Here is a 115,343-nt window from a genome sequence, read left to right on the forward strand (position 1 = left end):
TATTCAAGCGGATTTATTTACGGCTAAAATTCGTACCCAATTTCAAAAAGTATATGGGAATGGCGGTTTTGGATTTACGTTTCCATATAGCGTAGCTAAGACAAATAATAGCGCTCCGATTCGTTATTCTGCTTCAGGAAATTTTCAAAGTTTTCGAAATTTATATGCCGATGCTAATCGTCCGGTTGGCTTGAGTGGTTTTTCTATGGAAACGACTTCAAAAGATTTTGCGATTCAATTGAATGTAAAAGATGCGCAATATAATTTCACGAAATTGAAAGTGATTACACCTCAAAATGTAAATTTATTTGATGTTTCGGTTTCTAATAAAAGTATTGTAATTGAAAGAAAAGTTCCGAAAAAAATCACCCATAAAGTAAAACCAGGTGAAGTTTTAGGAGGAATTGCCGATAAATACAATGTTTCTTTAAAAGCCTTGAAAAAAGCAAACGGTTTAAAAAGTGATATGATTCGCGATGGAAAAGTTTTGACGATTCCAACTAAAGGAACACAATCGAAAAGTACCACAAAAACAGAATATATTCCAATTGAATTACAACCTTCACTATTTTCAAATGATTACATTTCGGAAACGCCTTTAGATAAAATTGCGATTGTTCCGAATCAAGAAATTGATGATTTTGCTTTAAATGGATTGGTTTTGGAAAATGATAATTCGGGTGTCATCTATCACAGTATTGGAGTGAATGGTGCGAAAGCGTCTGATTACAATAAATTCAGATTATTCAATGAGCAATTGCCAGCTTTAAATCCTGATTTAGTAATTATTTCTTTAGGAACAAATGAAAGTTTCGATAAACAGTCGGGCGAACAATATTTTGCGAATTTGAGTCAAATGATTCAAGGAATTAAAGATAAAAACCCGCAAGCTTGTGTTTTGGTGATGACTTCACCGCCTTCGGTTTTGCATAGAAAATATAAAAATACCTTTATTGAAAAATATGCCGAATTCATTGAAGACAATGCGCATGTGAAAAATTATGCCGTTTGGGATTTACTTCAAGTTTTTGGTGGAAACAAATCCATTCAACGCAATGCAGCAAAAGGTTACATGGCAAGAGATAAGGTGCATTATTCAAAAGCAGGATATGAAAAACAAGGCGATTTGTTTTTTGAAGCCTTTTTACAATCATACGAATTATTTAAATCGACAAAGCAGTAGTGAAAGCACTTTTTAGCATACAAAATTGGTTTCTTGAAAATGTAGGGAATATCGATTTAGAGACCATTAAAAACTGGTTTTTATTCAATCCAAAACAACCGCTTTTATTTAATAGCGCTATTTTTTTAGGATTCTTTTTAGTTTTCTATATTATTTACATTTTATCTAGAAAAACTCATTATTTCCGCATTACTTATGTGGTGTTGTTTTCTTTGTTTTTCTATTATAAATCAAGTGGAATCTATTTTGGATTGTTGATTTTTTCATCGGTTGTTGATTATGTTTTATCGCGATTAATCTATGAAGAAGCCAAACAAGGTTATCGTAAATTTTATATGATATTAAGTTTATTGATTAACCTAGGGATGTTGGCTTATTTTAAATATACCAATTTCTTCATTGACAATTACAATTCTCTTTTCGACGGAACTATGAAGTTTGAAGACATTATTCTTCCAGTCGGAATTTCATTTTACACTTTCCAAACCTTAAGTTACACCATCGATGTTTACCGTAGAGAATTAGAGCCAACGAAAAGCTTCATGGATTTCTTGTTCTTCGTTTCGTTTTTCCCGCAATTAGTAGCAGGGCCAATTGTAAGAGCAAGTGATTTCATTCCGCAAATTTATGAGAAATTAAAGTTAACGAAAGAAGATTTCAATCGTGCTCTATTCTTGATTATTGGCGGATTAATCAAAAAAGCAGTTATTTCAGATTACATTTCAAGCAACTTTGTTGATCGCGTTTTTGATGCACCGAATAGTTACACTGCATTCGAAAATTTAATGGCTTCTTATGGTTATGCTATTCAAATTTATTGTGACTTTTCTGGATATTCTGATATTGCCATTGGACTAGCTTTATTGATGGGATTCTGGTTGCCTGATAACTTTAGAACGCCATATCAATCAGGTTCTATCACCGAATTTTGGAGAAGATGGCATATTTCGCTTTCGACTTGGTTACGAGATTATTTGTACATTACTTTAGGTGGAAACAGAAAAGGAAAAATCAGAACCTATTTCAACTTATTCATGACGATGCTATTAGGTGGTTTGTGGCACGGCGCTTCATGGAAATTTGTTGTTTGGGGCGTTTTACACGGATTAGCTTTAGTAGTAGAGAAATTCTTTGGTCAGTTTATTAAGTTGCCAAAAAATATATTCGTTAGAACTATCCAAGTTATTTTAACGTTCCACTTTGTCGTGTTTTGTTGGTTGTTTTTTAGAGCGAAAGACTTTGCAACGGCATTTCAAATTGCAGATAATATTACCAAATTAACTTTCGATTTAAATCAATGGCAAACCATTATTTTAGGATATAAAAATGTCTTTTTATTGATTGCAATTGGTGTGGTATGGCATTTTGTTCCAGTAAAAACTTTAGCTGGTATGCAAAAAACATTTTCAACTCTACCATTAGTGGCAAAAGCTGTTTTATTAGGCTTGATTTATTGGGTGGTTTATGCAACGGCTTCTGCTGGTGCACAGCCTTTTATTTATTTTCAGTTTTAAGTAACTTTTGTTACCAATTTGCTTTCGTACGAATTGTAACTTTGTTTTTTTAAAACGAGATGAATAAAAGAGAAATTATAATTACGTTTATTGGAGTTGTAATAGGATTAATTTCAGGTTATGCTTATTACCATTATGTTGGATGTGTTTCAGGAACGTGTTCTATTACTTCAAAACCAATAAATAGTACTTTGTATGGTGGTGTATTAGGAGGATTACTATTTAACATGATTAGTGATTTCTTCAAAAAGAAACAATCCTAATTACTTGTGTAACAAATGTTACCAAATGTTTTTAAAGTTTGTATATATTTGTTGAATGAAATTTTTAGTTCACATACTTTGTTTTTACTTATTGCTTCTGGTGACGTTGCCATCAGTTAGAGCAATGAAAATGCTTGCGAGTGAAAATTGTGAACAAACTTGTAATAAATCAGGCTCAGAATCTTCGGGTTGTGAGAAAGGAAAAATTATCATGAGTTTGAATTTTAGTCCGGTTCAATTTGTAGCCGAATTAGATTTTAAAACCGAAATAACTTTTCCAGAATTCAAAATAGAAAAAGAACAATCGAACTACGAGAAAATCTTTATTTCTAAATACCAACATTCCATTTGGCATCCGCCAAAGTTTTCCATTTCTTAACTTAAAAAAAGTTGGTTTTCATGTTTGTGTTTTTACACAAGCTTAACTTATAATGGAATAAAATGAAAAATATTTTAATCGTGTTTTTGTTGGCTTTTTTTCAGTCAACAACAGCACAAAGCACCTTCAAATATGATGTGGTGTTAACTCCGGTCTCCGTTTCAGGACTACCAGGATTGCATTCTTATGCTTTTGCGCAACATAATGGAAAATGGTTAATCATTGGCGGAAGAAAAGACGGTTTACACGCACGTCAGCCTTTTAATGCTTTTCCAGGAGCTCAAAATAATACGGATATTTATGTGGTTGATATTGCAACGCAGCAATCTTGGTCGGCTTCCGTGAATTCGCTTCCAACAGGAATTAAAGAACAATTGCAATCGACCAACATGAACTTTTATCAAGATGGTGATGCTTTGTTTATTATTGGAGGATATGCTTATTCAACAACAGCAGCCGATCATAAAACGTTCAATAATTTGACTTCGGTTGACGTGTCTAATTTGATAAATGCTATCATTGCAGGTACTCCAATAACATCCTATTTCAAACAAATATCAAATGATGTTTTTGCGATTACTGGCGGACAATTGGCAAAAATTGGTACTACGTTTTATTTGGTAGGCGGACATCGTTTTGACGGAAGATACAATCCGATGAACAATCCAACGTTTACCCAAACGTATTCAAATGCTATCCGAAAATTTACAATTGATAATTCGGGAGCAAGTTTGAGTTATGCTAATTATGAAGAAGTTGTAGATGCCGTTCATTTGCACCGTCGGGATTATAATTTATTACCTCAAGTTTTTCCTGATGGTGAATTAGGGTATACGATTTCCTCAGGCGTATTTCAAATTGCGGTGGATTTACCTTTTTTATATCCAGTTGATATAAAAGCAGGAGGTTATTTTCCTCAAACGCAATTCAATCAATATTTGAGCAATTATCACAGTGGGAAGGCTTGCTTGTATGATGCTACCAATAACAGAATGCACAATTTGTTTTTTGGAGGAATGAGTCAGTATTACTATTCTAATGGCACCTTATTACAAGACGATACGGTTCCTTTTGTTAAAACAATTAGTAGAACTACTCGAACAGCTTCTGGAGATTTATATGAATACCAATTGCCTGTTGAAATGCCAAATTTAAAAGGTGCTGGAGCCGAATTTATTCCGAATGAGAATTTACCACATTATTCAAATGAAGTAATTCAATTATCGAATATTACTGCGGACGAATTCGTAATTGGACATTTATTTGGAGGAATTCAAAGTTCTTCTCCTTCAGCATTTACAGATAATCAAACCAATTTAACGAGTGCCGATCCAACGGTTTATGAAGTTAAATTAGTAAAAAATCCGTTATTGAGCACACCTCAAATTGATGGTAAAAATCCGTTTTCATTTACGGTTTCGCCTAATCCAACATCAAATGATACGGTTAGAATTCAATTTGATATGGCCTATTCTGCTAAAGTCAATTATATAATATCGACATTAGATGGTAAAATAGCAGAAGAAGGAGAAATCGAAGATGTAAGTGCAGGAATAAATAGTATGAATTTTAGTTTAGCATCAGCCAAATCAGAATTTGTGATTATAACTTTTATTTTTGATGACAAATTTTATGTGTCTCAAAAAGTAATAAAAAAGTAATAACTGTTAAATTAATAAAAAATTAAGAGTACTATTTCTAAAATTATATATATTTGTAATAGTACAATACAAACAAAAAAAATAAATAACAATTTAAAAATACAAAAAATGAAAAAATTAGTTTCAATTATGGCAGTAGCTGCTTTTATGTTTTCAATGAATGTTAATGCTCAAGAGCCAAAACAAAAAGCAAAAAAAGAAACAGCTAAAACTGAAAAATCTTGTTCAACTGCTGACAAAAAATCTTGTGGTTCAGAAGCTAAATCAGGTGGATGTTGTTCATCTAAAAAAGCTGCTGAGAAAAAAGCTGAATAGTTTTACACTCATATTTATAAAGACGCCTCGATTTTATCGGGGCGTTTTTTTATGTAACAAATGTTGCTGAGTAGGTTTTTTAAAAGACATAATTTTGAGAAACAATTCATTGAGAAATTGATGATTGTTTTTAGTTTTATTGGTTAGTAAAAGAGCATCTGAAGAGGTGCTCTTTTCATTTGTAACAATTGTCACAGGGTTATGTAACTCTTGTTACCGACTACCTTTTTTTACGAATGTACATTTGTAACATAAAATAAGAATAAACTATACTATGAAAAAAGTCAATTTATTAATCGTATTAGGAATGGTAACTGGTGCTGCTTTTGCACAAGATACTTTGACGATTTCAAAAAATGATTTGTTACAAAAAGTCACTGAAAATAACCTACAAATCAAAGTGGCAGAAAAATCATTTCAATCGGCTAAAGCGGATTATCGTCAATCGAATGCACTCTTTTTGCCCAACATTAATGTGTCGCACACAGGAATTTCGACAACTAATCCTTTAATGGCTTTTGGTTCGAAATTAAATCAGGAGATTTTAACTGCTTCCGATTTTAATCCAGCGTTGTTGAATGACCCAGAAGTAACTCAAAACTTCGCCACTAAAATTGAAGTACAGCAACCTCTTTTTAATTTAGATGGTTTATATGGAAGACAAGCCGCTAAAGCCAAAATGGACGCTTTTCAATTACAAACGGAACGAACTAAGGAATATTTAGAATTGGAAGTTTCAAAAGCCTACATGCAATTGCAATTGGCTTATAAAGCAGTGAAAGTTTTAGAAAAAGCCAATGCAACCGCACAGGGCAATTTAAAAATGGTTGAAAACTACTTCAAAAACGGAATGTTGCAAAAAACCGATTTGTTAAACGTGCAAGTTCGTGTGAATGAAATTACGAATCAATTACAATATGCCAAATCAAATGTGCAAAACGCATCCGATTATTTAGCATTTTTATTGAACGAAGATATGGCTGGAAAAACCTACAAGCCAGCAGAAGCTTTAGATAATTCAATTGCAATCGAAAGTATGAATACCACAATTTCTGATTCCAGAAAAGATATTCAAGCGATGCAAAAATCGTCTGAAGCGTACAAAAAAATGTTTCAATCATCCAAATTTGGATTCTTACCAAGATTAAACGCTTTTGGAAGTTATGAATTATACGATCAAAATATTTTCGGAACTTCAGCTAAAGGCTATTTAGTAGGTGCGCAATTATCATGGAATATTTTTGACGGATTCAAAACCATTGGAAAAACTCAAAAAGCAAAAGCTGATTTTGAAAAAGCCGAAATTGAAACCGAACAATACAAAAAGCAAAGTCAGTTAGAATTGAGTAAAACCAATCGTCAATTGGTAGATGCAGAAAACAAAGTGAATTTGTCCAAATTAGCTTTTGAACAATCACAAGAAGCTTTTAGAATTCGCCAAAATAGATTCACACAAGGATTAGAAAAAACAACTGATTTATTAATGGCTGAAACGCAAATGGCCCAAAAAGAATTAGAGCATTTGCAAGCCGTTTTCGAATATAACTTTACCAAACAATACTTACAATTTTTAACGAAATAATACTATGAAAAAGATAATAACTATAATCACTTTGTCTTCATTAATCTTAACATCTTGTGGAAGTGATAAAAAAGAAAATGTAGCTGATTTACCAGCAATTCCTGTAAAAGTAGCTGGAGATTCTGAAAACTCCAATAGTCCGTATGTAACAGCAAGTGGAAAAATCGAATCGGAAAACAGTGCGAATTTAAGCACCAGAATGATGGGTTATGTAACCAAAGTGAATGTAAAAGTGGGACAAAATGTTTCGGCTGGACAACTTTTGGTAAGCATCAATAATACCGATTTACAAGCTAAAAAAGCACAAGTTGACGCATCCATCACACAAGTAACAGCAGCTTATAACAATGCTAAAAAAGATTATGATCGTTTTGTGAATTTGTTTGCACAACAATCGGCTTCGCAAAAAGAATTAGACGATATGACAGCACGCTACGAAATGGCAAAAGCAGGTTTAGAAGCAGCCAAACAAATGCGAAATGAAGTGATGGCGCAGTTTTCTTATTCGAATATTACAGCTCCATTTTCAGGAACGGTAACCAATACTTTCGTAAAAGAAGGCGATATGGCCAATCCGGGAATGCCTTTAGTAAGTATAGAAGGTGCTTCAAGATTACAAGTAACGGCAATGGTTTCGGAAAGCGATATTTCCAATGTTAAAAACGGAATGCCAGTAAAAATCAATGTAAAATCAATAAATAAAGAAGTCGCTGGAAAAGTTTCGGAAGTGAGTTTATCTGCAAAAAATACGGGTGGACAATATTTAGTGAAAGTAACTTTAGACAAAATGGATAAAGAAATTTTATCTGGAATGTTTGTCAACGTTCAATTTCCAACCGCTAAAAAAGAAACAACTATAGCAAAATCTGATATAGTAATGGTTCCAGAAACTGCTTTAGTAAAACAAGGTCAATTGACAGGGATTTACACTGTAGGAAGCGGCAATGTCGCAATTTTAAGATGGTTACGAATTGGAAAAACATTTGGTAATCAAGTAGAAGTTTTATCAGGATTATCAGCAGACGAACAATATATCGTTTCAGCTGAAGGAAAATTATTCAATGGAGCAAAGGTTAGTATTCAGTAAGCCCCTCCCAACCTTCCCAAAAGGGAGGAGACAATGCGCATACTAAGTTTGAGTTGAATAACTCATAGTAAAATAATGTTTAATTTAATTTCATCCCAACAATTGCCCCCTTTGGGGGTTAGGGGGCCAATATCATGCAAGAAGGTATATCAGGTAAAATAGCCAATTTTTTCATCAACTCAAAACTAACCATTTTATTGATGGTAGCGTTGATGATAATTGGTACATACAGTTCGTTCTTAATTCCAAGAGAAGAAGAACCACAAATTAATGTTCCTATGGCCGACGTAATGGTGGGTTATCCAGGAGCAAGTCCGAGCGAAGTTGAAAGTAGAGTGATTAAACCGCTTGAAAAAGTAATTTCGAACATCAAAGGAGTAGAGCACATTCATAGTATGGCAATGAACGGTCAGGCAATGATGGTCGTGCAATTTTATGTGGGTGAAAACAGCGAAGATTCGTATGTAAAATTATACGACGAATTGATGAAACACCAAAATATGTTTCCACAAGGTGTTTATCAACCGATGGTAAAAACACGTTCTATTGACGATGTTCCGATGTTAGGCTTAACGCTTTGGAGCGAAAAATATGATGATTTTCAATTGCGTCAAATAGCAGAAGAAGTTACTTCGGAAGTTGAAAAAGTAAAAGACGTTGCTATTACGAAAGAAATTGGTGGAAGAACCCGCGAGCTAAAAGTAGTTTTAGACAAAGATAAAATGGGCGAAAATGGTGTAGATGCATTGAGCATTATGCAAATGATTCAAGCCAATAACGGAAGTTCGCAATCAGGAAGTTTTGTACAAAATGACACCGAATATTTAGTCACAACGGGTAAATTTTTAGCCACTTCGGAAGATGTAGAAAACTTGGTCGTTGGCGTAAATAATAATATGCCCGTTTATCTAAAACAAGTAGCATCCATTCAAGACGGACCACAAACACCAAAGAATTATGTTTCTTTTGGGTACGGAAAAGCGAATGAAAAATTCTCAAAACACAATTCGGAATATCCAGCTGTAACCATTTCGATTGCAAAAGTTAAAGGTGCGGATGCGATGAAAATTTCAGAGAAAATTCTGGAACGAGTAGAAGCTTTAAAGAAAAATTTAATTCCAGCCGATGTACACGTTGAAGTTTCTAGAAACTATGGAGAAACAGCATCGCACAAAGTAGGAGAGTTGTTATTGCATTTGGGAGTTGCGATTATTGCAGTAACTGTTTTAGTAATGCTAGCCATGGGTTGGAGAGGTGGATTAGTGGTGTTTTTCTCGGTTCCGTTAACCTTTGCATTGACTTTATTTAGTTATTATTTATTAGGGTATACGTTAAATAGAATTACGCTTTTTGCTTTAGTTTTTGTGGTAGGAATTGTAGTAGACGACAGTATTATTATTGCCGAAAACATGCACCGACATTTCAAAATGAAGCGACTGCCGTTCAAACAAGCGGCTATTTATGCGATTAACGAAGTAGGAAACCCAACCATTCTAGCGACTTTTACCGTTATTGCAGCAATCCTTCCAATGGCTTTCGTATCAGGAATGATGGGGCCTTACATGAGTCCGATGCCAATTGGCGCTTCGATTGCGATGATATTATCGTTGTTTGTGGCTTTGACTGTTACACCATATTTGGGATACCATTTATTACACGAAAAAGACGAGCAAGAACATAAAGAAGAACAAGGGTTAGAAACCTCATGGATTTATAGAATTTACAAAAAAATTGAAGAACCACTTTTAGACAATTCTAAAAAACGTAATCTAATGTTTTTGATTACTGGCGTTTTGTTAATTGGTTCGGTTTTGATGTTTTTTACGAAATCAGTTGCGGTTAAAATGTTGCCTTTTGATAATAAAAACGAATTCCAAGTCGTAATCGATATGCCAGAAGGATCTACGTTAGAACGAACTGCAGCGGTTACCAAAGAAATTGCGCAATATCTTTCAACTGTTCCAGAAGTGGTGGATTATCAGAATTATGTAGGTGCATCGGCTCCAATTACATTTAATGGTTTAGTGCGTCATTACGATATGCGCGGTGGAAGCAATATGGCGGATATTCAGGTAAATTTACTACACAAAGAAGATAGAGATTTACAAAGTCATGATATCGCAAAAGTTGTTCGTCCTGAAGTGCAAAAAATTGCAAAAAAATACGGTGCGAATGTAAAAATCGTTGAAGTTCCGCCAGGTCCACCAGTTTTATCAACTTTAGTAGCTGAGGTTTACGGACCAAATTATGAAGACCAAATCAAAGTTGCGAACCAAGTTAAAACCATTTTGGAAACCACTTCAGATGTAGTGGATACCGATTGGATGGTAGAAGCACCTCAAGTAGAATACAAATTAGAAGTTGACAGAGAAAAAGCCATGTTAAATGGAATTGCTCCACAGCAAGTAGTTGGTAACTTAACGTATTTGTTGAGAGAAATGCCAGTTTCTAATTTATACGATGAGCGTTCGAATAATCCTGTTGGCATTACACTTTCATTAGAAGACAAAGACAAAACTTCGATGCAAGATATTCAAAACTTGAAAATAAAAGGCAATCGTGGCAATGTAGTTCCTGTGAGTGATTTGGTAAAAGTTACTACGGATACTTTACAAAATACGATTTACAGAAAAGATCAAAAACGAGTGGTATATGTTTTAGCTGATATGGCGGGAGCATTAGAAAGTCCGGTGTATGCGATTTTGGGAATGAATGAGAAGTTAGCAAAAATAAATGTGCCAAAAGGATATAAAGTAAACGAATTGTACATGGATACTCCATCTGATGAAAGCGATTTCACCGTAAAATGGGATGGAGAATGGCAAATAACCTTAGAAGTGTTCCGTGATTTAGGAGCTGCTTTTTTGGTCGTAATTATTGTGATTTACATGTTGATTGTAGGTTGGTTCCAAAACTTCAAAACACCATTAGTAATGATGGTTGCCATTCCACTTTCATTGGTTGGAATTGTGTTAGGTCACTGGGTTTTAGGTGCTTTCTTTACGGCAACTTCATTCATTGGAATGATTGCTTTAGCTGGAGTTATGGTTCGGAATTCGGTCTTACTGATTGACTTTATCGAAATCCGTTTGAACGACGGAGTTCCAATGAAACAAGCTATCATTGAAGCTGGAGCCGTTAGAACAACACCAATCTTGTTAACTACTGGAGCAGTAGTAATCGGAGCATCCATCATCTTGTTTGATCCAATTTTCCAAGGATTAGCGATTTCGTTAGTAGCGGGTGCAATTGTATCAACATTATTAACATTGATTGTAGTTCCATTGATTTACTATATCACGGAACGTAAAAAATGGGAGAAGAATAATTAAATTAATGTCATTCTGAACTTGTTTCAGAATCTAAAAAATATAAACATGAAATTAGTGTTAATTACCGCCATAGCAGAATTTGAAAAAGACGTCAAAAAGATGCTAAAAGAAGCTAAAGTAAAATCGTATTCGTACAAAGATGTAAAAGGTTTTAGAGATGCTTCAGAGAAAAATGTAGAATCTAATTGGTTTGGTTCAGAAATGAATGAAACGGATTCAATAGTTTTTTACGCTTTCATTTTACAACAAAATTTAGATACTTTGTTTCAAGAAGTTAATCAATTCAATAAGGAACAAAAAACAATATCAAAAGTTCATTTAGCAGTATTTTCAGTAGAACAGTATAATTAAAAATTAAAGATTATGATAAACAGATTAATAAGAGCAATAGCAGGAACCTTCATCATTTTAAGTGTGTTGTTAGGAATGTATGTGAATGAAAATTGGTATTGGTTTACCATTTTTGTTGGAGCCAATTTGTTACAATCCTCCATTACCAAATGGTGTTTAATGGAAGATATTTTAAGAAAAGTATTTAAGATTCAAGATTAATGGCATACTTTTTTTTATAATTTAGCGTTATTAAACAAAACAAAAATCATGAAAAAATTAAAATTAATCTCAATTTTATCTTTGCTATTATTTGTTAGCATAGGTTGTTCGGATGAGGATGATACTTCTAATCAAGTATCAAACCCAACAGAAATTACTTCTACCGTAACGGATGGAGTGTGGATAGTAACTTTATACAAAGAAGATGCGGTTGTTCAAACCGATAATTATGCGGGCTATAGTTTTACCTTTGGATCAGATGGTGCTTTGTCAGCCACTAATGGTGTAACAACACAAACAGGTGACTGGAGTACATATATTGACAGCGGTTACACTAAATTAGATATTATGTTTACGGCTATTGATGGTCCATTTGAAGAAATTAGCGAAGATTGGAATGTTATTTCAAGAACCACTACTAAAATCGAATTAAAACACGTAAGCGGTGGTGATGGTAGTGTTGATTATTTAACATTCGAAAAGGACTAATATTAAAAATTAAAATAAAACCAGCTTTTTAGCTGGTTTTATTTATTTAAAAGTACTTTTTCATAATTAATTTATATTAGTTTTGTCTTTGTTCAAAAACAATATTAAAAGTTATGAATTTTTTTCAAAAAATCAGCTATTTACAATATCCTTTGATGTTGTTTGCAATGTATTTTGCAATTAAGCCTTATACTTATATTTTTGAAGTAGGTGTAAATAATCAAGATAAAATGTTTGCTGATTTGAATAGTCTTTTAATTTTTATGGGACTTGGAATCAGTTTTTCTACTCTTCAAGACACTTCGAAAACTCAAAATAAATTTTCATTAAAAATATGGCAAAATCCAAAAAAAGGAAAAAGAACTATATTTTTTATCGCTTTTTTTACTTTTTCAATATTGTTTTTAGGTTTGGGTTTGTTTTTGTTTTCTGAAAAACAACAATTAAAAGATTTGTCATTTGGAATTATTGCACTTGCTATTGGTTTAATAGGTTTATTGAAAGCTTCAATAGAAATGTTTAATAACCATAGATTAGATAAAAATAGCAACAATACAATAGAGACTTTTTAATTACAATAAAACTATTTTAATTTATAAACAGAAGTAATGTAAGAAAAAACTAAATGTTTTTTTTTTAAATAGTATGGGACTATCTCTTAATAATACTCACTGCTGTTCCTGTTATTGTAACTATTACATAATTACTAGTTGTTAGTTCAATATCAACATTTATTCCTACAATGGCGTTTGCATTTAATTTCTCTGCATTTGCTTTAAGTTGTTCAAAAGCTTGGTCTTTGATTTCAGAAACACTTTCGCTTATTCCTGCGTAATATTTTTGCATGTTGAAAGTCATTTTCATTTTTTGCATATTTACTGCTGTTCCAGAGACAATGCCTCTGTATTCTGCAATGCTAAAACCATCAATAGAATTAGTTGTTGTTAAGATCATGGCTAATTAGTTATAAATTGATTATGTTTTAATTAGACTAATAGCATTCTATTTTGTTACATAAAAACCAATGCCTTCCGAATTTAAAATTCAGTCAGCTCATTATTCCTAAAATTATAATTCAAGAAAACATTTTTTAAGTAAACTACTATTTTGCGACTTTATAACTTTATCTTATCTTTGCACTTCATTACACAAATTCAAAATTATGTTTGATAATTTAAGCGATAAGTTAGATAAAGCCCTACATCTGTTAAAAGGTCATGGTAAAATTACCGATGTAAATGTTGCCGATACTTTAAAAGAAGTACGTAGAGCATTATTAGATGCCGACGTTAACTTTAAAATTGCTAAAGATTTTACTACAAGAGTAAAAGAAAAAGCAATTGGTGAAAACGTATTAACTACGTTACAGCCAGGTCAGTTAATGGTGAAAATTGTTAAAGATGAATTGACCGAATTAATGGGTGGTGATGCTACTGGAATTAATTTATCAGGAAACCCTACAGTAATTTTAATGTCGGGTTTGCAAGGTTCTGGTAAAACTACTTTTTCTGGAAAATTAGCTAATTTTCTAAAAACAAAAAAGAACAAAAAACCTTTATTGGTAGCTTGTGATATCTATCGTCCTGCGGCAATTAATCAGTTGCACGTAGTGGGTGGACAAATTGGTGTTGAAGTTTATTCAGAACCAGAAAATAAAAATCCTGTTGAAATTGCTCAAAACGCAATCAAACATGCAAAAGCAAATGGTTTCAATGTTGTAATTGTCGATACGGCTGGTCGTTTAGCAGTTGATGAGGAAATGATGAACGAAATTGCAAATGTTCATAAAGCAATTGAGCCACATGAAACTTTATTTGTTGTGGATGCCATGACAGGTCAAGATGCAGTGAACACAGCAAAAGCTTTCAACGATAGATTGAATTTTGACGGAGTTATCTTAACGAAGTTAGATGGAGATACGCGTGGTGGTGCTGCTATTTCGATTAAATCGGTAGTAAATAAACCAATTAAATTCATCGGTACAGGTGAAAAAATGGAAGCTATCGATGTGTTTTATCCAAATCGTATGGCGGATAGAATCTTGGGAATGGGAGACGTTGTTTCCTTAGTAGAAAGAGCACAAGAGCAATACGACGAAGAAGAAGCAAGAAAATTACAGAAGAAAATCGCTAAAAACGAATTTGGTTTCGACGATTTCTTGGCGCAAATTCAGCAAATCAAGAAAATGGGGAATATGAAAGACCTTGTTGGAATGATTCCTGGAGCTGGAAAAGCGTTAAAAGATGTTGAAATTGAAGATGATGCTTTCAAACATATTGAAGCTATCATTCAATCGATGACACCAGCTGAAAGAAGTAAACCATCTTTGATAGACGTAAAACGTAAAACTAGAATTGCCAAAGGTTCGGGAACAAAAATTGAGCAAGTCAACCAATTGATGAAACAATTCGACCAAATGAGCAAAATGATGAAAATGATGCAAGGTGGTGGCGGAAAAAATATGATGAAGGCTATGGCTGGAATGAAAGGCGGAATGCCAAAAATGTAAATTACAGTTTAAGGTTTAAATTTTCGAGTTTAAGCCTTATTTTTTTAAATATACTAACTATTTGTTTTGGGAAGCACACAACTTTTAAATCCAAAACACTAAACCTGAAATAAAAAAATGCAATTATTAGACGGAAAAAAAGTATCGGAAGATATTAAAAATGAGATTGCTGCTGAGGTAGCTCAAATGAAAGCTAATGGAGAAAAAGTGCCTCATTTAGCAGCTATTATTGTTGGTAACGATGGAGCGAGTTTAACGTATGTTGGAAGTAAAGTGAAATCGTGCGAGCGCGTAGGTTTTGAATCGACTTTGATAAAAATGCCAAGCACAACTTCTGAAACTGAATTGTTGAAAAAAATCAAAGAATTAAATGAAAATGATGATATTGATGGATTCATTGTTCAATTGCCTTTACCAAAACAAATTGATACACAAAAAATCATTGAAGCTATTGATCCAAGTAAAGATGTAGATGGTTTCCATCCAGAAAATTTTGGAAAAATGGCGTTAGATATGTCTACTTTTATTCCAGCAACACCTTTCGGAATTTTAGAATTATTAGAAAGATATAATGTTCCTACAGATGGTAAACATACCGTAGTTATTGGAAGAAGTCACATCGTAGGTAGACCAATGGGAATTTTAATGGGAAGAAAAGGATTTCCTGGAAATTCAACAGTAACTGTAACACATAGTCATTCTAAAAACATCAACCAAATTACATCTCAAGCTGATATTATTATCTCAGCATTAGGAGTTCCAAATTTCTTAAAAGCAGAAATGGTAAAAGACGATGTAGTTATTATTGACGTAGGTATTACAAGAGTAGAAGACGAAACCACAGAAAAAGGCTATAGGATTGTTGGCGACGTAGATTTTGAAAACGTTTCTAAAAAAGCATCATACATTACGCCTGTTCCAGGAGGTGTTGGACCAATGACAATTGCAATGTTGTTGAAAAATACGTTGTTAGCAAGAGAACAAAAGAGAAATAGATAATACAAAAGAGTTAATTAGAATATTTAAACAAAAAAGCCATTTCAAACGAAATGGCTTTTTTTTTATCTCTTCTGATAATCAGATGTAAAAAATAATTCAACCGTTGGATATTTCTGTTGCGTCATTTGGATAGAAAAATCACTATCGGCTAAGAACACCAACTGTCCATATTTATCATGACCTAAGAATTTTTGTTTCACACGTTTAAATTCGGCAAATTCTACATTTTTAGGATCTTGTGGTTTTACCCAACACGCTTTAAACGCAGGGAAGTTTTCATACGTACATTTCGCACCATATTCATGCTCTAAACGGTATTGAATTACCTCGTATTGAAGCGCTCCTACAGTTCCAATTACTTTTCTTCCGTTCATTTCTAAGGTAAACAACTGTGCTACACCTTCGTCCATTAACTGGTCAACGCCTTTTTCTAGTTGTTTCGATTTTAATGGATCAGCATTATTGATATATCTAAAATGCTCTGGTGAGAAACTTGGAATTCCTTTGAAATTCATGATTTCACCTTCAGTTAACGTGTCTCCAATTTTAAAGTTTCCAGTATCATGTAAACCTACGATATCACCAGGATACGAAATATCTACAATCTCTTTTTTCTCAGCAAAAAATGCATTCGGACTAGAGAATTTTAAATTCTTTCCTAAACGAACGTGTAAATACGGTTTGTTCTTTTCAAACGTTCCCGATACAATTTTGATGAACGCCAAACGGTCTCTGTGTTTTGGATCCATGTTGGCATGAATTTTAAATACAAATCCGCTTAATTTTTCTTCTTCAGGGTGAACTAACCTAGTATCTGATTCTTTTGCTCTTGGTGTTGGTGCAATTTCAACGAAACAGTCTAATAATTCACGAACTCCAAAATTATTCAAAGCCGAACCAAAGAAAACCGGTTGTAAATCGCCTGCCAAATATTCTTCACGACTAAATGCTGGATATACTTCTTCAATTAATTCTAATTCTTCACGTAAGCGATTTGCTGGTTTTTCACCAATTATCTTCTCTAATTCCGGATTATTGATGTCGTCAAAAGCAATCGTTTCTTCAATGTTTTTTCGACTATCACCTTCGAAAAGGTTGATGTTCTTTTCCCAAATATTGTAAATTCCTTGGAAATCGTATCCCATTCCAATTGGAAAACTCAATGGCGTAACGCGAAGTTTTAATTTTTGCTCCACTTCGTCCATTAAATCAAAGGCATCTTTACCTTCACGGTCTAATTTGTTAATGAAAACAATCATCGGAATGTTTCGCATTCTACAAACTTCCACTAATTTTTCAGTTTGTTCCTCAACCCCTTTTGCAACGTCGATTACTACGATAACACTATCAACTGCAGTTAAAGTTCTAAACGTGTCTTCTGCAAAGTCTTTGTGTCCTGGCGTATCTAAGATGTTGATTTTTTTATTTTGATAGTTAAAAGCCAAAACAGAAGTCGCTACCGAAATTCCTCTTTGTCTTTCAATCTCCATGAAATCGGAAGTAGCTCCTTTTTTAATTTTATTACTTTTTACAGCTCCAGCTTCCTGAATTGCGCCTCCAAACAACAATAATTTTTCAGTTAAAGTCGTTTTACCAGCATCGGGATGGGAGATAATTCCAAAAGTTCGTCTTCTTGCTATTTCTTCTATAAAACTCATTATTCAAAATTTTGTGCAAAAGTAACTTTTTTTTGCAGAATTTTCTGTTAATAGTCGCTTATAAATGTTGTGGAATAGTCTCGAATTCTTATTTTTGTCGATTACAACTTAAAATGTATGATTTATATGAAAATTAGTCGCCTACTTATTTTTGTTTTTTTAATAGCTCCAAGTTTTTTATTGGCTCAAACTAAGGAAGTTTTGTTTACTATTGATAATCATCCTTATTATACAGATGAATTCATGAGAGTATACAATAAAAATTTAGATTTAGTAAAAGATGATTCTCAGAAAGATTTAGACAAGTATTTAGATTTATTTTTGGGATATAAATTAAAAGTTGAAAAGGCAAATAAAATTGGTTTGCAAAACGGTACGAATTATCAGAACGAATTAAAATCGTATAGAAATCAATTGTCAAAGAATTATGTAAACGATTCTAAAGTTACCAATGAATTGGTGCATGAAGCTTATGACAGAATGCAGCAAGAAGTTAGAGCATCTCATATTTTAGTTTTGGTAGATGAAGGGGCATCGCCTCAAGATACCTTAAAAGCTTATAACAAAGTTCTTGATGTTAAGAAAAGATTAGATGCTGGCGAAGATTTTATTAAAGTAGCACAACAGTTTTCTGAAGATCCTTCAGTAAAAGAAAATAATGGTGATTTAGGTTATTTTTCAGCTTTCAGAATGGTATATCCTTTTGAAAATGCAGCTTACAAAACTAAGTTAGGTCAGATTTCAAAACCATTTCGTACTCGTTTTGGATACCACATCATAAAAGTTGTTGATAAGAGAGTGAATAGAGGAGAAGTTACAGTGGCACATATTATGATTTTAAAGCAAAATGATGCTGCTCAAAATGAAAAAGCTAAAACAACTATTGATGATATTTATAAAAAAATTCAACAAGGAGAAAATTTCGAAAGTTTAGCACAACAATTTTCTGAAGACAAATCATCATCTGCTAAAGGTGGTGTTTTGCAACGTTTTGGTTCTGGGCAGTTGAGTTCAGAAGAATTTGAAAACGTAGCTTTTGAATTAAAAGATAAAAATCAAATTTCAGTTCCTTTTCAATCACAATTTGGATGGCATATTGTAAAATTAATTGAAAAGCATCCTGTTCGTACTTTTGACGATATGAAATTTGAATTAGAGGAAAAAATTAGAAAAGATGAACGTTCTTTGTTAATTACTAATTCTTTGGCTAAAAAATTAAGAGCAAAATATACATTTACTAAAGACTCAAAATTAATTGCGACAATAAAGGGATTAGTTAATGATGAGTTTTACACTCAAACTTGGGTTGTTCCTGAAAAATCAAAAGATTTAAATGGAGTTGTTTTGACTATCAATAAAGATAGAAAAATCAATTCTAAAGTGTTTTTAGATTTTATTGCTTCAAAACAAAAGTCAAATATTAAAACAAAACCTGTTGCTAGATTAGTAGACGAATTGTTTGAAAAATTTGTTGACGAGCAATTAATAACCTACTATAATGATAATTTAGAAAATGAATTTTCGGAATTCAAAAATGTAATGGATGAATACAGAGATGGTTTATTGCTTTTTGATTTGATGGAAAAAGAGATTTGGAATAGAGCTAAAAATGATACTATAGGATTAAACGATTATTTTAAAAACAACATCAAAAACTATCAATGGAAAAAAAGATATAGTGCTGATATTTTATCATCAACGGATAGTAAAGTTGTTGAGAAAGCGCAAAAGTTTTTGAAAAAAGGAAAATCATTAGAATATATCAAAGAACAATTAAATAATGATGGTAAAGTAAATATCATGTCAAAATCAGGTATGTATGAAGAAGATTATGATGTTTTATCTCAATTTAAAGACTTGCCAAAAGGTGTCACCACTATTGTTTCAAAAGACCAATACTTTTTTGTTGTAAACATTTCGGATGTAAAGCCTGCTGGTTCAAAAGAGCTGTCTGAATGTAAAGGAAAAGTAATTAGTGATTATCAGCAATATCTAGAGAATAATTGGGTAGATGAATTAAAGAAAGAATTTACTATTAAGGTAAATCAAGATGTATTTGCCAAAGTAAAAAATCAGTTGCATAACTAAATGAAATACTGGATACAAATAATTTTACTTTTACTATTGGTTTCTTCGTGCGATTATTTCAAAGCGCCTAGAGAACCAAAAGCCATAGCGCGTGTTGGTAAAAGTTATTTATACGAATCCGATATCTTAAATTTAGTACCAAAAGGAACATCAGAACAAGATAGTATTGCAATTGTAAAATCTTTTATTGGTCGATGGGCAACTCAAAAATTACTTTTTGAAGCGGCAGAAAAAAATATAGGGAAAGATCAATTAGATGAATTTAATGTTTTAATTGAACAATACAAAGTTGATTTATACACCAAAGCTTACTTAGAAAATTTAGTAATTAGACAAGTAGATACTTTGGTTACAGACGATCAGATAGTAGATTATTACAATAAAAATAAGCAATATTTTAAGAATTCATCAGAGTTAGTAAAGTTGCGATATATCAATTTAGTTAAAGAAAATCCAAAATTTGCGAAAATTAAATCAAAGTTTAGTTCCTTTACCAAAAAAGATAAAAAGGAGTTAGAACAAATGGCGGTTCAGTTTAAAAGCTATGCTTTTAACGATTCTATCTGGGTAGATATTAATCAGGTTTATGAAAAAATTCCGTTTATTAATTTAGAAAATAAGCAGAAATACGTTTCAAGTGGAATGAATTTTCAGTATCCCGATTCAACAACTATTTGGTTAGTAAAAATTAATAACGTTTTACCAAAAGATAGCGCAACACCTTTAGAGTTTTTAAAACCTACAATTAAGCAAATTATTATCAACAATAGAAAATTAGAATTAATTAACACTTTAGAAAAAGAGATTACGAATGACGCAATCAAAGACAATAAATATGAAATTTATAAATAAGAGATTACTTTTTGCATTACTTTTTATTACATCAACAACAGTATTTGCACAGCCTAAGAAACAAAAAGTAGATGGAGTTGTAGCAGTGGTTGGTGATTATGTAGTATTGGATTCCGATATTGATTTGGATTACATTACATTAAAAGCACAAGGAGTTGACGTTAAGAACATTACCCGTTGTGAACTTTTTGGTAAACAATTAGAAGATAAATTATATGCTCACCAAGCTATTCAAGATAGTATTGTGGTTACAGATGCAGAAGTAAACGCCTATTTAAGTGAGCAATTAGATGCAGCAGTTGAGCAAATTGGTTCAATGGAAAAAGTAGTTAAATATTACAACAAAAAAAATGAGGAAGAGTTAAGAAATCATTTTTTTGATGCTGTAAAAATGAACAAGCTTACCACGCAAATGCAGAAAAAAATAGTTGATGGAGTTGAAATTACTCCAGAGGAAGTTAGAAATTTTTTCAAAGGAATTCCAGCTGATGAAATTCCAACATTTGGTGCCGAAATGGAAGTAGCTCAAATTGTAGTAAAACCAGTTGTTTCTGAAGATGAAAAGAAGCGAGTAATTGATAAATTAAAAGAAATCAAACAAGATGTATTAAACGGTTCTAGTTTCTTTAGTAAAGCGGTTTTATTTTCAGAAGACCCAGGATCGAGTTCAAATGGTGGTTACTACAAAATGAATCGTAAAACTGCTTTTGTTAAAGAGTTTAAAGATGTAGCTTTTAGTTTGGCTGAAGGTGAAATTTCTGAACCATTTGAAACCGAATTCGGTTATCATATTATCATGGTTGATAAAATTAAAGGTCAAGAAGTAGAATTGCGTCATATTTTAATTGCTCCAAAAGTTTCAACTCAAGCAATGAAAGATGCAAAAGCTAAAATTGATCAAATAAGAACTAAAATCATAAACAAGGAAATTACATTTGCCGATGCAGCTAAATCATCGTCAGACGAAAAAGAAACACGTAACAATGGCGGTGTTTTATTAAATCCAAGAACGATGGAGCCAAGATTTGAATTGACTAAAATGGATCCTGCTTTATATGCTCAAGTTTCTTCTTTAAAAGATGGAGAAGTTTCGTTACCAATTTTAGACGAAGAAAGAGGTTCAGGAAAGTTTTATAAAATAATCACAGTTAATAATAGAATTGAAGAACATCAAGCGGATTTCTCTAGAGATTATCTTAAAATTAAAGAATTAGCTTTAAGAGATAAGCAAATCAAAGAAATTGCTAAATGGTCTGAAGAAAAAATCAAAGAAACTTATATTAAAATAAGTGATGATTATAAAGATTGTGAATTTACTAACAATTGGTTAAAAAAATAAATTAACTAACCCTTTGAATTTTCAGAGGGTTTTTTATTATTTTAGAGGTTTAATAATTAAGTTCAATTTTCCGAATTCTAAATTCTAAATTCAATATGTCAGACGTAGCAGCCATTCAGGAATTAGTTCAAAGACAAAAAGCATTAAAACAAGAAATTGCTAAAGTAATTGTAGGTCAGGATGAAGTAGTACATCAAATTGTGATGAGTATTTTTTCTGGAGGTCACGCTTTACTTATTGGTGTTCCTGGATTAGCTAAAACTTTAATGGTAAATACCATTTCTCAAGCTTTAGGATTGAATTTCAAAAGAATTCAATTCACACCCGATTTAATGCCTTCGGATATTTTAGGAAGTGAAATTTTAGATGAAAATCGTCATTTTAAGTTTATTAAAGGACCAATTTTCTCTAATATTATCTTGGCTGACGAAATCAACAGAACACCTCCAAAAACGCAAGCCGCATTGTTAGAAGCCATGCAAGAGCGTGCTGTTACTGTTGCTGGACATCATTATAAATTAGATTTGCCATATTTCGTATTAGCAACTCAAAATCCAATTGAGCAGGAAGGAACGTATCCGTTACCAGAAGCGCAATTAGACCGTTTTATGTTTGCCGTAAAATTAGATTATCCAAGTTTTCAAGAAGAAGTTGATGTCGTGAAAGCAACAACATCCGATTTTAAACCAGTGGTAAATCCTTTATTCACGGCTCAGGAAATTATTGATTTTCAAAATGTAATTCGAAAAATTCCTGTGGCTGATAATGTAATTGAATATGCGGTTTCCTTAGTAAGTAAAACCCGTCCAGATAATCCATTGTCTAATGAATTTGTAAAAACTTATATCGATTGGGGAGCAGGACCAAGAGCTTCCCAAAACTTAATTTTAGCAGCAAAAACCAATGCCGCTTTTAATGGAAAGTTTTCACCAGACATCGAAGATGTTCAAGCGGTTGCAACCGGAATTCTTCGTCACAGAATCGTAAAAAATTACAAAGCCGATGCCGAAGGAATTTCTGAGGATGATATCATTAAAAAGCTGTTTTAAACAGCTTTTTTTTATTACTTTTATAAATCAATATAGACTTCTTGATAGTAAATTCACAAAATAGAATATTTGGTTTAGATTTAATGAGAGCCATTGCTTTAGTGTTGGTTGTTTTTTCTCATATTTACTTTCTAATAGATAGCAAAAACGATTTGTTAATTGCATTAAGTGGCCTTGCTGGATTTTTAGGAGTTGAAATATTTTTTGCATTAAGTGGGTTTTTAATTGGCAATATGCTACTGAAATTATTTTACAAAAATGATTTTTCAATAAAAGATGTAATTGTTTTTATAAAAAGGAGATGGTTTAGAACATTACCAAGTTATTATTTGGTTTTGTTTATAAACTTAGCATTGATGGTTTTTTTACAGTATAATATACCAAATATCTGGAAATATTTCTTTTTTTTGTAAAACTTAACTACTTACGAAATAGATTTTTATAGAGAATCGTGGAGTTTATCAATTGAAGAGTGGACATATACTTTGTCTCCAATAGTATTATTTTTAGTATATCAATTTCGATTTAAAAAAAAGAAATACGTTTTTTTACTATTTCTCTTGCTGGCAATAGTAGGTTTTCATGTTTTAAGATTTATTGCTTTCCCAAATCTTGATTTATCAAATTTAGATAAATGGAATATAAATATCAAATCCGTTGTTATTTATAGGATTGACGCAGTTTTATTCGGAATGATTATAGCTTGGATTTACTATTTTTATTCAAAAACAATTTATGAATTAAAATATATTTTAGTTGCTTTTGCTATTGGGCTTTTCGTTTTTCAGTTTTTTGTGTTACAAAGCTTTGATTTTTACTTAGAAACTTCACCTGTTTATTATAATGTATTTTATTTTACAATTATTTCTATAATTTGTTCGTCTTTATTGCCTTTTTTCATTCACTTACATTCACCAAATCGAACTATTTCTTCATTAGTGACTTTTTTGAGTAAAGTTTCTTATAGTGTGTATCTTCTTCATTACAGTATTGTTATGGTGCTTTTTAAATATTTCATCGAATTGTACAAGTTAGAAATAAGCAATTTTTTATTGATAATAATTTATTTATTAGTAACATTTTTTCTTTCTACAATTTTATATCGATACTATGAAAAACCTACAACTGATTTAAGAGATAAAAATTAAGTTTTAGTTCTCAAATTGTAACTCTATTAAAACTTAACTAACTTTTTTGATAATTTAATAAAACTTTTATTTTAAATTACGAATTATTCAATATATTTTCATTTTACTCATTTTTATTGAAAAATTAGCATCAAAATAGAATCTTTATAAATAATAATTCTTCTATTTAGGCTTTTTATTAAAAATTTTTAAATCTGATTAAGATTTATTAAATTTGTGCCACCAAAAAAAATATAACAAACACTAATTAACTTATTTATAGTATGGCATTAGCTACTGAAATGAATCTTTATAAAGAGTATATTAAAGAAATTGAAGAAAGAAAAGGTCAAGGATTACACCCAAAACCAATTGATAGAGCTGATTTGTTAAACGAAATCATTGCTCAAATTAAAGATACAAACAACGCAAACAGAGAAGATTGTTTGAAGTTCTTTATCTATAACACATTACCAGGAACAACTCCTGCAGCTGGAGCGAAAGCAAAATTCTTAAAAGAAATTATTCTTGGTCAAGAAACTGTTTCTGAAATTACTCCTGCTTTTGCATTCGAATTATTATCGCACATGAAAGGTGGGCCATCAATTGAGGTGCTATTGGATTTAGCTTTAGGAAATGATTCAAACATTGCAAAGCAAGCAGCGGATGTTTTAAAAACTCAAGTATATCTTTACGATGCTGATATGGCTCGTATTAAAGAGGCTTTTGAAAAAGGGAATGCTGTTGCCAAAGAAATTTTAGAAAGCTATGCAAAAGCAGAATTCTTTACTAAACTTCCTGAAATTCCAGAAGAAATTAAAGTTGTAACATTCATTGCTGGTGAAGGTGATATTTCTACCGATTTATTGTCTCCAGGAAATCAAGCGCACTCGCGTTCTGACCGTGAATTACACGGAAAATGTATGATTACGCCTCAAGCACAAGAAGAAATTAAAGCGTTACAAGCGCAACATCCAGATAAATCGGTAATGTTAATTGCTGAAAAAGGAACAATGGGTGTAGGTTCGTCTCGTATGTCGGGTGTAAATAACGTAGCACTTTGGACAGGAAAACAAGCGAGTCCTTATGTACCATTCGTAAATTTTGCTCCAATCGTAGGTGGAACAAACGGAATTTCTCCAATTTTCTTAACTACAGTTGACGTTACAGGAGGAATAGGTTTAGATTTGAAAAACTGGGTAAAAAAGACAGATGCTAATGGAGAAGTAGTTCGTAATGAAAGTGGTGATCCAGTTTTAGAAGAAGTATATTCTGTAGCAACAGGAACGGTTCTTACCATCAATACAAAAACAAAAAAATTATACAACGGAGATAAAGAATTGATCGACATTTCTAAAGCATTCACGCCTCAGAAAATGGAATTCATTAAAGCAGGTGGTTCTTATGCGATTGTTTTCGGTAAAAAAATTCAAACTTTCGCTGCTAAAACTCTAGGAATTGAAGCGCCATTAGTTTATGCACCTTCAAAAGAAGTTTCAGTTGAAGGACAAGGTTTAACAGCTGTTGAGAAAATTTTCAATAGAAATTCGGTAGGAACAATTTCCAAAGAAGCATTACATGCGGGTTCTGATGTTCGTGTAACAGTAAATATCGTAGGTTCGCAAGACACTACTGGTTTAATGACAGCTCAAGAATTAGAATCTATGGCAGCAACTGTTATTTCTCCAATTGTTGACGGAGCATATCAATCAGGTTGTCATACAGCTTCGGTTTGGGATAAAAAAGCACAAGCTAATATTCCTAAATTAATGCAATTCATGAACGACTTCGGTTTAATCACAGCTCGTGATCCAAAAGGTGTTTATCATGCGATGACAGACGTAATTCACAAAGTATTAAATGATATTACAGTAGATGAATGGGCTATCATTATAGGTGGAGATTCGCATACAAGAATGTCAAAAGGTGTGGCTTTTGGTGCAGATTCAGGAACGGTTGCTTTGGCGCTTGCTACTGGTGAAGCTTCAATGCCAATTCCAGAATCAGTAAAAGTTACTTTTAAAGGAAATATGGCAAGTTACATGGATTTCCGTGATGTGGTTCATGCTACTCAGGCGCAAATGTTACATAAATTTGGTGGTGAAAACGTTTTCCAAGGAAGAATTATTGAAGTACATTTAGGAACATTAACGGCTGACCAAGCGTTTACCTTTACAGATTGGACTGCCGAAATGAAAGCAAAAGCTTCTATTTGTATTTCAGAAGATGAAACGTTAATCGAATCATTAGAAATTGCAAAAGGAAGAATCCAAATCATGATTGATAAAGGCATGGACAACAAAAACCGTGTACTTCAAGGATTAATTGACAAAGCAAACAAACGTATTGCTGAAATCAAATCAGGTGAAAAACCAGCTTTACGTCCTGATGCTAATGCAAAATATTATGCTGAAGTAGAAGTAGATTTGGATGTGATTAACGAACCAATGATTGCTGACCCAGATGTAAATAATAAAGACGTTTCTAAACGTTATACTCACGATACAATCCGTCCACTTTCTTTCTACGGAGGTGATAAAAAAGTAGATTTAGGATTCATTGGTTCTTGTATGGTTCACAAAGGCGATATGAAAATCTTAGCGCAAATGCTTAAAAATATCGAGAGACAACAAGGTAAAGTGGAATTCAAAGCGCCTTTAGTAGTTGCTCCTCCAACGTACAACATTGTTGACGAATTAAAAGCAGAAGGTGATTGGGAAGTATTACAAAAATATTCAGGATTCGAATTTGATGATAATGCGCCAAAAGCCGCTGCTCGTACAGAATATGAAAACATGTTGTATTTAGAGCGTCCAGGTTGTAACCTTTGTATGGGTAACCAAGAAAAAGCGTCTAAAGGAGATACGGTTATGGCAACATCAACTCGTTTGTTCCAAGGACGTGTTGTTGAAGATACAGAAACTAAAAAAGGAGAATCTTTATTATCATCAACTCCAGTTGTAGTTTTATCTACAATTTTAGGTAGAACACCTTCAATTGAAGAATACAAACTAGCGGTAGAAGGAATTAACTTAACTAAGTTTGCTCCATCTCACAAATTGTTGGTAGGATAATATAATCAATTATAATAATCAATTAAAAGTCTAAGTTCTGCTTAGGCTTTTTTTTGTTTTTTATCTGTCCATTTTTTCGTAAATTAGGAGGTTGAAAATAACATAACTAAATAAAATAATTATTATGGCATTCGATATTGAAATGATTGAAAAAATGTACGCCAACATGGCGGCTAGAGTGGATAAAGCTCGTGACATAGTTGGACGTCCATTAACGTTGTCTGAGAAAATTTTGTATTCGCATTTATGGGAAGGAATGCCAACTCAGACATTTACAAGAGGTAAAGATTATGTTGACTTCGCTCCAGATCGAGTAGCATGTCAAGATGCAACCGCTCAAATGGCTTTATTGCAGTTCATGCATGCTGGAAAAAAGACAGTTGCAGTTCCCACAACGGTTCACTGCGACCATTTAATTTTAGCAAAAAATGGTGCTAAAGAGGATTTAGCATTAGCAAATAAACAATCAAAAGAAGTTTTCGATTTCCTTTCGTCAGTTTCCAATAAATATGGGATTGGTTTTTGGAAACCAGGTTCGGGAATTATTCACCAAATCGTTTTAGAAAATTACGCTTTTCCGGGTGGCTTGATGATTGGTACGGATTCTCATACCGTAAATGCTGGTGGTTTAGGAATGTTAGCCATCGGTGTTGGTGGTGCTGATGCGGTAGACGTAATGTCTGGCATGTCTTGGGAATTAAAATTTCCAAAATTAATCGGAGTAAAATTAACAGGTAAATTATCTGGATGGACTGCTCCAAAAGACGTCATTTTAAAAGTAGCTGATATCTTAACTGTAAAAGGTGGAACGGGAGCTATTGTAGAATATTTTGGTGAAGGTGCAGAAGCTATGTCTTGTACTGGTAAAGGAACTATTTGTAACATGGGTGCCGAAATTGGAGCAACAACTTCAACTTTTGGTTACGATGATTCCATGCGAAGATATTTAGCTGCAACAGGTCGTCAAGATGTGGTAAATGCTGCCGATAAAGTAGCTTCTTACTTAACAGCTGATGCCGAAGTTTATGCCAATCCAGAAAACTATTTCGATCAATTAATCGAAATCAATTTATCAGAATTAGAACCACACATTAACGGACCTTTTACACCAGATAGAGGAACGCCAGTTTCTAAAATGAAAGAGGAAGCAGCTCAAAACGGCTGGCCATTAAAAGTAGAGTGGGGATTAATAGGTTCTTGTACCAACTCTTCTTACGAAGATATGGCGCGTGCTGCCTCTATTGTTAGACAAGCGGTAGAACACGGAATCACTCCAAAAGCAGAATTCGGAATCAATCCAGGTTCAGAGCAAATTCGTTATACTATTGAAAGAGATGGAATTATTGCTGATTTCGAAAAAATGGGAACTAAAGTCTTTACCAATGCTTGCGGACCATGTATTGGACAATGGGATAGAGAAGGAGCAGACAAACAAGAAAAAAATACCATCGTTCACTCGTTTAACAGAAACTTTTCTAAACGTGCCGATGGAAATCCAAATACACACGCTTTCGTAACATCGCCAGAAATGGTAGCTGCTTTAGCCATTTCAGGTCGTTTAGATTTTAATCCGTTAACAGATACTTTGTTGAATGATAAAGGGGAAGCAGTTAAATTGACTGCCCCATTTGGTGATGAATTGCCAAAAAGAGGTTTTGATGTAGAAGATGCAGGTTTTCAAGCACCAGCTGAAGACGGTTCGTCTGTTCAAGTTGCCGTTTCTCCAACTTCAGACCGATTACAGTTATTAGCGCCATTTGAGGCTTGGGATGGAAAAAATTATATGGGAGCTAAATTGCTAATTAAAGCTTTTGGAAAATGTACTACCGACCATATTTCGATGGCTGGACCTTGGTTGCGTTTCCGTGGACATTTAGATAATATTTCAAATAATATGTTAATTGGAGCCGAAAATGCATTCAACGGAAAAGCAAATTCTGTTAAAAATCAATTAACAGGTGCTTATGATTCAGTTCCGGCTGTTCAAAGAGCTTACAAAGCAGCTGGAGTTCCTTCCATTGTTGTTGGCGACCATAATTATGGAGAGGGTTCTTCTCGTGAGCATGCCGCCATGGAGCCTCGTTTCTTAGGCGTGAAAGCGGTTTTAGTAAAATCGTTCGCTCGTATCCACGAAACAAATTTGAAAAAACAAGGAATGTTAGCTTTAACCTTTGCTAACGAATCGGATTATGATAAAATTCAAGAAGACGATACGATTAACTTCTTGGATTTAACTGAATTTGCGCCAGGAAAACCATTAACATTGGAATTTGTTCACGCTGATGGAACAAAAGATATAATTTTAGCAAATCATACCTACAACGATAGTCAAATTGGTTGGTTTGTGGCTGGTTCTGCTTTAAACTTGATTGCAGCTGGCAAGGCGTAATCTAATTTTTGAATTTAAATTAATGTTAAAACTCCCTTATTAAAGGGAGTTTTTTTTATCTTGCATACCCTAAAATAGCTATAATCCATCTAAATTAATTCTTAATGAAATCAATTCAAATTTTAACTTTTTTTCTTTTCTTCTTTAGTAGTATGGTTTTTTCACAAAAGACTATCAAACATACTGTTGTAGAAGGAGAATCTATTTATTCCATTGCTAAAAAGTATAAAGTAAGCGAATCGGATATTTATGAATTAAATCCAAAATCAAAAGGAGCTTTATTACAATTAAAGACAGTTTTGTTAATTCCGAATAAAAATTCAAAATCAAAAGATAAGAAAGAAGTTAATTCATCTAAGAATTTAAGTTCCGAAACTCATATCGTGGAATCAGGAGAATCACTTTATAAAATTGCAAAAAAATACGATATTAGTTTAGAAAAGTTAAAGGAATTAAACCCAGATATCAAACCAGAAACTATTCAAATAGGAGATAAAATCGTAATTGTTGCAAAAAAAGAAACGATAAAACCTAAAAAACAGCAACCTGTTGAAGAAGTAAAAATAGATATAACTCCTGTGAATAAAGATGCTAATTTGTGTATAGATGAATTAGGAAATCAAGTTCACACGGTAAGTAAAGGAGAAACTTTATACAAACTTTCTAAAAAGTACAAAGTAAGTGTTAGAGATTTGGAAGAAATGAATCCTGAAATAGTAACGAACTTGCCTATTGGTTATGAAGTTATTGTTAAGAAAGGAAATGTTGAATTAGAAAAAAATAAAAATGTAGTTGTTGAAGTTTCAAAAGAAATTGAAGAGATTTCTCCAGAAAATATGTCTAAGGCTGAATTCTTAATTGCTAAGGCATCCCAACATATTGGAACTCGTTACAGAGGAGGAGGGACTACAAGTGCTGGCTTTGATTGTTCAGGATTAATGTTTTCAACTTTTAAAAACATTGATATGACTTTACCTCGTTCATCAAGTTCAATGGCGGCAGGAGCAGGTTATAGAATAGAAAGAAGTCAAGCGCAAAAAGGGGATTTAATTTTCTTTACAACAAATGGAAGAGGAAGTATAAATCATGTAGGAATGATTACCGAAATAAATGGTGATGAAATCAAATTTATTCATTCTTCTGTTCAAGCCGGCGTAATTATTTCTTCTACCGAAGAGCCTTATTATAAAAGACGTTTTGTTCAAATTAATAGGGTTTTAGAAAATTAGATGTTAATGATAACAAAAAAAACCGCTTTTAAAAGCGGTTTTTTTGTAAAATATTTCCTAACTATTTTTTAAAAAAGTATAAATTTCATCTTTTAAAAAAACTCTATCTTTTCTCAAATGACTTAATTCGTCATCCATAGCAAGTTCCTCGTCTTTTTCTATTTTGTAAATCTTTTCATCTAATTCAGTGTACGAATGTAACAAAACTTGAAACTCATCATTGTTATGATACAAGTTTTTAATCTTGTCTGCGTATTCAGGAAAATCTTGGTAAATAGGATGTTTAGTTATCATACTGCTGGTTTTTAAATTTCTATACTCAAAGTTAGTAATCAATTCTAAAAAGGCATATGATAATTATCATTTTTGATAATTTATTTTTTCTTTTTTGAAATGAGTTTTTCGTATTTTTCAATTTGTTCAGGAGTCAGAATTTTTTTTAATTCTAAGTTGAATTTTTCTCCAATTTCTGTTAGTAGATTTCTCTTTTCAATGTCACTATAGCCGACTGCTTCTATAATTTCTTTAGATTTTGCCTGATTGTCTTTTATTAAGTTTCTAACAATTGCTTCTTGAAAACCATCTAAATTAAGTTTCTCTTTTAAGTTTTCAACTGAAGTTTCCACAAGGTCAACTTTTTTAGTTTGACTACCGTTACCATATTGTCCTGTTCCTATTCGTCTGTCAACTTGCGCAGATGCATTTGATAAAGAAAAAGTAAAAAAGAATAAAAAAAATATTTTTTTCATAGTTTATGATATTGGTTCTGCGTATAAATCAAATTCGGTAGCGTCTGTTATTTTTAAATTCACAAAATCACCCGTTTTTAAGTAGAATTTAGAAGCATCTACTAACACTTCATTATCTACATCCGGACTATCAAATTCGGTTCTTCCAATGAAATATTGTCCTTCTTTTCTATCAATTACACATTTAAAGGTTTGTCCAATTTTTTCCTGATTCAAATCCCATGAAATTTGCGATTGTAAGTCCATAATTTCAGCGGCACGTGCTTGTTTTACTTCTTGAGGAACATCGTCAACTAAAGCAAAAGCTCCTGTGTTTTCTTCATGTGAATAGGTAAAACAACCTAATCTTTCAAACTTCATTTCTTGAACCCAATCACGTAGGATTTCAAAATCTTTTTGAGTCTCTCCCGGATAACCCACAATTAAAGTCGTTCTAATTGTCATTCCTGGGACGCGTTCTCTAAATTCTTGTAATAATTTTGTTGTTTTTTCTTTTGTTGTTCCACGTTTCATAGATTTTAAAATGTCATCTGAAATGTGTTGCAAAGGAATATCAATATAATTACAAATTTTTGGTTCGCGCTTCATCAAATCTAAAACGTCCATCGGGAAACCACTAGGGAAAGCATAATGTAAACGAATCCATTCTATACCTTCCACTTTAGCTAAGTTTTCTAGTAATTCGGCAAGATTACGTTTTTTGTATAAATCTAATCCGTAATAAGTTAAATCTTGAGCAATTAAGATTAATTCTTTTACACCGTTTTTGGCTAAACCTTCAGCTTCTTTTACCAATTTTTCAATAGGTTGCGAAACGTGTTTTCCTCTCATTAAAGGAATCGCACAAAAACTACAAGGTCTATCGCAACCTTCTGCAATTTTTAAATAGGCGTAATTTTTTGGAGTCGTTGTTAAACGTTCTCCTAATAATTCGTGTTTGTAATCAGCTCCTAAAGCTTTTAATAAAAGAGGTAATTCTGTAGTGCCAAAATATTGGTCAACATCAGGAATTTCTTTCTCTAAATCAGGTCTGTATCTTTCAGATAAACATCCGGTAACGAATACTTTATCTACTAAACCTTGTTCTTTTTTATCAACATATTCCAAAATCGTATTTACCGATTCTTCCTTTGCATTATCAATAAAACCGCATGTGTTAATTACTACGATGTTGCCCTCTTGTTCATGTGCTACATCTTTTCCATTGGCTTTTAGTTGTCCCATCAAAACCTCACTATCGTAAGTGTTTTTAGAACATCCAAGTGTAATTACATTGATTTTATTTTTCTTTAACGATTTGGTTCTCATGCTTTTAAATTTGAGGTGCAAAATTACATAAAATAATCAGTAGAAGCACCAGCGTTTGAGATTTTTTTAATGTTTTGGTAACGTCGTCCGCTATATCCGAAATGGATGTATTTCGCTCCAATTAGGGCTAGTGGCTGATTTTTTGGTATAAAAAACCACTTCAGTTGAAGAAGTGGTTTAATATATTGTTTTTCTTTTCTAAAAGTTTATAGAATAAGTTAATGTTACATTATTTTGAACATTTTTAATTCTTGCAGTATCTGTCATTCCAGAAGAAATTAGATTTTGATTGTAATTTCTATGTGAATTAGCATAAGATAAATCTAACTTACTTTCACCAAAATTATAACCCACACCACCAGAATAACCAGTTAAATCTCCAATAATATCTCCTGTTTCATATGGACTTTCTTCAAAACGATAACCACCTCTTAAGCTCCATTGTTTGATTTTATATTCACCACCAATTCTTATTTCGTAAGCATTTTTTAGTTCGGTGCTCATTTGAGAGTTTAAATCTCTAAAGTTGTTTTGATTGGTGTTTTTGTATTCAATATTGCTATAATCTTTGGTTGCCACATCAATACTAATAAGTCCTTTTTTATTAATTATATAAGCAGCACTACCTGTGATTTTGCTTGGGGTTCTTAAACGGTATGTTGGGAAAACAAATTCTGGGCCATAGTAAGTACGATTTGTATCTTCTACTGGTACATTAACATTTCCAAATGTATATAAGTCTTGAATTAATTCGTCGTTTAAATTGTACCATGTTGGCGATTCATAAGAAGCTCCTAATCTTAGCGATTCATTTACTTTATATATAGCACCTAAATTAAACGAGAATCCAGAACCATAAGTGCTTAACTGATTATCAAAAACTATATTTCTTACAGTAGGTTGTGTGCTTGGGTTTTCTGGATTATCATTATTTTCATATAAGCTCGAAGTTAATACATAATCTGTAAAATGAGCGTTAAGATTTATTCCTAAAAACAATTTGTCTTTGTAACTTGTAGCTACATTCGCAGTTAGTTTTCCGTTGTATCCATTTGAAGTGGCAAAATAGTCATGATAATAATTACCACCAGGCGATACATTCGAAACATACTGATTTGGTGTTGTTGGATGAGGATCTATAATATATGTTTCGAAAGCCATATCAAACTGATAATCATTAAATGGTGTATCAGCAAAAAAGTTAGCTTGGTCAACAAAATAGTTCGAAATAGAATTAAATGGGTTTATTCCCGAAGTAAATAAACGGTTGTCAAAATTATTCGTGTTGTCATAATTTAATGCAACTGAAATTTTATTCCATTCAGATTTTCCAGAAGTGTCATTAAAAACTAATACAGCACCAATTTGGTTAAGATCTAATGTGCTAAAATTTTCTTTGTTTTTGGTTCCAAAATAATTAGCATTATTACTACTGTTAAAACTTGAAACAGAAGCACTAGCAAAATTATTGTTGAAAAATAAGGAACCTGCAGGATTAATGTTAATAGCTGATAAATCGCCACCAACTGCTCCAAAAGCACCACTCATTCCTCTAAAACGAGCGGTTCCATTCATGTTTTCAACAGCATATCTAAGTGCATCATTTGTAGTCATTTCTTGAGCAATTGAAAAGAATGACAAGTTAAGTGCTATTACTAAAAATATCTTTTTCATATGTAAATTCAATTTTAATTAACCTCTACCACCTCTAGATCCTCCACCTCCAGAACGACCTCCACCTCCTGATGAGCTGCCTCCAAAACTACCTCCTGAAGAACTTCTTGGAGTTGAATAGTTATTATTGCTTCTTGGGGTTGAATAGTTATTGGTTCTTGGGGTTGAATAGTTATTGGTTCTTGGTGTAGAACTATTATTTCTTGGTGTAGAATAATTATTATTTCTTGGTGTTCCAGATGAGTTTTCTCTTGGTGTGTTTCTAGGGTTAACTGAAGGTCTTGTTCCGTTATTTTGTGTTCTAGGATTATTTCTAGTGCCGTTAAAGTTAGGACGAGTTGTTGAGGTTCTACCGTCAGAATATCTACCATTTCTGCCTCCATTAGGATTGTAATAGTTGCTTCCGCCTCTTCTTCCACCATTATATACTACGTCTCTTCCATAGTAGCCATTCCATCCCCAGTTGTTTCCGTAATATCCGTTCCATCCCCAATTATTTCCATGCCAGTTATTCCATCCCCAACCCCAACCTGGACCGTACCAAGAGTTCCAACCCCAGCCCCAGTTTGCTCCATACCAAGAATTCCAACCCCAGCCAGCTCCCCAGCCAATGTTAGAATATCCCCAATAAGGAGAGTGCCAGTTGTTCCAGCCCCAGCCGTTATCATAATAATTGATGGTTATGTCAGATGAGTTATTTCCCCATCCAGCGTAATTGTTGTTTGATTCGTTTCTGTAAACGGTTACAACAGTGTCTTTTTCTTGAGAATTATAATTGTCAACATCAGTAAAATAAGAATAATCTTCCTGCATAGCTCTAAATTGTTGAGCATATTCATTTGATTTTTCTAAATTTTGTTCAGAATATTTGTTTTCTGTCTGATTAGTAGGTCTTTCAGAACCGTAAACTCCATCGTTATCGTAATAAGATGAGTTTTGATAGGAACCACATGAAGTAGTTAATATTGCTAGTAATCCCATTAAGGAAAATGCAATATTTTTCGAATTAATTGGGTAAAAAGTTTTCATAGCTCTTTTTTTTATTGTTGGACACCTCAAATTTAACTATTTTTGCCGAACAAATTAGTTAAAATTTATACAAACAATTTTTGTGCCAAAATATATATAATGAGCAAGAACTTAACAACAAGAGCAGAAGATTATTCCAAATGGTATAACGAACTAGTCGTAAAGGCAGATTTAGCAGAGAATTCTGGAGTAAGAGGATGTATGGTAATCAAACCATATGGCTATGCAATTTGGGAAAAAATGCAAGCAGAATTAGACAGAATGTTTAAAGAAACTGGACATAGTAATGCTTATTTCCCCTTGTTTGTGCCAAAGAGTATGTTTGAAGCAGAAGAAAAAAATGCGGAAGGCTTTGCTAAGGAATGTGCTATTGTGACACATTATCGTTTGAAAAATGATGAGGAAAGACCAGGAAAATTAATGGTGGATCCAAACGCTAAGTTGGAAGAAGAATTGATTGTTCGTCCTACGAGTGAGGCAATTATTTGGTCAACATATAAAGGTTGGGTACAATCGTATAGAGATTTACCTTTACTTATTAACCAATGGGCTAATGTGGTGCGTTGGGAAATGAGAACGCGTTTGTTTTTACGTACTGCTGAATTTTTATGGCAAGAAGGTCATACCGCTCACGCCACTCGTCAGGAGGCGATTGAAGAATCAGAAAAAATGATGCATGTATATGCTGATTTTGCTCAAAATTTCATGGCAATTCCAGTAATTAAAGGGCTGAAAACAGAAACCGAACGTTTTGCTGGAGCAGATGAAACCTATTGTATTGAAGCGTTAATGCAAGATGGAAAAGCTTTGCAAGCGGGAACTTCGCACTTTTTAGGTCAAAATTTTGCCAAAGCTTTTGATGTAAAATTTGCTAACAAAGAAGGAAAGCAAGAACACGTTTGGGGAACTTCTTGGGGAGTTTCAACGCGTTTAATGGGAGCATTGGTAATGACGCATTCAGATGATAAAGGTTTGGTTCTACCTCCGAATTTAGCTCCAATTCAAGTAGTTATTGTTCCTATTTATAAGACAGATGAGCAGTTTGATGCGATTTCAGAGCAAGTAAATGTTTTAACTGCTGAACTTCGAAAATTAGGCATTTCAGTTAAGTATGATAATAGAGATACTCAAAAACCAGGATTCAAATTTGCAGAATGGGAATTAAAAGGTGTTCCGGTACGAATTGCCCTTGGACCAAACGATTTAGAAAACGGAACTTACGAAATTGCTCGAAGAGATAATTTATCAAAAGAAGTGGTTTCTAAAGAAGGAGTAGCGTCGTATATTCAAAATTTATTAGAAACTATTCAAAATGATATGTTTGCTAAAGCATTGGAATACAGGGATACTCATATAACAGAAGTGAATTCTTTCGAAGAATTTAAAGAGCTGTTAGAAACTAAAGGAGGCTTTTTAGCTGCACATTGGGATGGCACAGCTGAAACAGAAGAAAAGATAAAAGAACTTACAAAAGCCACTATTCGATGTATCGCTTTAGATAGAGTAGAAGAAGCGGGAAGCTGTATGTTTACTGGCGCTCCGTCCAAAGGAAGAGTTCTTTTTGCTAAGGCATACTAAAAAAAAATAAAAATTTTTATACAAGGTCTTGCAGAAATCAAAATTAGTTGTATTTTTGCACTCGCATTACAAAATTAATGTAATGGCCCGTTCGTCTATCGGTTAGGACGCCAGGTTTTCATCCTGGTAAGAGGGGTTCGATTCCCCTACGGGCTACAAGTATTGAGGTTACAAAAGAATAGGTTAATGGCCCGTTCGTCTATCGGTTAGGACGCCAGGTTTTCATCCTGGTAAGAGGGGTTCGATTCCCCTACGGGCTACAGAATTAGTTGTAAATAAGTTTTATAAAATAATAATTGGTGTCTCGGTTATTATTTTATTAGTTAAAACCAAAGTGTTCGCCTATGCGAATGTGGGAGGTTTTTCTTTTTTAACTAGTAGTTTATAACAATTATTACAATTAAAAAAAGAACAAAATGGCAAATCATAAATCTGCTTTAAAAAGAATTAGAAGTAACGAGAAAAAAAGAGTGTTGAACAGATACCAACACAAAACTACTCGTAATGCAATCAAAGCTATTCGTTTAGCTACTGATAAAGCTGAAGCTTCTGCAAAATTATCAACTGTAATTTCTATGATTGATAAATTAGCTAAGAAAAATATCATTCATGATAATAAAGCATCTAACTTAAAATCTAAGTTAACTAAACATGTAGCTTCTTTATAGTCTACTGTTACAAATAATACTAAAGCTCTCATTATGAGGGCTTTTTTTATGTTAAGCAATTATTATTTTCAACTAAAGTGTTGATTACTATAGTGTTTTTACAAAAATAAAGATTACCTTTGCACTTTCAAAAATAAAATAAATGACTTCTATTAGAAACATCGCAATTATTGCACACGTTGACCACGGTAAAACTACTTTGGTTGATAAAATTATGTACCACTGTCAATTGTTTCGTGAAAACGAAAACACGGGAGACTTAATCCTAGATAATAATGATTTAGAGCGTGAAAGAGGTATTACTATTACTTCTAAAAACGTTTCTGTAACTTATAAAGGAACAAAAATCAACATTATCGATACTCCTGGTCACGCCGATTTTGGTGGTGAAGTTGAGCGTGTACTTAATATGGCTGATGGTGTTTGTCTTTTAGTAGATGCATTTGAAGGACCAATGCCTCAAACGCGTTTCGTATTGCAAAAAGCAATTGATTTAGGATTAAAACCATGCGTGGTTATTAATAAAGTAGATAAAGAAAACTGTACTCCAGAAGAAGTTCATGAAAAAGTTTTCGACTTAATGTTTGAATTAGGTGCTACTGAAGCTCAGTTAGATTTCCCAACAGTTTATGGTTCGGCTAAAAATAACTGGATGTCTGATGATTTTAGAAATCAAACAGAAAACATCGAGCCTTTATTAGATATGGTTTTGGAACACGTTCCAGCTCCTAAAGTATCTGAAGGAACTCCTCAAATGTTAATTACCTCTTTAGATTTCTCTTCATTCACTGGTCGTATTGCGATTGGTCGTTTAGAAAGAGGAGTTTTAAAAGAAGGAATGCCAATATCTTTAGTAAAAAGAGATGGTAAAGTAATCAAATCAAGAATTAAAGAATTACATACTTTTGAAGGTCTTGGACGTAAAAAAGTAGACGAAGTAGTTGCTGGAGATATTTGTGCAATTATCGGAATTGAAGGATTTGAAATTGGTGATACTATCGCTGATTTTGAAAATCCAGAAGCGTTACAAACTATTGCAATTGATGAGCCTACAATGAGTATGTTGTTTACAATTAACGATTCTCCTTTCTTTGGTAAAGAAGGTAAATTTGTAACATCGCGTCATATTAGAGATCGTCTAACTAAAGAATTAGAGAAAAACTTAGCTATGAAGTTAGGTGAAACCGATTCTGCTGATAAATTCATGGTTTTTGGTCGTGGAGTTCTTCACTTATCGGTTCTTATTGAAACGATGAGAAGAGAAGGATATGAATTACAAATTGGTCAACCACAAGTAATCATTAAAGAAATTGATGGTCAAAAATGTGAGCCAATTGAAGAATTAACAATTGATTTACCAGAAAACCTTTCAGGTAGAGCAGTTGAATTCGTAACTATCCGTAAAGGAGAAATGTTATCAATGGAAGCTAAAGGTGATCGTATGATTATTAAATTTAATATTCCATCTCGTGGAATCATTGGTTTAAGAAATCAATTATTAACAGCTACTGCAGGTGAAGCAATTATGTCGCACCGATACATTGGATACGAACCTTTCAAAGGAGCAATTCCAGGGCGTAACAATGGTTCGTTAATTTCTATGGAAAACGGAAAAGCAATTCCTTATTCTATCGATAAATTACAAGACCGTGGTAAATTCTTCGTGGAACCAAATGCTGAGATTTATGAAGGTCAGGTAATTGGTGAAAACTCTCGTGGTGATGATATGTGTATCAACGTAACTAAGGCTAAAAAACAGTCAAACGTACGTTCATCTGGAAATGATGAAAAAGCAAGAATTATTCCACCGATTATTTTCTCATTAGAAGAAGCGTTAGAATACATTCAAAAAGATGAATATGTTGAGGTTACTCCAAAATCTATTCGTTTAAGAAAAATTTATTTAACAGAAAACGACAGAAAACGTTTTAAAGTATAATTAATATGAATCCCGATGAAAATCGGGATTTTTTAGCATAAACAAGAATGGAAATTAAATTGAAATACGGAATTGACAATTTGCTTTTCGGAATGAAAGAGCAAGATGTTACTAAAATTTTGGGTAAACCTGATACACAATATAAAGACGAAGAAGAAAACGTTGTTTTTATGTATAACGCCAGAAAACTTCGTTTGATTTTTTACAAAGAAGAAGCATTTAGATTAGGGTATATGACGACATCTAATCCAATAGTGAAGTTATTCAATACGACTTTAATCGGAAAGAATTGGAGCGATGTTTTTCCTGTTTTAGAGAAGAACAAAGTAAAATCATTTGAAACCGATACAGTAGAAGGTATGATGAGTTACTTTAACGAAGAAAATTGGTTATTTATTCATGTTGATTATAACGAAATTGTAAAAATTGAAGTCGGTGCCGTTTTTAGTGATAAAGATGAATTTGACTGGAGATTCTAATTTAAATAAGTATAAAAAAAAGCCGCTAATTTAATTAGCGGCTTTTTTTATTATTGATTTATCTTGATTAATTCAACTTCGAAAATTAAATCGGCATTTGGTGGAATGACACCGCCAGCACCTCTTTCGCCATAAGCTAAATTAGATGGGATGTAAAATTTGTATTTAGATCCTTCATTCATTAATTGAAGACCTTCTGTCCAGCCTTTAATTACTTGGTTTAAACCAAAATCGATAGTTTCACCTCTTTGTACACTGCTGTCAAATACTTTTCCGTCTAAGAACATTCCAGTGTAATGTACTTTAACATTACTGGTTGCTACTGGTTTGTTTCCAGTGCCTTCTTGTAATACAATATATTTTAAACCACTTGGAGTTGATGCTGCAGTTGCAAATTCTTTTAAAGCTTTTTCTTTAGCTTCTTTTTGTTTTTCAGCAGCTAATTTATCAGCTGCTTCTTTATTTATAAAATAATTTGCAAATACTTTTTCAGCATTGAATTTTTTTGCTTCTTTTCCAGATCTAATAATTTTTACAGATGTAATAACATCATCTTTAACTATTTTGTCAACAACTTCTTGTCCGCTTACCACATGTCCAAAAACGGTATGTTTTCCGTCTAAGTGTGGAGTTGCTTTGTGCGTAATGAAGAACTGACTTCCATTAGTTGCAGGTCCAGCATTAGCCATAGATAAAATTCCTTTTCCTGAATGTTTTAAATCAGCAACAATTTCATCATCAAATTTATAACCTGGTCCACTAGCTCCAGTTCCATCAGGGCAACCACCTTGAATCATGAAATCAGCAATTACTCGGTGAAATTTTAATCCGTCATAAAATGGTTTTCCTTTGAATTTAGCATTTGCTTTTGGATTTTTTCCTTCTGCTAAAGAAATAAAATTAGCAACCGTAATAGGTGTTTTTTTGTATTCTAATTCAACCACAATTTTACCTTTTGATGTGTTGAATTCAGCAAAAATACCATCTTGCTTTTTGTTTTGTGCTACAGCGAAAGTTATACAACTTAACGCTAGAACTGCTATTTTTAAAATATTCTTCATTTTGTAATTATTAGTTTGTTGGTTTATTTTCTAAAAGTTCTACTTCAAAAATGATATTGGCATTTGGTGGAATTACATCTCCAGCACCTTGCTCACCATAGGCTAGGTTTGAAGGAATGTAAAGCAATATTTTGTCTCCATAGTTCATCATGCCTACACCTTCATTAAATCCAGGGATAAAAGGTAAATTACCCATAGTCACCGGATAACCTGCATATCCATTTTGATTGGCTCTGTTTTGATCAAATTTTCCGTATAATTTGGCTACATCTTCATAACTCGTATCAAAAAGTTGTCCATTTTCTAAATAGCCTGCATAATGAATTACAACTTGAGTACCGTTTTCAGGTTTTTTACCAGTGCCTTTTTTGATCATTTGATAGATTAAACCTGAAGCACTTTTTGTTCCGGTAGCTTTTAAAGTAGTAATTTCTTTGGCTTTATTTTCAATAATTTCTTTGGCTTTTTCTTCTGCTTCTTTAATTTCTTTGGCTACCGAAGAATAGTAGTTTTTGAAAATCTTTACGGCATCAAATTTCTTGGCAGCATTACCAATTCTGATTATAGTAATTTTTTCAATAACATCATCTGCTTCAATTGTATTGATTACTTCTAATCCTTCTACAACTTCTCCAAAAATAGTATGCATATTATCTAACCAAGGCGTTTCTTTATGTGTGATAAAGAATTGGCTTCCATTAGTACTTGGCCCTGCATTTGCCATTGATAAAATTCCGGCTTTTGAGTGTTTTAAATCAGGATGAAATTCATCTTTAAATTTATAGCCTGGTCCACCAGAACCATCGCCCATTGGATCACCGCCTTGAATCATAAAATCAGCAATAACGCGGTGAAATTTCAATCCGTCATAAAATGGTTTTCCTTTGAATTCTTCACTTACGAATGGGTTTTTACCTTCTGCTAAAGTCACAAAATTAGCAACCGTATTCGGAACTTTTTCAAATTCTAATTTTACAATCATGTTTCCTTTTGCAGTTTCAATATCGGCATACAAACCTTCTTTAAGGTTGTCGTATGATTTTGAACAAGAAGCAAAAAATGTAGCAATGCTTAATAATAAAATGGAAGTAATTTTCATTTGGTATTAGTTTTTAGCTTGAGTATCTACTTTAATATCGTTTAAACTTACGGTACAAATTAGAGGTTCGTTTGTGCCAATTTTTTTATCATCGCCATGATAGCCATACGCCATGTGAGATGGAAATAAGAAAGTAACGGTTTCGCCTTTTTTCATCAGTTTAATTCCGTCACGCAATCCCATCATTATGTTTTCTTTATCAACATAGTACACTTGTGGTTTTGTATCAGCTATTGTGTAGATAATTCTACTTTTTAAATCTTTAATTTCATAATCGAAAAAAGCAATATCGCCTCTTTTAGGAGTTTCAGTTACTTCCTCTACTTTGGTTTCGTATTTGTACCAATATCCTTTGTTTGAAGCAATGTAAGATTTAAGTGAGTCTTTTTTTATAATTTCAGCAATTAAATCTTCTTCATCTGCAATTAAAACTTTATTACGTTCAATAGATTCTTTTATGAAAGTTCCTGAAGTGTGAGAAATAGGTTTTCTCGCTTGTTGTTGTTGCGAACAACTGGCTAAGAAAATCATTGCTCCAAAAAGGAATAGGTTTTGAATTCTCATAATTATTTTTTTTCTTCTGCTAAAATAGCAATAAATTGTTGTATCGTTTCGTCTAAATTTAAAAAAGATTTACCTCCGGCAGCATTGATATGTCCGCCTCCATTGAAATGTTTTCGAGCAAATTGATTTACATCAAAATCACCTTGTGAACGGAAAGAAATTTTGATAATTCCTTCTTCTTTGTGTTCGATAAAAATAGCGGTAAAATCGATTCCTTTGATGCTTAATCCATAATTCACAATGCCTTCTGTGTCTCCTTTTTGATGACCAAATTCGTTTAATTCGTCTTGAGTTAAGGTAATGTAAGTTGTTTTGTATTCAGGAAGCATTTTCAAATTCTGAAGTGCTTTTCCTAATAACAACAAACGGTTGTATGAAGAATTGTCAAAAAGTAAATTATGAATTTCGCTATTGTTGATGCCTTTTTCGATTAAATTAGCAACACATTTGTGAGTAGCGCTTGTTGTTTTTGGAAAACGAAAACTTCCAGAATCGGTAACAATTCCGGTATATAAACAAGTAGCTACGGTTTTGTTAATTAGATTTTCTAAGCCTAATTGGTGAATAAAATCGTATACCATTTGACAAGTAGAACCATAAGCGGTATCTGAAAAAGTATAGGTGGCATAACCATCAGGCGCTTGATGATGGTCAATCATTACGCTTGTAGCCGTTAGTGTTTTTAATACATTTTCCATTTGGTCTCCCGTTCTGTGAAGTGCATTAAAATCTAAAGTAAAAATCAATTCCGATTTTTCTAAAATAGCTTTGCAAGTATCAAAACTTCTTTCGAAAATTAAAACCTTTTCGCTCTCGGGTAACCAAGCTAAAAAATCTGGAAATTCATTTGGAGCTATTACCACAACGTCATGTTGAAGTTGTTTAAGGATGTGATATAAACCTAAAGTAGAACCCATAGCGTCTCCGTCTGGATTTCTATGTGGTATAATTGTAATTTTTTTTGGTGTAGCTAAAATCGATTTTATAGCTTCAATTTCGTGTATTTGCATCATACTGCGAATATATTATTTTGTAAGCTATTCTGCAATTATTATGCCTAACGTTTTAATGTAAAGTGTCCTTTTACCGATTTGCCATTAGTTAATTTGATTTCAAACCAATAATCATTTGAAGGTAAAAGATTTCCATTGAAAGTTCCGTTCCAACCATCACATACTCCTGAAATTTGTTTTAACAATTTACCATAACGATCAAAAACAGTGACAATACTATTTTCGAGGTTTCTTTTGTCTAGATTTTTAATGAACCAAGTATCGTTATAACCATCTCCGTTTGGTGTGAAATATTTTGGGAAATCTAAGATGTAAAACGTTTCAAAAACGATACCACAACCTTTTTTGTCTTGCACATAAACCGTGTATTCGCCTGCATTTAGATTACTGAAAATATTAGAATCTTGATAATTAACACCATCTAATGAATATTCATAATCGCCTAAACTTGTACTTGAAATTTCAATAGTTGCTGTATTGTTTTCTTGAAAATCGTTAATATCTATGTTTTCAATTGTAGCAATTCCTGATGCTGTAACAGTAAATGTTTTAGTTTTAGAGCAATTATTTGCATTTGTTAGTGTAACAATATAGGTTCCAGCTGTGTCAACCGTAATAGATTGTGTTGTCTCTACAGGAGTTGTATTCCAAGTATAACTCGAAAAACCAGCTCCACCATTTAGAGTAATTGGTTCGTTTTCGCATAAACTTAATTCTTCATCGGTAATGATATCATCAAAAGTATTGATTACTAAATTTACTGGAAAATCGGTATAGCAACCTTGAACATTCATTACTCTTGCGTATATGGTTTGGTTGTATGCTATTGTGTTTGTGTAGCTTGAAGGTAAAGCTGTTGTGCTTGTGGCTATTTCAAAAAATGAAACGACATAATTAGTTGGTAAGTTTGTGAAAAGTTCGTTTTTAATAGTATCTAAATTGAAAACAGTTTTCCCATCCTGATTATTATCGACATCACATAATGTAAAAGTATCTTCGTCAATAATTAAAACATCAGCATATTCAATTTTGATAGTTCCAGTAGTTTGACAAGTAGCACCATAATTAATTTCTACTAAGTAATCTCCCGCCGAAGTAATGTTGTAAGTTGCATTCGTAGCACCAGGAATTGCAATATTATTTTGAAACCATTGGTAACCTGTTGCTCCAGTTTGTGTAGCATTAACCACTAAATTTTCACCCTGACATAACGGATTTCCATTTGCTACTAAACGATCATCTCCTATGTCAATTGTGAAATTAAAACTGCCTCCTCCTAAAAATATGGCTGAATCGTATCTAAAATTTCCTTCATCTGCAATTACTAATTTAATATGATACGTTTGGCCAGGAATAACATCGGATTGCGCGGTTAAAACAGTGGTTTGTCCGTTATAGTTTGTGGGATGGTTTACATCGTTGAATGCATCAAAATAGGCTGCATTTGCTGGTGGACAAATTGTACCTGGACCTCGAACGGTATTCACTTTTACAGGAGTTGTAGTTCCGGGAATAACGGCCAAGTTTTCGTATCTAAGATCTCCATTTCTCTTTAGTAAAAAGGCAAAACCATCAGTAAAATTACATTGTCCAGAAGAAGGATTAGATAAATATTGCTCAGATGAGAAAATGTAATCGAAACTAATTTTGTTTCCTAATGGAATAAAATCAAATTCTAAAATTGTGGCATTGAATGAATTACTCAAGCCTAAAGCATCGTTTAAGTCTGAATCGCCATCCCAACCCATATTCCCACCATCATCTGATAGAAAAGAATTTGGGCCTGGCGCATTATTGATTTTTCCTGTTGAAAGAATAATTCCGTTTTGAAATGGAAAGGTAGTTCCAGTTCCGTCAAAATAGCCAAAGCTTTTTTCTCCAGTAGCAAAATTTCCTCCTGAAACGCTTACGTTAAACACATTGGCACAAGTACTGTTGATTAAAACATCTTCAACTAAATCTTGAGGTGTGTATCCTTCGTCGACTGAAATATTTTGCGAATTTCCGAATTGGATTCCCAACACGAAAAATAAGACAGAAATGGTATTTTTAAAAGTATTCATAGCATCGGCAAAGATACTATAAATCGCGCTTTTTTAAGATATAATAAGATGTTAAAATAAATATAAAAGCCCAAAGTAAAGCGATGCTTATTTCTGAAAAGTGTACACTATAATCTTTTGCTACTTTTGCTCCACCAATTGTAGTTTCAATCGTTTTAATGGCGCTCAATCGGGTAAAGGGTTCTTTAATTAAATTACCCATAGATTCCATTGGAAAAAATTGAATTATGGTGTCTCCAAAATTTTTGTGTTTATCATCGCCACCTAAAATGACAAATTTAATAATCCAATAAAAAATGTTTTCTGCAATGAACCAAATGAATAAAAAACCTAATGCAAATGCACTTCTTTTTACTAATATTCCTAAAAATAAACAGAAAGAGAAAAATGCTGTTAGCTTAACAAAAAATGCCAATAAATATTCTAAATCAGAAAATACAATTCCCATTTCATTATAAGAAGAGAATGAATATCCTAATATTAACGACATTACAAAAACGAATAGAGTAGAAGCAACAGCAAAAGTTCCCACTACTAAAAATTTGGAAAGAATAAATTCTTTTTTACTCAATCCGTCAATTAAATTTTGCTTTAAAGTGCCATAAGTATATTCGTTTGCCATCATGGAAACAATTACAATAGCTAAGAAAATTTTGAATAAAGAGGCTATGTATGTGTTAAAATGCCAGATATATGGGAAATTAAAAATTCCTTGATCAGCAATTCTAATTTCGAAGGTTCCAATACTAAATTTTATGGATGCGATTAATGCGATGAAACTTAATAAAACAAAATAAGCAAGTAGTAATACACGGCTGGCTTTGTTTTTCCAAATTTTTTGAAATTCTATAGATAGTAATCTTTTCATGATGGTGTTAGTTTTTGGTTAATTCTAAAAATTGTTCTTCTAAACTGTTTTTTCTTTTTACAAGATGTTCTAAAACAATTTTTTGTTCAAACAGATACGAGTTTAAATCTTTGGCAGCAATATCTTGATTTAAATATACCAATACTTTCCCTTCTTCTTCCTCTATTTTTTCAACGGAAGGGTGATTTTGAAGTGCCAATTTAAGTTGCTCTTTATCGTCTGATTTTAACTCGAAAAAGCTATTGTTTTCAATCATATCATGAACCGAACCTTGATATAACATTTCGCCTTTACGCAAAACTACCACATGACTACACACTTTTTCAACTTCGTCTAATAAATGCGAAGCCAATAAAATGGTCGTGCCTTGCGAAGCGATAATTCGGATAATATCTCTAATTTGTCTAATTCCTTGCGGATCTAAACCGTTTGTTGGTTCATCTAAAATTAAAATTTCAGGATCATTCAGTAGGGCAGAAGCAATCGCTAAACGTTGTTTCATACCTAGTGAATACGTTCTGAATTTATCGTTTTTTCGTTCTAAAAGTCCAACCAATTCTAATTTCTCATCTACTTTTGAAAGTGGAGTTCCTTTGATTTTACAGACTAATTCCAAATTTTCTTTGGCGGTCATGTACGGATAAAAATTTGGTCGTTCAATAATAGCACCTACTTTTTTTAGCGCGTCATGCGTGTTTGATTTTCCTCCAAACCATTCAAAATCGCCTGAAGTTTTATTAACAACGTTTAATACTATTCCTAAAGTAGTTGATTTTCCAGATCCGTTGGGTCCAAGAATTCCGTAAACATTTCCTTTTTTGATTTCAAAAGACACGTTTTTAACTGCGTGTAGATGTTTATTGAAAATCTTATTAAGATTGGTGATTTTTAAAATGGTTTCCAAGTTTGTTCGTTTTTTGATTTACAAATAAGACGAACAGTTGGGTTATTTGTTACCAATAAAAAATAAGTAAATAAAAAAATCCCTAACGTTATGGCTTAGTTAGGGATTTTAAGTAAACTTGGGGCAATTATTAATATTGTATAAAGTTGTTGATTTTTACATTTTTAGCTTTTAAATCGTGCATTAAATTGTATAAGCCAAAGAATGTTCTGTTGATGTAAATGAAATGTTTTGAACCTCGATTTCCATTCATATTTCTTAATTCGGTGCTTTTTGAATAGCGTTCACCTAAATCGGCAATTTGACCAAAGAATTCATCGTCTGAAAAATCAAATTCTTCCACATGAAATGGTCTTGCAAATAAGCTTAACAATTCGTGAAACATCGCAGTGAAAAACTCAGTTTCTTCTTTAGAATCGTCGGTTCTTAATATTTCTAATTCGTATAATTTTGATTTAAAGAATTCCGGATTTGCTAAATTTTCTTTCTTCGCCAATTCAAAATAAGGTACATAAAAATCATTCGGGACTTCTTTAATACAACCAAAATCTAGTGCAATTAGTTTTGTGTCTTTTGTAATTAAGAAATTTCCAGGATGCGGATCTGCGTGGACTTTTCTTAAATTATGCATTTGGAACATATAAAAATCCCAAAGCGTTTGTCCTAAAATATTCGATTTCTCAATATCAGTATTATAAGCGGTGAATTCTGACAAATGTTCGCCTGTCATCCAATCCATAGTGATAATTTTTTCCGATGACCATTCTGGATAATACTTTGGAAAAATTAAATTAGGAATAGTGGCACAAGCCTCAGCCATTTCAATACTTTGCTTAACTTCGTTGATGTAATTGGTTTCTTCAATCAATTTATCTTCAACTTCTTTGAAATATTTATCCGAATCTTTTCCTTTAATATTGAACATTTTAATCGCAATTGGCTTTACCATCGCCAAATCAGAACTGATACTTTCTGCCACTCCAGGATATTGAATTTTCACAGCAAGATTTTTCCCATCCTTGCTCGCTTGGTGCACTTGACCAATGCTCGCAGCATTTATTGAAGTGGCATTAAAAGTGTCAAATATTTCGTTTGGCTGTTTGCCAAAATAGTTTTTAAATGTTTTATTCACCAATGGTGGCGACAACGGTGGAACCGAAAATTGTGCTAATGAAAATTTTTCAACATATGCACGAGGCAAAATACTTTTGTCCATGCTTAGCATTTGCGCTACTTTCAAAGCGCTTCCTTTCATTTGTTTTAAACCGTCGTAAATGTCAGAAGCATTGTTAATGTTTAGATTCTTTTTGGCTTCTTCTTCGGTTTTGGTGATTTTATCTCCGTAATATTTTATGTAATTTACACCAACTTTTGCTCCAGTTTGAATCAGTTTGGATGCTCTCTGAATTTTTGATGTAGGAATACTATCTATAGTTTTCATTTTTGTTTACATTTTGAATGAGGCTTTTTCTTGCCATATAAATTTTCCGAAGTCAATTAAACTTTTTAAAGGTGCAATATCCATTAAATCAAAACTGGTATTGACTGATTTTTCAATGAAAATATCTGTTTTTTCAAAAGATAGTGAAGTGTCTTCTATCCAAAATTTCAAAGTGAATAAGAATTGGAACCAAGCCATTTCGCTCATGGTTTTTTCTTGAAATTCGATTAATTTTTCTTGTTTTAAATCGATTTTTTCAATGTCTAAAGTATCAAAGAATTGCTTGAAGTGTTTTCTTAAATCTGTTAATTTAGAAAGACTTTTTAATTTGTTTTTATCTTCTTTTAAAAGCGCAACTGTAAAACTTCTGTTAGCAGTTAACATTTCGAAATACGTGAAATAAAAACTTAATAATTTAGTTCGTGCATCATACGATTCGAAATCTTCACTTTTTTCTAACAAACCCATTGTTTGATGAAATAACAAATTGAAAAAGGTTTTTTCAATTTGTTCAAATGATGAAAAATTAGCATAAAATACAGCTTCTTCAAAGTTGTATTGCTTCGCAAACTTATATACCGAATGTGGCGCTTTGTTATTTTCTAAAAAATAATCAATGTAGAAACCTAAAATATCTTGATTAGTAATCTCTTTCTTCTTTGCCATGACTTTTAAAATTTGATCAAAGGTAAAGAATGTTTAATTTATAATCAAAAAAGTTAAACAAATATTTTGTTAAAGTTCTTTCAAAAAAAACCTCAAGTACAAAGTTGTAATTGAGGTTTAATTGTTAGCTGATTATCGAGAGGTGTCACTATTATCAAAAAACTTGATTTAAAAGAACATTTGATTAATCAAAGACTCTCTTTCTAATACAAAATACAAACTTTTTTGATGTCTTTGTGTGTTATCTACTTTGCTAAATTAAGCGTCAAATTCAGCGTAGTAAATTATTCGTTTTACTCTCTCGTCATCTGAGTTGTATTCTTTTGAGTTTTGTATTTCTGCATAGAAATCTTGAACGATGTTCATTTCTAAAAAATAATCAAATCCAGGACATTTGGAATTTGCAATGTCTCTCAGATTCATTTCCATTTCTTCAAATGTTAATTTTAGAACCGTTGCTTCAGAATTTGACTCAAATTTATTGTTTTGTTTTTTCACAAAAACCATATTCATAAACTCATCTGAGTCTATATATTGATTGCAATTTAAAATAACATCCCTTAAGTTCATAGTATGTTTCTAAAATTGTACAAAAGCTCTTTTTGGTATAAATTCCTTACGATTTCTGTTCTTTATTAAAGTAAACCAAGTAATAATACATTTGTTTTTCTTCGTCCCAACCTTTTTCAACAAATTTCTCAGCGCTTTCAGGGTTGATGAAATCCAATTTGATTTGGATATTGGTATCTAATTGAATCGTGTTTTTTAAGGTACGACGCACATCTGTAACAGCTGCATTCGCAATTGGAAAACTTGAAACGTCTTCAATGCTGTATTTGGCACCTTTATCTACTTTATAATTTTTGAATTCTGGAATGAATTCAGGATTTTGCATTACTTCATTTAAGAAAGCCGTTTCTTCAAACTCATCATTTTTCGCAAAGTGATTGATAGCACGGTTCATAAACAATACTTCTTGTTGTTTGTCTTCGGCTGGTAAAACTACTTCTTTAGCAAACTCTTGACAGAATTTCAAGTATTTCTTCGTCATGAAGTTTTCATCTTGAAACGCATCAACTGATAAGAAATGCTCTAACCAATAACGCGCATCGTAACGGTTGCTATCAACGGTTAAAATTTTGTAGCCTTCTTCTTTTTTATAGTTAAAAATGATACAACCTTTGTCTAACTTATTCAAGTTAATTCCTTGTTGTAAAATCATTTCTAAGTTGCTTTCTTTTTCTTCAAATTGTAAGAAATCGGTTTGTACTTCACTTTTGAAAACACCAATAGCATCAACTACATTATTATCTATGGAAACGTGTGTAAAATAGGCTACATACACTTCTCCGTTTTTAATATGCGGATGATTCGATTGTTCGAAAAGGTGTTTCGTGATTTTTTTAGAAACGTTGTGAATTTCGCTTGGGTTATTGAAAACTTCAGTGGCAAAATTGTACATTTCATTATATTCTAAATCTACTTCGTGAGCAAACTGAAAGTAATTTTCTTCTTTTTCACGAAATGGTTTAAAGAAAAATTCTTTTAATAAAGGCATGATTTCATCATTCAATCCGTATGGATTTTCAGATAAGAAGATAGCTTCATTTCTGCTTTTGTTTCCTACGCGGTGAATTGATAAATTCTCAATATGAGCATTAAATAGATTGATCATTTTTTATAGTTTAAGTTAGCCCCTCCCAACCTCCCCAAAGGGGAGGAGTTAGAAACGTTGTATATAATTCCACCTAAATTCCCCCTTTGGGGGTTAGGGGGCTAATTCCAATTTTCTTCAAATCCCATGTCTTCAAAACTATCGTCTCCATCAAACATATCGAAGTCATCATCATCTAAATCATCTTCAAATTCGCCAAACATATCTTCGTCTGATAAATCGCCTCTGAATCCACTTTGTAGGGCTTCGGCTGGAAGTTCACCATGTGAAAATAAAAGAGCAGGATAGGTTTCACCAATTTGTTTGTCATTCTCAATGGCAGCTAATTCTAAGAAAAAAGTCCACATAGAAAATAAATCGTACACATATACTAACTTAGTGTTTTGTTCGTGAACTAAATCGTCTAATCTATATTCAGCCATAGTTTTGATTTCGCCAGGAATATCACCTGTGTCAAACAACGGAATACCATCTTCTTCATGCCAAGACCAATCAGCACCACAGGTATAAAAAGCGCCTACTTCGGTACCGTCAAAACCAAATGCATTGATTAAAGCATTGTGTAAATCTTCTAATGAGTTGTCGCTTTCGATGGCAATATCTCTAAAAATATCTTCTTCAGCATCGAGAATAGCTCTGAATTTATAAATCATAATCGTTGAAATTTTAAGAACTGCAAAAGTAATTATTATTTACGAGAAACTTTTTTGCTTTTGCGAATTGTTGATAAGATTTTAAAATATAGATAACGAGGTTTCAGTCGTTAATCGTTCTAAGGTTTCTAAACCATAAAATGAATTCCCTTTTTTGTTTAATTTCGGACTCCAAACCGCTACCGTATAATGATTTGGAAAAACAGCAACGACGCCACCACCAACACCACTTTTTCCAGGAAGCCCAACTTTAAACGTAAATTCACCCGCTTGATCATAAAAACCACACATTTGCATTAAGGCGTTCATGCGTTTGCATTTGCTTGTGGAAAGGAATTTTTTATCGCTTTTAGGAATCACTCCATTATTAGCAAAAACTTGAAAACATTTCGCCAAATCCACACAACTCATTTCAATAGAACATTGATGATAATAAAAATCTAAAACCGCTTCAGGTTCGTTTTTGATGTTGTTGAATGATTTGATAAAGTTGACCAAAGCGGCATTTCGGTAACCGAAAGCTTTTTCAGATTGTGCTACATTTTCGTTGTAATTAATATTTGGATTTTCGGTCAGTTCTCTTACGAAATCAAGAAGAAAGGCTTTTGGATTTTCAAAATGTTCCAACATTAAATCGGCAATTACTAAAGCTCCAGCATTGATGAATGGATTTCTTGGAATACCATTTTCATTTTCCAATTGTACTAATGAATTAAAAGAATTTCCAGAAGGTTCATAACCAACTCGTTCCCATAATTCGTTTCCAATTTTAGAAAAAATAAGCGAAGTCGTAATGACTTTTGAAATACTTTGAATAGAAAATTTCTCCAAAGCATCACCTTTTGTAAACACATTTTGATGTTTGTCTAGCAATGCAATTCCGTATTTATTCGCATCAACTTTTGCTAGTTCTGGAATGTAATCGGCTACTTTTCCAGTGTTTTCAATTTGGTTGACTTCGTTATAGATTCCGTCTAAAATATCTTGGTATGCCATGAAACTAATTTTACTATAAGCATTAATTTACAAAAAAGGGATACGTTTTTTGAGTTCTTTTTTTGATATAAAATTACCTTTTGACGGATAGTGTCTTTTTGAAGACATATTATTAAAAATTAAAGCAGTTATTAATAGAATAATTGCACCTAATAGTACAGGAGAAACAACATACCAGTAGCTTAATTCTTTAATTTTCTCTGAACCTGCAATTGCAATTAAAGCAGTTGCACCTCCTGGTGGATGTAACGTTTTTGTTATTTGCATGAATACGATAGAAAGTGAAACAGCTAATGGTGCTGCAATCCAAATTAAATCAGGAAATAGTTTTTGAATACTTACTCCAATCATTGCCGAAATAACATGACCTCCAATAAGATTACGAGGTTGGGCTAGTGGACTTTCTATAACTCCATAAATCAATACACAAGAAGCGCCAAAGGAACCAATCAAAAAAACGTAGTCGGAAGGCGTGAAAATTTTAAATTGTAAGAGACTTATAAATCCTAAGCCAACAAATGAACCTATAAAAGCCCAAAAATGTTCTTTAAAATCGACTAAAGTTTCTTTGTATAAAACGTATTTTGCTTTTCTGTAATTGCGTTTTAGTTTTTTGGTCATCTTATTTTTTTAAAATGTTACGTTTTCTTTTCAAGTTATTTCGCATTCAAAGCGGAAACTTTGCAAAGTTAATTTTTTAAACTAAAATTCAAGTAGAAACCTTAAATTACAATTCATCCTCAAAAAATGACAGTTGGGTTAGTTTCAATTTTATTCAAGGTTTTTCAGTTGCAACTTTGCTTCATCAAAATCAAATAAAATGAAATCTTTTTTAACTTTTTTAATCGCTTTTACTTCACTAATCTCTTTTGGGCAAACCGAAATCAAAGGACAAATTGTCGATGAACAAGGAATGCCATTTGCTGGTGCCAATGTTTTTGTAATTGGTACTTATGATGGTACAACATCTGACGAAAAGGGAAATTTTAGCTTTACAACTACTGCTTCAGGAAATCAGAAATTACAAATTAGTTTTTTGTCGTATGAAACGATAATTTATGATTTTGTGGTTGAAACGTTTCAATCAAAAGTTTTTACAATTAAAGAAAGCCTCAATACTTTAAATGCTGTAGAAGTTACTGCAGGAACTTTCAAAGCAGGCGATAATAGTAAAGCAACTGCTCTTAAAGCGATGGATATTGTAACAACAGCTGGTTCTGCTGGAAACATTATTTCGGCTTTAGAAACTTTGCCAGGAACACAAACCGTTGGTGAAAACGGAAGATTATTTGTTCGCGGTGGTGAAGCAGACGAAACCCAAACTTATGTTGATGGAATTCGCGTTGGACAACCTTATGGAGCAAGTGCCAATAATGTGCCAACAAGAGGTAGATTTTCACCTTTTTTGTTTAGTGGAATTACATTTTCTACTGGTGGTTATAGTGCGGAATTTGGTGATGCTTTATCGAGTGTTTTATTATTAAATACAATTGATGAACCGACTCAAAATCAAACGGATATTTCAATTATGACGGTTGGTGTTGGATTAGGAAAAACTAAAAAATGGGAGAAAAGTTCGTTTACATTCAATACAAGTTACATCAATTTGGCGCCATATCAATTAGTGGTTCCGCAGAATTTAGATTGGAATAAACCTGTTCAGTCTCTTTCAGGAGAAAGTGTTTTTCGATATAAATTTAAAAATGGAATTTTAAAAGTTTACGGGGCTTTCGATTATTCTACATTCGATTTGAATCAGAAAGATGTAAATTTTGATGAGAAAATTCGTTTTGATTTGCAGAATAATAACTTCTATTTCAATACTTCGTATAAAGGTTATTTGAATGATAATTTACAACTTCAAACCGGATTTAGTTATGGTTATGCACAAAATAAAATCGGAATTTCTGAAGATAAAGTTGCGAATAACGAACGAACATTACATAGTAAATTCAAACTAAGAAATTCATTCTCAAACCGATTCAAATTGAGTGTTGGTGCCGATTTGTTTCACACGAATTTTGATGAGAATTTCAATGTTTTCGGTTATGGCTATCAAAATAATTCCATTGCATTTTTCACAGAAGCGGAAGTTTTATTGTCGAGAAAAGTAGCTTTTAATGTTGGATTACGTTCTTCAAATGCTTCGATTGTTGATGAGTTTACAGTGGAGCCAAGAGTTTCATTCGCCTATAAAGTGGCAGAAAATAGTCAGTTTTCAATGGCTTATGGAAATTTCAATCAAACTGCACGACAAGATTATTTGAAGTTTAACTCTAATTTAGATTACGAAACCACTTCGCATTACATTTTGAATTATATGTACAACAAACAAGGAAGAATGTTTCGTGCGGAAGCGTATTTTAAGGATTATAAAAATTTAGTAAAATACGATGGAACGCAAGCCAACTTTGATAGTAATTACAATAACGAAGGTTTTGGTTATGCAAAAGGCTTGGATTTGTTTTGGAGAGACAGCAAAACCATCAAGAATTTAGAGTATTGGGTTTCGTATTCGTTTATTGATTCGGAACGAGATTTTAGAAATTATGAAACTCAAGTTACGCCTTCGTTTGTTGCAAATCATAATTTTTCATTGGTTACTAAGTATTTTGTAAGTAAATGGAAATCTCAAATTAGTGCAACGTATTCTTATAATTCAGGAAGACCTTATGATAATCCAAACGTTGCTGAATTTATGTCTGAAAAGACAAAATCATTTAACAATTTAAGTTTTAGTTGGGCTTATTTATTATCGCAACAAAAAATATTGTTTTTCTCAGTAACCAATGTTTTAGGAACCGAAAATGTATTTGGTTATCAATATGCCAACACGCCTTCTATTTCAGGACAATTTCAGCGTCAAGCTATTACACAAGCAGCCGATCGATTCATTTTTGTAGGTTTCTTTTGGACTATTAGCGATAATAAGAAGACGAATAATTTGGATAATTTATAACCATTTAGTTTTTAATGAATTTTATTTTTTCATCAAAATTGGTCAAAATAAAATAGACACCATTAATTAAATTATCTGTTTGTATGATATAATTTGATTTATTTTCATTGTTAGTGTATACAACTTGTCCTAAAACATTAATTATATTAAAGGTAAAATTTTTATTATTGTTTATACTCAAATGTGATTTTGCTGGATTTGGATACGCAACTAAAGAAACTTGTTCAAATAAAGGGTTGCTTAATGTTTGTATATCTATTGTTTTTGTTATTATGCTTTGGCAACCATCTTTTATTACTTTTAATGTAACAGTTTTTGTTCCAGTTTCTGTAAAAGTATGTGTCAGATTAATATCACCCGATATAACTTCATTGTTAATGTTCCATTCTACGGTAGTGTAATTGGAAGATTGATTGTTAAAAGTTACTTGAGGACCATTTATCTGGAATACAAAATCGGCATTAAGGTTATACGTGTTTATAAGCCAATTACTCCTATTTGTTAATGTTACATTGTCTGCAATTCCTTGAAAATATGTGGCATTTCCTTGGGTAACTCCACCTAAATAATTAGAAACATTTACATTTTCTTGATAAATTGTTGTAAATGCTGTACAAGCAACTAAATAGGAACCATTCAAATTTGGATGTACATCATTATAGCTACTATGTAAAAGTAAATCTTGACTACTGCTAAAATGATTTCTTGCCGATTCTCCTGCTGGAATTAAAGGAATTCTTAGACCATGAGCCATTTTAGTTATAGAGTCTTTTATTTTAGTTTGAATATTAAAATAATCATTATAATCTGGAACATTATTAGTAGCTTTTATTCCATAAGGAATTTGATATAGAAATATTTTGGCACAAGGACTATATTTTCTAATAGAATCAATCATTCTTTGACCTCTTTGAATAGTTGTATTTACTGGCCAAGAAACTCCTGCCGATTCAGAGGTTCCAGGTTGTAGAATTACGTTTGTCCAAACATTATTTCTCAAAAGATTATAAACATTATTATCTACATGATGATTTATAAAGCCAGTTCCTCCAGGGGCATAATATTCTGCTTGTACATTTTTGCCTTTAGAATTTGCGATTTCTTGAAACAAGTTTGGCATATTATTAAAATAAGTCATACTGTTTCCAATGAATAAAGTTTTTTCTTGTGCAGGAATTAATATTATAGATGTAAAAAAACATAATATTATGAATTTCAGTTTCATAGAATGGTAATTTGGGAAAACAAATATATGTTTTTTTTATTTTATACAATTCATCCCCAAAAATCAACAGTTCGGTATGTATAAGTTTTAAAAGAATAAAATCTGACGGAAATTTGAATCATCAAAATAAAACAATTAAATAGTTCAACAATTAAACAATAGAAATCATGACAAAAATTATCACTATCATCGCATTATTTGTAGCTTCATTAGTAAGTGCTCAAGGACAATTTGAACAAGGAATGGGCAAGGCGTTACAAACTTGGAAAGAAGGACAATCAGCAGAAGCAGTTGCGCAATTAGAGCGAATTGCTTCGGTTGAAAAAACAAATTGGTTACCTAATTATTACATTGCTTTTATCAATACAACCCAAGCTTTTGGTGAGAAAGACAAAACTAAAATGGAATCTTTATTAAGAGTAGCTCAAAAAGCACAAGATGTTTGTAATGAGATAGCACAAGATAATCCTGAAGTTTTAGTAATGCAAGCTATGATTCACACCGCTTGGATTGTTTATGATCCAATGACAAACGGACAAAAATTATCGGGAGATGTAATGTACATTTTAAATAAAGCTTACAAAATTGCTCCTGAAAATCCGAGAGTTGTGTTTCAAAAAGCTTCGTTTGAAATTGGAATGGCACAATATTTTGGTCAAGATACAAAACCAATGTGTGCTCAAATTGAAAAATCTATCGAACTTTTTGCTACTTTTAAACCTGAAACAGCTTTTCATCCAAGTTGGGGATTAGATAGAGCACAGGCAGAATTAAAAAAATGTAAATAAAATCAATTATGATTGATAAATTAATAAAACAGTTTCCAAGAGCTACCTTTATAATACTAATTGTATTTGTGGTTTTAATTATCATAAGATTACTATCTGGAGGTTCGGTTGGATTTAATGAAGGATTAGCTTGGCAATTTTTCTATACAACGCTTTACGGATACTCACTTTATTATGCCAATGCCATCATTTTTGTAAAACTAGATGATGTTTATCAAACCGACAGATTTTCTAGAAATAGAATTGTTTTAGGATTTGCTCTTTCGTTTATTGTATCAGTAATTGTAATTTTTTTACTTCGAATTGTAGAAGATGTATTAATTGAAGGGAAAACAATTCAACAATTTTTAGCGAATGAAAAGCCTTCTAATTACATTGTTTCAGTCGTAATTACGTTTGTTGTAACCTTAGCCATTCATGCGATTTATTTTTACAAAGCTTATCAAGAAAACAAAGTCAAAGAACAAAAAATTATTGCAGGAACCGCTTCGGCACAGTTTGAAAGTTTAAAAAACCAAATCGATCCTCATTTTTTGTTTAATAGTTTGAATGTATTGAGTTCGTTAATTGAAGAAAATCCAGAAAGTGCTCAAAAGTTCACGACTTCGCTTTCAAAAGTATATCGCTATGTTTTGGAGCAAAAAGATAAAGAATTGGTTTCGGTAGCAGAAGAATTAAAGTTTGCAAAAACCTATATGAATTTACTAAAAATGCGATTTGAAAACAGCATCACATTTGAAATTCCAGAAGGTTTTGATAATGAGGAAGCTAAAGTAGTTCCTTTATCATTACAATTATTATTAGAGAATTGCATCAAACACAATGTTGTTAGCGAAGCAAAACCGCTTCACGTAAAAATTACTATCGAAAATAATCAGTTGGTCGTAACGAATAATTTGCAAAAGAAAGAAGTATTATCAGATCGTAAAGGCGTTGGATTACAAAATATCGTTAACCGATACGCTATATTAACTAAAAGAACAGTTTTGGTAGAAGAAAATGAGCAAGAATTTAAGATTTTTCTACCTATTTTAACCAAACAAATTACCATCATGGAAACACAAAATATATACAACGAAAACTTAGCTTATCAACGAGCAAAAGATAAAGTAGAACAATTAAAAGGATTTTATGGCAATTTAATTTCGTATTGCATCGTAATTCCGGTTTTGATAATTATTAATTTACAATCTTCAAATAATTTTCAATGGTTTTGGTTCCCAATGTTAGGTTGGGGAATGGGATTAACATTCCACGCTTTAGAAACTTTTGGTTATGGAAAATCATGGGAAGAGCGCAAAATCAATGAATTAATGAACAAAGAAGATAACAATTCTAAAAACTGGAAGTAATCATGGAAACAAATCAATTCGACATCAAAAAATACGAAAACGCAAAAAAACGCGTAAAAGAAATCAAAGGATTTTACAGTCATTTAGCAAGTTACATTCTCGTAATTTCATTTTTAGCCTTCATCAATCTTCGTTTTTCACCAGAACACATTTGGTTTTATTGGCCCATGTTGGGCTGGGGAATTGGATTGTTTTTTCATGCTGTTGGCGTTTTTAATATCATTCCGTTTTTCGGAAAAGATTGGGATGACAAAAAGATTAAAGAAATAATGGAAAAAGAAAAAAATACAAAATGGGAATAATTTTATTTCCAATAAAAAAATAGAAATCATGAACACACAAGACGAAATAAAATACCAAGAAGCTTTAAAACGAGTTAAAAAAATTAAAGGCTTTTATACACACGCAATAGTGTATGTTTTTGTTAACATTATGATCGTTTTTCTTAATGTTAAAAACTTAGATCCAGGCGAAACTTATTTTCAGTTTAAAAATTTTATGACGGCATTTTTCTGGGGAATTGGTTTAGTAGCACATGGTTTTTCGGTTTTTGTACCTAATTGGATTATGGGACAAAACTGGGAAGAGCGTAAGATTAAGGAATTCATGGAGAAAGAGAAGGCGAATAAGTGGGAATAATCAAACGCTGAATATGGAACAACCAATGTTGAATTTTGAAGTTTTAAAACAATGAATATATTAATAATCGAAGACGAAAAACCAGCAGCACGATTGTTGCAACGCAAAGTAGAAAAATTAGGATTGCAAGTGAATACCATGTTGCATTCGGTTGAAGAATCCATTACTTGGTTTCAAAACAATCCGCATCCTGATTTGATTTTTTTGGACATTCAATTGTCTGATGGTTTGTCGTTTGAGATATTTGAGCAAATAGATATTAAAAGCGCCGTAATTTTTACAACTGCTTATGACGAATATGCATTGCGTGCTTTTAAGTTAAATAGTATAGATTATTTACTAAAACCAATAGATGAAGAAGATTTGGAAGTAGCTGTGAATAAATTCAAAGCGAGAAACCAAAAGCAAAATATTTCATTAGATTTTGAAGCGATTAAGCGCATGTTAGTCAATCCAGTGGAAAAAGAATATAAAAAGCGATTTTCAGTAAAAATTGGACAACAATTAAAAGTGATTTCAATTGACGAAGTCGAATGTTTTTACAGCGAAAACAAAGGAACTTATATTCACACTTTAGACAATCGTGATTATTTAATTGATTCCACTTTAGAAGTTGTAGAAGCAGAAATCAATCCAAAAGACTTTTATCGCGTAAGCCGAAAATTCATTGTTCCGTTGAAGGCCGTTAAAGAAATTCAAGTCTATTCTAATTCAAGATTAAAAATCATTTTACCAACTTACAAAGACGATGAGGTAATTGTAGCTAGAGAACGCGTAAGTGATTTTAAGGAGTGGATTGGTTGATAAAGAATTGTTAATTAACAACAAACAAAATGAATATCTCACTATTTTTGATAAAAAAGCAGATGAGATATTTTCGTTTAATAGCGTTTTCGGTTTTCTTTTTGAGTTTTTCTGTGAAAGCTCAAGACTTGATTACGTTTCAAAACTTTGACGAATTGAATGCTTATATTCAAAATAATTCGGATAAACCTTTGGTAGTTAACTTTTGGGCCACTTGGTGTGCGCCATGTGTGAAAGAATTACCATATTTTCAAAAATTACATCAAGAAAATCCAAATATAAAAGTTGTAACCGTAAGTTTAGATTTCGATAAACAAGTAGAAAGTAAATTGAAACCATTTTTGAAAAAGAAGAATTATTCGTTCGTGACGACATACATGGCGGATAAAAAATTCAACAATTGGATTTCAAAAGTCGATGAAAATTGGTCTGGTTCTATTCCAGCTACTTGGGTTATAAATGGAAATAAAGGTATTTTTGTAGAACAAGAATTTGTCTCGTTTGAAGAATTAAATCAGTTTGTAAATGAATCACTAACTAAAATAAATTAATTGCTATGAAAAGAATTGGATTTTTTGCCTTACTAATGGGCGTTTTAATGAGTTTTACCAATCCTACAGGATACAAAGTAGGAGATAAGGCTACCGATTTCAAATTAAAATCGGTCGACAATAAAATGTACAGCATGGCGGATTACAAAGACGCAAAAGGATTTATCGTAGTGTTTACCTGTAATCATTGTCCGTTTGCTGTAAAATATGAAGATAGAATTATCGATTTAGCTAAGAAATACAAATCGAAAGGTTATATTTTGTTAGCGATTAATCCAAATGATCCAGCAGCGCAACCTGACGATAGTTTTGAATTAATGCAAAAGAGAGCGAAAGAAAAGAAATTTACATTCCCATATTTGTTTGATGAAGGTCAGAAAATTTATCCGCAATATGGCGCTACGAAAACACCTCACGTATTTTTATTAGATAAGAATTTAGTTGTGAAATATATTGGTGCAATTGATGATAACGTGGAAGATGCCTCTCAGGTAAAAGAAAAATATTTAGAAAATGCAATCGCTTCTTTAGAAAAAGGCGAGGAGCCATCACCAAATACTACAAAAGCAATTGGTTGTTCTATTAAAGTGAAAAAATAAATTTTAGTTATATTATTAGAAAGAGTGAAATGTAATGTTTCACTCTTTTTGTTTTTAGAATTAACGTATCCAAGTTTTTCGAATTCCAATTAGAACAAAAATCAACAAAGAGTAAATGATAAAGAATGGAGCGATGAATTCAATCCATCCTAAAGGTAACATGAACGCAATTATTAATAATTGAAAACCCAATCCGTAAAGCGAAAGAGAAGTCATGAACCAATTAGGAAATGTTTTTACTTTATAAGCATCAGTATCTAAGAAGTGAATAATTTTATCGAATATGCTGTAAACTAAGGTGTAGATTCCAAATAAAATATTAACTGCTTGTTGTGTTTCACCAGGTAAAGCTTTTGGGGTTTTGTATTCGAAAATTTTACTCGTTGCATCGCCTCCAACTGATTTATTTCTCAAAATTACATAGTAATAATTGTAAAGTGTTCCTTGCAATTGAATACCAATAAAAGCCAATAATGCGACCCAAATAGAAGTTTTAGAAACATAACAAATTGACATCAAAAAAAGAAAATTTAAGATAATATCAAATACACTATCTAAATATCTTCCCACGTAAGAAGGTGTTTTTTTTAATCGGGCTAGTTCTCCATCAGCGGCATCAATTCCCGATTTTAAGATGATGAAAAAAGCAGCAGCTAAATAGTGTTGGTTTAAAATACAATAAATTGCAAGTAAGCCAGAAATTCCAAATAAAAGTGTTACATGAATAGGTGTAAATCGTGTTTCTTTTAATTGAAGAGCGAAAAATCTTCCGAAAGATCTTCCGTAGTCAGATAAATCTAAAAATTTATCCGAAGTATTTAATTTTGACATTTAAAGTTAATAACAAAGAACTGTGACAATATAGTCGGTAACCTTATTTTGTGAATCTATGCAATGTAAAAGTCATGGCGGTTAATAAAAAGAAAGCCATAATTTGATGTGCTAATCCTAACCAAAGTGGCACATGGAATAACAATGTGAAAATTCCTAAAATGAATTGTATAAACACAAAAACTAACAACGTTTTAATTCCGTTATCTTGGGTTTTATTTAATACAAATTTTCTACTTTTTATGAATAAATAAATGATTGAAAAAACTACAACATAAGCAAAAGTTCGGTGAATGAATTGCACGCCACTTTTTCCTTCAGTAAATGCTAACAGTAAATTCGATTGTTCTAATTGAATACTTTCATGGAAAAATTGTCCATCGCTCATTAAAGGCCAATGATTGTGAATTAATCCTGCATTTAAACCTGCAACAAAACCTCCGTAAATAATTTGAATGATTAGAATTACCAAAGCAATACGAGCAATTTTTCGTAATTCTAAAACTGGTAGTTTTCTTTCTGGATAAATTAAATCTAAAGCCACCCAAAGCGTGTAAGCAAACGTAATAAAAGCAAATGTTAAGTGAATCGCTAATCTGAAGTGACTTACATCCGGCATGTCTTTTAAACCGCTAGCTACCATGAACCAACCCAAGAATCCTTGAAATGCGCCCATTCCCAAAAGAATAAAACATTTTTTGATGGTTTCCTTATCTAATTGTTTTTTGATTAGGAAATAAACGAACGGAATAATGAAAACCACTCCAATAATACGACCAATAAAACGGTGGAACCATTCCCAAAAGAAGATGAATTTGTAGTCGTCTAATTGAAAATCTTTGTATTGATTTACTTTCTGGTATTCTGGAAATTTCTTGTATTCTTCAAAGGCTTCCACCCATTTTTCTTCCGACATAGGAGGGAAGGTGTCGTTGATTAAATGCCAATCGGTCATGGATAAACCTGAGTTGGTTAGACGCGTAATTCCACCAACAGTAACCATAATAAATAACAAAACACATCCCGAAAGTAGCCAGTAAATAACCGATTTATTTGTTTTCATTTTTTTGATATTCAAAAAGCACTTCAAATTTACTCAATGATCATCTGAAAAGAGCTTTAACAAATTATAAATTTTATACTTTTTTTAATCCCAATTTTGAAGCTTTGTTTAAAACAAATTCCTTTGCAGGTTCATATTCATTTGGGATTTCGCCTTCTAAAATAGCTTCTTTAACCGCTTCTTTTAGAATTCCAATTTCTCTACAAGGTTTTAAACCAAATAGTTCCATGATTTCTTCGCCCGAAATAGGTGGTTGAAACACACGAACGCGGTCTTTTTCCTCTACTTCTACAATTTTTTCTTTAACAATGTCGAAGTTCTTATGGTATTTCTGAAATTTCTTTGGATTTTTTGTGGTGATATCCGCCTTACATAAAGTCATTAAACTATCAATATCTTCACCTGCATCAAAAACCAAACGTCGAACAGCACTATCAGTAACAATATCTTCCGCAATTACGATTGGGCGCGAACTCATCATCACCATTTTTTGCACGAATTTCATCTTGTGATTCAAAGGCATGTGCAAACGTTCAAATATTTTTTTGACCATTTTTCCGCCTAAAAATTCATGTCCGTGAAACGTCCAACCTTGTTTTTTGTTGAATCTTTTTGTTGGAGCTTTACCAATATCGTGTAACAATGCCGACCAGCGTAACCAAACATCATCAGTATTCGGGCAAATATTATCGACAACCTCTAGCGTGTGGTAAAAATTGTTTTTGTGTGTGTGACCTTCTACTTCTTCTACATTATTCAAAGCCGTTAATTCAGGTAAAATAATATCTAACAAACCGGTTTGATACAAGTGTAAAAATCCAATCGAAGGTTTTTCAGAGGCAAGAATTTTATGCAATTCATCAACAATTCGTTCGCCTGAAATAATATTGATTCTATCTTTGTTTTTAGAAATTGCTTCCAAAGATTCAGATTCAATTTCAAAATTCAATTGTGTTGCAAAACGAATCGCACGCATCATTCGCAACGGATCGTCGGAATAGGTAATGTCTGGATTTAAAGGTGTTTTGATGATTTTGTTTTTCAAATCTTCCACACCATTAAACGGATCTACTAAATCACCAAAGTTTTCAGAATTCAATGAAAAAGCTAATGCATTTATCGTAAAATCTCTTCGTTCTTGGTCGTCTTTTAAAGTTCCATTTTCCACTAAAGGATTTCGGCTATCATGTGTGTACGATTCTTTACGAGCTCCTACAAATTCCACGTCAATATCATCATAACGTAACATAGCTGTTCCGTAGTTTTTAAAAACTTGCACTTTTGGATGAAATGAAATTAGCTGAGAAACCTTTAATGCTAATTCAATTCCGCTACCAACGGCAACGATATCGATGTCTTTTTTATGGTCTCTGTTGAGTAATATATCACGAACAAAACCACCAATCACATAGCATTCCAAGTTAAGTTCTTGAGCTGCTTGCGAAATGATTTTGAAGATGTTATGTTCTAAATGTTGTTTGTAATTCATGATTATACCGCAGATTCGCAGATTTTTATTTTTTTGAAAGTACAACTCTTTTGTGTTCAAGTGATACAGAATTAAAATTAACTAAAAGTGCTAATTCATTTCCTGAAACTTTCAAATAATTTAAACATTGATTGTAATGAGCATTGTTAAAACAATCGACAGTTTTTATTTCTAATATTATTTCGTTAAAAACTACAAAATCAGCATAAAATTTATGTTTCAATACAGTATTTTTATAGTTTACTACGTATTCTTTTTCTCTTTCGTATGGAATGTTTCCTTGCTGAAACTCAAATTCAATGGCGTCTTTATATACAATTTCAGAAAATCCTTTTCCTAAATTTTTATGAACTTCAAATAGAACTCCAATAATTTGGTAGGTTTTGTCTTTATATAAAAAATCATCCATAGTATTATTTTAATCTGCGAATCTGCGGTGCTTTTTTACTTGCGAATCACTTTTACCTGACTATCTAAACCTAATTTAATAATCGTAGAAGGATTTTTGCAAACTTTATCGTGGTGCAAATTTACTACATAGTCCACACCTTTTATAATTTCGGGACTAATTTCTTTAAAAGTTTTTGGAGTAAACATACCCGATATATTTGCAGAGGTAGAAACCAATGGTTTTTTCATTCGTTCCATTAGTTTGAAGCAGAAAGGTTCGGTTACCATTCGAACACCTAATGTATTGTCTTCAGCTATAATGTTTTTAGCAACATTTCTAGGATTGTCTAAAATTAAAGTCGTTGGTTTTTCGGATAAATCTAAAATTTGCCAAGCTACTTCTGGAATTTCTTTGAAAACGTTGTACATCATGCGTTCTCCATTTAGTAGAACAATCATGCTTTTAGTTTCTTCGCGTTGTTTTAAAGCATAGATTTTTTTTACGGCGTCTTCATTTGTAGCATCGCAACCAATTCCCCAAACGGTATCCGTTGGATATAAAATAATGCCTCCGTTTTTTATTACTTCGAATGCGTTGTGTACTTCTTCTGATATATTCATTAGTAAATCTTTAATTTTTTATAAAATCGATTACTGTTTTTTTGATTTTTTCTTTTACTGTGATGAAATCTTCTTTGTTTGTGAAAGATGATTTTAAATTAAATTTTTCGTCATTTTTTAATAAATCACAAGACAATTTAGTTCCGTTTGTATGAATAATGTGGAAAAATTCTTTAATTCCATTTAATCTACAAGAACTTACGTTGTGGTCGTTTGGAATGTCAATATACAACGTAGGAGTTCCTAAAGATAAACTTGGCAAGGCACAATGAATTCTGGATGTAACTACATATTTTGCCGATGCATATTTTCTTAATAATTCTTCACCATAAGCAAATATTTCTGCATCATTATTAAATTTATTAGCAGGTATGTAGTGTTTTACATAGATTGCTTTTTTTAAAACTTCATCATCAAATATTTGTGAGAATGAACGGTAAAAATCTAAAGTTTTTCTCCAACTTTTTTTATTGTTTGATCTTATATATCTTGCACGAATCTCGCTAATAGTATTAAATTTTGTTACCAATAAATACATACGATTTAATTGGTCAAGTAAACCTCTTGCTTTTTTATATCTTGGGTCAACAAAGTAAATGTTATCGTTTTTTTCTTTTGAACTGTATTTTTCAGATAGTGTTAAAGTAAGACAACCTGTGTAGTAACATTTTACTCCTAAACTTTCTAAAAATTCAAGTGTAAAGTAATCTCTGCAACCAACAGGTTCGTTTTTTTTATAAAAACTGACAACTTCTTCTTTTCTAAAATGTGAATGAACAGAAGTATTGATGTGATGCGAAACCAATAAAGGTGTTATTTTTTCTGATGGAGGAAAATTTTCTCCGTTCATTAAAAACCAACCATTCATAATTAATTTTACTTGTTCACCATCATACTCGTTTAAAGCTTCTCTATTAATTAAAATAGGATCTTGATTGTTTAAAAATTGTTTAGCGGCTAAACTTTGGATATAGTCACCAATATTTAATCCATTGTCTGTGAAATCATATTTTAATAAAGCTTCTTTCATATTGTTTTTGGTTTTATATTTACAAAATAACAAAAAAATAAGGTGTTTTTTATAAGTTTTTATTTATTCTGATTTTTTGTAAAAATTTATTTTGATTTAATAAAAAAGTCTTTTTAGTTTTCAAATTGAATATTATACTTTTACGAAAATTTTTTTATGAAAATACTTTATTTCTATCCCGAAAATCCAACAACTTCTAATCAAGGAAATAATGCCAGAGCATTTGCCTTGCTTCAGTATTTTAAAAATAGAAATCATAAAATTGATTATATAGGGATTGCTTCAAAATCATTTTCTGAAGTTGATTTGGAAGTAATTAAAAATGCTAATTTTATAGAAAATGGTTTTCTTTTGAAAAGAGATAAACGTATTTCTAAGACTTTGTCGTATTTGTTCACTTATGCAATTCCGAATAAATTAAAGGGAAGAATTAGAGATTTTGATAGGACAAGATTTGGGCATAAAAATCAGTTCTCTAAAATTTTGAAAGATAATCAGTATGATTATATTATTATTTCTTATGCTTATTGGGCAGAATTAATAAGAGAAAACAAGTATTTAAAAAATGCTAAGTTAATAATTGATACCCATGATTTTTTGACTTCTCAATTTCAAAATCAAAAGCGATTTAATTTAGGGAAATATTTCGATAAAGAAATTGAAATTTTAAGTTTATTTCAAAAGGTTTGGGTTATTTCTTCAGATGAAAATTATGTTTTTTCACAATTTGTTACGAGTGATGTAGTTACTATTCCACATGCATTGGAAGCTAAATTTCAATCGAATACTTCTAAAAAGTATGATTTGGTTTATGTAGCTAGCAGCAATGAGCACAATGTAAAGTCAGCAAAATGGTTTTTTGAAGAAGTTTATCCTAAATTAAACGCTAATCTATCAATTTGCGTTGTTGGAAAGATTAACGAATATATCCCGGAACTTCCAAATGTTACTAAAATACATTTTGTTGAAGATTTAAATCAAGTTTACACCGAATCAAGAGTTGCAATTTGTCCAATGTTATCTGGTACCGGACTTAAAATAAAGGTTGTTGAAGCGCTTTCTTTTGGTTTGCCTGTTGTTTGTAATCCAAGAGGAATTGATGGATTAATAAATAAAACTAACAATGGTTGTTTAGTAACCGAAGACGCTACAACTTTTTCAAAATATATTGAACAACTGCTAACGGATAAAAGCTTTTACCAGCAACAACAAACGTTGTCTGAAAATTTCTTTGTCAATTATTTATCAGTAGAATCGGTTTATTTAGCGTTAGATAAGGTTTTTAAATAGATTGAATTACATTTCGCAAATGTTCTTTTGAAAATGGTTTTAAACTATCCTCACTGGCATTGCTTAATTTTTGCCAAAGTTCTTCATTTTGATAAAGTTCAATAATTTTAGCAGCAAATTCACTAGAATCATTTGTTATCATAGCATGATGATTATTTGTTAAATTCATTCCTTCTGCGCCAATGTCTGTTGTGATAACGGGTAAATAATATTCAAATGCTTGACCAATTTTACCTTTAACACCAGCACCATATCGTAATGGAGCCACCATTAGTTTACTATTTAAAAAGTAAGATGCTACATTTGGAACATATCCTATAAATTCAAACATAGGATGCGAAATTCCTTTGATTTCTTCAGCAACATCTCCAATAATTTGCACTTTTATGTCCTTATTAGTTTTCCAAACTTTAGGCATAACTTCATTGTAAAGAAAGTAAATAGCATCAATATTTGGGGTATGTTTTGAACCAATAAATAAAATATTTTGTCTTTGGTTAAAAGTTGTGATTTCAGCTTTGCTAACTTTTGGATAATGAATATTTGAAATAGTAATTACTTTTTCTGGTGATACATATTTACTAATTAACTCTTTTTCTTTCTCAGAAATTGCAACAACAATTGAGGCTTTCTTGATTAATTTAGTTTCAATTTTTTTGTATTTGAAATACCTTTTATAATCCGAAATTTTAAAAGGATTTAATAATAGTGATCTTTTGTAACGTAAAAAATGAACATCTACCATATCATAGATGATTTTTGATTTAGGTAAATGCTGAGAAACAAAATTCAGGTTTTTTTTAAATGAATTCGGACCATTAAACCAAACATAGTTTACATTTTCTAAAGATTGAATTTTTTCAACCTCAGAAATATTTACAATTGTAACTCCTATTTCTGAGAAATAATTCCAATATTTACTACTTGAATCATTTTCATTAGTAAGAAAATAGCATTCAAAATTAGCATTAAGAAACTCTTCAATAATCTCTTTTAATCGATTTGCTCCAGAATCTTTATCGAATGTAGGAAGACTTTTACTAACAAAAACTATACTTTTTTTCATTTTATTTGCGAATCACTTTTACCTTATTATCTACTCCTAATTTAATAATGGTAGAAGAATTTTTGCAAAAATTTGTTGAATTACTAATTTACAATATAGTCGTCAATACTTACAATAATATTGCGATTATTTTTAAAGTTTTTGGTGTAAATATTTTCTATTTTTTTACTACTGTGAAGATCAATAATTTTTTATGTATTCTAAATAGTTTTAGAAAATTGTTTTTGCTTTAATGAATCTGATAAATGTGCTCCTTTTAATAATACAAAAAATAATGACCAATATTTTGGTTTGAAAATAGATGAAATAAAATACTTAATTTGAAAATATGTTAGCAAAACTTTAAATTTAGAATAGCCATAGTGTTTTCTAATTACATATAGTTGCGAAATTTTTAATTCGGTTTTTATTGCAATAGACTTTGGAGTACTTGCTCCATGATAATGTATAAATTCTGCTTCTGGAATTAGGAACGAATTTTTATTTAACTTGTTTATTCTTTTGCATAAATCTGTTTCTTCGTGATATAAAAATATATTAGTATCAAAACCGGCTACTTTCCAAAAATCAGCTGATTTAACCATCATAAAACTTCCAGAAACAAATTGTCCTTTTTGATGATTGGAATAATTTTTTTTACGATTTGGATATTTTTTAGGATTTATTTTTTCTAATAACGATCTACCTAAAAATTCTTTTGAAAGAGATGTGTAATGATCTAATGTTGGTAAAATTGAACCATCTTCTTTGTAAGCTTTTGGACCACAAACACCATAATTCTCATTGGTTTCCATGGCATTAAGTAAAAGTGATAAACAATCATTCATAAAAATAGAATCATTGTTTACAAAAGCTAAATACTTTGAATTTGCAGCTTGAGCACCAATCATATTTCCACCACCAAAACCAGTATTAATATTACTTTTGATTAGTTTTAAGTTGCTTTTATTTTCTTGATTTACAAATGAATTTATCAAATTGAAATCGTTAATTTCCGAATTATTATCAACCACAATAATTTCATAATCAAGATTTGAAGAAGTTTTATCCCAAATACTTTTAATGCAATCTATCGTATATTTTGCAGAGTTGTAGTTAATTAAAATAACAGCTATTGTATTCATTTATAAATATTGGTTTATACCTTTTTCAACAAAAGTGATTTTCTTTTCCCTAACTTCATCTTCAATAGCATTGTTTAAATGAATGTGGCTTTTGTCTTGCTCTTTGTGATAAATATGGTATACAATTCCAACGTTTTTTAGGCGTTTTCCTTGAATTCCTATATTGTGTAAGCGTTGAATTAATTCAGAATCGTCAACTCCCCAACCCACTAAACCTTCATTAAAACCATTTACTTTAATGAAATCTTTTCTCCAAAAAGACATATTGCAACCTCTTAATTTTGATGAACGTTTGTTGTGAAGTTTAGCAAAATTCATAAAAAAGGGAATTCGTAATGTTCTTCCACGTTTTTTAATTCCGTTTGAAAAAAAATGAAAAAATGTTATCTTTTGCTTGAAAATTTCTTCTAATTTTTCTTTTTGAATATTTACTCTCGAACCAAATAAATAAATTCCTTTTTCAGCATAATTCAAATGATCTTCAATAAATTTAGGATGCATAATAATATCGCCATCAATTTCTATAATATAATCATATTTGGCTTTAGCAATTGCCATGTTCATTATTTTTGGTTTTTGATTGCCATTATCTTCATGCCAAACATGAATTAAAGGAACTGGAAAATCTTTTTCAAATTTTTTGATTAATTCAGTTGTTTCAGGCTTCGAACCATCATCCGCAATTATTACTTCATTGGGTAATACGGTCTGATTTTTTACACTTATAAGTAAAAGCTCAAGTGCTTTTGGCCAATTGTAGGTTGGAGTAACTAAACTAGAAGTCGGTTTTTGGTTCATCATTTATAAATATAGTGCAAATTAATATAAATATTTATATTTGTAAAAAAAAGATTATGGTATATGATTGTTTTATTTTCTTCAATGAGTTAGATTTATTAGAAATTAGATTAAACGAATTAAATAATGTTGTAGATAAGTTTGTTATAATTGAAGCTAACAAAACATTTCAAAATAATCATAAACCTTATTATTTTGAAGAAAACAAAGAACGTTTTTTGCAATTTTTGCCAAAAATTATTCATTTGAAATTAGACAAATATCCGCTTTTTATACCAATATTTAATCCGTTTACTCCTTGGAAGTTAGAATTTTTTCAAAGAAATTCTATTGTAAAAGGTTTGGTAAATTGTAAGCCAGAAGATATCATTTTGATTTCAGATGTTGATGAAATTCCAAATCCTAAAGTGCTACAAAATTTATTAGATAAAGGAATTAATGAAATTTACGGATTAAAAATGAACATGTACATGTATTTTTTAAATAATCAATTGATTTATGACGGAGGAAGTTCAATGTCTATTGAAGAAGCAAAAGACGGAATTTGGCATTGTACAGCTGTTTTGCCTTATAAATTGTTAAAACAAAAGCCAAATCGTCTTCGTAAAATTATAATGAGAACGAAACGAAGAGGAGAAGTGTTCAAAATTATACCAAATGCGGGTTGGCATTTTACCTATCTTGGTGGAGTTAAAAAGATTATAGAAAAATTAGAAGCTTTTTCACATACAGAGTACAACAACGAAAATTTTAAAAGTCAAGAGCAAATTGAAAAGTTTATAACTACAGGTAAAGATTTATTTGGAAGAGATTTACAATTTAAAATGCTTAAAACTTTTGAAACTTTACCTCAATATCTTCAACAAAATTCAGAAAAATCAAATTTTAAAGATTATTTTTTTACAAAATAAAATATGAATAACTTCATAATTAATAGCAAGTCTCAATCTCTTAAAAAATTAATATTGGATGCAATTTTCAATTTTAATTCTAAAGGTAAAGTTCTTGTTGAAGGTCAAAGAAATGCTATTAAATTGTTTGATTTAAAAGATTTTACGTTAAATGTAAAATCATTCAAAAAACCCAATTTAATCAACAAAATTGCTTATCGCTATTTTAGAAAATCAAAAGCGCGTCGTTCCTTCGAGTTTGCTTCTAAATTGATGGAAATGCAAATTGGTACGCCACAACCAGTAGCTTTTTTTGAAAATTATGATTTCATTGGATTAAACGAAAGTTATTACGCTTGCCAACATTTAGAAAATGTTTTCGAATTTAGAGAAATTGTTCAAAATGAAACTTTTGAAAATAGAGATTTTATCATCCGAAAGTTTACCCAATTTACCTTTGAAATGCACGAAAAAGGCATTGAATTCTTAGATCATTCACCAGGAAATACCTTAATTCGTAAAAATAACGAAGGAAGTTATTCCTTTTTTCTAGTGGATTTGAACCGAATGAAATTTCATGAAACTATCGATTTCAAAACCCGAATGAAGAATTTATCGAAAATCACACACAAGAAAGACATGATTGCAGTGATGAGTAATGAATACGCAAAACTTTCAAACGGTGACGAAACTACTATTTTTGAAACCATGTGGGGTTTAACGGCCGATTTTCAATATCGCTTTCACCGAAAAAAAAGAATCAAAAAGAAATTAAAGTTCTGGAAAAAGTAGTATTTTTCACTTTTAATTCTTTGCATGAAATTATCGGTAATTATCACCACTTACAATTCGGAAGAATGGCTTCAAAAAGTGCTTGTTGGATACAGCGTCCAAACTGAGCCAAACTTTGAGGTTGTTATTGCCGATGATGGTTCTACCGAAAAAACAAAAGCAATAATCGAATCTTTTCAAAACCAATTTAAGTTTCCAATTGTTCATGTTTGGCAAGAAGATAATGGTTTTCAGAAATGTAAAATCTTAAATAAAGCTATCTTAAAAACCAATTCCGATTATTTACTTTTTACCGATGGCGATTGTATTCCTCGAAAAGATTTTGTTGCCCAACATTTAAAGCACCAAGAAGAAGGCTATTTTCTTTCAGGAGGCTATTTTAAATTACCAATGGAAACTTCTCAGGAAATTTCATTAGAAAATATCCAAAAGCAAGATTGTTTTTCTATTTCTTGGTTGATAAAAAATGGAGTTTCTAAGACTTTTAAATTATCAAAACTGACCAAGATTTCAATTTTTGCGGCTTTCATGAATTGGTTAACACCTACAAAACGAACTTTTAACGGTCACAACACGTCTTGCTTTATGAAAGATTTAGTTGCCGTAAATGGTTTTAACGAAGAAATGCAATACGGTGGTTTGGATAGAGAAGTTGGCGAACGTTTGTTCAACTTCGGAATTTTATCAAAGCAAATTCGTTACAGTGCTGTTTGTTTGCATTTAGACCACAAAAGAGGTTACGCAACGCCAGAAACTTGGGAGAAAAACAATGCCATTCGTAATTTCAATAAAAAACACAATGTGACTTTTATTGAAAATGGTTTGTCGAAATACCTTAACCAATAATCTCAAAAAAATCTTTCAATTTCTCTTTAATTAAGGCAATCGGATATTCTTCAAAATATTTGAATGTATTTTCTTTTATGTGTTTTTCGTCAACTTCGGTATAAATTTCTGGTTTCAAATCTTTTAAATGGATTGAGATGTTTTTCTCATCTTCAAAAATTTGCCATGTTTCTTTATCTACACTTGGTGAAAACAGCGAAAACGTAGGAATAAACAATGCTTTTGCCATATTTACACTTCCGCCTTCGTTGCCAATTAAAGCATCACATTGCGACAATAAACCTAAAAACGAACGCAAATCATTGGCATACAAATCAAAATAAATACGTTGTTGTGTTTCGGGTTGACACAAATCAAAGATTTTTTGAGCGTCTTCTTTTTGTTTTGGAATATAATTGAAAAGTAAATTCGCATCAGTGGTTTGCACGGTAAAATCTAACAATTCCGCCATTTTTTCAAACGGATAAGTTTTGTACCATTCGCTACCTAAAATCCCAATCATAAAAGTAGGTTTGTCTATTTTTAATGGGAATTTTGATAGTATTTCCTTTGCTTGATTAATTTCCAAATCCGTTAAAAAAACTTTTGGTTTATAATCGGTAATTTCTTCCTCAATAAGTGGTTTTAGTAAACGTAAACGATTGATAATTGCCAATCCAATATCCGATTTAGTTCCGTTTTTTAGTCGTTCAATATTGTAATTGTAAAAAATATTAGAATAACCTTTCTTGTATGAAATCTTGTAGTTTGCACCAGAAAACAGTGTGATTAAATTGGTTTCCAACTTACTGTAAGCATCAATCACCGCATCATATTTGGTACTTCTAATTTTGAAAATAAATTGAAAAAGGGAAAGATAGTTTTTTCGCACTTTTTCTTCCAAAACAATAATATTGTTAATATTTGGATTGTTTTTTAGTACATCAACACAATTGGCGTAGCACATGTAATCTATTTGCGCATCCGGATATTTTTGCTTTAAATTATTGGATAGAATAGTTGAGGTAAGTACGTCTCCAATTCGCTTTTGCTGTATGACTAAAATTTTCATTTTTGATAAATTATTTGGCTAAAATACACTGATTTTGAAACTTTGCCAACAAAATAATTTGATTACTTTTGTGAAAATTCAATTTTTATGGCAATTAGCGGTTTAGTCATTACTTATAATGAAGAAAAAAATATTGGAAAATGCATCGATGCTTTGTTTGAAGTGTGCGATGAAGTAATCATTGTTGATTCGTTAAGTGCTGATAATACAGTGAAAATTGCCGAAGAAAAAGGAGCAAAAGTTATTTCTCAAAAGTTTCTTGGCGATGGACCACAACGCACGCATGGATTGCCATTTTGCAAAAACGATTGGATTTTAAATTTAGATGCAGACGAATTTTTAGATAAAGATGCTAAAGAATTTATCTTAAAAGGAAAGTATTTAGAAGGAAATCATGATGCTTTTTCGTTTCGAGTTAAAAACTTTTTAGCCGATGAATTGATTGATTTTTCAGGTTGGTATCCTGATCATAAAGTGCGTTTTTTCAATAAGAAAACGGCAAAACCTTCAGATGCTAAAGTGCATCAAAAAATTGAAACGACTAACGAGAAAAAAGTAGCCGTTCACATTTTACATTACGGTTGGGAATCTTTTGAGCAAATTATAGCTAAGAAAAACCAATATTCTACTTGGCATGCGCAACAACTTTTTGATCAAGGAAAAAGAGTAGGAGCAATGAAACCTGTAATCAATGGTTTAACCGCTTTTATAAGATGTTATTTCTTTAAAAAAGGAATTTTTAACGGAATTGACGGAATTACAATTGCTTTAATCCAAGGATTTTTCTCGCACATGAAATACGCCAAACTGCTGAAATTACAACGCCAAGAAAAATTATTGAAGCGTTAATTTATTTCCAATCATTCGCTCGTTAAACGATTGAATATACGCTTTTATAAACGTTTCCATTTCGGTTGTTTTTGCTTTTTCGGTTTTGATTAAATTGGTTTTTAGCAATTCATCTTTCTTGAAATTATATAATCCTAACGATTTTTTTCCGTCGAAAGCCAAGTAATAGTCGCCTGAAACATAATGGTAAATATTATCTAAATAATACACCACAAAATCTTTTTCAGATTTGTACGATTTTCCATAGGTAATCATTTTACTATCAATATTCAAATAATCAATTATCGAAGGCATAATGTCAATTTGTTGTAAATTCTTTTGATTTTTCCCAACGATAGAAGGATTTGAAGGATCGAAGAATAAAATGGGAACTCTAAATTTTCCAACATTAGTTTTAAATTTTTTCTCTGTTGGTTCTGATGAAGTGTGGTCTGACGTTATTACGAATAGCGTGTTTTTATACCAATCTTCTTTAGAAGCTGTTTCAAAAAAGCGTTTCAAAGCATAATCAGAATAAGCAATACTTTCATGAATTTTAGTAGTTCCTTTTGGAAATTTTCCTTTGTGTTTTTCTGGAATAATATATGGATTATGTGATGAAATTGTAAAAATCGTACTGAAAAATGGTTGTTTGAATTCGGTCATTTTACCTGAAAAATATTGCATAAATTCTTCATCAAAAATGCCCCATCTTCCATCAAATGCTTCTGGACCAACGTATTCATTCTTCCCAAAATAATTATCAAAACCTGCAACTTTACAATATTGGTCAAAATTCTGACTTCCGTTGAAAGCACCATGAAAAAACGCAGTTTGATAACCATTATCTTTTAATATTTTTGGTAAACCATACACTTCATTAATCGAATAACTTGACGTAATTAGCGAATTATTCATCAAACTCGGAATACTCGAAAGCGTAGAAGGAACCGCATCAATAGAAAGTTTTCCATTAGCAAAACCGTTTTCAAAGAATAACGATTTTTCAATCAAACCATCTAAAAAAGGCGTTTGTCCACGCTGAATATTTTCTCGTCCGAAACTTTCTAAAATAATAATTACCACATTTTTTTTGTTCGGATTTTCAGTTGAAGAGATTTCAGTTATTGGATTGAAAATTTGATTTAATTCTGTTTCTGAAAAGTATTTTGGTGATTCTAACGTTTCTTTTTTACCAATAGTTTTGATGATGCAAAACGGAGTATTCAGCACAATTGCCGACTGATTTATCGAACCATAATTTACAGCATCAACAATACGTAACGGTTTTTTCTGGAAACCACCACGACCTAATAAGAAAACAAATCCCATTAAAAGAATAAATATTCCGGATTGTTTCGCAATTTGTGACCAGTTTGCACTTTGTTCGCTTGCTGATTTTAGATTAGCAATCATTTTCCAAAAGCCAAAACCCAAAAGAATTGCTAATAACGGCAAATGCCAAAACTCAACTAAAAAAGAAAAAATTAATCCGCCAATTTCATTTTCCATTCCGCTTGCGGTAATCATGCCAAAAGTACTTCTTCTGCCAGTGAATTTGTAATATTCGAAATCAACAAAATTGGTTAAGATGAAGATGAAATTCACGATGAAGAAACCAATTTTCAAATACTTTTGATAGTTAGGTTTGTATTTAAAATTACCTGGAATAAAATGCAAAAGCGCAAAAACTAAATTGATGTAGGCAATTGCTGATAAATCAAAATGAATACCGCCTAAAAAACCTTTAGCAGAAATGTTTTCAAAAGCATTTTTATTGAAAAAGTAAAACAACAAACGACAAATTTGGTAAATAAAAAGAACCACAAAAAAACGCTTGAAAAATAGTTTTACACTGCTAAAATAGTTTGACATAGAAAGGTATTTTTCAGCAAATTTAACTATTCATATAAAATTTACAATTTATTTACTTGTAATTTACTTTTGGAGGATAATAAAAATTCCAATTCACAACAATTTTGTCATGAATTGGAATTCAACTTCGTACTTCTAACTTCGTACTTTGATTTATACCGCTACGTTGTATTCTCTCAATGCATCATTTAAAGAAGTCTTCAAATCGGTTGAAGGTTTTCTTTGACCAATGATAATTGCACAAGGCACTTGATAATCCCCAGCTGGGAATTTCTTCGTATAACTTCCTGGAATTACTACCGAGCGAGCCGGAACAACACCTTTATATTCTATTGGCTCATCGCCTGTAACATCAATAATTTTGGTAGATCCTGTCAAACATACATTCGCACCTAAAACCGCTTCTTTTCCTACGTGAACTCCTTCTACCACAATACATCTAGAACCGATGAAAGCACCATCTTCAATAATTACTGGAGCGGCTTGTAAAGGTTCTAAAACACCACCAATTCCAACACCACCAGAAAGGTGAACATGTTTTCCAATTTGTGCACAACTTCCTACGGTTGCCCATGTATCTACCATCGTGCCTTCATCTACATAAGCACCAATGTTTACATAACTTGGCATTAAAATTACACCACTAGAAATATAAGCACCATATCTTGCTACTGCATTTGGAACTACACGAATTCCTTTTTCTGCATAATTGCGTTTCAATAACATTTTATCGTGATATTCAAAAATACCCGATTCCCAAGTTTCCATTTTTTGAATAGGGAAGTACATTACCACCGCTTTTTTAACCCATTCGTTTACTTGCCAGCCATTTTCAACTGGTTCAGCAACACGAAGTTTTCCGCTATCTAATAATTCGATAACTTCTCTAATGGCTTTTTGCGTAGTTTCTTCTTGTAATAAAGCACGATTTTCCCATGCTTGTTCTATTGTAGATTGTAAATTGGTCATGATTCTAAATTTTGTAGTGCAAATATAACATTTTATGAATTTTGGAATTCTTTTTGATATGAGAAATAAGTCGTAAATTTACATTAATCACAAAAAAACAAACAACATGAAAAAAAGTCTTCTAATTTTAGGAATAATAGCTATTGGTCTTACTTCTTGTAAAAAGGAAATTGAAAAAGAAACAGAAGGAACACCAATTGATTCTACAGTAGTTCAAGTTGATGAACATAACGCTAAAAATAGTTTAGATTATCAAGGAAACTATAGGGGTAATCTTCCGTGTGCCGATTGCGAATCTATCGAAACTACGATTTCATTAACTGAAGATTCGTATATTAAGGAAATCGTTTATAAAGGGAAATCGAGTAAAGTGTTTAAAGAAACTGGTAAATTCACATGGAACGATGCAGGAAATACGATTACGCTTTCGGGTTCAGCTGCACCAAATCAATATTTTGTGGGTGAAAATGCATTATTTCATTTAGATGTTGATGGAAAACGCATTGAAGGTGATTTAGCTTCAAAATACCAATTATCAAGAATTGAAATTTCTGAACCAATTGCTCCAGTTCAAAAAGAAGAAACAAAAACCAAAGAAGTTCCTAAAGTTGAATTGAAAAATTCAAAATGGCGTTTGGTGAAATTATACGGAAAAACTATCGAAAAGAATAAAGATAGTAATAGAGAAAATGGAATTACTTTTAATCCTGATGGACGATTTTCAGCTTTTGCAGGTTGTAATAATATGATGGGAAGCTATAAGTTAAAAGAAGAGGTTAGTCGTATTGAATTCTCAAAAGTAGCTTCCACCATGATGGCTTGTGAAGATATGGTAACCGAACAAGAATTTGCTAAAGTTTTAGAAATGGCTGATAATTATAATTTTGATGGTAAAACCTTAAAATTAAATAAAGCCAGAATGGCAACTTTAGCAGAATTTGAAATTATTAAGTAAATTGAGCTTATATTTGCTAAAAATTAGTAAATAAATGCGAATTTTAGCCATAGATTACGGAATCAAAAGAACAGGAATTGCCGTTACTGATGAAATGCAGATGATAGCTTTTGGGCTAACTACAATTCCATCCGAAACTGCAATTGCTTTTTTAAAAGATTATTTTTCGAAAGAAAAAGTAGCCTGTGTAATTGTTGGCGAACCCAAACAAATGGATGGAACACCTTCGCAAAGTGCCGAAATCATCAATGCTTTTGTTGCTAAATTTCAAGCAGCTTTTCCAGAAATGCCTGTGAATAGAGTAGATGAACGATTTACTTCCAAAATGGCGTTTCAAACCATGATTGATAGTGGCTTAAATAAAAAACAACGCCAAAATAAAGCTTTGGTTGACGAAATTGCCGCAACAATTATACTTCAAGATTATTTGCGTTATAAAAAATAATAGTACATTTATATTCAATTTTATTACTGAATGAAACATCAATTAGACGCTAAAGACCAAGCTATTTTAGAAATTTTACAACAAGATTCAACAATTTCGGTGAAAGAAATAGGGGAACGTGTTGGGCTTTCGTTTACTCCAACATACGAAAGAATTAAAAATTTAGAAAAAAATCAGGTGATAACTAAGTATGTAGCGTTAGTGAATCGATTTAAAATTGGTGTTCAAATCGTAGTGTATTGTAACGTAACTTTAAAAGAGCAATCTAAGGTAGCTCTTGACGCTTTTGAACAAACTATTGTTGCCATTCCTCAAGTTCAAGAAGTAATTAGTTTGTCTGGAAATTATGATTATATGCTAAAAATCATTGCAGAGGACATTACATCGTACAATGATTTTGTGGTAAATGTAATTTCAAATATTCCTAATATTGGACAATATCACAGTAGTATCGTTTTAAACGAAACTAAAAAAGAAACAGCATATATGTTGCCAAAGGTAACTAGTTAAACTTCGAAACCACTTTTTCAAAAGCTTTTTCAATTAATTCGTTGCCCAAATTTCCTATGCTCCCTTCATGCGTATGATGGATTTCGTAATTTGGACTAAAATCCTTGTTTTCAATAGCCAATCCAATGTTTTTATAAGCATCTCTGAACGGAACTCCATTTAAAACTTGTTGGTTAACATTTTCAACACTAAACATATAATTGTATTTAGAACCTTTAACGATATCTCTTTTTATTTCAATATGTTGCAACATGAAATGCAACATATCTAAACATTCTTTCAACGATTGAATTGCAGGAAACAAAGCTTCTTTTGATAATTGAACATCTCTGTGATAACCTGAAGGCAAATTGTTAGTCAATAAGATTAATTCGTTTGGTAAGGCTTGTATTCTGTTACATCTTGCTCTCATAATTTCAAAAACATCCGGATTTTTCTTGTGTGGCATGATGCTACTTCCAGTTGTTAATGAGTCGGGAAAGGAAATAAAACCGAAATTTTGATTCAAGTACAAACACATATCGTATGACAATTTACCTAAAGTTCCCGCCAAACCAGCCATTGCCATTGCCATTACTTTTTCCGATTTTCCTCTTGTCATTTGTGCATGAACTGAATTTACGTTTAAGGTTTCAAATCCTAACAATTCGGTTGTCAACGTTCTATTTAATGGAAACGAAGTGCCATATCCAGCTCCTGAGCCCAGTGGATTTTTATTGATAATGTTGTAACTTGCCAATAGTAATTCTAAATCATCCACTAAACTTTCGGCATAAGCTCCAAACCACAATCCAAAGGAGGATGGCATAGCAATTTGCAAATGAGTATAACCCGGAAGTAATACCTCTTTGTGTTGGTTGCTCAGCTGAATTAATGACGAAAAAACAGTTTCAGTAAGCGATTTGATCTCTAAAATTTCGGCTTTTAAATACAGTTTTAAATCGGTCAGAACTTGGTCATTTCTCGAACGACCACTGTGAATTTTTTTTCCAACTTCACCAATTCTTTGAATTAGCAAATGTTCTACTTGCGAATGCACATCTTCAATTCCAGGTTCGATTTCAAATAGATTTTGTTTAATTTCTTCTAAAATTTTTTGAAGCTCGGTTTCGATTAAAAGCCATTCTTCCGTTTTTAATAAATGGATAGAATGCAACATTTCGCAATGGGCTAACGAACCCAAAACGTCATATTTAGCTAGAGCGTAATCAAATTGGACATCATTTCCAACAGTAAATTTTTCTACTATTTTAGCATGAAACGCATTGTCACTAGCTTTTTTTTGCCATATTTTTTCTGCCATAACTACAGGATTTGGGTTAAAACGGAATTGTATATTTGAATTGCGTTTTTAATTTCATCTACATAAATAAATTCATCACTACTATGCGATCGCGTTGATAATCCTGGTCCCATTTTTAGAGACGGACAAGGAATTACCGCTTGGTCTGATGAGGTTGGCGATCCGTAATACGTTCTTCCCATTTTTATTCCAGCTTGCACAAATGGATGCGACAATGGAATTGAGGAGGAATTAAGCCTTAAGGAACGTGGCGTAACCTCGCTTTTGATATTTTGTTGAATGATATTGAAAATTTCTGTGTTAGAATACATTTCTGTCGTTCTAACATCAACCGTAAACTGACAAGAATCGGGAACTACATTGTGTTGTGAACCGCTGTTGATGATTGTTACTGTCATTTTTACTTCACCTAATAAATCGGAAACTTTATCGAATTTATACGAATTGAACCATTGGATATCTTCCAAAGCATTCAAAATGGCATTGTCGTGATTCGGGTGTGCGGCGTGAGAGGAAGTTCCTTTAGCAACGCAATCTAAAACCAATAATCCTTTTTCGGCAATGGCTAAGTTCATTTCGGTTGGCTCTCCTACAATGGCAAAATCGATAGTGCCAAGTTTTTTAAAGATTGATTCTATTCCATTGACACCAGAAATTTCTTCTTCTGCGGTAGCCGCTAAAACTAAATTATAATTCAGATTTTCTTTATCGTAAAAATGAATAAAAGTTGCAATTAAACTCACCAAACATCCGCCAGCATCATTACTTCCCAATCCATATAATTTGCCCTCTTTTTCAATAGGTTCAAACGGATTTAAAGTGTAACTCGCATTTGGTTTTACGGTATCATGATGTGAATTTAGTAGAATAGTTGGTTTGGATGCATCATAAAATTTATTGAAAGCCCAAACGTTATTCATTTCGCGATGGGTTGGTATGTTGTACGTTGCAAAGAACTTTTCTATACAATCCGCTGTTTTATCTTCACTTTTACTGAACGAAGGAATCGAAATCAATTCTTTCAATAATTCGTAAGCCGATTCAAAAAGATTAGTTAATTCTTGTTCCTTCATAATGATTGCTTTTTATAAAATTTGTAATGTTTTCTGCTGATGTAATTCCGACTTCTTCTACACCGTTTACCAAAGCATCAAACGCATTTTTAATTTTTGGAACCATTCCTTTATTGATGATGCCTTCTTCTTTTAATTTTTGAAAGGTATCCCAATCTAAGTTTTTGATTACCGAATTTTCATCATCGGAATTGTTTAAAACACCTTTTTTTTCAAAGCAATAAGTTAATTTTACTTGAAATGAAGTTGCCAAAGCCGAAGCCAAAACACTCGCAATGGTATCGGCATTTGTATTTAATAATTGACCTTGTTTGTCGTGAGTAATTGCGCAGATGACAGGTGTTAATCCACTTTGAAGTAATAAATCTAGAAAATTAGAATTCACATTTTCAATGGAAATATCACCCACAAATCCGTAATCGATTTCCTGATGAATTCTTTTTGTTGCTGGAATTAAATTACCATCAGCTCCAGATAAACCAACACTATTAATGTGGTGTTTTTGAAGTTTTGCAACTATATTTTTATTGATGTAACCCGCATAAACCATGGTGGTAATTTTTAAGGTTTCGGCATCAGTTATTCTTCTTCCTTCTATTAATTGTTGTGGAATATTTAGTTTTTCAGCTAAATTGGTTGCTAATTTTCCACCGCCATGAACTAGAATAAAAGGTTCGTTTAAACTCGCAAGCGATTGGATGAAATCATTCAATTTCGATTCATCATCTATAACATTGCCACCAATTTTTATAATGTTAAGCGTTTTCATTTGATTCTAATATTTTTTGAAGCACTATCTGTGCTGCATATGTTCTATTATTAGCTTGCTGATAAATTAGAGAATTTTGGCTGTCTAAAACTTCATCACTTACTTCTACATTTCTTCTTACAGGTAAACAATGCATTATTTTAGCATTATTAGAAACTTTTAATTTCTCATTCGTTAACATCCAATTTTCGTTGGTTTCAAGGATTTTTCCGTATTCTTCAAATGACGACCAGTTTTTAATATATACAAAATCAGCATCTTGTAGCGCTATTTCCTGATTGTGCTCAATGGTTGCATTTTGAGTAAATTTTGGATCCAATTCATATCCTTTTGGATGCGTAATTACAAATTCGCAATCCATTTTATTCATCCATTGAGCAAATGAATTTCCAACGGCATGTGGAATCGATTTGATATGAGGCGCCCATGTCAAAACTACTTTTGGTTTCTTGTTGATTGGTTTTTGCTCTTCAATCGTAATACAGTCAGCCAAACTTTGTAACGGATGTAACGTTGCTGATTCTAGAGAAATAATAGGCACAGTCGCATGTTTTTCAAATAACGAAAATACCTTTTCATAAGTGTCTTCTTCTTTGTTAGTCAAACTCGCAAAACAACGAATACCAATAATATCGCAATATTGACTTAAAACTTGCGCCGCATCTTTGATGTGTTCAACTGTTCCACCATTCATAATCGCACCGTCTTCAAATTCCCATATCCAAGCTTCTTGATTAGCGTTCAAGATAATAGTGTTTAGTCCTAGATTTTGTGCTGCTTTTTGAGTGCTTAATCTAGTTCTTAGACTTGAATTTAAAAAAACCAAGCCCAATGTTTTTCCTTTACCTAATTCGCTTTTTTGTAAAGGTGTTTTTTTTAATTGGATTGCCTCTTGAATAAATGTATCAAGATTGGTTATGTCATCTACAGAGAAAAATCGTTTCATATTCATAAATTGGATTTAGATAGAATTTTAAATGCTTCTATAAATACATCTAATTCTGTTTTTGTAATGTTTAAAGCGGGAAGAATTCGTAATGTTTTTGGGCACGAAGCATTTCCAGTTAAAATATTGAATTCACTCAGCAATTTGTTTCGTAATGGCGCACAAGAAACTTTCAGTTCAATGCCAAACATTAAACCTTGATAGCGGATTTCGTGTATTAACGGATCATCTTTTAATGCTTCGTTTAAGTAGTTTCCTAAATCTGTTGCGTTTTGTAGTAAATCTTCATTTTCAATGGTTTCCAAAACAGCTAACGATGCGGCACAAGCCAAATAATTTCCTCCGAAAGTAGTTCCTAATAAACCATGTTTTGCTTGGAATTTTGGCGAAATTAAAACGCCACCAACAGGAAAACCATTTCCCATTCCTTTTGCAATGGTTATAATATCGGCTTTTATACCGGCATGTTGATGCGCAAAAAACTTACCCGTTCTTCCGTAACCTGATTGAATTTCATCGCAAATGAAAACCGCTTCATGTTCATCACATAAACTTCTAATTTTCTCTAAGAAGGTTAGTTCTGGAATTTGAACACCGCCCACACCCTGAATTCCTTCAATGATTACAGAAGAAATTTCATGATTTTTAAATGCTTCTTCTAACGCAGTTGTGTTGTTAAAAGGAACAAAAATAAAGTTGTCCGACTCATTCGTTGGTGCAATAATACTTTTGTTGTCAGTTGCCGCAACGGCAGCCGCAGTTCTTCCATGAAAAGCCTTGGTAAAGCAAATGTTCTTCTTCTTTTGTGTGTGAAATGAAGCTAGTTTAATTGCGTTTTCGTTCGCTTCGGCACCTGAGTTGCACATGAAAAGCGAATAATCTTCATAGCCACTAATTTGACCTAGTTTTAGTGCTACTTCTTCTTGTATTGGAATTTTTACTGAATTGGAATAAAATCCAATATTATGTAATTGTTCAGTGACTTTTTGTACATAAGTAGGATGGCTATGGCCAATTGAAATCACGGCATGACCACCATATAAATCTAGATATTTTTCGTTTTTATTGTTCCATAAATAACTTCCTTCTGCTTTGATGAAGTTTAAGTCAAATAACGGATATACATCAAATAATTTCATTTTTTTCTTTTTAAAATGCTGAGGCTTTTAATTTTAATCCCAGCGTTGCTTCCCAACCAAACATGAGATTCATATTTTGAACCGCTTGTCCAGAAGCACCTTTTAATAAATTATCAATAACGGAGTGAATGACCACGTGATTTTCGTCTTTTTCGATGAATAATAAACATTTATTGGTGTTTACCACTTGTTTCAAATCGATGTTGGTTTTAGACAATAACACAAATGGATTGTTCCTGTAAAAATCTTCATAAAGTGTTTGAATTTCTTCTAAACTCATTTTTGTTTCAATCGTAGAACTAGTGAAAATTCCCCGAGTAAAATCCCCCCGCCATGGAACGAATTCAAGTGCTATTTTTTCTTCGTTTAGATGGTTTATTGTTTTACAGATTTCAGCCACATGTTGATGTTGTAAAGTTTTGTAAGCCGAAATATTATTAGCTCTCCAACTAAAATGCGTAGTGTCTTGCAATTGTTGTCCTGCACCAGTCGAGCCTGTAATTCCGGTTGTGTAAACTGTTTTTAAAATCTTTACTTTCGCAAGTGGGAGTAACGCTAATTGAATCGCAGTAGCAAAACAACCTGGGTTGGCAACGTAATTACTTTTTTCTATCGCTTTCTTATTGATTTCTGGTAAACCGTAAACAAAATTTCCTTTTTCAAATGTGCCGTCAATTCTGAAATCATTACCTAAATCGATGATTTTGATGGTTTCATTCACTTCATTGTTTTCTAGCCAAATTTTACTTTCTTTATGAGGAAGGCACAAAAACAAAACATCAATCTCTTGGGAATATTTATTGGTAAAAATCAAATCTGTTTCGCCAATTAAATCGGTATGAATACTGCTGATTGCTTTTCCATTTTGACTTCTGCTTAACGCTAATGTTATTTCGGTTTTTGGATGATTTAAGAGTAGACGAATCAATTCGCCACCGGTATAACCTGCAGCTCCAACTATTCCAACTTTTATTATTGATTCCATTTGAATTATATTTTACTCTCGTTCACCTGATGATAAATGGTAAGCGAATTGCTGATTATTTTTGAATATCCTTTTACATCTTCACCAGACCAACCCAAATTCATTTCGCCATAGCTTCCAAATTTGGATGCCATTAAATCGTTTTCTGATTCTATACCGTTAAGGATAAAACGATAAGGTAAAAGTGTCACGATGACTTTTCCATTGACTGTTTTTTGTGAATTGGTGAAGAAAGTTTCAATATCACGTAATGCTGGGTCTAAGAACAAACCTTCGTGTAACCAGCTACCATACCAATCCGCTAATTGACTTTTTAAATTCAATTGAAATTTCGAAAGCGTATGTTTTTCCAATAGATGATGTGCTTTTAAAATAATCAAAGCTGACGCCGCTTCAAAACCAACTCTTCCTTTTATTCCGACAATGGTATCACCCACATGAATATCTCTTCCAATAGCGAAAGGAGCAGCTAAACTTTCCAAATACAAAATAGCTTCACTTGGATGTGAAAAAACGGTTTTATTAATTGCAACGATTTCACCTTGTTTAAAATGTAAAATGACTTCTGTTTTATCCGCTTCTGTTTTTTCTAATTGCGAAGGAAAAGCCGTTTCAGGTAAATATTGATTGGAGGTTAACGTCTCTTTTCCACCTACAGAAGTTCCCCAAAGCCCTTTGTTTACAGAATATAACGCTTTTTCGAAATTCATTTCTACTTGATTTTCTTTCAAGAACTCAATTTCGGCTTCTCTTGAAAGTTTCAAATCTCTGATAGGAGTTATGATTTCGATATTGGGACAAAGAATATTAAAAATAACATCAAATCTTACTTGATCGTTTCCAGCGCCTGTACTTCCGTGCGCAACAGCATCGGCATTGATTTTTTTTGCATAATCGGCAATAGATTTTGCTTGAATGGTTCTTTCAGCACTCACAGAAAGCGGATAGGTGTTGTTTTTCAATACATTTCCATAAATCAAGTATTTCACACAAGTGTCATAATAATTTTTTACGGCATCAATACACGTGTAAGAATGTACACCAAGAGTCAAAGCGCGTCTTTCAATATCTTTTATTTCTTCGGATGAAAATCCACCAGTATTTACTGTAACGGCGTGAATTTCGTATCCTAATTTTTTTGATAAATAAACGGCACAAAACGAAGTGTCTAATCCTCCGCTATAAGCTAAAACTACTTTTTTCATGGTTTTCTTCATTTGGTATTAATGCTATTTTTGGTTCGTACAACATGGCAGTGCACAAACAATTTTTCTTTTCTTTTGCGATTAAAATTTCATAATTGATACAGCTTTTGCATCCGTTCCAGAAATTTTCATCTTGCGTTAATTCGGAATAGGTTACGGGTTCGTAGCCTAATTCACTATTGATTTTCATTACAGCTAATCCAGTTGTTAATCCAAAGATTTTAGCATTTGGAAATTTACTTTGCGACAATGAAAAAATGGCCTGTTTAATTTTTCGAGCCAGTCCGTGTTTTCTAAATTTTGGAGCTACAATCAATCCTGAGTTTGCTACAAATTTCTCGTGACTCCACGTTTCGATGTAGCAAAATCCTGCCCATTCGTTTTCTTCGGTAAGGGCGATAATTCCGTTTCCGTCTATGATTTTTTTACTTAAATATTCTGTTGAACGCTTTGCGATTCCTGTTCCTCTCACTTTTGCGGAAAGTTCCATTTCTTCTATGATGGCTTCGCAGAAAATCAAATGTTGAGAATTCGTTTGCTCAATTTTAATGGTCATTTCTTTTAAAATTTCGGCAAAACTAAATAAAATTATTTATTAAATAACAAATTAAAGATAAAATATCTTTTTTTAATTAATTTTTAAGATTTTAAATCTTAATTTTAAATTATTATTTATTTGTTATAACTGTTTTATTGTCTGTATATTTTACTATTTTTGTACCCTTAATTTCAAGATTATGATTTTACCAATATACGGATACGGAGAACCAGTCTTACGCAAACTATGCGAGGACATTACTCTAGAATATCCGAATCTTAAAGAAACAATTGCTAATATGTATGACACCATGTATCATGCGCATGGCGTTGGTTTGGCTGCTCCACAAGTGGGTATGCCAATTCGTTTGTTTATTGTAGATACCGAACCTTTTAGCGATAGTGATGACGTTTCCAAAGAAGAAGCGGCTTTAATGAAAGAGTTCAAAAAGACTTTCATCAATGCAAAAATCATTAAGGAAGAAGGTGATATTTGGGGATTCAACGAAGGTTGTTTGAGTATTCCAGATGTGCGTGAAGATGTTTTTCGTCATGATACCATTACAATTGAATATTTTGATGAAGATTTCAATAAGAAGACTGAAGTATATAATGGTTTAATCGCGCGTGTTATCCAACATGAGTACGACCACATCGAAGGAATTTTATTTACCGATCACTTATCGATGTTGAAAAAGAAGCTAATTGGGAAGAAATTGCAAAACATTATGGATGGTAAAGCAAGACCCGATTATAAAATGAAGTACGTAAACAAAAAAGGACGTTAATTTGCAGTATTCAGTGTTCAGTTTTTAGTATTCAGTTTAACTTGTTTAGTTTCTTTAAACTTTTTACTTATTACTTTTCACTTTTTACTTTAAAATAATATATTTGCCAACCTTAATAAGTAAGAAACATGAGCATTCAAAAAATATTAGCTATTTCTGGGAAACCAGGTTTATATGAATTAAAAATTCAAACACGTACAGGATTTGTAGCCGAATCTTTATTAGACGGAAAAAAGATAACTGTAGGAATGAGAGCTAACGTAAGTTTGTTATCAGAAATTGCAGTATACACGTATTCAGAAGAAGTGCGTTTAGCAGAAGTTTTAAAAGCAATTGCTACGAAAGAAAACGACGGTATAGCAATGTCTCACAAAGAAGACGATGCGAAATTAAAAGCGTATTTCAGAGAAATTTTACCAGAATTTGATGAAGACAGAGTATATACGTCTGACATCAAGAAAATCTTAAACTGGTACAATTTGTTACAACCAAAAGGTTTCGTTTCATTAGAAGCGTTATCTAAAGAAGTAAAAGAAGAAGAAGCTCCAGCTGCTGAATAAGCATTGGAAAAATTATACTTTAAAATCCTGCGTTTTCCACGTGGGATTTTTTATTTTTACGATATTATTTCCATCAATATAGTACAGACAAGCCAATGGCTTGTCTCAACTTCAAATAAACATCACGAAAATGAACACACGCCAACAACAACTACAAGCTTTCAATCGACTTTTAGATATCATGGACGATTTACGCGAAAAATGTCCTTGGGATAAAAAGCAAACACTTGAAAGTCTTCGTCATTTAACGATTGAAGAAACCTATGAATTAGGCGATGCAATTTTAGACAACGATTTGGAAGAAATCAAGAAAGAGTTGGGCGATGTATTGTTGCACATTGTGTTTTATGCGAAAATTGGAAGCGAAACCAATGCGTTTGATATTGGAGATGTAGCGAATTCCATTTGTGATAAATTAATTGATCGTCATCCGCATATTTATGGCGATGTGGTGGTGGCTGATGAAGAAGAAGTAAAGCAAAATTGGGAAAAATTAAAACTGAAAGAAGGCAAGAAATCAGTTTTGGAAGGTGTGCCAAAAAGTTTACCGGCGTTAGTAAAAGCAAGTCGCATTCAAGATAAGGTTAAAGGTGTTGGATTTGATTGGGAAGAATCGCACCAAGTTTGGGACAAAGTGCAAGAAGAACTAAACGAACTCCAAGTTGAGGTACAAGCTGGCAACCAAGACAAAATAGAAGCCGAATTTGGCGATGTTTTGTTCTCCATGATAAACTACGCAAGATTCTTAAAAGTAAACCCAGAAGACGCTTTAGAACGCACCAATAAAAAATTCATTAAACGTTTCCAATATTTAGAAAGCAAAGCCACCGAATTAGGAAAACCTTTAATGGACATGACGCTAACCGAAATGGATGTTTTTTGGGAAGAAGCGAAGAAGCTTTAATTGACAATTAATAATTAACAATTCATAATTCACATGTACTACGCAGTAATTTTTACCTCTACCAGAACCGAAGTGGAAGCAGGTTATGCCGAAATGGCAATTAAAATGGTGGAATTAGCCAAAGCCCAACCTGGATATATAGGTATGGAAAGCGCACGAAGCGAAATTGGAATTACCGTTTCGTATTGGGAAAGCTTGGAAGCCATAAAAAACTGGAAAGCCAATATGGAACATGTAGAAGCACAAGAAAAAGGTAAAACCACTTGGTACAAAAATTACAAAGTAAGAATTGCCAAAGTGGAAAGAGAGTACGAGTTTTAAAAGGGTGATTTAAACGCTAAGTTTTTTTGCCTAGTTTGTCATGTTGATGTAACGAAGCATCACATAACGCATATCACGTCCAGTTTGTCATGCTGAAAGCATCTCTTTTATGTCATCCCTACGGGATTTTACCAACACTAATACATTAAGTTACCCATATTTCATGCCTAACGGCATTTTCAAACAGTTGTATTAACTTTTTTAGTTCCGTAGGAACGAGATATAGGTAGTTCCGTAGGAACGTAATATGGGTAAAAAATAAACACAACGATTAGGAAGTCCTGTAGGGACGATATTTTTAGTTGTTTTTGTATTCACGAGCGTGATTCTCGTGTTAGCCTAGCATTGAGTTTTATTTACTAGTTTTTCTAAAATAATTATCGCTCCAATTATAAATGTTGCAATTGTTAAAAAGAAGAAAATGTAACTACCAATCAATGTCTTTTGATATACTTTACCTCGCAATTTCACATTTTTATTATTATCAAATCTTTCGTTTATTTTCTCTTTCGATATCCCATAATATTCACAAAGCTTATTTTTGTATTCTTCTATTTGAACTTCAATATCGTTGCCGTCTGCTAAAGATTTGTAATAATTTATAAGAAGTGTTCTGTATTCTTTTATACTTTCTTGTGAACTGTTTGAGAAGTCTGGTTTTTCTTGAATGATTTTAAAATCTTGTTCAAAATAATAGATTATATCTTCAATTGTATCGCTATTCTTTATTTTTCTGGGGGTTGGAAATTCTAATGTAGTCGAAAAGCCATCCGCATAACCAGCAAAATCCATATTAATCGCAGTTAATAACATTTGTGAAAAAAAAGAAAAAATTCTAAAGATTAATCCAAAAATAACAACAATCAATGAAACTATAGTTATTTGATTTGATAACTCTGTTATGGTTTTATAATTTGGGTTTTTTATGTCATAGTCTTTGGTGAAAAGTATTACGAAAATACCGATTGAAAATCCAACAATCCAAATTATAATTCTATCAGCTCTTTCAAAACTTTGATTACTTCTTTCTCCATTTTCAATTGTTGACTTGCTTATTTTTGAATAAAGATATTTTAAAAATTGATTTGTCATAATTCATTTTTTGAGTTGCAATTATCTCTAAATTGTTTGATACAATTAACTTCTTCCACAAATATACCCAAATTCCCATAAACTCAATTACAGATTTTATGTGCATTTTTAAACAAGCAAAAAAAAAATCCCGAGCCTTAACTCGGGATTCTATCTTACATATTTTTAATTTGCTGTAGCTTTTCTTTCCACAATTTCAAGTCGTCTTTGTGGCGTTCAATGTTTTTCTGAACTTCTTTAATAAAAGGATTTTCACCTTTAGAACTACTGCTAATAAACTGAATGTTGTTCTCTAACTGGAAAATTTCGCTTTGTACTTCGTCGATTTTCTTTCTAATAAAGAATTGCTCTTGTTCTAAAGCACGTTTGTCATCGTTGTCGCTCATTTGCTCTAAACGATTGCTAAAACGCATCATTTCGGTGTCTTTTTTAGACATGCTTAGTTTTTCAAACAAGGCATCTAAAATCTTATTGAATTTACCTTCAATGTGTCTTCTGTTAAAAGGCACTTTTCCAAAGGTTTTCCAAGTCGCAATGTGTTCTTTTATTGCATCTAAATCTGCTTTGTGTTCGCCACTTAACGTAAACGATTTCAACTCTTCTAAGAATGCTTTTTTCTTTTCAAATGCTTCTACTTCTTCACTAGATTCGGCATTTTTAGCTTCGTGCATTCTATCAAAATACGCATTACACGCATCTTTAAAGTCTTTCCAAATGCTATCCGAATATTTACGAGGCACATGTCCAATTTTCTTCCAATCGTCCTGAATTTTCTTCATAATTGGAGTAGTCGCAGCGAAATCAGAATTTTCTTTTAACGATTTTGCTTTTTCTACTAATTCCAATTTCTTAGTTAAATTCTCGTGTTGCTCGTGTTTGATGTCTTTATAGAAAACGTTTTTGTGTGCATTAAACGCTCTAACCGCATTTTTAAATTTAGCCCAAGTTTCCTCAGTTACTTCCGCTGGAACTTTACCTGCTTTAAAGAACGCTTCGCGCAACGCTTCCATTTTCTTAATTTGCGCTTGCCATCCACTGTGCGAATCGATTTTCTCGGTTCCTAAAGCTTCAATTAGCACTATAATTTCGTTTTTAACCGCTAAATTATCCGTTTCTTTTCCTCTTGCTACTGCGTATAAAGCTTCACGCTTGTCGTGCATTTGTTTGGTGATTTCGCTGAATTCGTCCCAAATCGCTTCTCTGTGTTCACGATCAACTGGACCAATTTCTTCTTTCCAAACGCGGTGTAACAATTGCAATTCACGGAACGCTTTCATTACGTCTTCCTCGTTTAGTAATTCCTTCGCTTTAGCAATAATATGTTGCTTTTGCTCTAAATTGTGTTTCAAATCTAAATCACGCGCTTCTTTGTCTAAGTGCATGATGTCGTAAAAACGCTCAATATGAAAATGGTAGTTGTTCCACAAGATGTTGTATTTGTCTCTTGGAATTGCACCTGCATTTTTCCAACGCTCGCGAATGTCGTTTACTTTTTTGAACATATCGCCAATATTCGAATCACCAGAATCGATTAAGTTTTTCAACTCTTCGATTAAGCCTTCACGAACGGCAAAATTTTGCTCTAAATTGTTTTGTAATTGTTTGAAATGTTTGGCTTTGCTTGCTTTGTAAGCGTTGTAAATGCCATCAAACTTATTTTTTAAAGGAAAGTGATACTCAAAATCTAAACCTTCTTCGTTGTTTTGAGCTAAGAATTCCTCTTTTTTCTCGTCTATAAAATGGTGGTATTTGTCCGAAAAAGCTTTTCTAATGCCTTCTACATGGTCTTTAATCGCCATTACTTTTTCGTTATCGACTAATTTCTCTAGCTCATCGGTTAAGGCTTCCATCGACATTGCATCGTAATCCAATACTGGAATTTCGTGCTTTTCTTTTATCGAATCATCTTCGCTTTCTTCTGCATTAGAATTGTCTATTTCCTCTAATACCGATTGACTAATAATGGTAACTCCATCTAATTGTTCCATTTGGTCTTGTCCATCTGCGTTATGCAGGTTATCATGTGTTGCTTCTGACATTGTGTAAATGCTTAAGGTTACTAATATTGTGTGAAGATACTAAAGCACTCCGAAAATTCAAAAAAAATCGTCCAATTATCGCTTATTTTCTTTGAAACGAGTGTTTTGGGCATTCTTGCCATCCATTTTCCCGCTATCCGCTATACAAGGTGTCGCTTCTATCGGGGTTAGATAGCTATCAAAAGGCTTTCTTGGGATTGGGTTTTTGAAGAGTTTTTGGTTTTGTGTGTTTCAGAGTAAACGCACAATTAAATGTGTTCTATGCAGAGTGTAATGCCTAAAATCAACGCATAGTTTTTCTAATGTGTCTATGTGTTTAAAAGAAAAATCAGTTATAATCCGCGCTTGAAAACCCGTGTCATCCGCGTGCTAATCTACTCATTCCAAATCTTCCAAGCCTTTTCCGCCTGTAAAACCAACATTTCGTAACCGTTTTTAGTCGCGGCGCCTTGTGCTTTAGCTTTCCTTAAAAATGCGGTTTCTTCTGGATTGTAAATTAAGTCGTAAGCAATGTGTTTTTTGGTAAACAAACTGTAATCTAAATTCGGACAATCGTTCACATTAGGATGCGTTCCTACTGGAGTCGTATTGATGATAATGGTATATTCTTCAAAAATTGAAGCGTCTAATTCTTCGTATTTGTATTGAAATTCATCTGCTGTTCTTGAAACGAAATCGTATTCAATTTTTAAGCTTCGTAAGGCGTAAGCGATTGCTTTACTTGCGCCACCAGTTCCTAAAATCAACGCTTTTTTGTGGTGGTCTTTCAATAAAGGTTTTATCGATTTTTTAAATCCGTGATAATCGGTGTTGTAGCCTTTTAGTTTTTTCTTTTTGGAAATCGTAACGCAATTTACCGCACCAATTTTCTTAGCTGTTTTCGATAATTTATCCAAATACGGAATAATCTCTTCTTTGTACGGAATCGTCACGTTTAAACCACGTAACCCTTTAATTTCGGTAATTACTTTTGGAAACTCTTTGATGCTTTCAATGTCATAATTCTTGTATTCGCAATTGTCAAAATGACCAATTTCAAACTTCTCATTGAAATATTTTTTTGAAAAAGAATAGCTTATGTTTCGGCCAATTAAGCCAAATTTCAACTGTTTTTTTGTTTTCTTTTTCATGGGTAAAAGATTTTCAGAGTTTTAAGAAATCAAATTTAAATAGTATTTTATTATAAATTGTTAAGACAATGTTTATTTTTTAAATTAAGTGAGATAAAATTATTCTTTTGCTAGTTTCTTTTTAATTACTTTAATGATAACAGGAGAAACTGAAAGTAGTGTTATTAATAAAATAACCATATCAAAATTTTCTTTCACCCAAACGACTTGACCTAAGAAATACCCTAAAAAGGTTAAGCTGGTTACCCAAATAAACGCTCCTAAGACACAAAAAACAATATATTTAATGTATGGCATGCTTCCTGCTCCAGCCACAAAAGGTGCAATGGTTCTTAATACGGGTACAAATCGTGCCATGATGATTGCTTTTCCTCCGTTTTTTTCGAAGAAAGTTTCGGTATGAGTGATGTATTCTTTTTTAAGGAAAAGGATTTTCTTTTTTTGCTTTATGAGATTGCCAAATTTATTTCCTACAAAGTAGTTTAAGTTATCACCAAGTAAAGCAGCAATAATTAATAACGGAATAATGATTGACATGCTTAATTGTCCTGTAGAAGCAGCAATTACGCCAATAGCAAAAAGCAAAGAATCTCCAGGTAAAAGTGGCATAAAAACAAAGCCAGTTTCTGCAAAAATAACTAAGAATAAGATTAAGTAAATTAGGTAATCGTATTGAATAATTAAATCTTGTATTACGGTTAAAGGATCATTCAGAAAGGCAGATAAAAAATCGATAATTTCCATTTGGATTGTAGGTTGTTTTAATTTATTACTTAAAAAAAAATAGTTTTAATGAATTTTTAGAAATTGAGGTATTGATTGTAGAACGTTATTTTTTATATTTAGTTTCTCCCTAATTTACTTGCCATTTTTTCCATTCCAAAAATCACAAAAAATCCTAAAATAGCCAATACGATTGCCATTGCAATTTGCGGTTCGCCTTCAAAATTTTGTGGTAAAATACTTTTGTCAATATAAGGCACCACTTCGCCGTGGCTGTTGATTCTGGTTTCTAAAACTTGTTTCCAAGGCCAAACTTTATTTAATGAACCAACCATGAATCCAACTAATAAGGTTAATGTTGTGTTTTTATGATGGGCAAACATCCAATGTAATACTTTAGAAAACGATTTTAATCCGATAATACAACCAAGAGCAAAAACGCCTAGCTTTAATAAAGCTTGTGTTAAGATTTCGGAATTGGCTGTAGTTAAGCCTTCTCTAAAAGTATTGATGGTTCCAATTACGGTTTCATACGAACCCATTAAAAGCAAAATGAAAGCACCTGAAATTCCGGGTAAAATCATCGCAATAATGGCAATAAATCCAGATAAAAATAAATACCAATAACTATCAGGAGAACTTACTGGACGCGCAATAGTAATGTAATAGGAAACGGTAATTCCGATTAGTAAAAATAAAATATCAACTAATTTCCAACTCGTAATTTCTTTCCAAATTAAAGTTATACTCGCAATAATTAATCCAAAGAAAAACGACCAAACTAAGATAGGTTGAGTTTCTAATAAATGCGTAATCACTTTAGAAAAAGTTAAAATACTAATCCCAATTCCAGAAAGTAAAGCCAATAAAAAACTACCATTTACTTGCTTCCAAGCGGCTTTTAAGCCTTCGTTTTTTAATGTTTTTAAAACGGAAATATTCACATTATTAATGCTATCAATTAATTCTTGATAAATTCCAGAAATAAAAGCAATAGTTCCACCAGAAACACCAGGAACTACATCGGCAGCGCCCATCGCTAAACCTTTAAGTGTAATAATTAGATAATCGGGAAAAAGTTTTCTCATGACAATAAAAATTCCAAAGTATTGCTACTTTGGAATGGATTAAGGGTTGTTTATTTTTATTTTTTAAATTTTGCAATCGTTTTCTGAACTTCTGTTCTTTCCCAAACTACTGGGAATAACTCTTGAAACAAAGATAGATGTTTTGGTTCTAATTTCATTCCGTTTATAAGGTGAAGATTTCCCTTTGTCACATCATCTGTTAAGAAATATAATCCTGCTAAACGATATTCCATTTCGTACTCGTCCGGTAATACATTACTAGCCTCTAAAAGAATTTCGATAGCAGTATCAAACTCGCCTAAATATTGTAAAACGTCTGTCCAAAGTGTGAATGTATCTAAATTGATATCGCCACTTTCAAATGCTTTTCGATAGCCATATTCGGCTTCTTCAAAGAAATGAAGTGCCGTATTTACAGCAGCAAAACGTTTCCAGTATAACGAATTATCGCCATCAATTCCGATAGCTTTGTTTACGTAATACAACGCTTTTTGATAGTTTTTTTGACGAATGTAAAAATCGGTAATTGCAATCCAACCTTTGTCTAACAATGGGTCTTCGTGAACCGTTTTTAGGTAGTAGTTTAGTGCAAATTCGGTATTTCCCAAACGCTCGTAACATTTCGCCACACGAAGCAGTACAAAAGAAGAAGGATCATCTAATTCTAATGTAATGTTGTAACAATCAATAGCTTCTTGATATTTTTTTAGTTTTTCGTATGATTTTGCTTTTTCCATGTACGCACCTAAGAAGGTTTCGTCAATTAAAGTAGCGTAATCAAAAGCCCAAACTGCTTTTTCATAGTTTTTTAGCGCATAATATTGTCTTCCTAACTGATGCCAAGCGACTTCACTATACGGGTTTTTATCAATGAATTTATTTAGGTAAACAATAGCATCTTCATTCTGATCTAAGAAATCAAAACAATACACTACGTTGTAAAGTGCCGAGTAATCTTCGGTATCTTCATCTAAACATTTGATGAAATTTTCTTTTGCCATTTCAAGATTATCCATGAAAAGATATTCCATTCCAATCATCGAATATACATCAGCATAATCATCAGTATATTTCAAAGCGATTTTTAGAAAAGAAATAGCCTTTTCGTGTTCGTCTCGTTTAGAATGTATGTTGGCTTTTTGGATGTAAATTTCTTCGTTAGTTGGTTCAATAGCATATAACTCGTTTAATAACTTTTCAGCAATATCGAGTTTGTCTTCGTAAACCAACATTTCAACCTGAACTAATTTTAATCCGGTAGATTTTGGATGTTGTTCTAAACCTAATTTTAGCGCTTTTTTGGCCAAGTTCAATCGGCCGGTATCCATATAATGAAGAATAATATCTTCAAACTCCTCAGAATCAAAGAAAAAAACTTTGTTAGTTTTTAACATCGATTCAAATTTAGATAAGGACAAGCTGTTTTCTTCTTCTTCGTGACTCAAATTCATAGCGCTTCGTTTTATGATTTTATCCTTATTAAAATTAAGGAATAATATTGGGGTAGTGGTTTGGGGTTTGAATTGTTGTAAACAATTTAATTAACAATTTACAATTACAAGAGCAACTTCAAAAATCAATTTCAAAATTTAGTTTGAGTTTAAAAAAAAACATCAAACTCCCATCTTCCATCATCCATCATTTCATTTCTCTTTCTATTTCATTTAATACCTCAATAATAATGCCACATCCTTTTGTAATTTCTTCATTACTAATTGTTAATGGCGGTGTAATTCGAACAGCGCAACCTTCGAATAGGAGCCAGAATAAGATGACACCTCTTTTGTGACAACGTAAAATTACTTCATTTGTAATCTCTGGAGAATCGGTCATCGCAGCAATCATAAGGCCTCGACCGCGAATTTCTTTGATTAACGGATGGACTAAAAGGCTTCGGAATAATTGCTCTTTTTCTAAAGTTTCAGCCATTAAATTGGTTTCGGTAACTTCTTGTAAGGTAGCCAAACAAGCTGCCGCTATGACAGGATGTCCGCCAAAAGTAGTAATATGACCTAGCTTTGGATCGTGACTTAATAAATCCATCATTTCGGCTGATGCTGTGAAAGCACCAACAGGCATTCCGCCACCCATTCCTTTCCCCATAACTACCACATCAGGAACAACATCGTAGTTTTGGAATCCGAAAAGTTTTCCGGTGCGACCAAATCCAGGTTGGATTTCGTCTAATATCATGATAGCGCCTACTTCATCACAACGTTGGCGCACTTTTTTAAGAAAATCGTTTTGAGGTTCAATAAAACCAGCGCCACCTTGAATGGTTTCTAATAAAACTCCAGCTGTTCTAGTGGTGATTTTTTCTAAATCTGCTTCGTTGTTGAATGTTATGAAATCTACATCTTGAATTAACGGACGAAAAATTTGTTTGCGTTCTTCGAATCCCATCACACTCATACTTCCCATAGTATTTCCATGATAAGCATTGTGACATGAGATTAATTGACTTCTTCCGGTTACACGACGAGCTAATTTTAAAGCACCTTCAATAGCTTCCGTTCCTGAATTAACTAAATACGTTTTCGTAAGTGGATAGGGAAGATGTTGTGCTAATAATTTACATAATTCCGTTGCTGGATGTTGGGCATATTCGCCATACACCATTACATGAGAATAGGTGTCTAATTGTTTTTTGATGGCATCATTTACACGTTGCGGTTGATGCCCTAATGTGTTTGCTGAAACTCCAGCAACCATATCCAAATAGGCATTGCCGTCTGTATCGTAAATATACGAACCCTTAGCATGAGAAATCTCCATGGCTAATGGGTGAGGTGAGGTTTGTGCTTGGTATTTAAAAAAATCTTCAATCATTTTTTTGTAGAATCGTTAATGTGTTAAATTGTTTAACTGAAAATTAGCTAAACTTATTAACTTATTAATTGATTATTTTTTTGGAGCTGTTTTCTTTTTTGATGCTGCTTTTTTCTCAGTTTTCTTTTCTTCAACTTTTTTATTGTCGTCGAATTCTAAAGTTTCTGGAAGAATCTCCATAGGTTTTTCAGCAGCTACAGCTTTCTTTTTCGCTTCGATTTGAATTTTATCGTCTAATGCAATTTCTTCAGCTGGGAAAATGTCATCTTTATTCAGAATGCGTTCATCACCGCGCCAAAGGAAGCCTCTAAGTTTTCGTGCATTTTCAGGAAAATCTGCTTCTGGATAAATAAAACTATCGGTTTTGGTAAAGAAAGTAATTGAATTGATTTTATTAGCTTCTAATTCCAAATTAATTTTACTACAAACTGTTTTGTTGATTCCAATGAACTCATTAGCATCGTTGTACATGTAATAAATGACTTCGGCATTCTTAACAACATCGACTTCTTTTAGTTTACTATCAACAAATTTTCCATATAAATTCTGTCCTTTTATCTGATTGTAACCATTTTTGCTGAGACTGTCTTTTTGTATAATAAAAGCATTATTGAGTACTTTTAGAGAATCTAATTTTTGTGTTTTGTTGTTACCAATTAAATGCATTACATCTCCTGTCATTTGGTTTTCGTTGTTCCAAAGAATAGGTTTTCCAATCATTTTCGTCAACTGAGTTTTATTGTTGGAATGAAGCGAATCACATTTTCCACTCATATCACTTTTGTAAAAGCGAACATTGTTAAAAGCACGAATCACACGATCTTCTTGCGGTCCTGAAACAATGATTTTTTTTCCGTGCATATACAAAGTATCTTTTTCTACCAATGTTTTTACTAAAGCTCTTTTGGTTAAAATCATCGAGTCTTTTTTGGTAGCGGCATTTCTGTACAATTCTGCGTAATGGCCTGTAGCGATAACCTTATTGATGGTATCGGTAATTTTTACATTGTTGATACCTCTTGAGTAATTTTTCTTTCGGTCATAATACAAATCATCACCTTCAATAATTTTGTTGTCGAGCGTAATTTTGGAATTTTTGGAGAGTTTTCCAACATCATTTGTAGTGTCGTAAAACCCGTTTTCGGTATAAATTACGTTTTCTTTACTAGTAATGGTTGAAGGTCCAAAAACATAGGCATGACCTGAATTTTCGTAATAATCTAAATTATTAGTTTTGATGGTGCTTTCTGGATTCGTAACCGTTACTGCGGTTGTGAATTTGTATTTTTTTTGGTCTACATAATAGCGACCCGATTTACTTCTCAACGTATTTTCTTTGTTACGAATGGTACCGTAGGTATTGTAAAACGCTTCTTGATTTTTCTTATCAAAATAAACAGTATCGGTAGTCAATGTAGATTCTGGAGAACGTAAAACTACATCTCCTGTAGCAAAAGCAAACTCTTTGTCACCATTATATTCAGCATAACGGCTGTTCATTGTAATTGTATCGCCTTGATTCATTTGAACATTTCCAAATGCTTTTACGTAATTTTCCTCTTTAAAATGATAGGCTTTATTGCAAAACATTTTTACTCCATTGTGTATGATGCGAACATTTCCAGTAAATACAATTGCACCTGGAATTTCGGTTTGATTCATATCTACGAAATCGGAGTTTTCAATGATAATTTTTTTCTTTTCCTGCGCCACCGAAAAGGTTACTGACAGCAATAAGAAGGCGATATAAAAAAATGTGTTTTTCAAGTCGAATTTATTTTGAGCCAAATTTAAGTAAAAACTCGAAAAGCCATTGATAATTAAGAATATTTTATCATTTAAGAGTATAAAAAAACGCTTTCAATTGAAAGCGTTTTTAGTGATTATTTCATTATCGTTTGTTTTCTGTCTGGTCCAACCGAAATTACTTTGATTGGCACTTCGACTTCTTTTTCAATGAATTCGATGTATGTTTTTAATTCTTGTGGTAATTCATCATATGTTGTCATGCCTGTTAAATCAGCTTTCCAACCTTTCATTTCTGTAAAAATTGGTGTTACATTTTCTGGTTCAATGTTGTATGGTAAATGTTGGATTGCTTGTCCTTTGTAGTTATATCCTGTACAAACTTGTAACGTATCAAATCCAGAAAGTACATCGCCTTTCATCATGTATAATTGCGTTACACCATTAACTTGAACGGCATATTTTAAAGCAACTAAATCTAACCAACCACAACGACGTGCACGTCCTGTAACTGATCCAAATTCGTTTCCTACTTTAGCCATTGTTTGTCCAGCTTGATCGAAATCTTCTGTTGGGAAAGGTCCGCTACCTACACGAGTAGTGTACGCTTTGAAAATTCCGAAAACGTCTTTTACTTTGTTAGGTGCAATTCCTAAACCTGTACAAGCTCCAGCTGCTGTTGTGTTTGATGAAGTTACAAATGGATAAGTTCCAAAATCAACATCTAATAAAGAACCTTGCGCTCCTTCCGCTAAAATTGATTTTCCTTCTTTTAACGCTTTGTTTAAATATTCTTCACTATCAATGAAAGTTAATTTCTTTAAGTCTTCTACTGCTGTAAAAAACTCATCTTCCATTTCTTTAAGATTGTATTGTAATTCTACATCGTAGAACTTAATCATCGCTTCGTGTTTGTCAGCTAAAGTTCTGTATCTTTCTTTGAAATCTTCTAATTCTAAATCACCAATACGAAGACCATTTCTACCGGTTTTGTCCATGTATGTTGGGCCAATACCTTTTAAAGTAGAACCAATTTTTGCTTTTCCTTTTGATGCTTCTGAAGCAGCATCTAATAAACGGTGCGTAGGTAAAATTAAGTGTGCTTTTCTAGAAATGAATAATTTAGCAGTAACATCCATATTGAATTTTGCTAAACCTTCAATTTCTTTTTGGAAAACTACAGGGTCAATTACAACACCATTTCCAATAATATTGATGGCGTTTTTGTGGAAAATTCCAGAAGGAATAGTTCTTAAAACGTGTTTGATTCCATCAAATTCTAAAGTGTGTCCCGCATTTGGTCCACCTTGAAAACGAGCAATAATATCATATTTTGAGGTAAGAACGTCAACGATTTTTCCTTTTCCTTCGTCTCCCCATTGTAATCCAAGTAGTAAATCTACAGTCATTGTGTTGTGTTGTTTGTTGTTATTTGTAGAGACAAGTCAGTGACTTGTCTGTACGGATTATATTAATTTTCGATTCTTCAATTATTGTTGTTTTTTTGTTCCGTAGAAGTAAAGTGAGTGGGTTGAAATATTAATACCAAACATTTCTTCCATGGTTTGTTTAATTTGCTGAATTCTTGGATCGCAAAATTCGATTACCTCGCCAGTGTCTGTTAAAATAATGTGATCGTGTTGTTTATCGAAGTATGATTTTTCATAATGTGCTTGATTTTGACCAAACTGATGACGACGCACCAAACCGCATTCTAATAAAAGTTCGATAGTATTGTAAAGCGTAGCTCTACTTACGCGATAATTTTTATTTTTCATTTTGATGTACAAAGACTCAATATCAAAATGCTCGGTTGCATTGTAAATTTCCTGAAGAATAGCATAACGTTCTGGCGTTTTACGGTGCGCTTTCTCTTCTAAATATTTAGTAAAAACATTCTTTACAATTTCCTGATTATTGTTTTCCATTGCTTTGTTTAATGAAATATCGGCAAAGATAGTGTTATTTTTGCTTTGTATAAAATCCTAAATTTAAAAGGGATATTTTAGTTATTAACTTTTGTTAATTATTATAAACACGTGTCACCTTATCAATTCCATCTACTTTTTTGATGTTTTCAATCAATTTTTTCAGAATAGTGTTGTTTTGAACAACAACTGCTACTTGTCCGTTAAAAATACCAGCTTCACTACTCAACGAAATACTCTGAATATTTACGTTCATTTGGCTTGAAATTACTTTGGTTAAATCGTTAGTTAATCCTAAAATATCCATTCCTGTGATTTTTAAAATGGCTTTAAATTCTTCTTGAGAGGAGTCAATCCATTTGGCTGGAATGATGCGGTAGGCATAATTAGATTGCATGCTAATGGCATTTGGGCAATCTTTTCTATGTACTTTTATTCCTTCATTAATACTAACAAATCCAAAAACTTCATCACCTGGAATCGGATTACAACAAGAGGAAAGTTTATAGTCTAATTTGTCTTGTTCAGTTCCAAATACTAATAAATCGTATTTTTTACTAATTTCATTTTTGTGAATTTGTTCCGGTTGACTAGAAGGAGAACGCTTAATGGTTTTTTTGAAGAAATTAACCAATGTGTTGCTTTTTTGAGCAGCATAATCTTTTAGTTGTTGGTTTTCGATAGCGCCAATTCCAGCTCGGTAATATAAATCTAAACTGGTTTGCAACTTAAAGAAGTTGACCAATTCATTAGTGGTATTTTCGTTTAGAACAATTTTTAAATGGCGTAATTTTCGAGTAAGAATCTCTTTTCCGTCTTCGGCAATCTTTTTAGTATTTTCGTTTAAAACGTTTTTAATTTTATTTTTTGCTCTTGAAGTGGTTACATAATCCAACCATTGCGAAGTTGGTTTTTGATTCACCGATGTAATAATTTCAACTTGATCACCACTATTTAAAACATGATTTAGCGGAACTAATTTTCCGTTTACTCTAGTTCCTCTTGTTTTTACACCAATTTCTGAGTGAATACTGAAAGCAAAATCTAAGGAAGTTGCTCCTTTTGGTAACGATTTAATTTCACCTTTTGGAGTGAACACATAGATTTCTTTGGCATACAAATTCAGTTTAAAATCTTCTACAAAGTCAACGGCATTGGATGTTGAATTTTCTAAAGCTTCTTTCAATTGGTTCAACCAAATTTCCAAACCGTGTTCTTCAGTAGCGCCATTTTTATATTTGTAATGAGCAGCGTAGCCTTTTTCCGCAATTTCGTCCATGCGTTCGCTTCGCACTTGAATTTCAACCCAACGCCCTTTTGGTCCCATTACGGTAATATGAAGTGCTTCATAACCAGACGATTTTGGGGAAGAAATCCAATCTCGTAAACGACTTGGCGAAGGGCGATAATGATCAGTAACTACAGAATATATTTTCCAAGCAATGAATTTTTCGTCGTGTTGGTTAGCTTTGTAAATAATTCGAAGCGCAAATTTGTCGTAAACTTCATCAAAAGTAACGCCTTGAACTTTCATTTTTCTACGGATCGAATAAATCGATTTTGGACGACCTTTGATTGTGAATTCTATTCCTTCGTCAATCATTGATTTACTCAATACATCTGAAATAGTTTTGATGTATTCATCTTGCTCTTCTTTGGTCTCTTTAATTTTACTTACAATATCGTTGTAAACTTCGGGTTCGGTATATTTTAAACCTAAATCTTCTAATTTGGTTTTGATGTTATATAATCCTAAACGATGGGCAAGCGGTGCATAAATATAAAGTGTTTCGGAAGCGATTTTGGCTTGTTTGTAATCCACCATACTTCCCATAGTTTGCATATTGTGCAATCTATCGGCGATTTTGATTAAAATTACCCGAACGTCATCGTTTAACGTCAATAGCATTTTACGGAAATTTTCTGCTTGAATAGAAATTTCCTGATCGGTTTTAACTTTGGCAATTTTGGTTAGACCTTCAACCAATTGGGCGATTTTTGGATTGAACATTTTTTCAATGTCCTCAACCGTAATATCAGTATCTTCCACCACATCGTGCATTAAAGCGGCGGCAATAGAAGTAGCTCCCAAACCAATATCGCGCGCTACAATTTTAGCTACGGCAATAGGGTGGAAAATATAGGCTTCACCTGATTTTCTTCGTTGGTCTTTATGAGCATCAACAGCTACATCAAATGCTTTACGGATGATTTTTTTGTCTTCATCAGTAAGAGTTTGATAACTGATGCGAAGTAATTCTTTATATTCTTGCGCAATGGCTTTGTTTTCGGCTTCTAATTCTAACTCTGTCATACATTTTCTTTAACCAACTAAAAGTAAAGTATTTTTTCTAATTGTGCAAGAGAGAAAATAGAGAAAAGAATAAAGAACAAAGATTTGAAGTTGAATTTTGAAATTGCTATTGAAATTGTCTTTGTCTTTTGGCTTCAAATAGTAAAATAGCAGCGGCAACAGAAACATTCATAGAATCAATTTCGCCCTGCATGGGAATGATGATGTTTTTAGTACTTTCAGTTCTCCATTTTTCTGACAAACCTGTAGCTTCTGTCCCAACCACTAAAGCGGTAGGAGTAGTGTAGTTTTGCGTATGATATTCAGTAGAATCTTGTAAAGTTGCGGAATAAATATTGATGTTATTGGCTTTCAAATAAGCAATAACTTCTTCCGTAGTTCCAACTGCAATTTGTCGGGTAAACAAACAACCTACGCTTGAGCGAACGATATTTGGATTGTATAAATCGCTTTTTGGATTAGCGATGATAACCGCATCAATATTAGCAGCATCAGCAGTTCTTAAAATAGCGCCTACGTTTCCTGGTTTTTCTAATGATTCTCCAACTAAAATTAGTGGATTTTCAGAAAGTTTTAAATCGGATAAGGCTAAAGATTTTGTTTTAGCGATTGCCAGAATGCCTTCAGTTGTATCACGATAGGCTAACTTTTGATAGACTTCTTTTGAAATTTCTATTATCTCTACTTCGCTCGATTTGACAAGGTTTTTTATATCTCTATCCGAAATAATTTCAGGTAAAAATAAAATGGTTTCTAATTCATAACCACCTTTTAATGCTAACTCAATTTCGCGTTTTCCTTCTATTAAAAAAGTGCCCGTTTGTTTACGAACTTTTGCTTTTTCTTGTAATTGAACTAACGATTTAATAAACGGATTTTGAACCGAGGTGATTTGTTTCATATTTTAAGACACAAGTTTAGCCACGAAGGCACTAAGACGCAAAGGTATTATTTTAGTAATTAATTATTACATTCTCAAAATAAGATTTACTGAATTAAAAAAACAATTATATAGGTTACTAAAACAATTAAAAAGAATGTGATAATGAATATTATTTTTGATAGAAAGTCTAAAATCTTATTTTTTTTAATAATTATAATTGAAATAATTGTAAAGAAAGATGTAATCAACATTAAAATAAAAAATAAAGATGCCCATGGGTTTCCACTCGAATATATTGGAATATCCCCAAGAATCCTAATAAGAATTTCGTTAAGCAATAATAATGTTAACGCTACTGAAATTTTAAAATTGAAATTTTCATTATTTAGATTTTTCAATAAAATAAACAAACAAATAGGCATATAAATATACGAAAACGCTCCAATCATATTTTGAAATTCTATTGATAAGATTCCAAATGTTAAAACTATTAAAATTGATATTACAGTATTCAAATGTTCTTTTATCATAAAAGTGTCGATATTATAAAGCCACAAAGTTGTTTAATTCTTTGTGGCTTTGGCTCTTTGTGGCTATAAATTATTTTTTTTGTTGTTCAAATTTTCCTTTGTAACGCTCGTACAATTCCGTGTGGTGACTTTCTAAACTAATTTGTCTTCCATCAATAAAAGCAAATGAAATTACATTCGTTTTCATATCTAAAGCATCGCCTTCAGAAATGAATAAAGTTGCGCTTTTACCTGATTCTAACGTTCCGTATTGCTTATCAATTCCAAGAATTTTAGCTGAATTTCCTGTGATTAATTGTAATGCTTGTTCTTTTGTTAATCCCCACGCAGCACAAGTACCAGCATAAAATGGAAGATTTCTAGTTTGCATACGTTCCATATCGCCTGCATTTTGTAATGCAACTAAAACGCCTGCATCTACTAATAATTTAGCATTTTTATAAGGTAAATTAACATCTTCATCTTCTAAAAGTGGCAAACTGTGTACACGATTTAATAAAACCGAAACATTATTTTCTTTTAATAAAGCACCTACTTTAAAAGCATAATAACCGCCAACAATCGTCATATTTTTGATGTTGTTTTTCTTTTTGAATAAAACCGCATCAATAATTTCTTTTTCGCCATTTGCGTTAACATACAAGGTTTTTTCACCTGATTGTAAACCTTTCATAGCTTCGTAAGGAATATCTTTTTTAGCATTTTTACTTCCCAAATAAGCAAACGCATTGTCAAAATATTCTTGAATAGCTTTTACTTGCGGATCGTAGTTTTTGTTCATTTCGATTCCACCTGGTTCTGCCCACCAACCCGCTCTTGAATAGCTTCTTGGCCAGTTTAAGTGAATTCCGTCGTCAGTTTTAATAGAAGCGTCTTCCCAATTCCATGCGTCTAATTGAACGATTGATGAAGTTCCAGGAATTCTGCCACCTCTTGGTGTAATTTGTGCTAATAAAACGCCGTTTGGACGGGTAGTTTCTACCAATTTTGATTCTGCATTGTAAGCAATAATACTTCGTACGTGTGGATTGAATTGTCCGATTTCACTTTCGTCATCCGAAGCTCTTACGGCATCAATTTCAACTAAACCTAATGTTGAATTCGGCGCGATAAATCCTGGATATACATGTTTTCCAGATGCTTCAATCACAATATCGTGTTTGGCTGGTTTCATTACTGTTGCATCTCCAATGTTTGCAATTTTTCCATCGATAATCGAAATTAAACTGTTTTCAATTACTTTTCCGTTTCCTAAATGCGCTTTGGCACCTAAGATTAAAATCGATTTACTTTGTTTTGGAGCTGGCGTTTGTTGGGCAAACCCAAACAAAGAAATAAATAAAAGAACTATATATTTTTTCATTATTAATTGTATTTATAGTGAGACTCTTTGCAATTTTCTCCTAAGGTATCACAGTGGTAATGACCGTTTTCTTTTTTCTTAGGTAATTGCGTTTTCATTCCTTTGTTTTTAGCGTCTAACATGAAGTTGATTAATTCAGCTCTTTCTTTTTGAATTTCGCTCATCACTTCTTTCTCTTTTTCTAAATCATAGAAAATAATTCCGTCTACTAACGTTTTTTCAGCTCTTGTGTAGATTGATAATGGACTATCAGACCAAAGCACAACATCAGCATCTTTTCCTACTTTGATACTTCCTACTTTATTATCTACTTGAAGAATTTTCGCTGGATTTAAGGTTACGAAATTCCAAGCTTCTTCTTCCGTTACATTTCCGTATTTAACCGTTTTAGCTGCTTCTTGGTTCAAACGTCTTGACATTTCAGCATCATCTGAATTGATAGAAACTTTTACACCTTCGTTCATCATAATAGCTGCATTGTATGGAATTGCATCATTAACTTCATATTTATAAGCCCACCAATCCGCAAATGTTGAACCAGCAACACCGTGAGCCGACATTTTATCTGCTAATTTGTAGCCTTCTAAAATGTGAGTAAACGTTTGAATTTTAAATCCGTAACGCTCTGCTAATTTCATCAACATATTGATTTCTGATTGTACGTAAGAGTGACAAGTGATGAAACGTTTTTTAGCTAAAATTTCGCCTAACACTTCCATTTCTACATCAAATCTTGGCATTTTTTTATTTTTACCTGATTTGTAAGTATCCCACTCATTTTTGTATTCAATTGCTCTGGTGAAATAATCTTCATAAACTTGTTCCACACCCATACGCGATTGTGGGAAACGGCTTCTTTCAAAATCACCCCAATTCGATTGTTTTACGTTTTCTCCTAAAGCAAATTTGATGTATTTTGGAGCATCTTTTACTAACATTTCATCTGGAGAATAACCCCATTTTAATTTGATGAAAGCTGCACGACCACCAATAGGATTTGCCGAACCATGTAATAAGTTAGCTGAAGTAACTCCACCAGCTAAATTTCTGTAAATATTGATGTCTTCTGAATTTACAACATCTTCAATTGTAACTTCTGCTGATGAATTTTGTCCACCTTCGTTAACTCCATTTGAAATAGCAATGTGAGAATGTTCATCAATGATTCCAGCAGTTAAATGTTTACCTGTTCCGTCAACTACCTTTGCTCCAGTTGAAGGTAAGTTTTTGCCAATTTTCGCAATTTTACCGTTTTGGATTAAAACATCTGTTTCTTTAAGATTTCCTTCTTTTTCACCTGTCCAAACCGTAACATTTTTGAATAAAATAGTTTCTTGTTTTGGTTTTTCGTCGTTTCCAAAAGAAATATTTGGATACGTTACCGCATACATAGACGGTACTTTTGGTTCGTCTTTTTTATCGTCTTTCTTTTTATCTTCTTTAACTTCAGTTGCTCTTTTAGTTGCCGTCCAAGAAGTTTCGTTTCCATTTTCTAAAACGGCTTTTCCTTGCATCATGTCTTTTACGAAAGTTCCTGAAAGTCTAACGAAATTCGCTTTTGTAGTATCTTGATTTTTGATTACCAAATTCACCCACGGATCATTGAACTGAATTTTTGTTCCAAAGTTGATGCTATCTTTAACTGCTTTTGCTTCAAATTTTGAAGTTTCGCCTTCGATTTTTAATTCGAATTTATGGTTGTCAAAAACTAAATCGTAAGTCCCTCTGATATCAGTTGGATTGATTTTATCGATGATGTTTCGATTTCCTTGTACCCAGTTTTCTAAGATGTTGCTTTTGTCTTCAAAAATATCTCCTGAAACGATAATGAAATTCGCTAATTTTCCTTTAGAAATAGAACCTACTTTGTCAAATTGATTGACCAATTTTGCAGGAGTTTCTGTTAAAGCTAATAAGGCTTTGTCTTTTGGTAAACCATATAAAACGGCCTTTCTTAAATTTGATAAGAACGATTTTGTTTCTTTTAAATCAGCTGTTGAAATTACAAATGAAACATTGTTCTCAGCTAAAATTTTCAAGTTGAAAGGTGCTTGATTCCAAAATTTCATATCGCTCAAGCTTACTTGTTGCGCTAAGTATGGATCTGTTACATCATAAGCATCTGGAAAATTCAAAGGAATAATAAAAGTAGCTCCCGATTTTTTGATTTCGTCAATGCGTTCAAATTCGTTTCCACTTCCTTTAATTAGATATTTTACTCCGAATTCATCGCCTAATTTATCTGCTCTTAACGCATTTAATTTATCACCAGCATTGAAAATTTGAAGTAAAGATTTGTTCGCATTGAATGCTTCTAAAGATAAATCTTTATTAGTTGCATTTCCTTGTGCATACCATTTAGCATCATGAAATACTTGACGAATTAACGCCATACTTCCCATCATAGAAGAAGGATAACTTTGCTTAGTAAATTTACTTCTACTAAATGTGAAATGTTGTGATACTTTATCTTTCAACATTCTATCAGCATTGGTTCCGAAGTCGTTTAATGTCCAAAGTAAACCGGTTCCTGCAATTACACCATCGTTGTGGTGACTTAAAACGGTACCAAAACCAACTTCTCTTAAACCTCCTGCTGCTTTTTGATCGTAGCTTAAGTTTTCATAAGCATTGTATTCAGGTTTGATGTGGTCGTTCCAATAATAACCTTCACGATTGGTATCGTATTGTGGAGTGAAGTTACCACTTGGTCTTGGAGTAGGTTTGTTGATTCCAAATTCGCTATATAATTCTACGAATGATGGATAAATTGTTTTTCCTGTTGCATCTACAATTGTAGCTCCTTTTGGAATAGAAATGTTTGATCCAACTTCAACAATTTTGTTTTCTTTGATTAACAGCGTTGCTTTTTCAATTTTTTGCGTTGCTGATACATAAATAGTGGCGTTTGTAATAGCAACATAGTTTTTGAAGCTTTGTTTTACGCCATCATTTTTTGGAAAATATTCTTGAGCATTTCCGGAAAATGAAATCAAGAATACTAACAATAACGATAAGTATCTCATGGTTTTTGGTTTAGTAATGGCTAAAGATAAAAATTATCTTCGATTTTAATTATGTAAGAAACGGATTTAAGAAATTTTAACTTTTGTTAATAGTAAATTATCGGTTTATATAAAGATAACCTGTTAATGGTTCGGAATAATTAGGATCATTTAAATAAAGGATATAATAATAAGTTCCAGCAGGCGCTAAAGTACTTCCAACACCTTCTTCTACATAACCATTCCAATCGGGTTTGTTATTGTTTCCTGTCCATAAATGTTTACCCCAGCGGTTGTAAATTAATAATTCAAAATTCATGAAAATATCACGAAGTCCATCGATAAAAAATGTGTCGTTTGAATTATCTCCATTTGGAGAAACTGCATTATAAACTGTAGGAGGACAATTTTCAGTTAATAAAAAGAATGAAGTGATTGAAAAACACCCATTATCAATTCGAACAAAAATTTCTTTTGGAGTTGTAATAGCTTCGTAGTTTGAGGTGTTTGTTATTGGATTTATATTTTGAACGGCATCATTATAACTTTCATGAAATGAAACAACATGACTTGGGTCTGTTTTAACTAATTCAGAGTAACTTGAAAAATCAAAAATACCTCGAGTTAAACCAAGATTACAAGTAGTTATCGAATTTAAATTGTTGAAAGTTGGAGAAACCGTAAGTTCAATATCAATTTGGAAGGTGTTGTTGTTTTCTACTAGTTCTGTAACAATTCCAGAGCCATTTCCTGTATCGTCAACTACAGCTAGCAATGTAAAATTTAGAGGAACAGAGCTTGGAATGGTTAAAGTTATGTTTCCATTTTCGCTACCTCCAATTGGAATTATGTTTTGAGTGTATGCAGTTGCTATTGCTTGTGTTCCAGCATAAAAGGTGATTGGAGTATTGGCTTGTAAAACTTCAGTACTATTTAAATTTGAAACTGTAAAATCAATTGTCACTTCTCTTGAATTACAAGTGGAAATGGGATTTTCTAGTACAATGGTTGCATCAGGTAATTGACTGTTTAGTTTGGTAACTACGGTATTTAACATTACATAATCTTGGCCAGATTGAAGCGAAACCGTTGCTGAAGTGGTACCAGGGACAACATAATCTTCAATTGAATAAACATCTAAATCCATATTGTATAGATTTGTAGCGTTTGTTTCAGTATTAGTTCCGTTAAAAGCGTTATTCATCGGATTTAAAGGATTACTCAAAACATTAGTTGTTCCATTTGCAGTAAAGCTAAGACGTTCACTTACTTGAATCATTCTATCACCTTCCCAAGCTATAAATCCTATTTTAGCTCCTGTATTACTTATCAAATAAAGATTGTTTAATTGAATTGTCATTGTGTCAATTATAGGTGGAGAAACAAAAGGATTTGGGGAAAGCGCTTCAAGTCCTTGGTAGATATTAATTTGATTTAATGTTAAGTTTGGATTCTCGTAGACGACTAAAATAGCCCAACCCGCAAATTGTGTTGCATTTGAAGCGTATGTGGTAACTAAACTATTTATATCAAAATCAGATAAGGTGTAAGTTCCATTTCCAAAAGACTGCACCTGAGCGGTAATATCTTTAAAAGCACTAAAATAATCAAAGTTGCTAAAAGTTCCAGTTACATTACTCAATCTATCTGGGGTGATATCAACTCCATTCAGTTTTACATTAGTATCTCCAGTACCACTTCCAGCCCAATATAAATAGGCTCTTTCAATTCTATCATTACTAGATAAGTTCAAAGTAGCTGATGATGTTGTGAATAAAAATGTTGGTGAAAAATTATTGTTTTCCGATGGATTTAACGTATTTCCAATAAATGTGAAATCGTATCTTCCATTTACTTGGGTAAACAACGAAATATCTTGACCTTTTGTAAAAGTAGGTAATAGAATTCCTAATAGAAAAATGAGGCAAAGTAATTTTTTCAACATACTGATTTAGTGAAAATTTGGTTCCAATTTACTATATTTTTTTTAAAAAACAGAATAAAGAAATCAGATGCCGTAAAAATTTAGTAATTTTCCGCTTTAAAATAATAGTTTGAGAAAGTATCACGTAGAAAAATATAGTTCAATACGTTATGATTTGTGGAACGAATTTGTAGCCAATGCAAAAAATGCTACTTTTTTATTTCATCGTGATTTTATGGAATATCATCAAGACCGATTTGAAGATTTTTCATTGCTTGCTTTTGATGATAGTCATGAATTAATAGCTGTCTTACCTGTAAATAGAGTAGGAGAAACCCTTTTTTCCCATCAAGGACTAACTTATGGTGGAATTGTAATTCATGAAAAAACAAAACTTTCCGATTTTATCTCGATTGCAAAATCTGTTTTTGAGTATTTGAACACACATCAATTTCAGAAAATAATTTTCAAAGAAATTCCAACTATTTACAATCAAATTCCTTCAGATGAATTGCAATATTTGATGTTTTTGATGCAAGGAAATTTGGTTAGAAGAGATGTTTTGTCGGTTGTAGATTTGAAAACTAAATTTTCTTTTTCACGCGATAGAAAAAATGGGATTAAACGAGGAATCAAAAATAATTTAGTTGTAAAAGAAGAATCGAATTTTGAATTATTTTGGAACGAAATTTTAATTCCAAATTTGGAAGTTAAGCATCAAGCAAAACCTGTTCATTCATTGAAAGAAATTCAGTATTTGTACAGTAAATTTCCAAAATATATCCGACAATTTAATGTGTATCAAAACGATAAAATTGTGGCTGGAACAACCATTTTTGAAACGGATTTAGTAGCGCATTCTCAATATATTTCTGGTAATTCAGATAAAAACGAATTAGGAAGTTTAGATTTTTTACACGATTATTTAATTTCTAGCGTTTTTAAAGATAAAAAATATTTCGATTTCGGAATTTCCAATGAAAATCAGGGTAAAAATATAAATGAAGGTTTGTTGTATTGGAAAGAAAGTTTTGGCGCAAGAGCTATTACACAAGATTTTTACGAAGTTGAAATAAAAAACCACACATTTTTAGATAACGTTTTACTATGATACATTTCCTAAATTTAAGAAAACTAAACCAACCTTTTGAAGTTGCTTTTCAGAAAAAGATGAAGCAATTCTTAGATGGTGGTTGGTATATTTTAGGTAATGAAGTCAAGCAATTTGAAACTGATTTTGCTTCTTATTGCGGTACAAAACATTGTATTGGAGTAGGAAATGGTTTAGATGCTTTGGTTTTGATTTTTAAGGCTTATATTCATTTTGGAAAACTTGAAAAAG

General features: G+C 32.2%; 105 protein-coding genes, 2 tRNA genes and 1 pseudogene (2 of these 108 cut by a window edge). 51 read left to right on the forward strand and 57 right to left on the reverse strand.

The features are described from left to right. The 13 genes from AAEO58_RS08165 to AAEO58_RS08225 all read left to right on the forward strand — a co-directional run. Positions 1–1,183 carry the 3' portion of a GDSL-type esterase/lipase family protein gene (locus AAEO58_RS08165; protein ID WP_341682975.1) on the forward strand. 242 nt of this gene lie to the left of the window's left edge, so 1,183 of the gene's 1,425 nt are visible here — the last part of the coding sequence; its start codon lies beyond the left edge, outside the window; its stop codon occupies positions 1,181–1,183. Next, positions 1,183–2,697, forward strand: a complete 1,515-nt coding sequence (locus tag AAEO58_RS08170) for an MBOAT family O-acyltransferase (RefSeq protein WP_341682976.1) — start codon at positions 1,183–1,185, stop codon at positions 2,695–2,697. The genes AAEO58_RS08165 and AAEO58_RS08170 overlap by 1 nt, the downstream gene beginning before the upstream one ends. A 59-nt stretch (positions 2,698–2,756) precedes the next feature. Then, positions 2,757–2,960 (forward strand): DUF6132 family protein, encoded by a 204-nt coding sequence (locus AAEO58_RS08175; protein ID WP_341682977.1) that lies wholly within the window; start codon positions 2,757–2,759, stop codon positions 2,958–2,960. Positions 2,961–3,015: 55 nt separating this feature from the next. Next, positions 3,016–3,339 (forward strand): hypothetical protein, encoded by a 324-nt coding sequence (locus tag AAEO58_RS08180; RefSeq protein WP_341682978.1) that lies wholly within the window; start codon positions 3,016–3,018, stop codon positions 3,337–3,339. A 62-nt stretch (positions 3,340–3,401) separates the two neighbouring features. Then, positions 3,402–5,000 carry a hypothetical protein gene (locus AAEO58_RS08185; RefSeq protein ID WP_341682979.1) on the forward strand — a complete coding sequence of 533 codons (1,599 nt, stop codon included), beginning with the start codon at positions 3,402–3,404 and terminating at the stop codon, positions 4,998–5,000. 108 nt (positions 5,001–5,108) lie between these two features. Further along, positions 5,109–5,315 (forward strand): hypothetical protein, encoded by a 207-nt coding sequence (locus AAEO58_RS08190; RefSeq protein WP_026724543.1) that lies wholly within the window; start codon positions 5,109–5,111, stop codon positions 5,313–5,315. 274 nt (positions 5,316–5,589) lie between these two features. Next, positions 5,590–6,897, forward strand: a complete 1,308-nt coding sequence (locus AAEO58_RS08195) for a TolC family protein (RefSeq protein WP_341682980.1) — start codon at positions 5,590–5,592, stop codon at positions 6,895–6,897. Between the two features lie 4 nt (positions 6,898–6,901). Next, positions 6,902–7,984: an efflux RND transporter periplasmic adaptor subunit gene (locus tag AAEO58_RS08200; protein WP_341682981.1), complete on the forward strand. Its 1,083-nt coding sequence runs from the start codon at positions 6,902–6,904 to the stop codon at positions 7,982–7,984. Between the two features lie 134 nt (positions 7,985–8,118). After that, positions 8,119–11,316: an efflux RND transporter permease subunit gene (locus AAEO58_RS08205; protein ID WP_341682982.1), complete on the forward strand. Its 3,198-nt coding sequence runs from the start codon at positions 8,119–8,121 to the stop codon at positions 11,314–11,316. A gap of 45 nt (positions 11,317–11,361) precedes the next feature. Further along, complete coding sequence (locus AAEO58_RS08210) at positions 11,362–11,667, forward strand: hypothetical protein (protein WP_341682983.1); 306 nt, start codon at positions 11,362–11,364, stop codon at positions 11,665–11,667. A 12-nt stretch (positions 11,668–11,679) separates the two neighbouring features. Then, the gene (locus tag AAEO58_RS08215) at positions 11,680–11,868 is read left to right on the forward strand and encodes a YgaP family membrane protein (protein ID WP_133609854.1); all 189 of its coding nucleotides are present in this window, start codon (positions 11,680–11,682) and stop codon (positions 11,866–11,868) included. Positions 11,869–11,916: 48 nt separating this feature from the next. Further along, on the forward strand, positions 11,917–12,357 hold the full coding sequence (locus AAEO58_RS08220; RefSeq protein WP_341682984.1) for a hypothetical protein: 441 nt from the start codon (positions 11,917–11,919) through the stop codon (positions 12,355–12,357). Between the two features lie 113 nt (positions 12,358–12,470). Beyond that, positions 12,471–12,929, forward strand: a complete 459-nt coding sequence (locus AAEO58_RS08225) for a hypothetical protein (protein ID WP_341682985.1) — start codon at positions 12,471–12,473, stop codon at positions 12,927–12,929. A gap of 79 nt (positions 12,930–13,008) precedes the next feature. On the opposite strand, the gene AAEO58_RS08230 is transcribed toward AAEO58_RS08225, so the two are convergent. Further along, positions 13,009–13,311 carry a YbjQ family protein gene (locus AAEO58_RS08230; RefSeq protein ID WP_341682986.1) on the reverse strand — a complete coding sequence of 101 codons (303 nt, stop codon included), beginning with the start codon at positions 13,309–13,311 and terminating at the stop codon, positions 13,009–13,011. 208 nt (positions 13,312–13,519) lie between these two features. Between AAEO58_RS08230 and ffh the strand changes: the two genes are divergently transcribed. Both ffh and AAEO58_RS08240 read left to right on the forward strand, forming a co-directional pair. Beyond that, a complete protein-coding gene (gene ffh / locus AAEO58_RS08235; RefSeq protein ID WP_341682987.1) occupies positions 13,520–14,866 on the forward strand; it encodes a signal recognition particle protein in 1,347 nt (448 codons plus the stop codon). A 117-nt stretch (positions 14,867–14,983) separates the two neighbouring features. Continuing rightward, entirely contained in the window at positions 14,984–15,865 is an 882-nt protein-coding gene (locus tag AAEO58_RS08240; RefSeq protein WP_341682988.1) for a bifunctional 5,10-methylenetetrahydrofolate dehydrogenase/5,10-methenyltetrahydrofolate cyclohydrolase, read from the forward strand. Positions 15,866–15,927: 62 nt separating this feature from the next. Here the strand turns inward: AAEO58_RS08240 and AAEO58_RS08245 are convergent, their stop codons facing one another. Then, the gene (locus AAEO58_RS08245) at positions 15,928–17,523 is read right to left on the reverse strand and encodes a peptide chain release factor 3 (protein ID WP_341682989.1); all 1,596 of its coding nucleotides are present in this window, start codon (positions 17,521–17,523) and stop codon (positions 15,928–15,930) included. Positions 17,524–17,649: 126 nt separating this feature from the next. Between AAEO58_RS08245 and AAEO58_RS08250 the strand changes: the two genes are divergently transcribed. The 8 genes and pseudogenes from AAEO58_RS08250 to AAEO58_RS08285 all read left to right on the forward strand — a co-directional run bounded on the left by AAEO58_RS08250 (position 17,650) and on the right by AAEO58_RS08285 (position 30,670). After that, complete coding sequence (locus tag AAEO58_RS08250) at positions 17,650–19,611, forward strand: peptidylprolyl isomerase (protein WP_341682990.1); 1,962 nt, start codon at positions 17,650–17,652, stop codon at positions 19,609–19,611. Continuing rightward, on the forward strand, positions 19,612–20,463 hold the full coding sequence (locus tag AAEO58_RS08255) for a hypothetical protein (RefSeq protein ID WP_133609868.1): 852 nt from the start codon (positions 19,612–19,614) through the stop codon (positions 20,461–20,463). Beyond that, positions 20,447–21,802 carry a peptidylprolyl isomerase gene (locus AAEO58_RS08260; protein WP_341682991.1) on the forward strand — a complete coding sequence of 452 codons (1,356 nt, stop codon included), beginning with the start codon at positions 20,447–20,449 and terminating at the stop codon, positions 21,800–21,802. Before AAEO58_RS08255 ends, AAEO58_RS08260 begins: the two co-directional genes overlap by 17 nt. A 95-nt stretch (positions 21,803–21,897) precedes the next feature. Then, complete coding sequence (locus AAEO58_RS08265; RefSeq protein WP_262318019.1) at positions 21,898–22,851, forward strand: AAA family ATPase; 954 nt, start codon at positions 21,898–21,900, stop codon at positions 22,849–22,851. An 83-nt stretch (positions 22,852–22,934) separates the two neighbouring features. Then, positions 22,935–23,999, forward strand: a pseudogene (locus tag AAEO58_RS08270) (acyltransferase family protein). Between the two features lie 281 nt (positions 24,000–24,280). Continuing rightward, a complete protein-coding gene (locus AAEO58_RS08275) occupies positions 24,281–27,052 on the forward strand; it encodes a bifunctional aconitate hydratase 2/2-methylisocitrate dehydratase (protein WP_341683085.1) in 2,772 nt (923 codons plus the stop codon). 124 nt (positions 27,053–27,176) lie between these two features. After that, positions 27,177–29,441: an aconitate hydratase gene (locus AAEO58_RS08280; RefSeq protein WP_341682992.1), complete on the forward strand. Its 2,265-nt coding sequence runs from the start codon at positions 27,177–27,179 to the stop codon at positions 29,439–29,441. Positions 29,442–29,545: 104 nt separating this feature from the next. Next, positions 29,546–30,670, forward strand: coding sequence for a LysM peptidoglycan-binding domain-containing protein (locus AAEO58_RS08285; protein WP_341682993.1), 1,125 nt, complete (start codon positions 29,546–29,548; stop codon positions 30,668–30,670). 57 nt (positions 30,671–30,727) lie between these two features. Here AAEO58_RS08285 and AAEO58_RS08290 read toward each other — a convergent pair whose 3' ends face one another. From AAEO58_RS08290 to AAEO58_RS08310, 5 genes are all read right to left on the reverse strand, one after another. Beyond that, complete coding sequence (locus AAEO58_RS08290) at positions 30,728–30,964, reverse strand: HP1242/YdcH family protein (protein WP_341682994.1); 237 nt, start codon at positions 30,962–30,964, stop codon at positions 30,728–30,730. Between the two features lie 80 nt (positions 30,965–31,044). Further along, positions 31,045–31,419 carry a hypothetical protein gene (locus tag AAEO58_RS08295; protein WP_341682995.1) on the reverse strand — a complete coding sequence of 125 codons (375 nt, stop codon included), beginning with the start codon at positions 31,417–31,419 and terminating at the stop codon, positions 31,045–31,047. A gap of 3 nt (positions 31,420–31,422) precedes the next feature. After that, a complete protein-coding gene (gene rimO, locus AAEO58_RS08300; RefSeq protein ID WP_341682996.1) occupies positions 31,423–32,727 on the reverse strand; it encodes a 30S ribosomal protein S12 methylthiotransferase RimO in 1,305 nt (434 codons plus the stop codon). Between the two features lie 198 nt (positions 32,728–32,925). Further along, positions 32,926–34,401 (reverse strand): OmpP1/FadL family transporter, encoded by a 1,476-nt coding sequence (locus tag AAEO58_RS08305; protein ID WP_341682997.1) that lies wholly within the window; start codon positions 34,399–34,401, stop codon positions 32,926–32,928. 18 nt (positions 34,402–34,419) lie between these two features. Further along, positions 34,420–35,430 carry a hypothetical protein gene (locus tag AAEO58_RS08310; protein WP_341682998.1) on the reverse strand — a complete coding sequence of 337 codons (1,011 nt, stop codon included), beginning with the start codon at positions 35,428–35,430 and terminating at the stop codon, positions 34,420–34,422. 99 nt (positions 35,431–35,529) lie between these two features. Here AAEO58_RS08310 and proS point away from each other — a divergent pair, with 99 nt between their 5' ends. The 6 genes from proS to AAEO58_RS08340 all read left to right on the forward strand — a co-directional run bounded on the left by proS (position 35,530) and on the right by AAEO58_RS08340 (position 40,094). Then, positions 35,530–37,008 carry a proline--tRNA ligase gene (gene proS, locus AAEO58_RS08315; RefSeq protein ID WP_341682999.1) on the forward strand — a complete coding sequence of 493 codons (1,479 nt, stop codon included), beginning with the start codon at positions 35,530–35,532 and terminating at the stop codon, positions 37,006–37,008. A gap of 84 nt (positions 37,009–37,092) precedes the next feature. Continuing rightward, positions 37,093–37,164 (forward strand) — tRNA-Glu (locus AAEO58_RS08320). Positions 37,165–37,196: 32 nt separating this feature from the next. Continuing rightward, a tRNA-Glu gene (locus AAEO58_RS08325) sits at positions 37,197–37,268 on the forward strand. Between the two features lie 156 nt (positions 37,269–37,424). Next, entirely contained in the window at positions 37,425–37,676 is a 252-nt protein-coding gene (gene rpsT / locus AAEO58_RS08330) for a 30S ribosomal protein S20 (protein WP_073583040.1), read from the forward strand. 142 nt (positions 37,677–37,818) lie between these two features. After that, the gene (gene typA / locus AAEO58_RS08335; RefSeq protein WP_133609897.1) at positions 37,819–39,615 is read left to right on the forward strand and encodes a translational GTPase TypA; all 1,797 of its coding nucleotides are present in this window, start codon (positions 37,819–37,821) and stop codon (positions 39,613–39,615) included. 47 nt (positions 39,616–39,662) lie between these two features. After that, positions 39,663–40,094: a hypothetical protein gene (locus tag AAEO58_RS08340; protein ID WP_133609899.1), complete on the forward strand. Its 432-nt coding sequence runs from the start codon at positions 39,663–39,665 to the stop codon at positions 40,092–40,094. 50 nt (positions 40,095–40,144) lie between these two features. Here AAEO58_RS08340 and bamJ read toward each other — a convergent pair whose 3' ends face one another. The 14 genes from bamJ to AAEO58_RS08410 all read right to left on the reverse strand — a co-directional run bounded on the left by bamJ (position 40,145) and on the right by AAEO58_RS08410 (position 53,718). Beyond that, positions 40,145–41,155 carry a BamJ family beta-barrel-assembly machinery protein gene (gene bamJ / locus AAEO58_RS08345; RefSeq protein ID WP_133609901.1) on the reverse strand — a complete coding sequence of 337 codons (1,011 nt, stop codon included), beginning with the start codon at positions 41,153–41,155 and terminating at the stop codon, positions 40,145–40,147. A gap of 10 nt (positions 41,156–41,165) precedes the next feature. Next, positions 41,166–42,254, reverse strand: coding sequence for a peptidylprolyl isomerase (locus AAEO58_RS08350; RefSeq protein ID WP_341683000.1), 1,089 nt, complete (start codon positions 42,252–42,254; stop codon positions 41,166–41,168). Between the two features lie 6 nt (positions 42,255–42,260). Further along, positions 42,261–42,818, reverse strand: coding sequence for a gliding motility-associated peptidyl-prolyl isomerase GldI (gldI, locus tag AAEO58_RS08355; protein ID WP_341683001.1), 558 nt, complete (start codon positions 42,816–42,818; stop codon positions 42,261–42,263). Positions 42,819–42,820: 2 nt separating this feature from the next. After that, entirely contained in the window at positions 42,821–43,831 is a 1,011-nt protein-coding gene (locus tag AAEO58_RS08360; protein ID WP_341683002.1) for a DHH family phosphoesterase, read from the reverse strand. A 44-nt stretch (positions 43,832–43,875) separates the two neighbouring features. Next, the gene (locus AAEO58_RS08365; protein WP_341683003.1) at positions 43,876–45,894 is read right to left on the reverse strand and encodes a choice-of-anchor L domain-containing protein; all 2,019 of its coding nucleotides are present in this window, start codon (positions 45,892–45,894) and stop codon (positions 43,876–43,878) included. A gap of 16 nt (positions 45,895–45,910) precedes the next feature. Continuing rightward, positions 45,911–46,762, reverse strand: a complete 852-nt coding sequence (locus AAEO58_RS08370) for an ABC transporter permease (protein WP_133609912.1) — start codon at positions 46,760–46,762, stop codon at positions 45,911–45,913. 7 nt (positions 46,763–46,769) lie between these two features. Further along, a complete protein-coding gene (locus AAEO58_RS08375; protein WP_341683004.1) occupies positions 46,770–47,666 on the reverse strand; it encodes an ABC transporter ATP-binding protein in 897 nt (298 codons plus the stop codon). A gap of 130 nt (positions 47,667–47,796) precedes the next feature. Beyond that, a complete protein-coding gene (locus tag AAEO58_RS08380) occupies positions 47,797–49,107 on the reverse strand; it encodes an ABC1 kinase family protein (RefSeq protein WP_341683005.1) in 1,311 nt (436 codons plus the stop codon). A gap of 6 nt (positions 49,108–49,113) precedes the next feature. After that, positions 49,114–49,773, reverse strand: a complete 660-nt coding sequence (locus tag AAEO58_RS08385; protein WP_341683006.1) for a TetR family transcriptional regulator C-terminal domain-containing protein — start codon at positions 49,771–49,773, stop codon at positions 49,114–49,116. A gap of 258 nt (positions 49,774–50,031) precedes the next feature. Next, positions 50,032–50,343: a DUF7716 domain-containing protein gene (locus AAEO58_RS08390; protein ID WP_341683007.1), complete on the reverse strand. Its 312-nt coding sequence runs from the start codon at positions 50,341–50,343 to the stop codon at positions 50,032–50,034. A gap of 46 nt (positions 50,344–50,389) precedes the next feature. Then, the gene (locus AAEO58_RS08395; protein ID WP_133609920.1) at positions 50,390–51,448 is read right to left on the reverse strand and encodes a nucleoid-associated protein; all 1,059 of its coding nucleotides are present in this window, start codon (positions 51,446–51,448) and stop codon (positions 50,390–50,392) included. A 101-nt stretch (positions 51,449–51,549) separates the two neighbouring features. Continuing rightward, complete coding sequence (locus tag AAEO58_RS08400; protein WP_341683008.1) at positions 51,550–52,101, reverse strand: IS1096 element passenger TnpR family protein; 552 nt, start codon at positions 52,099–52,101, stop codon at positions 51,550–51,552. Between the two features lie 81 nt (positions 52,102–52,182). After that, entirely contained in the window at positions 52,183–53,097 is a 915-nt protein-coding gene (locus AAEO58_RS08405; RefSeq protein WP_341683009.1) for a glutaminase, read from the reverse strand. 27 nt (positions 53,098–53,124) lie between these two features. After that, positions 53,125–53,718, reverse strand: coding sequence for an HPP family protein (locus AAEO58_RS08410; RefSeq protein ID WP_341683010.1), 594 nt, complete (start codon positions 53,716–53,718; stop codon positions 53,125–53,127). 199 nt (positions 53,719–53,917) lie between these two features. On the opposite strand from AAEO58_RS08410, the gene AAEO58_RS08415 reads away from it, so the two are divergent. Further along, a complete protein-coding gene (locus tag AAEO58_RS08415) occupies positions 53,918–56,056 on the forward strand; it encodes a TonB-dependent receptor (protein WP_341683011.1) in 2,139 nt (712 codons plus the stop codon). A gap of 4 nt (positions 56,057–56,060) precedes the next feature. On the opposite strand, the gene AAEO58_RS08420 is transcribed toward AAEO58_RS08415, so the two are convergent. Then, positions 56,061–57,281: a T9SS type A sorting domain-containing protein gene (locus AAEO58_RS08420; protein ID WP_133609930.1), complete on the reverse strand. Its 1,221-nt coding sequence runs from the start codon at positions 57,279–57,281 to the stop codon at positions 56,061–56,063. 167 nt (positions 57,282–57,448) lie between these two features. On the opposite strand from AAEO58_RS08420, the gene AAEO58_RS08425 reads away from it, so the two are divergent. From AAEO58_RS08425 to AAEO58_RS08455, 7 genes are all read left to right on the forward strand, one after another. Beyond that, positions 57,449–58,069 carry a hypothetical protein gene (locus AAEO58_RS08425; RefSeq protein WP_341683012.1) on the forward strand — a complete coding sequence of 207 codons (621 nt, stop codon included), beginning with the start codon at positions 57,449–57,451 and terminating at the stop codon, positions 58,067–58,069. An 8-nt stretch (positions 58,070–58,077) separates the two neighbouring features. Next, positions 58,078–59,421, forward strand: a complete 1,344-nt coding sequence (locus AAEO58_RS08430; protein WP_341683013.1) for a 2TM domain-containing protein — start codon at positions 58,078–58,080, stop codon at positions 59,419–59,421. 2 nt (positions 59,422–59,423) lie between these two features. Further along, on the forward strand, positions 59,424–59,723 hold the full coding sequence (locus tag AAEO58_RS08435; RefSeq protein WP_341683014.1) for a 2TM domain-containing protein: 300 nt from the start codon (positions 59,424–59,426) through the stop codon (positions 59,721–59,723). Positions 59,724–59,751: 28 nt separating this feature from the next. Next, on the forward strand, positions 59,752–60,060 hold the full coding sequence (locus tag AAEO58_RS08440; protein WP_288984510.1) for a 2TM domain-containing protein: 309 nt from the start codon (positions 59,752–59,754) through the stop codon (positions 60,058–60,060). 51 nt (positions 60,061–60,111) lie between these two features. Continuing rightward, positions 60,112–60,864: a LytR/AlgR family response regulator transcription factor gene (locus AAEO58_RS08445; RefSeq protein WP_341683015.1), complete on the forward strand. Its 753-nt coding sequence runs from the start codon at positions 60,112–60,114 to the stop codon at positions 60,862–60,864. 62 nt (positions 60,865–60,926) lie between these two features. Beyond that, positions 60,927–61,415: a TlpA family protein disulfide reductase gene (locus AAEO58_RS08450; RefSeq protein ID WP_341683016.1), complete on the forward strand. Its 489-nt coding sequence runs from the start codon at positions 60,927–60,929 to the stop codon at positions 61,413–61,415. A 5-nt stretch (positions 61,416–61,420) separates the two neighbouring features. Continuing rightward, positions 61,421–62,014 carry a thioredoxin family protein gene (locus AAEO58_RS08455; RefSeq protein WP_341683017.1) on the forward strand — a complete coding sequence of 198 codons (594 nt, stop codon included), beginning with the start codon at positions 61,421–61,423 and terminating at the stop codon, positions 62,012–62,014. 60 nt (positions 62,015–62,074) lie between these two features. On the opposite strand, the gene AAEO58_RS08460 is transcribed toward AAEO58_RS08455, so the two are convergent. The 6 genes from AAEO58_RS08460 to AAEO58_RS08485 all read right to left on the reverse strand — a co-directional run bounded on the left by AAEO58_RS08460 (position 62,075) and on the right by AAEO58_RS08485 (position 67,438). After that, positions 62,075–62,845, reverse strand: coding sequence for a CDP-alcohol phosphatidyltransferase family protein (locus tag AAEO58_RS08460; protein WP_341683018.1), 771 nt, complete (start codon positions 62,843–62,845; stop codon positions 62,075–62,077). A gap of 43 nt (positions 62,846–62,888) precedes the next feature. Further along, positions 62,889–63,908 carry a COX15/CtaA family protein gene (locus AAEO58_RS08465; protein WP_341683019.1) on the reverse strand — a complete coding sequence of 340 codons (1,020 nt, stop codon included), beginning with the start codon at positions 63,906–63,908 and terminating at the stop codon, positions 62,889–62,891. 73 nt (positions 63,909–63,981) lie between these two features. Continuing rightward, on the reverse strand, positions 63,982–65,397 hold the full coding sequence (locus AAEO58_RS08470; RefSeq protein WP_341683020.1) for a CCA tRNA nucleotidyltransferase: 1,416 nt from the start codon (positions 65,395–65,397) through the stop codon (positions 63,982–63,984). A 25-nt stretch (positions 65,398–65,422) separates the two neighbouring features. Further along, complete coding sequence (locus tag AAEO58_RS08475) at positions 65,423–65,806, reverse strand: GxxExxY protein (RefSeq protein WP_341683021.1); 384 nt, start codon at positions 65,804–65,806, stop codon at positions 65,423–65,425. 35 nt (positions 65,807–65,841) lie between these two features. After that, entirely contained in the window at positions 65,842–66,408 is a 567-nt protein-coding gene (locus AAEO58_RS08480; RefSeq protein ID WP_133609957.1) for an L-threonylcarbamoyladenylate synthase, read from the reverse strand. A gap of 10 nt (positions 66,409–66,418) precedes the next feature. After that, a complete protein-coding gene (locus AAEO58_RS08485; RefSeq protein ID WP_341683022.1) occupies positions 66,419–67,438 on the reverse strand; it encodes a polysaccharide pyruvyl transferase family protein in 1,020 nt (339 codons plus the stop codon). 156 nt (positions 67,439–67,594) lie between these two features. On the opposite strand from AAEO58_RS08485, the gene AAEO58_RS08490 reads away from it, so the two are divergent. Further along, positions 67,595–68,728, forward strand: a complete 1,134-nt coding sequence (locus AAEO58_RS08490; protein ID WP_341683023.1) for a glycosyltransferase — start codon at positions 67,595–67,597, stop codon at positions 68,726–68,728. Here the strand turns inward: AAEO58_RS08490 and AAEO58_RS08495 are convergent. From AAEO58_RS08495 to AAEO58_RS08505, 3 genes are all read right to left on the reverse strand, one after another. Beyond that, positions 68,721–69,794 carry a glycosyltransferase gene (locus tag AAEO58_RS08495; RefSeq protein ID WP_341683024.1) on the reverse strand — a complete coding sequence of 358 codons (1,074 nt, stop codon included), beginning with the start codon at positions 69,792–69,794 and terminating at the stop codon, positions 68,721–68,723. The genes AAEO58_RS08490 and AAEO58_RS08495 overlap by 8 nt on opposite strands. Before the next feature lie 200 nt (positions 69,795–69,994). Continuing rightward, on the reverse strand, positions 69,995–70,918 hold the full coding sequence (locus tag AAEO58_RS08500; RefSeq protein ID WP_341683025.1) for a glycosyltransferase family 2 protein: 924 nt from the start codon (positions 70,916–70,918) through the stop codon (positions 69,995–69,997). Beyond that, on the reverse strand, positions 70,919–71,716 hold the full coding sequence (locus AAEO58_RS08505) for a glycosyltransferase family 2 protein (protein ID WP_341683086.1): 798 nt from the start codon (positions 71,714–71,716) through the stop codon (positions 70,919–70,921). Positions 71,717–71,772: 56 nt separating this feature from the next. Here AAEO58_RS08505 and AAEO58_RS08510 point away from each other — a divergent pair, with 56 nt between their 5' ends. From AAEO58_RS08510 to AAEO58_RS08520, 3 genes are read left to right on the forward strand one after another with little or no spacing between them, the layout of a single operon-like run. Continuing rightward, a complete protein-coding gene (locus AAEO58_RS08510; protein ID WP_341683026.1) occupies positions 71,773–72,627 on the forward strand; it encodes a glycosyltransferase family 17 protein in 855 nt (284 codons plus the stop codon). 54 nt (positions 72,628–72,681) lie between these two features. After that, positions 72,682–73,398: a lipopolysaccharide kinase InaA family protein gene (locus AAEO58_RS08515; protein ID WP_341683027.1), complete on the forward strand. Its 717-nt coding sequence runs from the start codon at positions 72,682–72,684 to the stop codon at positions 73,396–73,398. Positions 73,399–73,422: 24 nt separating this feature from the next. Next, the gene (locus AAEO58_RS08520) at positions 73,423–74,244 is read left to right on the forward strand and encodes a glycosyltransferase family 2 protein (RefSeq protein WP_341683028.1); all 822 of its coding nucleotides are present in this window, start codon (positions 73,423–73,425) and stop codon (positions 74,242–74,244) included. Here AAEO58_RS08520 and AAEO58_RS08525 read toward each other — a convergent pair. After that, positions 74,234–75,295, reverse strand: coding sequence for a glycosyltransferase family 9 protein (locus tag AAEO58_RS08525; protein WP_341683029.1), 1,062 nt, complete (start codon positions 75,293–75,295; stop codon positions 74,234–74,236). The two genes, AAEO58_RS08520 and AAEO58_RS08525, sit on opposite strands and share 11 nt — an antisense overlap. Before the next feature lie 87 nt (positions 75,296–75,382). On the opposite strand from AAEO58_RS08525, the gene AAEO58_RS08530 reads away from it, so the two are divergent. Continuing rightward, on the forward strand, positions 75,383–76,144 hold the full coding sequence (locus tag AAEO58_RS08530; protein WP_341683030.1) for a glycosyltransferase family 2 protein: 762 nt from the start codon (positions 75,383–75,385) through the stop codon (positions 76,142–76,144). Here AAEO58_RS08530 and AAEO58_RS08535 read toward each other — a convergent pair. Both AAEO58_RS08535 and AAEO58_RS08540 read right to left on the reverse strand, forming a co-directional pair. Further along, positions 76,130–77,998, reverse strand: coding sequence for an LTA synthase family protein (locus AAEO58_RS08535; RefSeq protein ID WP_341683031.1), 1,869 nt, complete (start codon positions 77,996–77,998; stop codon positions 76,130–76,132). The two genes, AAEO58_RS08530 and AAEO58_RS08535, sit on opposite strands and share 15 nt — an antisense overlap. 153 nt (positions 77,999–78,151) lie before the next feature. Then, positions 78,152–78,967, reverse strand: coding sequence for a 2,3,4,5-tetrahydropyridine-2,6-dicarboxylate N-succinyltransferase (locus AAEO58_RS08540; protein ID WP_341683032.1), 816 nt, complete (start codon positions 78,965–78,967; stop codon positions 78,152–78,154). A gap of 106 nt (positions 78,968–79,073) precedes the next feature. On the opposite strand from AAEO58_RS08540, the gene AAEO58_RS08545 reads away from it, so the two are divergent. Genes AAEO58_RS08545 through AAEO58_RS08555 form a run of 3 tightly spaced genes read left to right on the forward strand, consistent with a single transcriptional unit; the run spans position 79,074 to position 80,877 of the window. Continuing rightward, a complete protein-coding gene (locus AAEO58_RS08545) occupies positions 79,074–79,922 on the forward strand; it encodes an META domain-containing protein (protein ID WP_341683033.1) in 849 nt (282 codons plus the stop codon). Positions 79,923–79,956: 34 nt separating this feature from the next. Continuing rightward, positions 79,957–80,367, forward strand: coding sequence for a Holliday junction resolvase RuvX (ruvX, locus tag AAEO58_RS08550; protein WP_341683034.1), 411 nt, complete (start codon positions 79,957–79,959; stop codon positions 80,365–80,367). A 30-nt stretch (positions 80,368–80,397) separates the two neighbouring features. Continuing rightward, complete coding sequence (locus AAEO58_RS08555; protein WP_341683035.1) at positions 80,398–80,877, forward strand: Lrp/AsnC family transcriptional regulator; 480 nt, start codon at positions 80,398–80,400, stop codon at positions 80,875–80,877. On the opposite strand, the gene argH is transcribed toward AAEO58_RS08555, so the two are convergent. The 8 genes from argH to AAEO58_RS08595 are packed head-to-tail and all read right to left on the reverse strand — an operon-like array spanning position 80,870 to position 88,853. Beyond that, entirely contained in the window at positions 80,870–82,180 is a 1,311-nt protein-coding gene (argH, locus tag AAEO58_RS08560) for an argininosuccinate lyase (protein ID WP_341683036.1), read from the reverse strand. The two genes, AAEO58_RS08555 and argH, sit on opposite strands and share 8 nt — an antisense overlap. A 2-nt stretch (positions 82,181–82,182) precedes the next feature. After that, positions 82,183–83,253 (reverse strand): M20 family metallo-hydrolase, encoded by a 1,071-nt coding sequence (locus tag AAEO58_RS08565; protein WP_341683037.1) that lies wholly within the window; start codon positions 83,251–83,253, stop codon positions 82,183–82,185. Further along, positions 83,231–84,022, reverse strand: coding sequence for an acetylglutamate kinase (gene argB / locus AAEO58_RS08570; protein ID WP_341683038.1), 792 nt, complete (start codon positions 84,020–84,022; stop codon positions 83,231–83,233). The genes AAEO58_RS08565 and argB overlap by 23 nt, the downstream gene beginning before the upstream one ends. Then, positions 84,009–84,968 carry an N-acetylornithine carbamoyltransferase gene (locus AAEO58_RS08575; protein WP_341683039.1) on the reverse strand — a complete coding sequence of 320 codons (960 nt, stop codon included), beginning with the start codon at positions 84,966–84,968 and terminating at the stop codon, positions 84,009–84,011. Before AAEO58_RS08575 ends, argB begins: the two co-directional genes overlap by 14 nt. Positions 84,969–84,970: 2 nt before the next feature. Next, complete coding sequence (locus AAEO58_RS08580) at positions 84,971–86,107, reverse strand: aspartate aminotransferase family protein (protein WP_341683040.1); 1,137 nt, start codon at positions 86,105–86,107, stop codon at positions 84,971–84,973. 10 nt (positions 86,108–86,117) lie between these two features. Next, positions 86,118–87,092 carry an N-acetyl-gamma-glutamyl-phosphate reductase gene (gene argC / locus AAEO58_RS08585; protein WP_341683041.1) on the reverse strand — a complete coding sequence of 325 codons (975 nt, stop codon included), beginning with the start codon at positions 87,090–87,092 and terminating at the stop codon, positions 86,118–86,120. Between the two features lie 5 nt (positions 87,093–87,097). Beyond that, complete coding sequence (locus AAEO58_RS08590) at positions 87,098–88,297, reverse strand: argininosuccinate synthase (protein WP_341683042.1); 1,200 nt, start codon at positions 88,295–88,297, stop codon at positions 87,098–87,100. Beyond that, positions 88,272–88,853 carry a GNAT family N-acetyltransferase gene (locus tag AAEO58_RS08595; protein ID WP_341683043.1) on the reverse strand — a complete coding sequence of 194 codons (582 nt, stop codon included), beginning with the start codon at positions 88,851–88,853 and terminating at the stop codon, positions 88,272–88,274. The genes AAEO58_RS08590 and AAEO58_RS08595 overlap by 26 nt, the downstream gene beginning before the upstream one ends. A gap of 181 nt (positions 88,854–89,034) precedes the next feature. Here AAEO58_RS08595 and def point away from each other — a divergent pair, with 181 nt between their 5' ends. The 4 genes from def (at position 89,035) to AAEO58_RS08615 (ending at position 91,407) form a co-directional block, all read left to right on the forward strand. Further along, positions 89,035–89,622, forward strand: coding sequence for a peptide deformylase (gene def / locus AAEO58_RS08600; RefSeq protein WP_341683044.1), 588 nt, complete (start codon positions 89,035–89,037; stop codon positions 89,620–89,622). Between the two features lie 128 nt (positions 89,623–89,750). Further along, positions 89,751–90,182 carry a DUF5606 family protein gene (locus tag AAEO58_RS08605; protein ID WP_341683045.1) on the forward strand — a complete coding sequence of 144 codons (432 nt, stop codon included), beginning with the start codon at positions 89,751–89,753 and terminating at the stop codon, positions 90,180–90,182. 130 nt (positions 90,183–90,312) lie between these two features. Next, positions 90,313–91,086 (forward strand): nucleoside triphosphate pyrophosphohydrolase, encoded by a 774-nt coding sequence (mazG, locus tag AAEO58_RS08610; protein ID WP_341683046.1) that lies wholly within the window; start codon positions 90,313–90,315, stop codon positions 91,084–91,086. Between the two features lie 33 nt (positions 91,087–91,119). Then, on the forward strand, positions 91,120–91,407 hold the full coding sequence (locus tag AAEO58_RS08615) for an antibiotic biosynthesis monooxygenase family protein (protein ID WP_288984551.1): 288 nt from the start codon (positions 91,120–91,122) through the stop codon (positions 91,405–91,407). Positions 91,408–91,746: 339 nt separating this feature from the next. Here AAEO58_RS08615 and AAEO58_RS08620 read toward each other — a convergent pair whose 3' ends face one another. The 15 genes from AAEO58_RS08620 to AAEO58_RS08690 all read right to left on the reverse strand — a co-directional run bounded on the left by AAEO58_RS08620 (position 91,747) and on the right by AAEO58_RS08690 (position 114,022). Continuing rightward, complete coding sequence (locus AAEO58_RS08620; protein ID WP_291135936.1) at positions 91,747–92,499, reverse strand: hypothetical protein; 753 nt, start codon at positions 92,497–92,499, stop codon at positions 91,747–91,749. Positions 92,500–92,654: 155 nt separating this feature from the next. Then, positions 92,655–94,538, reverse strand: coding sequence for a DUF349 domain-containing protein (locus AAEO58_RS08625; protein WP_341683047.1), 1,884 nt, complete (start codon positions 94,536–94,538; stop codon positions 92,655–92,657). A gap of 374 nt (positions 94,539–94,912) precedes the next feature. Next, positions 94,913–95,668: a shikimate dehydrogenase family protein gene (locus AAEO58_RS08630; protein WP_341683048.1), complete on the reverse strand. Its 756-nt coding sequence runs from the start codon at positions 95,666–95,668 to the stop codon at positions 94,913–94,915. Positions 95,669–95,767: 99 nt separating this feature from the next. Continuing rightward, positions 95,768–96,412, reverse strand: a complete 645-nt coding sequence (locus AAEO58_RS08635; RefSeq protein WP_264368499.1) for a VTT domain-containing protein — start codon at positions 96,410–96,412, stop codon at positions 95,768–95,770. Positions 96,413–96,510: 98 nt separating this feature from the next. Then, entirely contained in the window at positions 96,511–97,479 is a 969-nt protein-coding gene (locus AAEO58_RS08640; RefSeq protein WP_133610000.1) for a DUF368 domain-containing protein, read from the reverse strand. Positions 97,480–97,535: 56 nt separating this feature from the next. Further along, positions 97,536–98,930: a tetratricopeptide repeat protein gene (locus tag AAEO58_RS08645; protein WP_341683049.1), complete on the reverse strand. Its 1,395-nt coding sequence runs from the start codon at positions 98,928–98,930 to the stop codon at positions 97,536–97,538. 187 nt (positions 98,931–99,117) lie between these two features. Beyond that, positions 99,118–100,308: an aspartate aminotransferase family protein gene (locus AAEO58_RS08650; RefSeq protein WP_341683050.1), complete on the reverse strand. Its 1,191-nt coding sequence runs from the start codon at positions 100,306–100,308 to the stop codon at positions 99,118–99,120. 72 nt (positions 100,309–100,380) lie between these two features. Continuing rightward, positions 100,381–102,075 (reverse strand): OstA-like protein, encoded by a 1,695-nt coding sequence (locus AAEO58_RS08655; protein ID WP_341683051.1) that lies wholly within the window; start codon positions 102,073–102,075, stop codon positions 100,381–100,383. 116 nt (positions 102,076–102,191) lie between these two features. Next, a complete protein-coding gene (locus tag AAEO58_RS08660; RefSeq protein ID WP_341683052.1) occupies positions 102,192–103,463 on the reverse strand; it encodes an adenylosuccinate synthase in 1,272 nt (423 codons plus the stop codon). 81 nt (positions 103,464–103,544) lie between these two features. Then, positions 103,545–103,982, reverse strand: a complete 438-nt coding sequence (locus AAEO58_RS08665; RefSeq protein WP_341683053.1) for a Fur family transcriptional regulator — start codon at positions 103,980–103,982, stop codon at positions 103,545–103,547. A 94-nt stretch (positions 103,983–104,076) separates the two neighbouring features. Next, positions 104,077–106,296, reverse strand: coding sequence for a RelA/SpoT family protein (locus tag AAEO58_RS08670; protein ID WP_133610014.1), 2,220 nt, complete (start codon positions 106,294–106,296; stop codon positions 104,077–104,079). A gap of 106 nt (positions 106,297–106,402) precedes the next feature. After that, positions 106,403–107,197, reverse strand: a complete 795-nt coding sequence (locus AAEO58_RS08675) for a TrmH family RNA methyltransferase (RefSeq protein WP_341683054.1) — start codon at positions 107,195–107,197, stop codon at positions 106,403–106,405. Between the two features lie 582 nt (positions 107,198–107,779). After that, positions 107,780–109,072 (reverse strand): amidohydrolase family protein, encoded by a 1,293-nt coding sequence (locus tag AAEO58_RS08680; protein ID WP_341683055.1) that lies wholly within the window; start codon positions 109,070–109,072, stop codon positions 107,780–107,782. A 2-nt stretch (positions 109,073–109,074) separates the two neighbouring features. Next, positions 109,075–112,098 (reverse strand): amidohydrolase family protein, encoded by a 3,024-nt coding sequence (locus AAEO58_RS08685; RefSeq protein ID WP_341683056.1) that lies wholly within the window; start codon positions 112,096–112,098, stop codon positions 109,075–109,077. Positions 112,099–112,195: 97 nt separating this feature from the next. Continuing rightward, positions 112,196–114,022 carry a T9SS type B sorting domain-containing protein gene (locus AAEO58_RS08690; RefSeq protein WP_341683057.1) on the reverse strand — a complete coding sequence of 609 codons (1,827 nt, stop codon included), beginning with the start codon at positions 114,020–114,022 and terminating at the stop codon, positions 112,196–112,198. Positions 114,023–114,131: 109 nt separating this feature from the next. Between AAEO58_RS08690 and AAEO58_RS08695 the strand changes: the two genes are divergently transcribed. Beyond that, a complete protein-coding gene (locus AAEO58_RS08695; protein WP_341683058.1) occupies positions 114,132–115,112 on the forward strand; it encodes a GNAT family N-acetyltransferase in 981 nt (326 codons plus the stop codon). Continuing rightward, a protein-coding gene (locus tag AAEO58_RS08700) for a DegT/DnrJ/EryC1/StrS family aminotransferase (protein WP_341683059.1) crosses the window boundary here: on the forward strand, positions 115,109–115,343 show its beginning. Its footprint extends 866 nt past the window's final position; only the first 235 of its 1,101 coding nucleotides appear in the window; its start codon is at positions 115,109–115,111; its stop codon lies off the right edge, out of view. Before AAEO58_RS08695 ends, AAEO58_RS08700 begins: the two co-directional genes overlap by 4 nt.

This window comes from Flavobacterium helocola (assembly GCF_038289885.1).
Classification (GTDB): Bacteria; Bacteroidota; Bacteroidia; order Flavobacteriales; family Flavobacteriaceae; genus Flavobacterium; species Flavobacterium cheniae.

Bases quoted from the DNA above. Each gene is read 5' to 3' on its own strand.
- AAEO58_RS08455 (WP_341683017.1), top strand. From the start codon at position 61,421: ATGAAAAGAATTGGATTTTTTGCCTTACTAATGGGCGTTTTAATGAGT.
- AAEO58_RS08435 (WP_341683014.1), top strand. From the start codon at position 59,424: ATGGAAACAAATCAATTCGACATCAAAAAATACGAAAACGCAAAAAAA.
- AAEO58_RS08380 (WP_341683005.1), bottom strand. From the start codon at position 49,107: ATGAAAACTATAGATAGTATTCCTACATCAAAAATTCAGAGAGCATCC.
- AAEO58_RS08415 (WP_341683011.1), top strand. From the start codon at position 53,918: ATGAAATCTTTTTTAACTTTTTTAATCGCTTTTACTTCACTAATCTCT.
- AAEO58_RS08680 (WP_341683055.1), bottom strand. From the start codon at position 109,072: ATGAAAAAATATATAGTTCTTTTATTTATTTCTTTGTTTGGGTTTGCC.
- AAEO58_RS08190 (WP_026724543.1), top strand. From the start codon at position 5,109: ATGAAAAAATTAGTTTCAATTATGGCAGTAGCTGCTTTTATGTTTTCA.
- AAEO58_RS08350 (WP_341683000.1), bottom strand. From the start codon at position 42,254: ATGAAAATTACTTCCATTTTATTATTAAGCATTGCTACATTTTTTGCT.
- AAEO58_RS08475 (WP_341683021.1), bottom strand. From the start codon at position 65,806: ATGGATGATTTTTTATATAAAGACAAAACCTACCAAATTATTGGAGTT.
- AAEO58_RS08400 (WP_341683008.1), bottom strand. From the start codon at position 52,101: ATGATTTATAAATTCAGAGCTATTCTCGATGCTGAAGAAGATATTTTT.
- AAEO58_RS08660 (WP_341683052.1), bottom strand. From the start codon at position 103,463: ATGACTGTAGATTTACTACTTGGATTACAATGGGGAGACGAAGGAAAA.
- AAEO58_RS08420 (WP_133609930.1), bottom strand. From the start codon at position 57,281: ATGAAACTGAAATTCATAATATTATGTTTTTTTACATCTATAATATTA.
- AAEO58_RS08480 (WP_133609957.1), bottom strand. From the start codon at position 66,408: ATGAATATATCAGAAGAAGTACACAACGCATTCGAAGTAATAAAAAAC.
- AAEO58_RS08370 (WP_133609912.1), bottom strand. From the start codon at position 46,762: ATGAAAAGATTACTATCTATAGAATTTCAAAAAATTTGGAAAAACAAA.
- AAEO58_RS08285 (WP_341682993.1), top strand. From the start codon at position 29,546: ATGAAATCAATTCAAATTTTAACTTTTTTTCTTTTCTTCTTTAGTAGT.
- AAEO58_RS08425 (WP_341683012.1), top strand. From the start codon at position 57,449: ATGACAAAAATTATCACTATCATCGCATTATTTGTAGCTTCATTAGTA.
- AAEO58_RS08405 (WP_341683009.1), bottom strand. From the start codon at position 53,097: ATGGCATACCAAGATATTTTAGACGGAATCTATAACGAAGTCAACCAA.
- typA (WP_133609897.1), top strand. From the start codon at position 37,819: ATGACTTCTATTAGAAACATCGCAATTATTGCACACGTTGACCACGGT.
- AAEO58_RS08445 (WP_341683015.1), top strand. From the start codon at position 60,112: ATGAATATATTAATAATCGAAGACGAAAAACCAGCAGCACGATTGTTG.
- AAEO58_RS08180 (WP_341682978.1), top strand. From the start codon at position 3,016: ATGAAATTTTTAGTTCACATACTTTGTTTTTACTTATTGCTTCTGGTG.
- AAEO58_RS08605 (WP_341683045.1), top strand. From the start codon at position 89,751: ATGAGCATTCAAAAAATATTAGCTATTTCTGGGAAACCAGGTTTATAT.
- AAEO58_RS08410 (WP_341683010.1), bottom strand. From the start codon at position 53,718: ATGACCAAAAAACTAAAACGCAATTACAGAAAAGCAAAATACGTTTTA.
- AAEO58_RS08200 (WP_341682981.1), top strand. From the start codon at position 6,902: ATGAAAAAGATAATAACTATAATCACTTTGTCTTCATTAATCTTAACA.
- AAEO58_RS08195 (WP_341682980.1), top strand. From the start codon at position 5,590: ATGAAAAAAGTCAATTTATTAATCGTATTAGGAATGGTAACTGGTGCT.
- AAEO58_RS08465 (WP_341683019.1), bottom strand. From the start codon at position 63,908: ATGAAAACAAATAAATCGGTTATTTACTGGCTACTTTCGGGATGTGTT.
- AAEO58_RS08275 (WP_341683085.1), top strand. From the start codon at position 24,281: ATGAATCTTTATAAAGAGTATATTAAAGAAATTGAAGAAAGAAAAGGT.
- AAEO58_RS08510 (WP_341683026.1), top strand. From the start codon at position 71,773: ATGGTATATGATTGTTTTATTTTCTTCAATGAGTTAGATTTATTAGAA.
- AAEO58_RS08615 (WP_288984551.1), top strand. From the start codon at position 91,120: ATGTACTACGCAGTAATTTTTACCTCTACCAGAACCGAAGTGGAAGCA.
- AAEO58_RS08390 (WP_341683007.1), bottom strand. From the start codon at position 50,343: ATGAACTTAAGGGATGTTATTTTAAATTGCAATCAATATATAGACTCA.
- argH (WP_341683036.1), bottom strand. From the start codon at position 82,180: ATGGCAGAAAAAATATGGCAAAAAAAAGCTAGTGACAATGCGTTTCAT.
- AAEO58_RS08635 (WP_264368499.1), bottom strand. From the start codon at position 96,412: ATGGAAATTATCGATTTTTTATCTGCCTTTCTGAATGATCCTTTAACC.
- AAEO58_RS08675 (WP_341683054.1), bottom strand. From the start codon at position 107,197: ATGAAACAAATCACCTCGGTTCAAAATCCGTTTATTAAATCGTTAGTT.
- AAEO58_RS08525 (WP_341683029.1), bottom strand. From the start codon at position 75,295: ATGAAAATTTTAGTCATACAGCAAAAGCGAATTGGAGACGTACTTACC.
- AAEO58_RS08265 (WP_262318019.1), top strand. From the start codon at position 21,898: ATGTCAGACGTAGCAGCCATTCAGGAATTAGTTCAAAGACAAAAAGCA.
- AAEO58_RS08310 (WP_341682998.1), bottom strand. From the start codon at position 35,430: ATGAAAACTTTTTACCCAATTAATTCGAAAAATATTGCATTTTCCTTA.
- AAEO58_RS08555 (WP_341683035.1), top strand. From the start codon at position 80,398: ATGAAACATCAATTAGACGCTAAAGACCAAGCTATTTTAGAAATTTTA.
- AAEO58_RS08625 (WP_341683047.1), bottom strand. From the start codon at position 94,538: ATGTCAGAAGCAACACATGATAACCTGCATAACGCAGATGGACAAGAC.
- AAEO58_RS08340 (WP_133609899.1), top strand. From the start codon at position 39,663: ATGGAAATTAAATTGAAATACGGAATTGACAATTTGCTTTTCGGAATG.
- AAEO58_RS08215 (WP_133609854.1), top strand. From the start codon at position 11,680: ATGATAAACAGATTAATAAGAGCAATAGCAGGAACCTTCATCATTTTA.
- AAEO58_RS08280 (WP_341682992.1), top strand. From the start codon at position 27,177: ATGGCATTCGATATTGAAATGATTGAAAAAATGTACGCCAACATGGCG.
- AAEO58_RS08430 (WP_341683013.1), top strand. From the start codon at position 58,078: ATGATTGATAAATTAATAAAACAGTTTCCAAGAGCTACCTTTATAATA.
- AAEO58_RS08535 (WP_341683031.1), bottom strand. From the start codon at position 77,998: ATGTCAAACTATTTTAGCAGTGTAAAACTATTTTTCAAGCGTTTTTTT.
- AAEO58_RS08250 (WP_341682990.1), top strand. From the start codon at position 17,650: ATGAAAATTAGTCGCCTACTTATTTTTGTTTTTTTAATAGCTCCAAGT.
- AAEO58_RS08595 (WP_341683043.1), bottom strand. From the start codon at position 88,853: ATGACCATTAAAATTGAGCAAACGAATTCTCAACATTTGATTTTCTGC.
- AAEO58_RS08690 (WP_341683057.1), bottom strand. From the start codon at position 114,022: ATGTTGAAAAAATTACTTTGCCTCATTTTTCTATTAGGAATTCTATTA.
- AAEO58_RS08220 (WP_341682984.1), top strand. From the start codon at position 11,917: ATGAAAAAATTAAAATTAATCTCAATTTTATCTTTGCTATTATTTGTT.
- AAEO58_RS08575 (WP_341683039.1), bottom strand. From the start codon at position 84,968: ATGAAACGATTTTTCTCTGTAGATGACATAACCAATCTTGATACATTT.
- AAEO58_RS08505 (WP_341683086.1), bottom strand. From the start codon at position 71,716: ATGAACCAAAAACCGACTTCTAGTTTAGTTACTCCAACCTACAATTGG.
- AAEO58_RS08500 (WP_341683025.1), bottom strand. From the start codon at position 70,918: ATGAATACAATAGCTGTTATTTTAATTAACTACAACTCTGCAAAATAT.
- AAEO58_RS08175 (WP_341682977.1), top strand. From the start codon at position 2,757: ATGAATAAAAGAGAAATTATAATTACGTTTATTGGAGTTGTAATAGGA.
- AAEO58_RS08240 (WP_341682988.1), top strand. From the start codon at position 14,984: ATGCAATTATTAGACGGAAAAAAAGTATCGGAAGATATTAAAAATGAG.
- AAEO58_RS08185 (WP_341682979.1), top strand. From the start codon at position 3,402: ATGAAAAATATTTTAATCGTGTTTTTGTTGGCTTTTTTTCAGTCAACA.
- AAEO58_RS08665 (WP_341683053.1), bottom strand. From the start codon at position 103,982: ATGGAAAACAATAATCAGGAAATTGTAAAGAATGTTTTTACTAAATAT.
- AAEO58_RS08685 (WP_341683056.1), bottom strand. From the start codon at position 112,098: ATGAGATACTTATCGTTATTGTTAGTATTCTTGATTTCATTTTCCGGA.
- AAEO58_RS08450 (WP_341683016.1), top strand. From the start codon at position 60,927: ATGAGATATTTTCGTTTAATAGCGTTTTCGGTTTTCTTTTTGAGTTTT.
- AAEO58_RS08245 (WP_341682989.1), bottom strand. From the start codon at position 17,523: ATGAGTTTTATAGAAGAAATAGCAAGAAGACGAACTTTTGGAATTATC.
- AAEO58_RS08255 (WP_133609868.1), top strand. From the start codon at position 19,612: ATGAAATACTGGATACAAATAATTTTACTTTTACTATTGGTTTCTTCG.
- ruvX (WP_341683034.1), top strand. From the start codon at position 79,957: ATGCGAATTTTAGCCATAGATTACGGAATCAAAAGAACAGGAATTGCC.
- AAEO58_RS08470 (WP_341683020.1), bottom strand. From the start codon at position 65,397: ATGAATTACAAACAACATTTAGAACATAACATCTTCAAAATCATTTCG.
- AAEO58_RS08580 (WP_341683040.1), bottom strand. From the start codon at position 86,107: ATGAAATTATTTGATGTATATCCGTTATTTGACTTAAACTTCATCAAA.
- AAEO58_RS08520 (WP_341683028.1), top strand. From the start codon at position 73,423: ATGAAATTATCGGTAATTATCACCACTTACAATTCGGAAGAATGGCTT.
- bamJ (WP_133609901.1), bottom strand. From the start codon at position 41,155: ATGAAGAATATTTTAAAAATAGCAGTTCTAGCGTTAAGTTGTATAACT.
- AAEO58_RS08640 (WP_133610000.1), bottom strand. From the start codon at position 97,479: ATGAGAAAACTTTTTCCCGATTATCTAATTATTACACTTAAAGGTTTA.
- AAEO58_RS08565 (WP_341683037.1), bottom strand. From the start codon at position 83,253: ATGAAGGAACAAGAATTAACTAATCTTTTTGAATCGGCTTACGAATTA.
- AAEO58_RS08590 (WP_341683042.1), bottom strand. From the start codon at position 88,297: ATGAAAAAAGTAGTTTTAGCTTATAGCGGAGGATTAGACACTTCGTTT.
- AAEO58_RS08290 (WP_341682994.1), bottom strand. From the start codon at position 30,964: ATGATAACTAAACATCCTATTTACCAAGATTTTCCTGAATACGCAGAC.
- ffh (WP_341682987.1), top strand. From the start codon at position 13,520: ATGTTTGATAATTTAAGCGATAAGTTAGATAAAGCCCTACATCTGTTA.
- gldI (WP_341683001.1), bottom strand. From the start codon at position 42,818: ATGAGAATTCAAAACCTATTCCTTTTTGGAGCAATGATTTTCTTAGCC.
- AAEO58_RS08645 (WP_341683049.1), bottom strand. From the start codon at position 98,930: ATGAATTTGAGTCACGAAGAAGAAGAAAACAGCTTGTCCTTATCTAAA.
- AAEO58_RS08385 (WP_341683006.1), bottom strand. From the start codon at position 49,773: ATGGCAAAGAAGAAAGAGATTACTAATCAAGATATTTTAGGTTTCTAC.
- argC (WP_341683041.1), bottom strand. From the start codon at position 87,092: ATGGAATCAATAATAAAAGTTGGAATAGTTGGAGCTGCAGGTTATACC.
- AAEO58_RS08630 (WP_341683048.1), bottom strand. From the start codon at position 95,668: ATGAAAAAGAAAACAAAAAAACAGTTGAAATTTGGCTTAATTGGCCGA.
- AAEO58_RS08670 (WP_133610014.1), bottom strand. From the start codon at position 106,296: ATGACAGAGTTAGAATTAGAAGCCGAAAACAAAGCCATTGCGCAAGAA.
- AAEO58_RS08295 (WP_341682995.1), bottom strand. From the start codon at position 31,419: ATGAAAAAAATATTTTTTTTATTCTTTTTTACTTTTTCTTTATCAAAT.
- AAEO58_RS08360 (WP_341683002.1), bottom strand. From the start codon at position 43,831: ATGATGCAAATACACGAAATTGAAGCTATAAAATCGATTTTAGCTACA.
- AAEO58_RS08205 (WP_341682982.1), top strand. From the start codon at position 8,119: ATGCAAGAAGGTATATCAGGTAAAATAGCCAATTTTTTCATCAACTCA.
- AAEO58_RS08230 (WP_341682986.1), bottom strand. From the start codon at position 13,311: ATGATCTTAACAACAACTAATTCTATTGATGGTTTTAGCATTGCAGAA.
- def (WP_341683044.1), top strand. From the start codon at position 89,035: ATGATTTTACCAATATACGGATACGGAGAACCAGTCTTACGCAAACTA.
- AAEO58_RS08530 (WP_341683030.1), top strand. From the start codon at position 75,383: ATGGCAATTAGCGGTTTAGTCATTACTTATAATGAAGAAAAAAATATT.
- AAEO58_RS08545 (WP_341683033.1), top strand. From the start codon at position 79,074: ATGAAAAAAAGTCTTCTAATTTTAGGAATAATAGCTATTGGTCTTACT.
- AAEO58_RS08460 (WP_341683018.1), bottom strand. From the start codon at position 62,845: ATGTCAAAATTAAATACTTCGGATAAATTTTTAGATTTATCTGACTAC.
- AAEO58_RS08395 (WP_133609920.1), bottom strand. From the start codon at position 51,448: ATGATCAATCTATTTAATGCTCATATTGAGAATTTATCAATTCACCGC.
- proS (WP_341682999.1), top strand. From the start codon at position 35,530: ATGAGCAAGAACTTAACAACAAGAGCAGAAGATTATTCCAAATGGTAT.
- AAEO58_RS08210 (WP_341682983.1), top strand. From the start codon at position 11,362: ATGAAATTAGTGTTAATTACCGCCATAGCAGAATTTGAAAAAGACGTC.
- AAEO58_RS08490 (WP_341683023.1), top strand. From the start codon at position 67,595: ATGAAAATACTTTATTTCTATCCCGAAAATCCAACAACTTCTAATCAA.
- AAEO58_RS08650 (WP_341683050.1), bottom strand. From the start codon at position 100,308: ATGATTGAAGATTTTTTTAAATACCAAGCACAAACCTCACCTCACCCA.
- AAEO58_RS08495 (WP_341683024.1), bottom strand. From the start codon at position 69,794: ATGAAAAAAAGTATAGTTTTTGTTAGTAAAAGTCTTCCTACATTCGAT.
- AAEO58_RS08540 (WP_341683032.1), bottom strand. From the start codon at position 78,967: ATGACCAATTTACAATCTACAATAGAACAAGCATGGGAAAATCGTGCT.
- argB (WP_341683038.1), bottom strand. From the start codon at position 84,022: ATGAAAACGCTTAACATTATAAAAATTGGTGGCAATGTTATAGATGAT.
- AAEO58_RS08365 (WP_341683003.1), bottom strand. From the start codon at position 45,894: ATGAATACTTTTAAAAATACCATTTCTGTCTTATTTTTCGTGTTGGGA.
- AAEO58_RS08620 (WP_291135936.1), bottom strand. From the start codon at position 92,499: ATGACAAATCAATTTTTAAAATATCTTTATTCAAAAATAAGCAAGTCA.
- mazG (WP_341683046.1), top strand. From the start codon at position 90,313: ATGAACACACGCCAACAACAACTACAAGCTTTCAATCGACTTTTAGAT.
- AAEO58_RS08225 (WP_341682985.1), top strand. From the start codon at position 12,471: ATGAATTTTTTTCAAAAAATCAGCTATTTACAATATCCTTTGATGTTG.
- AAEO58_RS08485 (WP_341683022.1), bottom strand. From the start codon at position 67,438: ATGAAAGAAGCTTTATTAAAATATGATTTCACAGACAATGGATTAAAT.
- AAEO58_RS08440 (WP_288984510.1), top strand. From the start codon at position 59,752: ATGAACACACAAGACGAAATAAAATACCAAGAAGCTTTAAAACGAGTT.
- rimO (WP_341682996.1), bottom strand. From the start codon at position 32,727: ATGAGAACCAAATCGTTAAAGAAAAATAAAATCAATGTAATTACACTT.
- rpsT (WP_073583040.1), top strand. From the start codon at position 37,425: ATGGCAAATCATAAATCTGCTTTAAAAAGAATTAGAAGTAACGAGAAA.
- AAEO58_RS08305 (WP_341682997.1), bottom strand. From the start codon at position 34,401: ATGAAAAAGATATTTTTAGTAATAGCACTTAACTTGTCATTCTTTTCA.
- AAEO58_RS08260 (WP_341682991.1), top strand. From the start codon at position 20,447: ATGAAATTTATAAATAAGAGATTACTTTTTGCATTACTTTTTATTACA.